Consider the following 115,343-nt stretch of genomic DNA (forward strand, 5'->3'; position numbering starts at 1 on the left):
TGTTTAGTGGATTAAATTTTAGGCTTTTGTCCTTATATTTTGGATCGATTATGTAATATTTACCACTCACTGCTTTAGTAAAAATTATTGATTTTCCAGTGTTATCCAATATGACAATTCTTGGGTTAAACTTTCTTGATTCTGATAATAGAAAATTAATGAGTGAAGTTCTGCCTGAATTTGGAGCTCCGAGTATCGTAGTATGGCCATTATTTCTTTTTCCATGAAAATTAAAGGAGTAAGGATTTCCTTTTTTTGAGAAAAAAATCATTACCGCTTCTTTCCACCTTCTTCCTTTTAATGTACCTGACGTAAAATCGTGCAGCATAGCAAAGCTGCACGCGTATTTTGTTAAGATATTTTTCGGTTGCGTAATAAAAGCAAAATTGCCTGGAAGTTGTGCCCAAAAATGACTTTCCATATGTAAATCAGTTCTAAACATCATGAAGCCAACTAATGACATTATAGAAGATAAATCACTAATACTTTCAGCTAACTTATTCCTATCATCTGCAAATATTGTAAAAATAATTTTCTGTTGGCAGAAGTCTATACTAGAGGTCTTTTCAAGCTCTATTATTTCTTCAATTCCTGAGCTTTTAAGTAAGGTATTATCCTCACTAATTTGCAGCATGTTGATTTGTTTTTTAAATTCTTTTATTGCTTTGTTATTACTAGTAAATATCATTATTTCTGTAATGATAAATTCAGATTCAAGCTGCAAGCATCTATCTATATTACCTAAAGAGATTTCCCGGTATTCTTTTATGCTGAAAATAGAGCCAAATTTCTGTTGATTTTCAAATATTGTTTGAAACGTATTGAAACCAAAAGCTATTTTAAAATTTCTAATATATTGCGACAGGTCCCTTTCATGTATTGGATAATCTTTGTGCGTTAATGTAACAATATAGTGGAGAAATTCTATCATTTCAGAATATATTTTACCTTCACTAAACCTTAGACTCAGTTTTTTAGCTCCAAAAGGTCCTAAATCATTTTGAATTACGTCAGTTATCTTTTGCAACTCCTGATGGCTTTCTTGTAAAGACAACTTATGCTTATTCTTTATTCTATTGAAAAAAAACGAATTATTAGTATGCTTGCCAAAATCGCTAAACAATATTACAATGTATAGTTCATTTATATACTGTAATTTACTATCAGTTAGTTTATTAAACCACGTTGAATGTAGGTTGTCAGAGAAGTCTTCAGTTTTATTCCATTTCAAGCTCAGTTTATTGCGCTTTCTAACGGTATGAATCCAAACGGTAAAACACAGGCTATTAATATTTTTTGATATGCTTTTTCTAATTTCAGTTCTGAGGTCGCTGTAGTTATCAACAGAAGAATAATCTTCTAACTTGATTATTTTTAACAATTCTCCCTGTTTTGTTAGTATGGTTTCTTCATCGTAATGACAAGCATAAGGAACAAAATCTAAATCAATGCTTTCTAGTAATGCTAAGTTGTTCTTTTTTTTAAGCTTAGAGTTAACTGTTGGTACTTTTAACTGCATATGCGTATTCAATAAAGATAATTAAAAAAGATAAAAATACTATCTTAATTTTTATCTTTTTTTTCGCTATCGGATTGTAATTTTATATCTTTTGCAAAGTTAAATTTTTCTTTTAAGTAGTCTGTTGCCTTTTCTGTACTACCGAACATCAGGACCAGTACACCAAACATTATCATAAAAAAGATTAGACCTCTGAACACTACTGCAAGTATCACTGCAGCTATACACAACCCTATGATTGTTGAAGGACTCATATTTTCTACAGTATCTTTAACTGAAAATGAAGAAATAAAATTTTTTACCGTTTCTTGTATACCCTTTAATTCATCACTCGCCGAACTTGCTTCGCTAGAATATGATGCAAAAATGAAACTTAATAAGGCTATAAAAACCAAAACTTTATTCAATTGAATGCGCATCAACTAAACACCTTTTAAACATTCCTCAAATATAACAACTTTTATATCAATAGGCAAGAACTGAATTCACTTATCCACTACAAGTAACACATATTTAATTTTTACCGCTGTGAACATGCTGTAAGCTCTTATCATCAACAAGAGGACTCACATTAATGGATGTTAATTTACTTGATAGGAAGTTTGAATGCAATTCAGCTACTGCTGCTATAGCAAGCACTGCAACCATAGCAAGTAGTCCTGCTCCTATCAATCCTGATGTCATTGCTCCTGCAACAATGCACCCTATTGTGGAGAGAGCACAACCTGCTACAAGTGCAACGTGAAGATTTCTGTTATTGGGTTGGTTTTTAAGTAGGATATCTTTCTTAACTTGATCTGGATTTGCTTGACCATCTGAGTTTTCATTTTCTTGCATTTTTGGCTCTTTTTTTACAGTCTGCTCTGGCTGCACTTGAGTCTCGTTTTCTTTTGGGGATTCCAAATTTGATTCTAATAACTCAGTTTTTTCTCCACCCTCTGGTTGTAAGCCATTATCTCCTTCAACAGAGCTCAATGTTGAGTTTAAACTTTCCTCAGATGAAGTGCTTGTTACTAAAGTTAAACTGCTCCTTCTGCTACTTACTGGTGATTTCAAACTTTCTTTACTCGTTCTAGGTGAGTCTATTCCACTATCTGAGTCATTGCCACTACTGAGTTTAGAAGTTTTCTTCTCCTCTATTTCTTTCACAACCTTGCTATATTTTTCAAACACTTCCTCTGCAACATCTGAATTACTAAGTATTTTATTATCACCACTTTTTTTCTCAGCTACATTCAAGGGTGTTTCTTGTGTGTTGTTTTGCTCTTCAATATGTTTTAGCTGCATTTGATCTTCAATATTTTCTTCAACAGCATTTGGTATTGAGCTTACACTGCTGCTCCTGTTAGTAATATCCAAAATTGTTTTTACTATTTTTCCTCTTATTGTTTGTGGTCTTTGTGATTGTTCTCTTTCATTGTTAAATACTGTAGGTACAGCTAGTTCTTCTGATTTTATTACTTCATCTTTCAATGCAGGAAGAAAGTTTTCGATATAATACTTATAATGTTTTTGATATTCCTCTTGTTTTTCTGGTGATTTTTCTAATTGTTCTCTCAGCGATTTTTCTAATTCAGTTAATACCTCAGGACTAGCTCCTTCCTTGAACAACTCTATGCATTTTTTGATAGTTCCATCTCCCTTTTGTGGGCTTCCATATTTATGATTTTCTTTTGTTACCTTTTTGTATATAGTGTCGTGCAATTGTTGGTTAATATCTTTTTTAGAACTTAGCATAGACTCCTCCATACATAACAAAATGTATAGATACCTCTTTAGCGTTAATTTTACATTAAAACTGGGCAATTATGCCATATTATAAATAATTGCGGCAACTTGCTTATTGGAAGGTCGCTTAACTATTTGCTTTCTGGGCTTTCTACTTCTACAGATTTGCTATTAATATAATTCTTTGCTTGTTGAACTAACATATTCACTACTTCTTTTACAGGCTTTTCCCTATCAACCATGCCAACACTTTGGCCAGCCATTAGAGATCCTGTTTCAACATCTCCATCAATTACTGCTCTTCTTAAAGCTCCAGCCCAGAATTTTTCTATTTCAAGCTGCCCATCTTCTTTTGAGATCTGGCCCTTTTGGTATTCATCAATAACTTCTTTTTGACGCTTCATGAAGTCATCACTTGCTTTGTTGGCTATAGCTCTTACAGGAATTACAGGAAAATCAGCACTTATCTGTACAGAAGGTATTGCATTACGTGCGGCCGATTTAATAAACACTTCCTTAAAATTTTTGTGGGCAATTGACTCATTAGTGCAGACAAATAATGTGCCTATTTGACAGCCACTTGCTCCCATTTCTAAGTAATTAACTATCACTTCGCCTCTGCCTATTCCACCTGCAACAAACACTGGTATTTGTTCATTTTTAAAATGAGGCAATATCTCTTGTGCAAGAACAGAAGTGCTCACTGGACCTATATGCCCACCTGCTTCCATTCCTTCTATTATTAATGCATCTACTCCCATTTTTACTAACCTTTTCGCAAGGCTTAATGCTGGTGCAAAGCACATAACTTTAATGCCTGCACCCTTGATTTTTTCTATATTAGGCTTTGTTGGCAGTCCACCGGCAAGCACTATATGGCTCACTTTCGTTTCAATACACACATCTATCAACTCACTCAACTTTGGGTGCATAGTAATTAGGTTTACACCAAATGGCTTGTTAGTTAATTTTTGTGTCTCTATGATTTCTTTTTCCAGTAAGTCTGGGAACATTGCACCACATGCAATCACACCAAAACCACCAGCGTTTGAGATTGCTGAGACCAAGTTTCTCTCTGAAACCCAGCTCATAGCACCACCCATTATAGCAAACTCACTGCCAAGAAAATCTGTTCCTTTTTTCCAGAGGCTACTTAACATATAACCTATATCATACGTTTAAAAATGTTTTGCTTATCTATAAATGTGTGCTTCAAAGCGCCAAGTATATGTAAGATTATAAAGAGTACCATAAAATATGCAAGCATCGAATGTAGCTCGTTAGCCGTGTTAGCTAGATCTTTGTTTTGATTAATCAACAAAGGGATATGGAAAAAATATTTGATCTGTTTGCCAGAAGCAGAAGACATGACATAGCCAGATAGTGGCATTAGCACCATTAAAGAATACAAACCAAAGTGCACTGCTTTACTTATATTGATTACAAACCGAGAAAAATTTGCTGGAAGTGGTGGAACATAAGTAAAGACGCGAAAAAATATGCGTACTATGATTAATCCAAGAATAGTGATACCGCAAGCCTTATGAATAGCGTATATGTTGAACTTAATTTCATTGCTAAGTGGTAAGCTTTTCATATAAAGTCCAGAGCAAAGCATACCGATAATAAAAACAGCCATCAACCAATGGATAACTCTTAAACCTAGGCTATATTTATTGTCTTCCATTTTGATTACTCTAAAGTAGCATTTATATAATAGAAAAACTATTTTTCAATCAAAATTATTAAAGCAATTTAGATTTACCAACAATGTAGCTATACAAATTCGACCCAGCCGGAAGTCAAGGGCACCTAAATCAAGAAACGGATTAAACGAAAAAACTTCCTTGACACCCTTCGCCAGCCCCCTTATCATAACAGTGAAGCTATTGTATTTGCTTTCGCCAATCTGCAGATTAAAAGGTAAGGATTACTTAATGTATCGGCGTCTTATGTTCAATTTTTTGCAGTATATAGATACTGTATGTCTTTACAAAACTTCATCTACATCTAGATTTTTATCTAAATAAGCTGAACGCGCTTATAAAGCGTTACAAGACATCAAAAAATGCCAATACTCGACAGAGATAGTAAAAGACTAGCTAACTCGGGGATTCTTTGTCTTTTTTTCTGCTTAGTAAATTTCTTAAACATTTGCAGCGTAAGTTAGTTGCAATTAAAAGCGGCTGAATCTCGCTTGTCAAGCGTTTAAAACATAAAAAACGCCAATATTTTAAAGCAGATAATAACCCCAGGGCTTCTTTTGCCTTTTTTTTATTTGGTAAATTTCTTAATATTTATGGCTAAACGACAACCGTCATCCCGCTACTTGTTAGCGGGATCTAGAGATACCGCGGCGGTATGACGGTTCGCAGTGGCATGACGATAAGGTTCCAGTGTCAAGCGTTTGGCATGCAAATTTCCTTAAACGTTCGTAAGCTTAAAACTTTACTTTAGATCAAACTGCTGTATAGTGACTTTATAGCTTTAGTTTTACAATGAGTATACCTAGTATAGAAAATTGTGATCTTCACAATAAAGCCGTCTTACTCAGAGTTGACTTCAATGTTCCTATAAAAGATGGAGAAATTCGTGACGTCACTCGTATTTTGAGAGCATTGCCTACTATTCAGTATTTAGTGAATGCGAGTGCAAAGATTATTATTATATCACATTTTGGACGCCCAAAGGCCAGAGACAATAATCTGTCGCTAAAAAATGTAATTGACACTTTATCGCAGTTACTAAATAAAAAAGTGAAATTCATTGACGATTGCTTTGGTGAAAAAGTACAAAGAGCAGTAAGTGTTATGGATGCAGGAGATATAATATTACTAGAGAATCTAAGATTTTATAAAGAGGAAGAGCAAAGTGACTCAAATTTTGCCAAACAACTAGCATCTCTAGCGGATATATATGTAAATGATGCATTTTCTTGCTCTCACAGAGCTCACGCTTCTATTTCACGCATTACAGAATTTTTACCTTCTTATGCGGGATTTTGCTTGCAAGATGAGCTAAAGTATCTTGAAAAAGCTGTATCATTTAAAGCTAAACCTATTACTGCGATAGTTGGGGGAGCTAAAATATCAACTAAAATAAAAGTGCTTATGAAGCTAACAGAAAAGGTTGATTACCTAGTTCTAGGTGGTGCAATAGCCAATAATTTTTTGTCATTTAGCAAAGTAAATATAGGGAAATCTTTCTTTCAAAATGGTGTTGACGACCTTCTACATAATATTGTTGAAACAGCAAATAAAAACAATTGCAAAATAGTTGTGCCAGAAGACGTTCTGGTTGCAGTAAACTCTGATTACAGCACTAGTATTTCAAGAAGAACTGAGTCCATTTTGGACGGTGATATAATTTTGGATATCGGACCACAAACTTTGAGTACAATAAGCAGTATAATAGCAAGCAGTAAGACTCTGCTGTGGAATGGACCTATTGGTGTTTTTGAACATTCAGCTTTTGCAAGTGGTACAATAGGGGTAATGAAAATCGTAAGTGACTTAACGCACAAAGGAAAGTTAACCAGCATAATAGGGGGAGGCGATAGTCTATCTGCAATAAGCGCTGCAGGCCTTACCGATAAGGATTTTACATATGTTTCCACTGGTGGAGGAGCATTTTTAGATTGGTTAAGTGGCGATGAAATGCCGGGAGTTGCTGCTCTGCAAAAACGATTAGATTAAAACTTTTTTAAATTATTTCTTATAGGCTAGCTTTTTTGTGAACGTGATTATGTCGAAGACAGTTAAACTAATTTTGTGTTTAATAATACCAATAATAGGATTTATTTTTTATATTAAGGATCATTATTTTCACACCGGCTATGTAGAAGAAAATGTTGAAGTCAATTTTGAACCATTTTTCAGTTCACAACCAGCCACCGTTTCAGAATTAACTGACTTCGATAGAGGAGTGTTGAAAGTTTGTGGAGATTGGGGAGCACATCCAGATAAAGAAGATTTCAAAATTTTACTTAGTTGTCCGCAGCATCAAGAAGTAGTGAAAGGAATATATAAGTGATTACGCCAGATGCGGATTTGGAGTTACTTAAAGATGAACTGGCTAACATTTGGTTTACAAATAGTGAAAGTGAAAAAGAAACTATAGGGTTTGGACATATTTTTTGTGGTGAGCCAAACGATAAACTAGGTGGTATGCATTTTGTAGGTAGATATGTTGAAGCTCAAGAAGATAAATGGGCAGGTGCAATTTGGAATGATAAGTCCCTATGCAATAAATCAGATATTAAGCCGCCAGTTTATACATTTGGAATGAAATATTTAGGTAAGGATGGGGAAGTGAAAGTTAAATGCCCAAATGGATACGCATATAACCTTCATGCCGATAATTTCTGCAACTAAGGCGTTTAAGGAATTAGGAAAAGATGGAATGTGTCTATATGAAATGGAAGATGACGATTATCAATCAGTGTTTGTAAGAAAGAATGATGCTATACTCACGTTCTATCCTGACTTAACACCAAAATGTGATGATAAGAGTACTTATTGTAGTTGCGGTAAATCTTAATTTCAAAACCAATAGGGTAAACAAATGATAAAAATGCTATAGGGTGTAGCAAATCCAAATGAGTTAAAATTTTGATTAAAGGGTTTTGTGAATAATAATGAAGAAGGGCATTATTCGTCTAATAAAAGCAATTCAATACTCTTGTGAAGGAATAAAATCAGCTTTTATATCAGAAATTGCGTTCAGACAGGAGTTACTGCTTTTTATAGTATGTGTCTCAATTTTGTTTGTTTTGGATGTAAGTAATCTAGAACGTGCAGTAATGATAAGCAGCCTATTCTCCTGGTGTTAATTGTGGAAATTGTTAACACTGCTTTTGAAACGACAATTGAGCGTATTTCCAGTGAACAACACATACTTTCAAAAAAGGTGAAAGATCTAGGTAGTGCAGCAGTTTTTCTTTCATTAATTAACTTCCTGATAACATGGATGATAATATTGATAGGTTAATACGAATGTTATTAAGATATGTTGTCAAACTCACCAATTAAAGTTTTTATATCTTGCGGTAAATCAGAGACAAATTCCATGTATCCCTTACTTTTGGGGTGATATAAGCCCAGTGTATAAGCATGTAGTGCTTGTCTATTGAAATTACGAATAAAACTAGAGTTTTTAGCATATTTTGTGCTTTTACTACTATTTTTTCCATAAACTTGATCACCAACTATGGAATGTCCTATGTGGCTCATGTGGACTCGAATTTGGTGTGTTCTGCCTGTCTCTAAAGTGCATTTAACGAGGCTTACTTGTCCTATAACTTTTTGCACTAAATAGTGAGTGATTGCTAATTTGCCTGTGATTTTTGTTACACACATCATTTCTTTATTACCGCGTTTGGGAGCAATGTTAGTTTTTATCGTGCCTTGCTGAGAAGATAATGTTCCCCAAACTACTGCTAAGTATTCCCGCTTTATTTTGCGATTCGATAACAATTCAGACAAAAAACTATGGGCTGCTTCATTTTTTGCAATTACCATTAGCCCACTAGTATCTTTATCGAGTCTATGAACAATTCCTGGTCTTACATTAAGGTGAGCGATAACTGCGTTCAAAAGCGTATCATTGTTTGTCCCAGCACCTGGGTGCACTGTTAATCCACTTTGTTTACTCAGAACTATAATATCCTCATCTTCATAGACGATATCAAGTTTTATGTCATAATTAGGCTCAATTGATGTGGATATGTCAGGTTGAACGAGATGTACTATATACTCTTCACCTGGTTTTACTATGTGATCATTATTAATTATCGGTATGCCAAGTAATTTCACCTGCTCATTTTGTATCAATCTTTGAGCTTTACTGCGTGATATGTTGCATTTTTCAGCTATATAGGTGTCTAACCTTAATTTCTCTTTATCATTATTAACACTTAAGGTTATTATTGAGTGATCTATAGTGATTTACCCCGCGCCATTTCCCATGCTGCTTGAACATTTGGGTCTGTAAACATTGTTGCACTAGACTCAATTTGCAGATCACCTTGTTTTTTAATATGGCAAATTGTTTGAGAGCCATCTTTCCAGTAGATTGTAACTTTATTATCAAAATCTCGTAATGTTGCCTCAACCTTTTTTTCTTTATTATCTTTTTCTTCCAGCTTAATAGATTCTAATAAATAATATAGAAAGTCACTTGGTTTGCCGTTGATTTTTTCTTTCCATTCATCTGTTTTTTCTTGTTCAGATTTTTTTTGCTCTAACTTTTCCTTCTTTTGCTGCAGCTTATTTTGTTCTGCTTCCAGCTCTAACTTTCTAACTGTGTCACGTAGTTCTTTGACTTTATTTTCTAATACTAATAATTTATTAGTATTATTTCCATTGTTAGCTTCTAAATCAGGCGTACTTGGTTGAGCTTGCTTCTTTTTTATTTCTTCTAATTCATTCCTTACTACGTTTAATTGCTTCTTCAATTCCGTTTTTTCCTTTTCTGTATCCTCTTTTAACTTTTTTAGCATGCTAAGGAACTCGTTATTATTAGACTGCGTAGTTGATTGAAGCCAGCCTACAAAGCGGCTTGGTTCAAATCGTTCAATTTTATCTTCAGCAATTTTAATAGCATTCTCTAACCTAGAAAAAGTACCTTCAATATCTAGTGAATGTGCTTTTTTTGTCAATTCTTTAGTGTTATTTAAAACTTCTGAAATTTCTGCATGTAGCCAATCTAAATCTTTTTTGATGTCTTCTCTGATTTTTTTTAGGTGATCAAGCGTTTCTTTAATGTTAATATTTGCAGGCTTTAAAAGACTATTATCAAGTAAATCGCAAGCTTTTTTAAGGTTACTGTCAAATGAGTTGCAAAGCGGACTAAGTAGTTTTTTCATTAGAGATATTAGTTCATTTTCCCTTTTACCAAGCTTATTTTCTACTACTGATACAATCATGCCCTTTCCAGACCAGTATGGAAATAGAAGACCTAAAGAACTGTGTTTTCTAATAGTATGATTTTCATGATCCACGCTATTACTTATTAGATTGCTAAGTGTTGATATGATGCATAAAAGAATAGCGACTAATAAAGCTATTAATATTATTGGAGCATTAATGGATTGTGATATTGCTGAAACTACTATAATAGTACCAAATACATATGATCCAGTAAACAAGAGAATCCTATTTCTATTTTCTGCTTCTATATCTTCTAGTATTTCTCTCTGCGTCTTAGAAATTGGTAAAACTATTGAAAGCTTTTCCCCCTTTTTATCTAAATTTGTTACAATTTCAATTTTTTCGGCTTCTTGAACAATCTGGCTGTACTGTTCATCAACTTGATAGTTTCCTACTTTTTTATCTATCTCATTCTCTTTTATTTTTTGTGTATTTATAAAGTTTATAACAGCAGTAAATAAGAGAACTATAAGAGGAATAAAGGCAAGAGGTGCTGGCGTGAACGCAAACCCAGCAATACTTACTGTAACAGGCTGAATAGAAAAGGCAGTAAATGCTATAAGAGTAGCAATGGTACTTGCTATCGATATAGTACCAGAATACTTTCTTATAGAGCTCAAAATTCTACTGGGCTGGTCAGAAAGTTTTCTAAATCCTAAAAAATCAAAATAGTCTTTGAAAGGATCTTGAGTGTCTGTAACCATAACATTTTTCTAGTTTAAACTTATTTAGGTATACATTAACCAAACCTTAAAATCAAGTTTCTTAATTTTTCAACATGTGCCAAGGCCTATTGGAGCGCACTGTATTAATCTTTACGTAACGATTTGTTAACCAAACAGAATGTGTGCCATACGTTTCTAGATCAGCATGTTTAATAATTTTAGCGTTGCAAGCTGAATAGTCAAACTCACTTAATTGAATTGTTAAATCAACTTTATCACAATTTTCTGAAATATCTTCTTTTTTATAAGCTAGCAGCACTAATTTATTATTTCCTTTATTATATATGCAGCCATACTTTAGTCTTTTATCTGGATTGCTATATTTTGTATGATTCAAAATTTGGTTCTGTCCGTTTTGCTTTGCCCACGTTTTGATAACAAAATTTCTGCTTTTTCTAGTGAGAGAATATAGTAAGTTATCACTCTCCTTTGCAGCAACATTATCAGCATTTATTAGGATGTCGGGGGTTTTATATGCAGCGCTAAAGCAAATACCTAGTACAATAAAAAAAAATCCCAAAAAACGCCAATTTCTTTCCCACAAGCACAGCCACAATAACCCAAATGTTATTATAATAATTGATGAGGCAGGAAAAGTACGAATGGGAATAACCAAATACTGAAGACTAGCGATAGCGTTTGTTATATACAAAATGCTGTCAATTGGGCGCTCTATAAGTGGCGCTATAATCCACTCAATACACAAAGGAATCAAAAAAACATAGATTATTCCAAGTGGAATAATAATTAATGTAACTATCGGTATAGCAACTAAATTTGTGATAATGCCACTAATTGAAAAATAATTAAAATTATATATCGTATACGGAACAGTTGCTAAACTTGCTATTACTGAGCTGATCATTATCGACACAAAATATTTCATTATTTTTATTTTGAATAATTTGTTGGCATTGATCTGATAACTGGCAACCAGTGCCAAAACAGCAGAAAATGACATCTGAAAGCCAGGCTTTAAAATTGCTTCTGGTTCTACTGAGAGTATCACTGAAGCAGCAAACGCAATTGCTATTAACCCTCGATATTTTCTCTCTATCATTATTGCAACGAGTACTAAAATCACCATGATGTAGGCACGCTGAGCAGAAATTTGCATACCGGTAATCAACAAATAAAACGTGGTTGGCAAGATAGTAAGGAATGCAGATATTTTCTTGGTGTTATACTTAAGAGTCAAAGTTTCAGATATTGCGAATAAATTACGAAACACTACAAAAAACAGACCAGCAACGAATGATAAATGCAAACCAGATATGGCAAACAAATGTGCTATACCTGAATCTCGTATCGCGTCCATAGTTTTTTGATCTATGCCATCTTTTTTACCGATCAGTAATGCAGAGATTATATCCGCATGTGGTTTCTTGATATTTTGCTGCAGGTTTTCATAAATGTATTGACGGAAAGATTCTATATATTCTTGAAATTTCCTTGCTTCAGCCTTTTTGTGCAGGGCTATTTTGCTTGTTGCAAAGCCTGTTGCACTTATTTTCTGGTAATATGCTATTCTTGCAAAATCGTATGCATACTCCGAGGGCGCAATCTTTAGAGGGAAGAGTTTTGCTGATAATTTTACTTGATCGCCTATTTTAATGCCTTTTTCCACTTTGGTTCTAACTGATATTCTGATGTTATCTAGAGCTCTATCCGGTGTCATTCCAGCGCGTGACGCTGGAATCCATATCTTTTTTTTCTGGATCCCAGTATCAAGTACTGGGATGACAAAAGGGGGCGCTGGGATGACAGGAGAGGATTTTGAGATAGTAGGGGATTTTTCAACAGAAAGCAGAAATTGTTTATATGAGCCCCTGTCGTTAATATCCTTCACTGTGGCAACGATATCTTTTACATATCTCTCTTTATCAAGAATTTGAGTATCAACTAAAGCTGTTCTTAATTTACTAGCTGTAAATCCTATGAGCACTGCAATTAAAGCGATACACAATATCGCGTACCTTTTATACAATATTGCAATCAAAATTAGTGTGGGTAAAAGCAAAAGAAAAATAGATATGCAGCTTGGTTCAAAACTTAGGGAAAAATAGGTTAGAATTCCTACACACTGAAAAACAGGAAACCAGAGTATCAAGTTATATTGTTCATTGCGCAGATTGTTACGTATATAACTAACTATTATGTCAAGAAAAGTTAATAAGTGTGTCAATATTTGCATGTGGTGAAATTTTATTTTTCTTTTTTCATTATTTGTATATATAATAACTAAATAAGCAACGACGCGGGATGGAGCAGCTCGGTAGCTCGTCAGGCTCATAACCTGAAGGTCGTAGGTTCAAATCCTACTCCCGCAACCATTTTTAAGGATATAGTTGTTCCACTTTCCAATCGCTTCCCTCAACAAGAGTGTATCTAAATCTAATATGCTTCCTATATTCACCTTCTTGCCAAAATTCAATTACTTTTGGGATTACGCAAAATCCCACCCAAAAATCAGGACGAGGGACCTTTTGATCATAAAATTCTTTATTCTTCAATTCAATAGCTTGCTCAAAATCTTGCCAATCTTTCAGAATGCTCGATTGTTTTGAGCACCATGCGCTAATTTGACTATCACGTGCTCGAGAAGAGAAGTATTTGTCAGTTCTTTCATCGTTTAGAAGTTTAACCTCTCCTTCAATTCTTACCTGCCTAGAAAATTCTATCCAGTGAAACACTAACGCAGCTTTGGGGTTCTCAGTCAATTCTTTCCCTTTTTTACTGTTTACGTTAGTGAAAAACACAAAACCTTCTTTGCTATATTCCTTTAGTAATACCACTCTTGCAGATGGAATACAGTCTTTGCTACAAGTTGCTAGCGTCATTGCAGTTGGTTGTTCACACGGAGAATTAAGTACTGCTTTGTACCACTTTGAAAACAAATCAAATGGATCTTTTTCAAGTGAAAATATCATATCAAAAAATAAAATCTTAATTCTGGCACGCGTTGCAAAAATAAGTGCTACGGCCATTTTGTCGTATAAGTGTTATGATATTATTGCAAATCTTGCAAGGTTTTTGAACTTTACCATATACGTAAAAGTTATTTTGAAAGTATCCAGCAGATCCAGATGGCTGTGCATAATCTTTCAGTGTTGAACCGCCTGCAGCAATTGCATCACTCAGAGTATTTTTTATTTCAGCAGCAAGTTTTTCGCACTCTCTATAGGTCAAGTTTTTTGCTGACCTGAGTGGTGATATACAGGCTCTAAACAAGCTCTCAGAAGCATATATGTTGCCTACGCCAACTATTGATTTATTGTCCATTAACGCTGATTTGATATTCACTTTTTTGTTTTTCAGCAACTCCTGTAAATAGTCTCCACTGAATTCATCCGTGAGGGGCTCTATTCCAAAATCGCTAAAAAAATCCGTTTCTTGTTCTTTATTTAAAACGATAACTAATCCAAATCTTCTTGGGTCATTAAAAATTATTGAAGTATTGTCAGAAAATAAAAATACCACGTGATCATGCTTATTCCGCATTTGATCGTGGTCAGCATATATAAGCTTTCCGCTCATGCCAAGATGTATGATTACAGCCACACTACCATCTGTATTCCAGATGGTATACTTACCTCTACGCTTGATGTTGCGTATGACTTTGCCCTTTAGCATATCATCAATATTTTTTGTTATTGGGGCACGTAAATTCCAATTATTCACTATAACATTACTGATTTGCTTGTTTTTAATTTTATCAAGCAAAAAATTAGAGATTACTTCCACTTCCGGTAGTTCTGGCATGATACCTCCTTCAAAACTTAAGTTTCTGATGGTAATTTTGTCGTTCTCAAATACATTCGAGTATTCTGCGGTGCTTTCTCCTAAAAATTCCTCACCACAAACGAGTTTTGAAAGGGTTCTCTGTCTACTCTGTTGCTGCTTTTTTCTTTTCAAAATATTTTGCTTTAAAGCTTTCGCTAATCTTTTTTTCTCCTCTTCTTTTTCCTTATTCTTTTTTGTGTTATTCATTATCATAATATATAAACTTGCCGTTGTAGCTCAGGTGGTAGAGTACGTCATTGGTAATGACGAGGTCCCAAGTTCGAGTCTTGGTAACGGCACACTGATTATACTTATAATATTGCATAACTTGTAAGCAAGGCTTAGAAGAAAGTTACAGAGGTAAGTTGTCATGCTTTTTCCATATCCTTTCTACCTTCTTGTTTTTGAGTAGCTCTAATGCTTTACAAAAGTGATACCTTGTTTTACTTGGCACTATAATGTCATCAATGTATCCATATGATGCAGCAAAAAATGGGTTAGCAAATTTTTCTTTATATTCTTTAATTAACGTTTGCTGATCTTTTTCGTGTCGAAATATAATCTCAACTGCACTTTCAGGGCCCATCACAGCTATTTCAGCAGTTGGCCAGGCATAATTTATATCACCTTTTAGATGTTTCGAATTCATAACAATGTATGCACCACCATACGCTTTTCTAGTGATAAGGCTAATTTTCGGCACGGTCGCTTCAGCGTAAGCGTAAAGCAGTTTCGCTCCGTGTTGTATTATATTATTGTATTCTTGATTTGTACCCGGCAAAAATCCTGGAACATCAATAAGTGTGATGATCGGAATGTTAAATGCGTCACAAAACCTTACAAACCTCGCAGCTTTTCTTGAAGAATCAATATCCAAACATCCTGCAAGGTGCATAGGTTGATTTGCAACAATACCGACAGTATTTCCTCCAATTCTACCAAAACCAGTTATGATATTACGAGCAAAATCAGGTTTCAGTTCAAAGAAATTCCTTTCATCACAAACTTTTTCAATGAGTTCATACATATCATAAGGAGTATTAGGATTGGTAGGAATTAGAGTGTTTAAGGATTCATCAATGTCGTCAACATCATTACAGATTGGTGCAGATTTTGGTGATTCTTGATTATTTGCTGGTAAGAAAGTAAAGAATTCACGCATTTTTAGCAGCATTTCAACATCATTATTGAATGCAAAATCCGCTACTCCTGTTTTGCTTGTATGAATTTTTGCTCCACCGAGGTCTTCGAAACTTACATCTTCGTAGGTAACCTTTTTTACTACATCTGGCCCGGTTATAAACATATATGAACTGTTTTTCACCATGAAAGTAAAGTCAGTTAATGCTGGGGAATAAACTGCACCTCCTGCACATGGGCCCATAATTAAAGAAATTTGTGGTATAACACCCGATGCATTTACGTTTCTTTGAAAAATTTCTCCATAACCAGCAAGAGAATTTACTCCTTCCTGAATTCTGGCTCCACCAGAATCATTTAGTCCGATAATTGGAACTCTGGCATTAATTGCCATATCCATAATTTTGCATATTTTTTTTGCATGTGACGCACCAAGTGAACCACCAAAGACAGTAAAATCCTGAGAATAAACAAAAACTTTTCTGCCATAAATAGTACCATGACCAATCACTACCCCATCACCTAAAAAATTAGCATTTTGCATGCCAAAATCATTTGCATGATGTTTTACGAATTTATCGTATTCTGCAAAAGAACTTTCATCGAGCAATATACTGAGCCTTTCTCTAGCAGTTAATTTCCCTTTTTCATGTTGTTTGGTAATCCTGTCAGAACCGCCTCCTTTTTCAGCTTCTAGTGCTTTGGTTTTTAGATTTTCTAGTATTTTAAAGTCTTGCATACAATAAAGTAGTTTTCAAATTAGTTGTAGACTTTATTAAGTTTACAAACCCTACTAACTATACACATACACTATTGCTATATGCAACAATGTATGTATGATAATTGTTAATGCTCTGGTGATTCATGGTCACTACTTTGAAAATGTTGCGATGTGTCAACACTTTTCATATTAGAAAGAGGTGGACTAACTGCACTGCTTTTTGTTTGTGCAAAACTTTTAGCAGCTTCAACAACCTTGCTTATACGAGGTTCTTTTTCTAGCTCTTTTAGGTACTTTGAGAAGATTTCACAACTTTTGTCATCCATATGTACCATTATTTTACCAAAACTTTCAGCTTTTTCAGAAGATAAAATCATTTCGATCTTTTCATCGCCTACCCTAAAGGTCATTTTTACTTTGCCTTGCATATCATGATATTGCCAGCTTTTTATTCAGATTAGATTATCTCCTTCTCCTATTCGCAATGCACCATATTCTAAGTCCTTAAATTCCGGGGAGTTCATAAATTTTGCAGGAGTGATCACACTTTTTTCTGGACACTGTACATAATAAAATTTATTATCTCTTTCTACTACAATTTCTTTTTTTTTGTCATTTTCAATACTATCACTTACAATTTGTTTTAGACGTGACAAATATTCGCCGCGTTCTTTCAGTATATCTTCTGGCAATAATCTCCGAACTTCTTGGCTCACATCAGTGCCTGTTGAAACTAGATTAAACATTTCTAACATAAGAGGCCGTAGTTTTTCTTTTCCAGTCTCAGTAACATTTTTATCTTGCTCCATGAGGTGGTATAAGATCAGTATCGAATAATCTATTATTGATGACTTTTTTCTCCTTGGAATACATCAACACTAAACATGACCTTGTGCTTTTTTGCATCGTCTATAGATTTTTGAAGTCTCTTTGCTATGTTTTCGATAGCTTCATCATTAGGTAAGTGTTCACACAATGGCGTCAACTTAAGGAAAAATATCAGCGATAGTGTATAAAATTTCTCTCTAAATTTTTTATCATTAAATTATCCAAAGAGTGCAAGGGACAGCACTTTTGTTTCTGTTTTATTTCAACAAAGAAGTCTAAAATGTGTCCTTTTTAGGTGAAATATGCAAAAAGGAAAAAACCTTATTCTACAAATTAAAAATATAATATACTCGAAAACTTTTCAGAAAATCCATTGTGTTGAGTTTTACACGAACAAGAAAACTTCCTTTTTCGACAGTATTTTCTATGATTTTAAAGTTAGTTAAAAAAAGTTTGGGAATAGAATGTGAACTTATGGAGCCATTGACATGTACCCTCAAAGCAAGCTTTTTCTAAAGCAAGGTATAAGATTTGCCATACAGGCTTTCAAGAATTTAAGCATCCAAACAGCCTATCAGGATGAACCTGAGTTGGAGAGGCTATAGACTTATTGCAGCAGATGGTTCTGGTATGAGATTACCCAGCTCTGGGGAAATTGTATCCGAGTTTGAACCAAATGGAACAACAGGCACCATTGGCAATTTGTTTGTTGATTTGTGTACTTCGCTAATTTGTAGTGCTCGTCTTGCAGCTTGGAATATAGGTGAACAAACGTTGGCGGCAGAGCAATTACCCGAAGTTATCACTCAAATGCGTTTATTAAATCAAGAGAAATTATTATTTATCTATGATCGTCTTCAGTAAAATTCATTCAGCAGCATTATGATTTGGAAGTAGATTTTATTTTTCGCTTGCAAAAAAGAAATTATAGTAAGCTATGGGAACGCTGGCGAATTAGATTTTGATTTTATATTAGAAAATGAAAAGCTAAAAAATAAAATGAAAGGACAGAAAGTAAGAGTTATAGTGCTGACATTAGCCAACTGAGAAACAGAGTTTTTGACCGAGACTTTGGAGCAAAGCTTATGTGTTAAGGTGGCACATAGAGGAGTGCTATAAACGACTCAAAGTAGGAGCAGAGTTAGAGAATTTTTCTGGAGAGGCTGTATTACAAGAATTTTGGGCAAACTTGGTCATGTGCAATATATTATCGCTTCATATGTGTGATGCACAAGGGCCTTGGAACCCAGATCAAATTACTGAGTATCGTTTAAATTTTTCAGTTTTATTTGGTGTAATGAGGCAGAAACTCTATCAGGTACTTATTGCGCCAAAAAACTTTCAAGCCCTTTTTAAGTATACGCGCTAAAGTTAAAATCCGACCGGGACAGCCGCAATAAAGTAGATAAGCCTAAACGCCATCATGTCTTTAGGAGAGTTTGCTAATGAAAGTTCTTAAGTTGACGCCATTGGCTGAACGGATACGGAATGACACCATCCTTTTTTCTGGATTCCAGACTGGAATGACACCTCTGGACACTTCCGTCGTAAAGGAACCAGTGTCAGCTACTCGGATGACACCTTTTTTCTACTTAGTTTGGGTTATGCAAGAAGTCTAATGAAGTGAAAATAAATTTATTTACCAAAATAGAGTTGCCTTGGTCTACAGATCTTAGTTTCTTTATCATTTATCATTTCATACCACTGAGTAACCCAACCAGTGGTTCTTGCAAGTGCAAAAATAGGCGTGAACATATTTGAGGGGATATCAATAGCATTCATTATTATACCTGAGTAAAAATCAACATTTGGATATAACTTACGCACGATAAAATATTCATCCTTTAAAGCTATTTCTTCAAGTTTTTTTGCAATTTTAAGCAGTTCATTATTTTGTTCTAGTTTACTTAGAACCTCATGGCAAGCGCCTTTCAATATACGCGCGCGCGGATCATAATTTTTATAAACACGATGTCCAAATCCCATCAATTTAAATGGATCTTTATCATCTTTAGCTTTTTCGATGAATTTATCTATATCTCCACTTTGCTCTATCTCTTTTAGCATATTTATAACTGCCTCATTAGCTCCACCATGTGCTGGTCCCCAAAGTGTAGCAACTCCTGCAGAGAGGCTTGCAAACAGATTAGAACCAGCCGATCCCACCAATCTGACAGCCGCCGTAGAAGCATTCTGTTCATGATCAGCATGGAGAGTAAATATTTTATCCAGAGCTTTTGCAAAAAGGGCGCTTTTATCATTATCAACAGCATCGCCAAATATCATCTTTAAGAAATTTTCACTGTAACTTAATTCATTGTTAGCATTTATGAATTCCTGATTGTTGATATGCCTATAAATCATTGCAATAATTGTGGAAACTTGCGCTATTGCAGAAATTCCAAAATCTAGGTCTTCACCATTGACATTGTTGCCATGCTTTTCATGATAAGATGCTGACAAACTTGCAAAACATGCAACTAAGATTGACATAGGGTGAGCAGTTTTTGGAAATGCTTTAATTACATTTGTAACTTGCTCTGATACTTTGGATGATTCTTGTATTTTGAGAAGAAATTTTTTGTGTTGCTCTGAACTGGGTAATTCACCATAGAGCAATAAATAAATCACAGCAGTAAAATTATTATTCTCTGCCAAATCAGCTATATTATGTCCCCTATATTTAAGAACTCCTTCATCTCCATCAATGAATGTAATTGTAGAAGAGCATGAAGCTGTAGAAACAAACCCTGGATCGTAAGTGAATAATCCTGTCATCTTATATAAATCCTTGATATTTAACACATCAGGACCTGTTGTTCCGCTTAATACAGGTAGCTCGATTTTTAATCCATTACTTAGTTCTAATAGCACTTTTTTATCCATCACTTAAGCTACTTAAATTTTATACAGAATATACAAACTGAGGAGTATATATTAATACAGTTAACTTTACATTAACCGTATTAAGCGGTCATCAATGCTTTTACTTTTGCATTTAAGCGACTTATTTTACGCGCAGCAGTATTCCTATGAATAACACCTTTGTTCACACACTTGTGTAAATTAGATTCAGCATTCCGAAATGCCAGAACAACATTTTCTTTGTCGCCAGACTTGATTATATCAACCAATTTTCTAATAGAGGTGCGAGTTTTACTTTTCCGCATCTTATTTATTAAAGTGCGCTTTGCTATTACCTTTATCATTTTTTTAGCACTCTTATGATTTGCCATATATTAATACCTAAAATACTGTACTTTTCTTTTAATTATAAAGTTTTTTTGTTAATTTGCAATATCAGTTTTTCCTATGGTTAATCTACTGCTTCTCTCTTCAATAATTTTTTCTAAACTTTGCAAGAATTCATTTTTGTTTAACCCAGGATATATTGGGGGCAATATTTCTATTACTGCCTTTCCGGGATTCTTTCTCAGAGAAAGTATGCTTTTTGGCCAAAACAAACCAGTGTTTAAAGCAACCGGTAACACAGGAACAGATAATACGCTATATAAAGCAGCAATACCTGGTTGATATTTTATATTTTGGTTTATAGTTGTTCTTGTACCTTCAGGAAATATTATTATGCTTCTATTTTCTTTTATACGCATTTTTGCTAGTTTGATTATATGGCGTATAGAACTGATACCATCTGAACGGTTAATAAAAATCATTTTCAGCGCTATAAGATGCAAACCAATGAATGGAATCCATTTCAATTCACGTTTTAAAATAAAAACCGCTTTTCTAAATAGTAGTATAAAAATAAATGTTTCAAATGGAGATTGGTGTTTAGATGCAATGATAAAAGGTTGCTTAGGGATGTTTTCCATTCCCCTCACTTCATATTTAATGCCACATAATAAACGCAGCATGAATAATACAACTCTCACCGAACAGACGAGGAAAATGGTTATTACACACTCAGAAAAGAAAATTACAGGGAGAGTAATGAAAGTATAGAATACCTCCCATAATATAAGAAAGAAATTAAACAATAAACTTGAAATCACAAACTCACATAAATTTATTTAAATTTAACTTTATTACAAATTAAAAACAATAAATTTAATTATTGATCATCTGAGTAATAGGATGCGAATCAGCTAATTTGTCCTTTAACTTTTCGTTAGCAATATGAGTATATATTTGTGTTGTAGAAAGGTTAGTATGGCCAAGAACTTTCTGTATCAACACAATATTTGCTCCGCTATTTAGTAGATGGGTAGCAAAAGAATGCCTAATCACGTGTGGAGAGATCTTATTTTCATCAATATTGCATTTTCTTGCCAACTCCTTCATTAATTGACCGAGCCTCTGCCTTGTAATTGGTTTATTAGGTTTATCACCTGGGAATAGCCAATCGGATTCCTTTTCTTTAGAGATCAGATTATCACGAACTGATAAATAATTTCTAAGGCTCTGCAATGCTTGTTCATTAAAAAGAATTTGCCTCTCTCTACCACTTTTTCCTTTTATTATTATATAGCATTCTTTGTTATTACTGTTTATTAAATGTGACACTTCACATAATTTCATACTAATTAGTTCAGAAACACGCATTCCAGAAGAGTAAAGGATATCTAAAATCGCACATAGCCTTTTACTGCTTATCTCTTTATTCGATTCGCTTGCTGATTTTCTCACTGTGTCCATTAGCAAAAATATTTCTTCGACACTTAAATACTTAGGCAAAGGACGAGAAACTTTTGGATTCTTTAATTCAGCATCATTAGCCGGCGCTGGATTAAAATCTATTATTCCGTCATTAAATAGACACTTGTAAAAATTTTTCATAGCGGATATTTTTCTTGATATAGAGCTACTTTTATATTTTTTTTGTGTACATAAAGATTTCACATAATCTTTAATATTGGTTTTGTTTACACCAACCAAGGTAGTGCCGCTTTCCAATAAAAATTCTTCAAACTGGTGTAAATCCGAACGATAACTTTCCAGAGTATTTTGTGCAGCGAACCTCTCTGAAGCTAAAGCATCTATGTAATATGTTATGTAAAGATTTTCTTTTTTATTTTGCGACTGTTTATTTTTCATTATCAGTTCCTATATTTATTTCTTTGGCTATAATTTGATTAGAAGTGTTCCCTGTGTTTCTTATGAGAAAATATGAGACAAATAAAGCATTTATCAATAGAGTGAACATCACAAACTTTTGCTTTAACCTTTTTCTTAAATTTAATCTTACTCTTATCATAGTTAAATTATAACGTTAAATCTATAAAAAACACCTTATAAAGTGAGCTCTACTATAAATATAGAATACTTCTTAGCTGTATCTATCTATATTTATTATAACATAACATTGATTATAATTCTAACATGGACAGATAGAGATTCCAATTACGTTAGTGTTATGGGTGTTAATAAATTTTTAATATACACCTTTACAAAAGAAGAAATCAAATGGCATCTTTTTTTAATAAAGTGCTAATAAAAGGAACGGTCACATTTGACCCTATAGATTCATTATCTATCTTTTCTATAATTTTATCAATGCTATAGAAAGAACGTTCTATTCTTGCTAAAATATAATTAATCACTTTTAAATCAATTTTTAACTGTTTATCTGAAAATCGTTTTATTAGCATAATTCTTAATAATTCCTCGCTTGCAGGCAAAATTTTTACGCTGATAGTTGATAATATTCGAGAACTTAAATCTCTTAGTTTGAAGTTAAGCTTTTTTGGTGAAATTGAAGAAGTGATTAGCAGCCTCTTGTCGTTTTCTTTCATGTAATTGTAACAATGTAATAACATTGCTTCATCTTTAATGTTTTGTACGTCTTCTAAAATAAAAGCATCGCTATACCTAATCTCGCTTACGAAGTTATTCACATTGATAAAGATTGCATCGTTTATTGATTGCCAAATATGAGCAAGATGAGTTTTACCGGAGCTTTTAGGTCCAAAAAGAATCAGACATTTCCAAGATAAATCATTAACTACCGAATTATATACGTGCTTATTTTCATCTAAGATGATGTAATTTTGCCGGCTATAATCAGCTTGATTGTTGTTAAATAAATTTAATTGCACGTTGAACCTCTTACGTAACCTCTTTCTGGTAGTAATTTTTGCGCAGAAATTTACTTACGCTCCTCAAATGTGTCAGGTATTCTGGGCTCATTTCTCCTCTTACCATAAATTGATTATGCAAAAGGTCTGTTAGCCGTTTTTATAAAGCTCACTTTTAAAATATTTATTGATTGCATATTCTACTGATACATTGAACATTGCTATTATTGGAATAAAAAGTAATATACCTGTAAATCCAAAATATGAAGCGCATATAGTAATTCCCAGAATAATTACAGTTGGATGTATATGAACTTTTTTTCCTATTAATAAAGGAACTAATATATTTGAATCTATTAATTGTCCAACACCAAATAATAGCAAAACGGCAGCACTTTCAAACCATCCACTAAATTGAGTGATAGCGCTCAAAAACCCAATAATGGTATATAATAATGGCCCTACGTAAGGTATGAACGTTAACATTCCTGATAAAATTCCAATAACAATAGAGTGTTCCAATCCGATTATGCTCAGGCTCACAGAGTAAAAGACCATCATGACAATACATACATTTACCTGCCCCTTTAGATAATTAGATATAATGAAATCCACTTTGGAAAAATAATCTGCAATTTTTCCTCTGTAAGGAATAGGGATTAATTTATTAGCTTTTTCTATAATTAAAGGCCAATCACGTAATATGTAGAAAAACACTACAGGAGTAATCACCATTAATGATACCGTGTTAAAGCTTGAACTTAACACTTGGATTATAAAGTTACTAGCAATATCAAGAGCATTCATGAAATAAGATACATAGTTGCTGTAATTTTCTGCTAGATTTTTAGATAAGTGATCAAATAAGCTATCCTCGATTTTTATATTAAGAAATTCTAATACAGAGGGGATTACTTTAAGCTTTAATGAAGGCACTTTACTCACTAAGAAATTTAATATTGAAGTAATTTGAACATATATAATAGGTAAAACAAATGTTATGACTAGTATAAAAGCTATTAATAAAATAAGTATTATAAAAATTACAGAACATGAACGCGGTATTCTATACTTTTCAAACTTAACTACTAGCGGATTAAACAAATATGCAATAATAATAGATATTAAACATGGAAAAATCATAGGACGCATCAGGAATAACATCCCTATTATAAAAAGCAGTATGAAACAAATAGTTATATGACGTTTTTGCATGTGTTTAGCATAGCTAATTTACTGAAAAATATGCAATTTATTTTTCCTATGTTGAAAGTATTTTACGATTTGTAATACTATCGTTTTTTACTAAAATTTAGTTGTTTAATCCGCAGGCAAAGATAGATTTTGAGCTCTCTAAATATCTCTTTTGCTATTATAATTATGCTAGTTAATAGGGGAAGTAACTTTTATATGATGTCAGAAATTTTATTTTTCGGAAAGAATCTTGGATAGAGAGGAAAGCTTCTACAAAAAGAAATATGTGCGCTAAGAAATACAAAATAGCAGCATTAATAGTTGCAGCGGGAGTAGGCAGTAGATGCAATTCTACGATTCCTAAGCAATATATAAAACTGGCAGGTAAATCTGTTTTATTTCATACAATTAAAAGATTTCTGGCTAACCAATATATAGATTACATAAGAATAGCAATTAATAGAGACCATGAAAGTTTCTATGAGAAAGCTATATCACTAATTACAGACACTAAATTACTAAGCCCTGTATACGGAGGAGAAAACAGGCAAAGTTCAGTTAAACTAGGGCTTGAAAGCTTACAAAAAGTTAACCCAGATTTTGTAGTTATACACGATGCTTGTAGGCCTTTTGTGTCAGATGTTCTGATAGATAACTTGGTTGAATCTATGATTAATGATCAATATACAGGAGTAGTTCCAGCAATAGAAGTTGAAGACACTATGTCATTGGTGAGTAATAGTTTTATTGAATCTACGATTTCAAGAGGAAAGCTCAGAGCCATACAAACCCCTCAAATTTTTAATTTCAAAGAATTATTATCATGCCATCAATCAGTCAAAGAATTTACTGACGATTCATCACTAATGGTAGAGCACAAAAAACATGTTGCGATTATTAAGGGTGAGAAAAGCAATTTTAAGTTAACCACAAAAGAGGATATCAATATGGCAAAGCTTCTTTTTGAAGAGCCAAAATTTCGTGTCGGAGCCGGTTATGATATACATAAGTTCATTAAAGTTCAAAACGGTGCTGAAAGCTTTATAAAAATTTGCGGTGTGAAAATTGAACACAACATGGCAATAGAAGCGCACTCTGATGGTGATGTTGCAATACATGCAATCGTTGATGCAATACTCGGAGCACTGGGATATGGCGACATAGGAGAGCACTTTCCTCCTAGTTCCTCTGAATGGAAAGATTGCAATTCATCTCACTTCCTTGACTTTGCTGCTAAAAAAGCAAAAGAAAAAGGGTACAGCGTATCTAATTTAGATATTACTATAGTTTGTGAAGAGCCTAAAATATCGCCTTACAAAGTAGAAATGAAGAAATTCATATCAAAAGCATTAGAAATTGATGATGAATTTGTAAATATCAAAGCAACCACTGCAGAAAAATTAGGTTCTCTTGGAAGAAATGAAGGAATAGCTGTACATGCTTCTGTGTTATTGCATACAAACTTTTATTGGAAATAGAAACGAAAAACTTCCTTGACAAACTCCGCCAGCCCCCTTATCATGAAACTGAAGCTATTTATTTATCTTCTCTGTACAGATTAAATGACAAAAAAACTCACGTATCTGGCGTCTCATGTTTAATTTTTTGCACTATGTGCACTCTATGTCTTTATCAAATTTCTGGGTTTTTACCTACACAAGCTGAAATACGCTATTTAAAACATTAAAAAACGCCAACTTAAAAAATAGATAGTGAATAACTAGCTACCCTAGGGTTTCTTTTGCCTTTTTTTCTGTTTAGTAAATTTCTTAATGTTTATAATTTAGATTAGTTGCGGCTTAAAAGCAACTGAATCGCGGTTATTAAACGTTTAGAATAAAAAAAACGCCATACTTGAAAGTATAATGTAAGTAATTAGCCAACCACGGGGGTTCTTTTGCCTTTTTTTTATTTGGTAAATTTCTTAATATTTATAGCTAAACGACAACCGTCATCTCGCTGCTTGTTAGCGGGATCTATGCTTTGAGATACCGCGAATGAATCGCGCGGTATGACGGTTCGTGGTGGCATCTCGTCATCCCGCTACGTGTTAGCGGCTAAGAGATACTGCGAATGAATCGCGGTATGACGTATAGAAACTAAAAAAGTTCTTTTTTAAAAAACTTAAGTTATACTTATAAGTATTTGATACTTTTTATAGTGATTATGTCGAGTTTAAGCTGCCTTTATGGTGATAATGCAGAATTTGTGGAAGAAATGTATAGCCGTTATTTGCAGGGTGATAAATCAATCGGGGAGGATTGGTATAGAATTTTTTCAAGCAATTTAGAAGTTAATAAAGCGGAGACCTGCGGTGCACAACATGTAACTAAGGTGGATGATTCAGTTTCTAGTTTAGCAAATTTTTTCAGATCTTACGGTCATTTTTTTGCGGATCTTAATCCGTTATCACCCAATGTGAATAAGGAAGTAGATTATCAGAAATATTCGAATCTATATCCGGCAAGTGACGCTGGAATCTATAGAGATATTTACTGCAAGAACATCGGTTTTGAATTTATGCATATCTCCTCTTATGAGGAGAGGATGTGGCTGCAGGAAAAGATCGAAAATCAAACCTATACGCTGAGTTCACAAGATAAAAAGGAAATACTGAGGCACTTAATTGAATCTGAGATGTTCGAGCAATTTCTCCATATGAAATTTCCTGGATATAAACGTTTTTCTATCGAAGGTGGGGAATCAGCTATCGTTGCAATTGAGAGAATCATTAGTGATTCTGTAGCTTTTAGTATTGAAGAAATAGTTCTTGGCATGGCTCACCGCGGACGACTCAATATTCTAACCAAAGTTATGGGCAAAGAATATGCGGCAATGCTATCTGAATTTCAAGGCAATCTTGCATATCCAGGTGGTCTTGAGGTGTCCGGCGATGTTAAATATCACCTTGGTTACTCTTCTGATCAAACACTTGCCAGTGGTAAGAAAATACATTTAAGTTTATGCCCTAATCCATCTCACCTTGAAGCGGTAAATCCGGTTTTGGCTGGAAGAATAAGAGCAAAACAGAATATAAGATCTGTGCTTGGCATATCAATTCATGGTGATGCGGCTTTCATCGGCCAAGGAGTGGTTGCTGAAACTCTAACCTTAAGCAATATTGAAGGTTATAAGGTAGATGGCATTGTGCACATTGTTATTAATAACCAAGTTGGTTTTACTGCTAATCCGTGTTGTGCGCGATCCTCTTTTTACTGTACTGATGTAGCAAAATCAATAGAAGCTCCAGTGTTTCACGTTAATGGAGATAACCCAGAAGCTGTGAGTTTTGCTACAAGTCTGGCGATGGAATATAGGCAGAAATTTAAAAAGGACGTAGTGATTGACATAATATGTTACCGCAAATATGGCCATAATGAAGGTGATGAACCGAATTTCACTCAGCCACTCATGTATAAGGTAATATCAAAGCATAAAACTCCAGGAACACTGTATGAAGAGAAGTTGATCGCAGAGAAAGTATTAAGTGGTGATGAGGTAAATAAATTGCGCAGTGAGTTCAGGGCAAAATTAGATAAAAGTCTTGCTGAATCAGCGGCTTATACTCCAAAAAAAGCTGACTGGTTCGGTGGAGTGTGGTCAAAATTAAGAAGAGCAAAGTTGAACGATTTGAGCGAATACTACACGGATTCTGGTGTTCCGCCAGATGAGTTGAAAAAATTAGGTGTACATATAAATAGCAACATCCCAAGTAGCTTTAATATTAACAATAAGGTTAGAAAAATACTTGATGGCAGAATAGACAGCATAAATTCCGGTAGTAATATAGACTGGGCAACTGCCGAAAGTCTTGCGTTTGCATCACTGCTCACAGAAGGAATAGGAGTGCGTTTATCAGGACAAGACTCTGGTCGTGGAACTTTCTCGCACCGTCATTCAAGGCTTGTTGATCAGGTAACAGAAGAAGCGTTTATTCCGCTAAACAATATAAATGAAAAGCAAGCTCACTTTGAGGTCATAGATAGCGCTTTATCAGAGTATGCTGTAATGGGCTTTGAATATGGATATAGTCTTGATTCCCCGTATTCACTGGTGCTCTGGGAAGGGCAATTTGGTGATTTTGCAAATGGTGCACAAATTATGATCGACCAGTTTATCGCATCTGCAGAAACAAAGTGGTTGCGATCAAGCGGTCTAGTTTTATTGCTGCCTCATGGTTATGAAGGACAGGGACCTGAGCATAGCTCCGCACGTATAGAGAGATTTTTGCAACTCTGCGCAGAGGATAATATGCAGGTAGTTAATTGTTCCACTCCGGCGAATTACTTCCATGTCTTACGCAGACAAATGCATAGAGACTTTCGCAAGCCTTTAGTAGTGTTTACACCTAAATCACTACTGCGTCATAAAAGAGCAGTTTCTAACCTATCCGATTTTGAAGGAAAATTCCTCACGGTGATTCCAGAATGTAGAAAAGGTTTAGTTTCAAGTGATAAAGTACGAAAAGTTGTAATATGCAGCGGTAAAGTTTATTACGATATAATTGAAATGCTTGAAACACAAAAAATAAACGATATAGCAGTGATACGTTTAGAACAATTCTATCCGTTTCCTGCAGATAAACTAAGTAATGAACTTGAAAAGTACAAAAACGCTGAAATTATATGGTGTCAAGAAGAACCAAAAAATATGGGAGGATGGTTTTTTGTCAACCCATTGATAGAAGAAGTGTTGTCCAATCTCGATATTCAAGCAAAAAGACCTAAGTGTATCGCGAGACCTGCTGCTGCATCTCCTGCATGTGGTTATGCTAGTGTCCATGCTCAGCAACAAGAGGAGATTTTAAGACAGATTGCTTAGTATTTACAGTTATTGAAGCAGAAGTGGTGCTATAAAAGTAGCTGACACTTGAATCCGGTTGCATCACGCGCTGCAGCCAGGCGCAATAGAAAACGCATTACACCAATAAAGCCCTTTTGGTACTCAAGCAAATATAAAAGATTTTTATTCTATTAAAAAAAATAATTTTTATTAAAATTTTCATTTATTTTTATTTAAAAAGTAAACATTATTAATATTTACTTTAACTAATATAGGATATATATGAATACAAAAATATTTGAGATGTTAATAAGGAGAACTGGTCTACGCAGAGATAGCAAAGCTGAGATCATACAGTTAAATAGAAATGAAAAAGCTTTCGTAGATGAGGATAAAAAATCTATCGAATTAGCTGAGGCCATTTTTGAAGAGAATAATATGTTTCATTTCCGCAAACCAGGTCCTGCTATGGATTACATTTTGCACAAATTAATAAATGATAGGAAGCTTTTCGAGGAAATGAAAGATAGAGGTACAAGTATAATACGTCTTTTTTCTTTGTTATCAATGTATCATGGTCGTCTCAATTGCTGTGTTATAAGAAAAGGAGGGTGTATTACTGAGTGTGGCATACTTGATTACGCTGGCACCTATCCAGAACTAGTGCCTTTAGAGGACTTTATACTTATTGAGCCTTGCTCGTACCTCGAGTACACTGTGCTTGATAATGATAACATCAGAAATAGGTTAGCTAGAGACTTGACTGAAGACAAAACAAAATTAGATATCTTTTTGAATGGAATTTTAGCAACAAAGAATTCGGATTTAGTATTATCTTGTATTAACAAGATAGAGGTTCTTAATGAGGAAGATAGATATTTTGTTAATCGCTTACAGAAAAACAACATGCTAGACTACATCTTAAACAAAGATGATACAACACTTGCAAAATCAACTCTAAAGGAATTGTTGAAGCTTTCTATTTTGCAGGAAGGAGAAAGCACTAAGCTAGAATCTCCCCAAGCTTCAAGTGTAAATGTTAGCAAAGCTCAGCAACATTGTAGTATATAGCTGGTGATAAAGTTTAAAATAATTGCATATACTAAGGCTCATTTAAATATAGAGCCTCAGTGGTGCTTAACTTTTTTAATTGATGGTGACTAGTAGCCCTACTATGATGTAGATCTATGCTCGCTTACAGCTAAAATTTCACCTCTATTAGTGGAATGTTATTCCAGCTATTGCTTCCATAGTCATCAATAGAAGCGTTTAAGTAATCTGTATCAAAGCGCACGGGCACATCAAATTCGAAGCTCGCAGTGATTATTGCATCTTTTACTGGCGGTTTCATGAATGTTATTTCTCCCGTTGAATAATTTACTGAATATTCACTCTCTTCTTTACCATTTAAATAAATCTTTACTCTCCCATGTACTGGCTTTTTGATCATACGTATATGCTTATCTTCCCCACTTACATAAGTTTTGATTAGCTGAAAAGTCGTTTTTTTGTTATCTCCTATACCAATCTCTTGGTTGATGGCTATAAAATCCGACCAATCCTTAAAACGAAACCCTATTGCTTTACCTTTTCGTGCATGAAAAAATGTTATTAGTTCTAGTAGCTGCTCGTTTGATCTGACCCCGTAAGCTATGTTGTATCTAGTGCGTGCATGAGACCAATTGATGTTGCGCTGTTCACAACCGTTATGAGTTGTTACAACGTCAGTGGAAAATTCCGGTCCTCCAGCGGAACCATAAGATATATTTTCTGGAAATCTAATTTCTGTGAATGACATATACCCTCCTGTAGAAATAAAGTTGAGTTGATGTAGATAAAGTAGGAAAAATCTTAAACTTTTGAAATTGCTTTATTAATAAGATCGTGCATTTTTAATCCCACCTTCTCTAAGAAAGTGTGGGCATTATCTTCTTGACCTTTTCCTAACTCGCTTTTCAGTTCGTTAATGTCTTTATGACTCTGCGTTAATTGATATACACAAACACATGCAGCGACTAAAGCAGTTCCAGCAAGACATGCAAAAGGAATTGCTTGAGTAATGATAGCAGCTATAGCAGATGCTGTGAATGCTATAGCTGTTATTACAGTAGCTATTACATAAATAGCCTCTTTCCTGTAACTATTGATTAATTTTTTTTGTATTTCTTTTTGTTGTGTTTTTTGTTCTTGCTGATGAGAGGAAGGGATTTTTTTATCTGTGTAAATTTGTAAAACCGGCGCACTAGTGTTGGTATTAATTATTTCTTGTTGTACTTCTTTCTCTGATTGATTAGAAGTAGGAATTTCTCTATCCGTATAAACAGTCGCACTAGCGCTGGCATTAATTCCTTCTTGTCGTGTTTTTTGCTCTAGTTGATGAGAAAAAGGGATTTCTTTATCCGTATAAACAGTCGCACTAGTACTGATATTAATTATTTCTTGTTGTACTTCTTTCTCTGATTGATCAGAAGTAGGAACTCTTTTACCTGTGCCAAGAATTGCTTCACTAGAAACTTGTTGATCTTCTTTTATATCTTCAGAAATTCCACTAAGGAGTGGTACAAAATGTTGCATGTAATTCACTACTCCTACAGTTTTTTTACTATTATCTATCTTTAATTGATCAAGATTCACACCTTGTATAAAAACTTCTAGATCATCATCATGTGCTGTAATTTTAGTTACTGTAACTTTTTGACTATCTTCCTCTATTGAATAAATATCAAGCTCCACTTCATACTTATCACATATCATTCTCCCTTCAATCCCTGGGCGACCCCATATAGGTAGGCTAGCTTCTGTAGCCATACTTCTAATATCTTTTAAATATCTATCAAAAGATGCAATATTGTCTGGTATAATATTGTTCTGGTTATCTTTCATTACATTTCCATTTGAACCTATCATAGGTACAGCATATCCTTCAGCAATATTTTTTGTTATTTCATCAAAAACCCATCGTGAGTCCTTTTTGTTTTCAGCATAATCTGCACAATCTTTTCTTAATGATTTTGCGGTAAAACGATGACCAGGTTTTAACTCATTCAACCCTTGAGCCACGGAGTCAAAAAAGCAATCCCCTGTCTTTAGAGCAGCCCCTATCTTTAGTTTTTTAGAATAAGCACTCTTTAAATTATGCAATAAATTACTTGATTTTTTCTTTTCTTTGATTTGTCGAAAAAGAGCAATTGGTTCTCTTGTATAATTAGGTTCTTTCATATTGTAACTCCAGAATGGTAATTATATATTGAGTTTAACACTTTTTAATGGATTAGTCAATCTTTGCAGGCTGAGGTTATGCTTGACTATAGGCATCACCTGCTTTTCTTGAGCTACTGTGTCACTTCTACGTGCCGTTACTTATCACACCCACAGTTACTATACTCAGGTTCATTTGAGTTGTCAAGCAAAAAAAATAAAATTTTATGGCAAATTGAAACTAGCCTTGCTTGTGACTTAATTCATCTACTTTTTTGCGTAGTATATTTAAATCAGTTGCTCCTACAAACAGACTATCCCCAATTATTAAAAAAGGTGTACCACCTACTCCCAAATCTCTTACTAGAAGCCTACTGTTGTTTATCATTTGCTCAATTTTGTCCGCGTTATCTTTTATGGAATCATTAAAATCGTCCTCATCAATCCCTATGCTTTTCACTATATCCAATATGCTTTCGTCTGAAAATCCTCCTTTGTGACTTAAAGCAGAATAGTGAAAATCGAAATATTTTTCTTTATCAATAAAGTAAACAGCTAAAGCGCTTTTTGCTGCCCTTAAAGAGTCATTACCAAGTATTGGAGCATCCCTAAAGATATACTTAATTTTACCGTCGTTAATTAACTGCTTTATATCATTCTTCATAGCTTTGCAATATCCACAAGAATAGTCAAAGAAGCCTACAGCTATAACACTACTATTTTCATTTCCTGAGTAAGGATAAGCGGAGTCGAATATTTCATTTTTGTACTGTAAAATTTTACCTTTAGTCGCGTTATCTCGAGCAGCGTAACTACTTTTAATCGACTCCTCTTTGAGAGTTTTTACGATCTTATCAAAATTTCTACTGATATAATCATCTAATCTCGTACTTATTTGGTCATCGGTTAGGGTTTGACCGCGGTGTGAAAGCCAATTGTTTATTACTGGTAAACTTGCTACTGCCAGTATAAGAATCAATAAAAACGATATTCTAGACATATACTTATTAAAGAACCTACAATATAAAACTTTTAGTACACATTTATCTATATATTAAAAGAAGCATCTAATGTTAATATATAAAAACATTTATATCAAGTGTATTTTATAGTCAGTTTTGCCTCGAATACAAACTTTACGTACAATGATTAGGTATATTGTCACAAAGTTCATCAGAAGACTTGATAATGTAGGTGACCAAACTACCCCCAGAATAGCCAATTATGAGATGCTCTATCTTTTACCGCCGCGCTGTAAACATGGCGGTAAAACAAAGTTGATAATTTTATTCCGCTGTGTATAATTTCAACAAACTCCGCGGAATAAACATATGAGTGAACCAATAATTGGCAGAGAAAAAGAAATAGCTATTCTACAAGACAAACTTCTTTCTCAATCAGCCGAATTTATTGCTGTTTATGGTCGGCGTCGTGTAAATGTTGTATTATCTGCATTTTATCAGCATAATATAGAAGTAATGTAATGCAGATATTATGCCGATGCCAAATTATACGATTACTTCTAAAATTGCTAATTGCCTTATGAGGATTGAAGCAGCAAAAGAAAAAGTGTTACATTTGCCACTCACTGTATCGATGCTCTCGTCCCTTCGTGAAACTGCACGGCTTTATACCACACACTATTCTACTATGATTGAAGGAAATCGACTTGAGCCTAAACAGATTGAAGAGGTTTTAAGTGGTAAAAGCCACTTTCCAAAATATAGGAGAGATGAAAATGAGGTTAAAGGATATTATGCAGCTTTAACCCAAGTTGAACAATGGGCAGCGAGAACGATCCCTATTACTGAGAAAGCCATTCAAACGCTTCATGCCCTAGTAATGGCGAGTGGAAAATCTAAAGTGAAGCCAACCTCTTATCGTGATGGTCAAAACGTTATTCGTGATAGCCGTACACGTGCAATAATTTATATGCCCCCTGAAGCAAAGGATGTACCAAAGCTCATGAGCAGTATGATTGATTGGATTCGTGACAGTGAGCAAGTGCCTTGCCCAATTATTGCAGGTATTGCTCATTATCAATTTGTAACAATTCACCCTTACTATGACGGTAATGGTCGTACTGCAAGATTGTTGACTACATTAATTTTACACCTTGGTGGATATGACCTAAAAGGGCTTTATTCATTGGAAGAATATTATGCTAAGAATCTAGGAGCTTATTATGAGGCAATCAGTGTAGGTCCATCGCACAATTATTATATGGGACGAGCTGAAGCAGATATCACTAAGTGGGTGGAGTATTTCGTAGAAGGTATGGCAAATTCATTTGAGAACGTTTTACAATGTATAAATGAAGAAGAATACCACACTGATCAGACTGATCTTATACGTAAACTTGATCCTAAACAACGCAAAGCTCTTGAGCTCTTCCAGGAGTTTTCCGCTATTACAGCTAGTCAGGTTGGCGAACTATTTAATTTTAAGCCTCGTACTAGTGCGCAACTTTGTAAAAAGTGGGTGGAAATGGGGTTTATCAAGATTGTAGATTTTTCCAATAGAGGAAGGAAATACAAACTTAGTAAGCAATATGAAGATTTGATCTCAAATTAACTGAAAGCTCGCTAGACAGTGCATAGGTCAAATTTCAATAAAGTGCTTGAAAACTAGATATAAACTTAAAATTTTAAAAACTGGAATATGTACAACAACTTACGCGACTTCATCAAAGCCTTAGAAGAAAAAAAAGATCTGATTAGGATTAAGGAGGAAGTTTCAACAGTTCTTGAAATGACAGAAATTCATCGCAGAGTTTTGTCAAGCAAAGGGCCAGCGATCATTTTTGAAAATGTTATCACAGAAAATGGCAAAAATTCGATTCCAGTTTTGGTGAATTTATTTGGTACTATTAAGAGGATTGCATTGGGGTTGAACATAAATCCTGATGAACTAAGAGATCTTGGTAAACTTTTAGCATTTTTGCAATCACCTGAGCCGCCAAAAAACTTTAAGGATGCTATAAAAATGTTTCCTTTGTTGAAAGTCGTGTTATCGATGCGAAGTAAAGTCGTGAGCAAGGCTCCATGTCAAGAGGTAGTGCTAACCGGAGATGAAGTGGACCTAAGTCTACTGCCCATTCAAACATGCTGGCCAAATGAACCTGCACCACTTATCACCTGGCCGATTGTGGTAACAAAAGGACCCACGAAAGAAAAGCAAGATAATTTTAATCTTGGAATATATCGTATGCAGGTTATAGATAAAAAAACAACACTAATGCGTTGGCTTGCACAAAGAGGTGGCGCAACTCACCACAAACGATGGAAAGAGAAGGAACAAAATATGAAATTTCCTGCTGCTGCTGTGATCGGTAGTGATCCTGCAACGATTATTGCTGCAGTAACTCCAGTGCCAGAAACATTGTCAGAATACCAATTTGCTGGACTGCTGCGAAAGAAGCCGCTTGAGCTGGTAAATTGTAGGACTATTCCACTTCAAGTACCAGCTCACGCGGAAATCGTTCTGGAAGGCTATGTGAGTTTGGATAGATATCAAGACGAAGGGCCATACGGAGATCACACCGGCTACTATAATTCTGTTGAGCAATTTCCTGAATTTAATATTACTGCAATTACTATGCGTAAAAACCCGATATATCTTAGCACTTTCACTGGCAAGCCACCTGATGAACCATCGATTCTTGGTGAAGCACTCAATGAAATTTTTGTGCCCATTCTTATCAATCAATTTCCAGAGATAGTGGACTTTTATCTGCCACCGGAAGGTTGCTCATATAGAATAGCGGTAGTGTCGATAAAAAAATCCTATCCAGGGCAGGCAAAAAGAATTGTTATGGGCATACTTTCCTTTCTAAAGCAATTTTTATACACGAAGTTTATTATCGTTGTTGATGATGATATAAATATACGTGATTGGAAGGAAGTGATGTGGGCAATGTCAACGAGGATGGACCCTGTGCGTGATACAATCATGATAGAAAATGCACCTATTGATTATTTAGACTTTGCTTCCCCTGAAAGTGGACTTGGAGGTAAAATGGGATTTGATGCGACAAATAAAATCCCGCCTGAAACCAAACGAGAGTGGGGAAAGAAAATTGAGATGAGTGAGGAAATAGTAAGAAAAGTCACGGAAAAGTGGGAGGAATATATGGACTAGACTTCTTGCATAAAAGCAGAAAAAAGTTTGGCGTTTTTTATAATGCCGTAATTAGCATTAACTGATAATTGTGATTTAAGTTCGTCACAGTGCCCTTTTTTTGTCATCCTATAGCTATACCGCCGCGGTATCTCTTAGCCGCTAACAAGCAGCGGGATGACGAGCTTATCGTCATGCCGCCACGAACCGTCATACCGCCGCGGTATCTCTTAACATAGATCCCCTACTATACCTTAACATAGATCCCGCTAACAAGTAGCGGGATGACGATTGTCGTTTAGCCATAAATATTAAGAAATTTACTAAATGAAAAAAAAGGCAAAAGAAGCCCTGGGGTTATTATCTGCTTTAAAATATTGGCGTTTTTTATGTTTTAAACGCTTGACAAGCGAGATTCAGCCGCTTTTAATTGCAACTAACTTACGCTGCAAATGTTTAAGAAATTTACTAAGCAGAAAAAAAGACAAAGAATCCCCGAGTTAGCTAGTCTTTTACTATCTCTGTCGAGTATTGGCATTTTTTGATGTCTTGTAACGCTTTATAAGCGCGTTCAGCTTATTTAGATAAAAATCTAGATGTAGATGAAGTTTTGTAAAGACATACAGTATCTATATACTGCAAAAAATTGAACATAAGACGCCGATACATTAAGTAATCCTTACCTTTTAATCTGCAGATTGGCGAAAGCAAATACAATAGCTTCACTGTTATGATAAGGGGGCTGGCGAAGGGTGTCAAGGAAGTTTTTCGTTTCTGCGAGTACCTGAGTTTATTGACTTCATTAGAGCCAAAACTCTTGAGACCTAGGTGATAATTCTATCTAAAAGGATGCCAAAAAAGAGAAGCAACCCTACGTAGGAATTATTTTTAAATATGGACATGCATTGACTGGGATCGTCAGGATTGAAATTTTTGTATTGGCGGTGAAATATGAACCCTACGGCAAGTAGAGCAATATAAAAAATGTTATTTAATGATGATAAAATACCAGCATATAGCCACGTCATAAGAGATATTAAATAAAATCTTTTCAACCAAGATTTTGTTGTATCACCAAAATATAATGCGGTAGATTTCATCCCGAGTTTTTCATCATCTTTTTTATCTTGATGGGCGTATATGGTGTCATAGCTAAGTGTCCAAAAGACGCATCCTATATAAAACAGCAAGGATTCTATACTGATCTGGTTTGTTATTGCTGCTGAGCCCATGAGCGATCCCATATTGAAGGTAAACCCTAAGAACAATTGTGGCCACCAAACATACCGCTTTAATAAAGGGTAAGTAGCTATCATACACATTGAGATTATTCCAAGTATAAGTGTAGTTTTATTAGTTAATAATAAGATTACCAGGTCAATAGACAGTAGCAGTGAAAGTAAAGCTAAAGCCTGCTTTATGTTTAATGCACCACTTGCAAGTGGCCTATATTTTGTTCGTTCAACGTGCGCATCTATTTTTCTATCGAAGATATCATTGATTATGCACCCTGCGGGTCTCATTAAAAATGCACCTATAGTAAACAAAACAAGGAGAAAAAGAACCTGATACGATAGAGAAGTTGAGGCTAAAAGAATACCGCTCAAACTGGGAAATAGCACAAGCCACAAACCCGTTAAACTGTGCAACCTCATTAATGAAAAGTAACGATTGAAATGCATTAATTAAGTGTGATTATGTAATATTTTGCTTACATTAACAAAATTATCGAACGCTAAGTCAGGCTTGAAAACTAGTTCAGGTATAAATCGCAAATCAACATAACACAGTATAGATTTACGTATTGACCATGCAGATTGGTTCATTTCATTAACAACGGTGTTAAGATCACAATTATTCTCAGAAGGATCTCCAGTGCGTCTTTTTTCTGGATCTAAGTAGTCAGCTACTTGAATATTCAATGAAGATAACACAATATATACATCTGCTTTTTTCAAATCTTTACTTAATTTTACGTCAGATACCGCTACATTTTTATTGAACACCTTACCTTCCATTAGAATTCTTGATATTGCTCTATGCAATACCGATGCTATCTTTAGGTTTCTAATTTCCTTTTTCATATCCAGCTACTATAACACCCTTTCTTCTTGCACTAATTGATAAGCTTCCAAAATATCTCCAACTTTAATATCGATATTACCCTCTAGTGATACTCCGCATTCAAAGTTTACACCTACTTCTTTAACATCATCTTTAAATCTACGTATTGCTTTTAACTTTCCTTCATGCACCAATTTGCCACCACGCACTACCTTAATTAAAGAATCTTTTTTTATGACTCCATCACTTACATAACATCCAATGATATTACCAGCTTTAGATACATTAAATATTTGCCTTACAGATGCAGAACCAACACGAACCTCTCGTGTAACAGGCTTTAACATTTTAGTTAAATACATTCTCATGTCGTCAATGAGCTCGTATATTATGTTATAAGTATGTATTTCTATACCTTTTTGTTTTGCCAAGTCCCTTATTTTTGAGTCCACTTTTACATTAAAAGCTAAAATTACTGCACTTGATGCTTCTGCAAGCAGCACATCTGAATCTGTTATCCCTCCTACTGCTTTGTGTAGGATATTTAATTTCACTTGGTCTTTACCGAGTTTATCAATTGAACTTGATATTGCTTCAATAGAACCAGTTACATCGCACTTTAAAACTACAGATAGTTCTTCTGTTTCGCTGTTATTACGACTGAATATATCTAAATTATTGTCGCCCAAATCTTCTTTCTTTTTCTTGATTAACTCTAGCCTGTATTCAACAATTTCACGCGCCTGCTTTTCAGAATTTACAACAACAAATTTATCTCCAGCATTTGGTACACCATTTAGACCAGTAATTTCAATTGGAGCGGAGGGTAGTGCTGCTTTTTCTCTTTGACCAAGGTGATTAACCATACTACGTACTTTACTGTATGTTGTACCAACTACCAATATATCACCAACCTTTAACGTTCCTTCCTCAACTATCAATGTAGCTGATATTCCTTTCGCTTTATCTATTTTGGATTCTATTACCCATCCAAGTGCTCGACAATCTTCTATTGCTTCTAGCTTCATTAATTCAGCGATTAACAAAATCGTCTCTTCTAGTTTATCTAAATTAGTTTTCTTTTTTGCTGATACTGGCACAATCATAACATCACCACCAAGCTCTTCAGGAATGAGATCATATTGAGGTAAGCTACTCATTACTTTCTCCACATCACCAGGCTCAGATTTATCAATTTTATTAATAGCAACTATAATAGAAACATTTGCTGCTTTTGCATGATTTATTGCTTCAACTGTTTGTTTCATGATTCCATCGTCAGCTGCAACTACTATTACAACTATATTAGTAATATTGGCACCACATGCACGCATCGCAGTGAACGCTTCATGCCCTGGTGTATCAATGAAAGTAATTTTTTGCTTATCTTTTGTTATTATTTGATAAGCACCTATGTGTTGAGTTATGCCACCTGACTCTCTTTCTGCAACATTAGATTCACGAAATGCATCGAGCAATGAGGTTTTACCATGATCGACGTGTCCCATAAAAGTGACGATTGGTGGTTTAGGTTTTTTAGGCAGGCTTTCTCTGCCTTCTATAAAAAATAAATCTTTTTCTCTGTTGGTATCGCTCACTCGTTTAGCCGTATGATTAAATTTTTCCACTATTTCACATGCTATATCTGGATCCACCAGATCATCTACTCTATAACTCTCACCGACTTCTTCTTTGAACATTTTTAGCACACTCTTGCTATCTTCTGCCATGCGAATAGATAACTCCCTGATAGTTATTTTGTCTGGTATAATAACTTCTCTTGATATATTTTTACCCTTAGTAAACTTTGACTTTCTACCTCTTATACCAAACCTTTGCTTAAATACAGGGGGTTGTTCAGTTTTTTCATCTATTGCCTGTGCAATTACCAGTTTAGAATGCTTAGAATATATATCTTTGTTGACTTTAAAAGACTTTTTATCGTTGTCCTCATGGTCAATACTATCTTCTTTTGGTTCAACTAAGTGGGTATTACTTAAAACTTGCTTATTTATTTCCTTAGATAAAGCGTCCGCTTCATTTTTCTCGTCAATCTCTTTATTGCTGTCTTCTTTTGCTGTTTTCTCTTTTTCTTCTCTCTGATTTCTTTCTTTCAGCAAAGCAGCATTCTGCACAGCATTAATGCGGAAAATTTGTTCTTTCTCTGTTAAAGAACCTAATTTACTCTCGTCAAATAAATTATGTTCTTCTGCATCATGAGATTTTTTTCTTCTTTTTTTTACTACTGTAGCTCCAGTACTTGGGCTAGCTGAAGAGTTTAAATTGAGGTCTAATTTAAGCTTGCTTAAACCTTGGAGCGTTAATTTTTTATCACTGATATCTTCATTATTCATATTATTTTATTATATTAATCCAAGCTTTTTACGTGCTTCTATGATTATTGAATCTACTGTATCTTTTAGATCTTCTTTGCTATCGGATGAGGAAGAGAGTATGCTGCAAAACTCATAACTTGATAAATCTGCTATGTCCTCTAAAGTCTTAATATCATGCTTACTAAGAGCAATTTTATTGTCTATTGATAAAGTTAAATTGATTACATCATCCTCCATACCTAAACTTTTTAGCTCTTCTATTTTTCTATCATTTTCTGCTTTCAGGTACTTATTTGCTCTATTGTGAAGTTCGTTTGCAATATCTTCATTAAAGCCCTCTATTGAAGCAAGCTCTTTAATTGAAGCGCTAGATATGTCTTCTACACTTGAAAAACCTTCTGTTACCAATAGCTGACCCATAATCTCTTCTAAGTTTAAAGCTTCAGCAAATAAAGCTGAACATTGACTAAGTTCTTTACTTCGCCTTTCTGATTCTTGCTGAGTGCTTAATATCTCAATTTTCCATCCAACAAGCTCTGAAGCTAATCTTACATTCTGGCCCTTTTTTCCTATCGCTAAACTCAATTGATCTTCAGCAACTATTAACTCTATGCAATTTTCATTTTCATCAATAATAACCTTCGATACTTCTGCAGGAGTAATGGCTTTAATAACAAATTGACCCAAATCTGAGGAGTAATTTATAACGTCAATTTTTTCACCATTTAATTCGTGTATAATAGTTTTTATTCTATCTCCCTTAACTCCAACACAAGCACCTACTGGATCAATGTTCTTGTCGGGAGAGAAAACGGCAACCTTAGACCTTGAACCAGCATCTCTAGCTATACCTTTAATTGTCACTAATCCGTCAGCAATTTCTGGTATTTCTTGATTTAATAATGCCTCCAAAAAGCCTTCATGAGTCCTAGAAAGAATAATTTGACGTCCATCATCAGAGCGCTTAACAGTCTGTATGTAAGCTTTAACCTTATCACCTTCACGAAATGATTCACCACCAGTTAAATTTCGCAATGGAAGATATGCCCTAGTGCCATTTATGTCTATAATAAGATCTGAATATTCTACTTGTTTAACAATACCATACCTTATTTCTCCCACCTTATCTTTAAATTCCTCATATTGCTTTTTTGACTCTTCATCTTTAATTATTTGAGCAATCTTTTGCTGGGCAATTCTTGCTGAAGCAAGATCAGTGTTAAGAGAGAGTAATTCACTAACAGTATCTCCAACTTTTGCATCTCCTTTTATTAATTTAGCTTGTGTAAGCGTAATTGATTCACACTCGGTATTCTCTTTTTCATTTGATTCATCATCAATAACTTTTAGTTTTCTATATGAAGTAACTTTGCCTGTGTTTCTATCTATATCAACTACAATTTTACTTTTGCTACCATATTTTTGATGAGCCACTGCTTCTATAGCACTTTCTAGTGCCTTTATTACAACATCAAAATCTAAACCTTTTTGAAGTGAAAGCTCTCCTGCTGTTTTTATTACATCAAGGCTTCCAACTATGTTATTCTTGTTACTTTTCTGCTTAACACTGCTTTTACGATTAGCAATCATAATAAATAAATCCAATGTAATTAGTTATAATTATAGCTCCAACGGGCAAAGAACACTATCTTAAATGTTAAATGATTGCTAATTTAAGTCAAGTTTTTTCATGTTTTTGTATAACAAGCAACGCAGGAGTAAAGAATAAAGTTAAAACCGTTGCAGCCAATATTCCACTTGCTATGGTTGTTGAAATGTCAACCCACCACTGGCTTGATGGAGCATCATATGTGATTTGTAGCGTAAAAAAATTGATATTTAACCTGGTAATCATCGGTATTAAACCAAGAACTGTGGTTGCAACGGTAAGCAATATTGGCCTAACGCGAGAAATTGCAGCGTTTATTACACATCGCTTGATGTCATTTTTGTGTACCTTAATTTGGTGATGAAAGGCATCAAGCAATAGTATGTTATTATTTACTATAATTCCTGCCAAAGCAATTATCCCCACTCCACACATAACAACTACGAAAACTTGTTGGATAAGAAAGAAAACAAAAAACACACATGTTGTGGATAAAAACACTGCTGTCATTACGATAAATGTATGGTATACATTATTAAACTGTGTCACTAATACCAATATCATTAGTGTAATCGCTAATATAAAAGCCTTTAACAAAAATGCTCCTGATTTTTGTTGATCTTCTTTGTCGCCTTTAAAATCAATTTTTACTCCCTTGTCCCAATCCTGGGCAATAGAATTCTGAATGAACTTTACTCTTTCATCAACAAGATAGCCAGTATCAACGTCAGCAGAGATTGTCACTGTGCGTAATCCATCAATCCTGTTTAGTTTGTTTACCTTTTTTTCGGGAGCATATTTTACTATATTGCTCATAGGATACGGGCCATTAACTGTATTGATAAAAAGATTGTCTATAGTCTTCATGTTGCGATCCTTTCCAGGGAAACGGAGTACAATATCGATTTCTTCATCCGTGTTATTTGGTCTATATTTTCCAATCAACACTCCATTTGTAACCATCTTTATAAAATCGCCAATGGTTGCAACACTTACTTCAGAGCTTGTAGCCTTATTCTTATCAACACTCATATTCCACTCTATTTCAGGTGCTGATCTGCTATCTTGAATATTTATAAACCCGGATGAAGGTTGGTTCATAATTTCTAGAATTTTCTCTGCTGCTAAATTCAAACTGGATGCACTCCCGCTGAGGTTGATTTGTATTGGCTTGTCAGCCGACGGTCCTGGCTTTTCCTCTTGAACATTAATTATTATTCCTTTCATGTCTTGCACACTGCTCCTTATATCATTTAGTATGTGCTTAGCTTTGCGCCTGAAGCGCCAATCCATAAGTTCTAGTTGTATTCTGGCGATAACGTTGTCTGAAAATGCTCCTGATCTAGCATAAGAAACATGAATTTCTTTTTCAATGCTCAAAATGCGTTCTTCCACTTCTTTGAGTATCAGATCTCGTGCTTTGGCTGATAAGCTTTCTTTTGCTTTAACACTGATTAAAATATTATCTGAATCCACTTTCGGAAAAAACTTTACTCCAGGACCAAAAGTAAAGTACAGCACACTAAATGAAAACAAAACGAATACAGTAGCACATACGAATTTTTTAGGATGATCCAAAACCTTCTCTAGCATTCGTACGTAAGCTCTTATTATAGGCCCAGCATTTTTTATTTCACCACTTTCGATAGCATTCATTTTTTCAATTTCTTCCTTTGAAGTTACTGATGGCTTTCCAAAGATTGCACCAAGTGTTGGTATAAAAACCAGAGCCATAATGAGCGATCCGGTTAAAGTTAAAATTATTGTAATTGGTATATACTGCATGAATTTTCCCACAGTATCAGGCCAGAGTAGTAAAGGAAAAAACACTGCCAATTTAGTTAACGTTGATGATAAGACCGGATAAAACATATCACGAACTGAAGTGTGAAAGGCTTCTACTTTGCCCATTCCGCAGATCATCTTTCTATCGGCATATTCGCTGATCACAATTGCATCATCAACCAGCATGCCAACAGCCATAATTAAACTGAAGAGCACAACGATATTTAAGGTTATACCCATAAAGTAAAGAGCTATTATCCCAATGAGAAAGGAACCGGGTATCGAGAGTGCCACAAGAATAGCAATCCTTGTTCCCATAGAAAGCATCATTATGATCAATATTAACAACACAGCAAATATTATGCCGTTTTCCAAGTCATCAAGCACATCGCGGACGTTTTTTGACTGGTCGTTTAAGTACACCACTTTTAAATTTTCAGGTAATTGATCTTTTGCCTTATCCATTAAGTATTTTACTTGATTTACTGTGTCTATTATGTTTTTTCCGTTACGTTTTGAAATTTCTAGCACGACACTAGGTAATCCATTAATGCGAGCAAACCCTTGGTGATCTTCAAACCTAGGGTATACTTTTGCTATATCTTTTATTCTCAAAACTGCATCGCCTTTAGATCTAATAGGAATATTCATAATATCTTCTATATCTTTTAGTAATCCTGATATTTTAATCGAATATTTACCGGTGTCATTTTCCAGTGATCCAGCTCCCACTAGTCTATTATTGCTTGATATAGCTTGGAATATTTCGTTTGATTGAATGTTATATTTTGTTAGAACTGTGGGCTCAATTATAACTTCCACTGTTTCTTTACGCATACCCGCCACTTCAACTTTGAGAACATTTGGCAGAGATTCTATTTCTTTCTTTAGCTTGCGTGCTATTTCAGTTAAGGATCTTTCTGGCAAATTACCAATTAAGCCGACATTGAGTATCGGAAATAAGCTCAAGTTTATTTCATTGATTATCGGAGATTCCGCTTCAACAGGTAACTTCGATTTTATGTTTGAAAGCTTTGAACGAACATTATCGAGCACTTCTTTATTATCATACTCTGTTCCAAATTCGAGTATCATGTGAGCACCATCATTAGTTGCAAAAGCTCTCAATTCTCTTACACCTTCGATGGATCTTAGTTCATTTTCTATAGGAAGCACTAATAGCTTTTCACTATCTTGAGCAGAAATCCCAGGAAGTCCAACAAACACGCTGATTATAGGAATCTGTATATCAGGATTGCTTTCCCTTGGCATTTTTACATAAACGTATGAACCGAAGATAAAAATTACTATAAGTAATAATACCACCGCCCTGTTTCGCTCTATGAGTAAGCTCTGCATGTTGAATGTTAGCTGAATATGTGTGTTTGTACAATATTATAGTCGAGATACATTGCATATTAATTAATCCTTGTGTAGCTTTAAAACTTTATGCAAATAATTAAAATTTTCGCAAAATTGCAAGTATAAGAAAATTCCTGTATAATAATTCTAGAACAGTATTTGAGAGGTTATTATGGTGGCAATTCTAAATATAACAAAAGGCAAAAATAAAGTTATTGTGTCTGGATTAGCTGGAGCTTTATCAGCTTTAATATTTTTAACAGCAATCCACATTGCCGCAAAGATAGCCATTATCGTTTCTGCTGCTGCAGTTACTTACTTATTACTTTCGCTGATTCATAAAATAAGAACTAAAAAAGAACAGCCTGAAATTACTGGTGTTTCAGGAGAGAAAGTTTCAGAAGATGAAGGGTATAGCAGTGTTGATGAAGGTGAAGAAAAAGATACCGCAAAAGAACCAGAAAAAACTGAAACTGAGTTAGAAGAAGAAATAATAAGGAAAAGAGCACAAGAACGCATGGAGAAAGGATCACTTGGTGGTCCTATAAATGCGTTTGGCGAACCAATTCATGTGACTATAGATGCTGAAAATAGTAATCCTGTTGATTATACAAAAACTATGGTAGTGCCTGAGGAAATTATTCTTAGCATGCTAAATGATAAAACTCTTACACAAAATAACTCTAGCTCTATAAAGAATCAGATGAAACCTCTTCCTGAGCACATGGATGTGCCTGGTAATCCACTTCCTGGGCAAGTGTTAAGCAATCTAGAGCTTGAATCTAAAAGCACGCAGAAACTATCTGCTTTAGACTTGCTATTACAGTGCAAAAATGTAGATAATGATGTAAAAAAAATGCTAAAACAGCCAATTACCCAAAAGGGGTTTAACGGATTAGGATTTGATAGATAGTTGTTATATTAACCTCTCCATCTCATATTGAGGATCAGATGCAATGCCGTAGACCCTATTTGGCGGAGCAATTTTGTTCTCTATACCAAAAACCATACCTTCAATTATTGCTGTGAGTACTTTTTCAAGGTCACAATCTGCTCCGGGAACGCGGTGCTCTAGGCGGCATCTTTTGAAATCGTTGCCAAAATAGGGAATTCTTATCGCAGCAGTTCTGTTATTTACTCCCCAACTAATCGTAGTTGGAGTGTGAATATCCGGATACTGAAATCTTAAATATGAATCATCATTTGGAGCAAAAAACAACATATGTTTTTTCATCATTGCACATAATCCACCAATACTATGAATCAGATAGTCACTGTACTTTTGCTCATTGATATAAAATAAGTTACCGTTATTTGAATTCACGAGATTAACATGCACATTTAATGCACTGCCTGCTCTATCCAAATAAGGCTTTGCTTTAAAAGAAACATTCCCACCTAGTTTTTGTGCTGTTTCAGTAAGTGATTGTTTTGCTAACTCAAAATGCTTAATTAAATTGTAGGAGTTCGTATAACAACCACTTTTTATCTCATACTGATGTGTAGAATTCTCCTTCTCGCAAGAAAATTCAAGAGATGCTATTTTATTTTTGATGCTATTCAGAAATAAGTATTCTTTTTCTATTCCTTCAATGTAAAACTCTAGTTCAATACCTAATACAGCATAACAACTCAAATTACTTAATATAATCATAAATTTGCTTCAGTAAATCTATATTAGGTTAGCTATATTTATATGAATACTTTACTTATTTGCCAGTAAATTTAACATCTTATTTATACATAATGTATTACTGTTTTTGCATGCTTCTAATCCTCGATACAAGCGACATTTACAAATTTTTCATTTTTTTGAAATAAAAATGATCAATTTTAATGTTTTTATACCCTTTACAACCCATCAAAAAATCACCATAATTTTTAGTATGTATTAAGTAGTATTAGCTTTTCATTTTGCAGTAGGCTATTGATTATCTTATATTTTTCTAATTATTGCTTTTTTCTTGGTGTGGTATATGAACTTAACTAGCCCTAAGGTTTCTACTATGTTTTTTGATCAGATTATTACAGTAACGGATCACAATGTTACTTGGGAAAAAATCCAAAATTGTCTTTATAATCTTTATGGAGAAGCAACATATAATAGCTGGCTGAGTTCACTAAAATTTGTCAGTAGCAGAAATGGGGAAGTTCTTTTATCCGTGTCAACAAGGTTTATAAAAGAGTGGATTACAGTTCATTACATGAAAAAAATATTATCATTATGGCAAAGCGAAGATAAAAGTATACGTTCTATTGATATTCAAGTAATTGAGGAGAGGAATTCAAATTTTAATGTTATACTAAAAAACAGAGAGGAAAGTAATCATAATCTTGGTTCGCCGCTGGATCCAAGGTTCACCTTTGATAATTTTGTAGTGGGAAAGCCAAATGAATTAGCATTTACGGCGGCAAAGCGTGTGGCAGAATCTATAGATCCAATATTAGGCAGCAATCCTTTGTTTCTATATGGTGGAGTGGGACTTGGTAAAACACATCTAATGCATGCTATAGCTTGGCACATAGTCAATTCCCCATCAGCAAAAAGAAAAGTGGTGTATTTATCAGCAGAGAAATTCATGTACCAATATATTACAGCGCTGCGAAGCAAAGATATTATGTTATTTAAAGAGCAATTTAGATCAGTAGATGTATTGATGGTAGATGATGTGCAATTTATCAGTGGTAAAGATAGTACACAAGAAGAATTTTTTCACACTTTCAATGCATTGATAGACCAAAATAAACAATTGGTTATATCAGCTGATAGGTCTCCTAGTGATCTTGATGGAGTGGAAGAAAGAATAAAATCACGACTCGGTTGGGGGTTGGTGGCAGATATTAATGAAACAACTTTTGAATTAAGGCTTGGTATATTGCAGGCAAAAGTGGAGCAGATGAATATGTATGTTCCGAAAGATGTCCTAGAGTTTTTAGCAAGGAACATAAAATCTAATATAAGAGAATTAGAAGGAGCATTAAATAAGGTTACCCATACCTCATTAATTGGAAGAAGTATGACGGTAGAATCAGCTAGTGAAACCCTAATCGATCTTCTTAGGTCAAATCATAGGTCAGTCACAATAGAAGAAATACAAAAGAAAGTAGCTGAATTTTTCAATATAAAGGTTGCAGATATGCAATCCAATAGAAGGCTTCGCAGTCTTGCAAGGCCAAGACAAATAGCTATGTATTTTGCCAAAAAATTTACGCAAAAAAGCCTACCAGATATTGGGAGAAACTTTGGTGGCAGAGACCATGCTACTGTTATACATGCAGTAAAACAAGTAGAAAATTTTATAAAGACCGACTCAAAATTTGCTGATGAAATCAATCGATTAAAAAAAATGTTTAAGTAGCGTTTTTAAAATAGCTAATAACAAATCCTAAAATGAATCGACTATAGTTTTAATCCGTTTAAGTTTAAAATCTTCTGTTAGCTTCGCAGAATACATTTCCTTATTGTGTTGATTATAGAAGGTAAATTCGTGATCATCTAAATTTAGTATTGCAAAGCCAAAGCCAAAAAAGTTTCTAACCTCGTGTGCTAAGTAGTTTTTACCATTTAAATAGTCAAATTCTACATTTTGATAAACAGATTCTTGATCTTGAGCGTGTAATGATGCACCACCGTTTCCAACTATAATTTGGTCTGGAACATTATCCATTAATAAAATCTGGGCTATATGAATGTGGCCAGAAACTATGGTAGTAACATTGCTTGGAAATTTATCTCCAAAAGCTTCGATTTGTGTAAGATTACCATGGCTTTTTAATGTCAAAAATTCTTTTTTTGGAGATCTCCAAAGCGGTTTATGAGTTAAAAACCACATGGGCTTGTCAGAACTATTTTGTATCAATTTATCAAATTGCCTCTCAAAAGCATCAATTGTGCTTTGGGTTGTAAAAATATCCTCACCGGATGAAGAGTCGAAGATAAAAAATTTCATCGGTCCAGCATCTAAGGACCAACTAGAAACGAAGTTTCCACATTTTTCAGACGAAAAGGGGTATGAATCTAGATACCTGAACCATCCTTCATAAGCTCTATCACAACTCTCATGGTTTCCACGAACAAAAAGGAAAGGGGATTGTGATAAAATATCCTTTGCAGGCTCAAACCAATCAGCGTACCAAACTTCTTTATTGTATCCATAAATATCGCCACACTTTTTTGTATTTCTACATTTTGTTTGTCTATAATGATAATCACCAACATGGATAATTAAATCTGGTTTATGAAGGGCGATTGAATCTAAATTTTTTTTTAAAGGCCAGCTATCTACCGAATTACATTCCTGCTGAAATAACATATTTATTCTACAGCCCGTGTCACCAATGAAAGCAATTTTATTAACCTTTTTTGGTAATATAGGAACCCGTAGATTCTCAATACTAATGTTTTTGGCACTTGTTTGTACTGTCAGTTCACAAACTGTTTCGTTATGATCACCATTGTTAATTGAGCTGCGATTCAGCATTTCTGTTTCCTCGCCATCAATATAAACAATGGGACACATGTCATTGTCCGTAATTGCGCGTATGCTTAGTTTATTTTCTGGGATAACTTGAGACCATGTGTATAATATTTGTGCATGGACGAAATGAAAGCTAGTTATAAGAGAGAGAGCTAAAAAAATAAAGATATTAGCTATATTCATTTGTATAAAAACCTAAGTTAAAAATTAGTAGTAAGGTTATCTTAAATGATTAAAATTTATAATCACAAAATTCATAATCAAATTATACAAACAATTTCTAAATTATTCTAGTATCAGATTGACACTCTAGATGAAAAATTCTAAAATGATTAAGTAATTTAAAATAATTATATAAAAACTAGAATATAGTGCGGCCGTGGTGGAATTGGTAGACACGCAGCGTTGAGGTCGCTGTGGCTCATAAGGCCTTGGAAGTTCAAGTCTTCTCGGCCGCACCAGTTTTTATCGCTGTTTAATATGGGTAAAAATGTTTATAGGAAATCAGAGTAGCAATAAGGTAGAAAGAGCTATCAGCGAAATCAGGCGCGGTCGGCCAATTGTAATATATGATGAAAGTAATTACCTATTGTTTGCTGCTGCTGAGGCTTTAGAAAGAGATTTATTTAATCAATACAAGCTTACATCAAGTAATGTATATGTTACTTTAACTTCAAGTAAGGTAAAATACATATCTCAGAATAAAGAACATAACAGCAAACGTCTGTTGGTGAATAATTTTGATGAACTGCTCTATTTAATAAACTGTTCAAAGGAAGATTGCATAAAAGAGTTGCAATGCTCAAAGACAATAGATGAATGTGCTATTGCCTTGCTTAAGTTCTCAGAATTATTGCCATACGCGTTAGTGGCTGATATGACTTTTGAGAATAACCATGAAATGCGAAATTGGTGCGAGAAAAATGACGTTATTGCACTGGACACGTCATTCATAAATAATTTTCAAGAAAATCAGGATGTATATGAAGTGTGCAAAACATCATTATTTTTAAAACAGACTCAAGAAGTAAATATCATATCTTATAGAACCGAAAGTGGTGGAAGAGAACATCATGCAATTATCATTGGCAATCCAGATAAAGATGACGAACCATTAGTGAGAATTCATTCTTCGTGCTATACGGGTGACTTGTTAGATAGCTTATCATGCGATTGCAGAAGTCAGTTACATCAAGCAATTCAAATGATAGCTGACTTTGGAAGTGGTATTATATTGTATTTGATGCAGGATGGAAGAGGTATTGGTTTAACTAATAAGTTAAGAGCATACAGTATGCAAAGAGAACATAACCTTGATACTGTTGATGCAAATAGAATATTGGGTTTTGAAGATGATGAAAGGAGTTTTGTTGTTGCAGCTAAAATGCTTAAGAAATTGAACATTAACAAAATCCAATTACTTACAAACAATGATAGGAAATTGTCAGAATTGGAAAGTAGTGGTATAGAGGTTACAAAGTGTCTACCACTTATTGTGGAACGTAATAAATATAACGATTCATATATGGAGACAAAGTTTGGTAAGCTAGGCCATAAGTTAAGAGTTTTTTAGCTTTTTTGTTGTAACTACTTTGTTAATTTGCTATGTTTATTAACACAAGTTAAGATTTTTAAGAATATTAAAATGCTAAGATTTTTTAAGCGAGAGAAAAGTACTGAATCGTTAGATAAGGATATAAATTGGAATTCAAACCGCTACAGCACAGTTATTGCTCAAAGGAATATTCTACTTTTATTTGCGTTAATATTATTAGCAACGATCTCTATCAGCATATTAGTCATATTTAAAATTAGCACAAGTAGCACTATTGAGCCATTTGTTATAGAAATTGACAAGAAATCTGGAATAGTGCAATTGGTTGATCCTGTCACAGTAAAGCAGTATTCTGCAGATGAAGCGCTGAACGATTATTTTATTTCAGAGTATATAAAAGCAAGGGAGGTTTTTGATCCATATCATTATAATTATAACTATTATACAAAGGTGAGGTTGTTTTCCTCATCTAATGTGTATAATGAATTTAGAAATTATATAGGATCGCAGAATATGGATGATCTTTTTAATTTATATTCAGATACCAAAAATGAATTTAAAATTCGCTCGATTCAAAAATTGGGTAACGATGCTCTTCAGGTGAGGTTTTTTGTGGAATTTATACGGAAAGATGGAAGTTCCACAAGAAAAAATAAGATAGTTATTATGTCATATAGATATGCATCGCTTGAAATGAATGATCAGCAAAGATATATTAACCCATTAGGGTTTCAAGTTATTTCATATAGAGTAGATGATGAATATGTATAGGATATTATTAGTTTTAGTTTTACTTGTAAGTAGCAATTTAAACGCATCCATTAATTATAATGAACCTATTTCTGTAGATAGTAGAATAAAGACTTTTGTGTATAGCCCTAATGAAGTATTTACGGTGGTTTTTAGTCAGGGTTACTATTCTTATATTGAATTTGCGGAAGGAGAAAAAGTTAAAAATATCGCTGTTGGTGATGCATCAAGTTGGAAAATTAATCCTTATGACAATAAATTGCTTATCATGCCATTTGAAGTTAGTAGCCGCACTAACATGATTATTACGACAACTAAAAAAAGAAATTACATTTTTGATTTAATCTCAAGGCCAAACTACGATAAATACCTGGACACTAATGCTAAGAAAGTGGATCACGATTATTCTGCTGAAAAGGATATATCTTACGTAGTACGTTTTTATTATCCTCAAGAAGAAGGTGAATTTGATGTTGATTTAGATGAGGTTTCTTTACCTACTCAAATGCAGTATACTACAGACAAGCTAGAAAAAATAATACAAGAAAATGATACGAAGTATAATTATACATATATTGATGAAGGTGGTAATGCGGATATAGTTCCGATTGAGTTATTTGATGATGGTTATTTAACCTATTTAAAATTTAGAAATAATAATAAAATACCTCAGATTTTTGTAGAAGGGGAGGATAAACCTTGTAAAAGGCTGTTATTTGATGATTATGTTATAATAAAAGGGGTACATAAAAAGCTATTTATGCGTTATGAAGATGATGAAGTTGAAATTATAAATAGGTCACTTTAGCTGTGGTACATGCAATATGAATAAAGAAAGGCGTAACAATTCAGAAGATGAGTCAGAAATAGAGAACAAGGTAGTAACAGTTGGCTCTAATCAAGGTCATAGGGCATTGATGGTTATGATTTTAGTGCTTCTGGTTGGTGTAGTGTATTATTTCTATTTTAGTCCTTCTCATAAAGAGGATTCAGAAGTTATTAAAAAAGAGGAAACAAAGCAAAACGTTCAAGAATTTAAAGGAAAGTTGGAACAAGTTCCAGATAATGTAATAGTTCCAGAAAGAATAATAGCCGATTCCTTACCACCCTTACCTCCTCTTCCTACACCACAAATCGTACCAGAAATAAAACAAATTAAAAAAGAAGAAGAGAAACCAAAAGAAACCCCTGTGTCAAATATACCTATTTTGCCAAAGCCAAATTTTCCTTCTAGTAATGTTATTAGCAATTTACCTACCTCGTTTCCTACAATAGGGGGCGGAGGTTATCCTAGAGACAGACGTAGTGCACAAATGTTAACAATTTCAGGTAGTAGTGGAGAGAACAAGGCTGCTGATGCTATTTTATCCGACACTTCAGCACAGTCGAGCAAAGCTACCAGAGTAGGAAAGCTTGGTTTAATGATTACTCAAGGTAAAATTATTGATGCTGTTCTTGAAACTGCAATAAATTCTGATCTGCAAGGAATGCTGCGTGCTATGGTGAGTAGAGATGTTTATGCAGAAACTGGTGATACAGTTTTAATACCTAAAGGCTCAAGATTGATAGGTAGTTATTCATTTGACTCGAATGTTGCTAAATCTCGTGTAAATATAAACTGGAATAGAGTGATTCTGCCACATGGAATAGATGTTGCCATCTCATCACTTAGTACTGACGAGCTTGGTAGAGCAGGGATAGCGGGAATAGTTGATAATAAAATAGTAAGTGCGTTATTCTCTTCAGTGGCACTTGCTGGTGTTTCAATTAGTTCGGCTGTTATAGGGCAAAAGGCTTCTAATCTTATCGATGCGCTAACTGCCATGGATGCAGTGAAGTCTATTACTGCAACTGAAATAGATATTTCTTCTCTCAAAGGGGCTATTGTTGAGAGATTGGAGGATGCTATAAAAACTGAAGTTGGGAAGGTAGGAGACGAAAAATGGAAATTGGGTCTTAGGGCTATTGAAAAAATTCGGAATGCTAAAAGTGATCAGGATTTACTGAGAATAATAAAGGAAGAAATAGTAAGTGTGATAAAAAGTTCTGGAGCTAGTGGAGTTGATGCAATTACTAGTGACAATATCGGTATAACTTTAGACGATGTACGTCAACTGTTGAGGCAAACTCAGAAAAGAAGCAAATCTGTTTATGATGAAGCAATCGGGAAATCAATCAATGATTTTTCTAAAGACATGCGAGATATAGTGGGCAGATATACAGATAAAAAACCAACTATTTATGTTGATCAAGGCACTGCATTGAAAGTATTTGTTAACCAAGATATAGTATTTCCTCCACAGGCAATATTAAATCAATGAAATGAACTATGCTGCACTTGATACATATTTGGAGCCATTACAGGGCATATTTCAAGAAGAAGGCGTAAATGAAATATCAATAAATAAGCCAAAGGAAGTATGGATTGAAAATCGTGGTGAAGTAAGGTGTGAAAAATTAGAAATATTCGATCTTAACCATTTGAAATCTCTTGGCAGACTGATTGCTCAAGCTACAGAACAAAAGCTTAGCGAAGAAGCGCCGTTACTTTCGGCAACATTACCAAATGGTTATCGTATACAGATAGTATTTCCGCCAGCATGTGAGCCTGATAAAGTAGTCATGTCGATTCGTAAGCCTTCTAGCATGCAATTAGCACTCGATGATTACGAAAAAATGGGGGCTTTTTCTGAAACTGTTACAGAAGCAACTGATAATCCAGTTGACCGTCATTTGGATTTACTGTTAAGGCAAAAAAAAATAAAAGAGTTTTTAGAATACGCTGTAATAAGTAAGAAAAATATTATAATTAGTGGTGGAACTTCCACTGGTAAGACTACTTTTACTAATGCTACTTTGCGTGCTATTCCAGATGAGGAAAGAATTATTACTGTTGAGGATGCAAGGGAAATCGTTTTGAACGATCATCCCAATAAAGTCCATCTAATTGCCTCTAAAGGAGGGCAGGGCAGAGCAAAAGTAACCACTCAAGATTTGATAGAAGCGTGCTTACGTTTAAGGCCAGACAGAATAATAGTTGGTGAGCTCCGTGGAGCGGAAGCTTTTAGTTTTCTTAGGGCGATAAATACTGGTCACCCTGGATCAATATCAACCCTTCATGCGGATAGTCCAACAATGGCCCTTGAGCAAATAAAACTGATGGTTATGCAAGCAAACCTTGGCATTCCTCCAGACCAAATTATACCATACATTAGAAATGTGATTGATATTGTTATTCAGCTAAAAAGAACCGGTGGGGGCAAAAGAAGCATTTCTGAGATATTATTTACTAGATCTGCGAGCGAAAATGCTTAAATTTATACATAAGTTAAGGAAGAGTAGTTTATGAGTAATGGAAATCACCTACGTAATATTCTCATAGGAGGTGTAGTAGCTTTTAGCGTACTTGAGTTTTGCTTCTATCTATCTGGTATATTGTTTGTTCTGTTTGCTGATGGTCCGGATGCTGTGGATTTTAAGGCAATTAATCCTAGTTTGACGCCTTTCCCTCAAGCTCTTTGGCCAACGATTTTTGATCATATACAATATTGTTGGCATCATCCAGAGTTATATAGCCTTGAGCTCAAAATCACATTAATTATATCTTCTGCACTGCCTATCATTGTTTTAATGATTATCTTATGGAATTTAAGAGAAAGGATAATTGAGTGGCGACCATTTAAAAAGAAGGAATCACTTCATGGAGATTCGCAGTGGGCATCAGAGAAAGACATACGAAAAGCAGGATTAAGAAGCAAAAAGGGATTATTGCTTGGTAAAGATAAAAGAGGATACTTCATTTCTGATGGGTTTCAGCATGCATTGTTATTTGCACCTACAGGTTCTGGTAAGGGTGTTGGCTTTGTAATTCCTAATTTATTATTTTGGACTGACTCGGTAATTGTACACGACATAAAATTAGAAAACTATGAAATAACAAGTGGTTGGCGAGAACGACAAGGACAAAAAGTATACGTATGGAATCCAGCGCAGCCAGATGGAATAAGTCACTGTTACAATCCATTACAATGGATTAGTGAAAAACCTGGGCAGATGGTTGACGATGTGCAGAAAATAGCTAACCTAATCATGCCTGAACAAGACTTTTGGCAGAATGAAGCAAGAAGCTTATTTGTTGGAGTGGTATTATACTTACTTGCTGCACCAGAGAAAGTTAAATCTTTTGGTGAAGTTGTGCGTACGATGCGTAGTGATGACGTGGTTTATAATCTTGCTGTTGCTCTTGATACAATGGGTAAAATACTACACCCTGTAGCATATATGAATATTGCAGCTTTTTTACAAAAAGCTGATAAAGAAAGGTCAGGTGTTGTATCAACCATGAACTCATCACTTGAATTGTGGGCAAACCCATTGATTGATACTGCAACTGCGTCAAGTGATTTTAATATTCTAGATTTTAAAAAGAAGAAAATTACAGTTTATGTTGGTTTAACTCCTGACAACTTGACTAGGCTCAGGCCTTTAATGCAGGTTTTTTACCAACAGGCAACTGAGTTTTTATGTAGAAAATTGCCATCGGATGACGAGCCTTATGGCGTATTGTTTTTAATGGATGAGTTTCCTACACTTGGAAAAATGGAGCAATTTCAAACAGGTATTGCATATTTTCGTGGTTATCGAGTTAGGTTATTCTTAATTGTTCAAGATACTGAGCAGCTCAAAGGAATATACGAAGAAGCAGGGATGAACTCCTTTTTGTCAAACTCGACTTACAGAATAACTTTTGCAGCCAATAATATTGAAACAGCTAATTTAATATCGCAACTTATAGGAAACAAAACTGTACAACAAGAATCGTTGAATAAGCCTAAATTTTTAGATTTAAATCCTGCTTCAAGGTCATTACATATCTCTGAAATACAGAGAGCATTGCTATTGCCTCAAGAAGTTATTATGTTGCCACGTGACGATCAGATAATTTTAATAGAGTCGACTTACCCAATTAAATCAAAGAAAATTTTGTACTACAGTGATACCACCTTCACAAGAAGGCTGCTCAAACAAACTCGTGTGCCTACACAAGAACCATATGACCCAAACAAAGTTCTTTCTGCCGCTGCGAGCAAAGATAAGGTTAATAACGAGGGGAATAATGTTCTTGAGGGACCTAATTCAGTTGATTATCCTGCTGAAACTAAAACCGAAGATGCAGTATATGATGAATCAGATGAATTTGCAGACGAAGATATTGATGATGAAGATATCGACGATAAGTTTGAAGATGATGACGAGGAAGATGAGGATAGGAGCGATGATGGGTTTGATGACGAAGAAGAGGAGGATGAATTTGAAGATGAGGATAAATTAAAAAATGACGAGAAGTAAGGTTAACTTTGCCTATTTTTAGCTCAGAAAAGTGCAAGTTATGCAAATAATTAGCTTTTTCATATTAAGCCATTTTTAATTAATTAGTATTAGATTAGCTATTTTAACTAGGGGAGTAGTAATGATTAGTAAAAAACATTAGCGGTTACAGCATTTGCTTTATTGTTGTCACAACAATCTTTTGCAAGTGAAACAGAAGGGTTTTACTTTGGTAGTAGGTATTACGGTCAATATTTAAATAACACAAGCGTACTAAAAACAAGCACTACAGGTATCAAAAATTTGTCTATAAATGACAGGGGTGCTCAGAACACAGAAGGTCAGTCACTAAGTGAGTATAAAGGAGATTATAATCCACCTTTTGCTGCAAATGTGGCATTTGGTTACACAGGAGAATTGGGTAACAACAGCTATAGGGCTGAATTGGAAGGGATGTATTCTTCTGTAAAAGTGGATAATATTGGTTTAACAAGTAGCCAAATAACTGTTTCATACCTAAAGGAGACTGGTGAGGATCCTAATAAAGAAACTTATCTCTATAGTGCTGCAGTTAGTCATGACCAAATTGAGAACATATCTGTAATGGCAAATGTTTATCATCATTGGAAAAGTGACCGTTTCTCTTTTTCTCCTTACGTTGGTATTGGGATCGGTGCAACAAGAATGACGATGTTTGAAAAACCGTCAATAAGACCCGCAGGTCAATTAAAAGCTGGCTTTGACTATCGCATAAACGAAGATGTAAATATGCATATCGGATATAGAGGTTTTGGTGCTATTGGTAGCGATATTAAGCTTACAGCAAAAAGGTTAGGACAAGTGGTAGACGACCCTAATAATGATAAAAAAAAGAAGCTTAATCCTAGCTCAGGTAGCAAAGTAACTGAGGAAATAAATATAGGTAATCAACTATTTCACACACACGGTATAGAGGCTGGTCTTACTTTCCATTTTGCCAGCAAAGCTTAAACATGTTGCCCTTTAAAAAATGCATAAAACCGTTCCTGTCGTCCTATGGCTTGACCATAGGATCTAGTTAAATATAGATCCAAGTAGTCACGCTACTTGGATGACTAGGTAGAGGGTACTGGGATGATATAGGATAATATGGGATGAAGGCAAAAAAACATTAGCTATGTTCTTTTCACAACAATGCATCTCTTCATTCCCGCTAAGTCATATACATATTCCTGAAAAGCTAATTCGTATGAGGGGATTATTTTGTCAATATTGCTTTGATCTTCACCTATCTCCAATATCGCAAACCCATTTTTTTTAAGGCACTTTCTCAATATTGGAAAAATGCTCAAATAACAGCTCAAACCATCAATACCACCATCAAGGGCAATTCTTGGTTCCTTTTGCACTTCAGCTTGCAAGTCTTTCAATTTGCTTCTTTTAATATATGGAGGATTACTGATTATAAGATCGAATGAACCTCTGCACTCTGTCCACGAACTTGGAAATATTTTGGCTCTGCTGAGAAGATCATGTTTTTTTGTGTTCTGATAGGCAACTTTATATGCTTCCAAGCTTTTTTCAAAACCGACGCCAACAGCATATTCATACTCACTAAGTACGGATATCAATAAACAACCTGTGCCTGTACCAAAATCTGCAATTTTTAGTTTCTGTTTTTTGTTTGGGTAATATTTTAACACTGCTAGGATTATTGTTTCACTATCTGGCCTTGGATCTAAAACATGCTGGTTAACTATAAAATTTTTACTCCAGAATTCACGATTACCTATTATTTGCGATATTGGATATCTTTCCGCTCTTTTTTTTGTTAATTTCCAAAATAAAAGTTCTTTCTCCATCGGCACTTGATCAGCATGGTTCACAATTATAAATGATCTTTCCACTCCAAGTACGTGCTGCATGATGATTTCACAATCTAAATGTGGTGATTCAACTTTATGTGACGATAATAACTCCGATCCTTCTTGAATTAAAGTGCTGATTGTTTTCATTATTCTAAAAATATGTTTCTTTCAGCCAAAAATAGCAAGATGAGCTTCCAGTTTAGGGTAGCTGCGCTAAATCCCAGTGTCAAGCACGCAGCTGTACGAACATTGCAATTTGCAGATCCAAGTAGCTTGACTACTTGGATCCAGCTAAGTTGGTGAGCATAAAAGTATAGCTAATGCGAGCTTTACGTCATACCGTCACGGTATCTCTAGATTCCGCTAACACGTAGCGGGAAGACGAGGTCGGGGTGTCATCCTAGTACCTTCTCCTGTCATCCCAGTGCCCTGACTACTTGGATCCAGGAAAAAGAATGGTGTCATCCAAGTAGCCTCCCTCCCCTGTCATCCCAGTGCCCAGACACTGAGATCCAGAAAAGTTTGCTTGTAAGCAAGCAAACTAGCACAGAAAGTGGTTACAACATTTTCGATGAGATTATATGGAAAACTGGATTCCAGTGTCAAGCACTGGAATGACACCTTCCTGCTCAGTTCATGTTGCCATAAATATTAAGAAATTTACCAAACGAAAAAAGGCAAAAGAAGCCCTAGTCATTGTCTATTTTCAGTATTGGCGTTTTTTAAGTCTTAAACACTGCAATTTAGCTGCTTTTAAATGCAACTCATCTTAGTTTAAATGTTTAAGAAATTTACTAAGCAGAAAAAAAGGCAAAAGAAATCCCGTATTAGCTAGTTGTCACTCTCTAATCCTGCAAATTGGCGTGCTATACTGTCTTAAACGCTTTATAAGCGCGTTTCAGCTTATATAGGTAAAAACCCAGAAATGTTGTGAAGAGGTAGGGTGCGCATAGTGCAAAAAATTAAAAATAAGACGCCAATTACGTAATACTGTTGTCGTTTAATCTGCACAGATTGAAGATAAATGAATACCTTCAGTTTCATGATAAGAGGGCTGGCGAAGGGTGTCAAGTAAGTTTTTTCGTTTCTACTGAATGACAGTTGTGGCTTGGGAGGTAGTGCAAGAAGTCTACTGATGGCTTTCAAGGCAGTTGAGCTTAATTATTAGAGTAGTAATGTTTATTTTTATATTGACTATTGAGGTTTATTATTTTATAACTAAAAACTTAGTTATTTTAATGAGCTTGAGTTTATAACATATGCCTACGATAAATCAATTAATACGTAAGGGTAGATTAGGATTGACCCATAAGAAAAAGGTACCAGCTTTGGGAGAAAGCAACCCTCAAAGGAGAGGTGTTTGCACTAAGGTGTATACTACAACTCCTAGAAAGCCTAACTCAGCACTCCGTAAAGTAGCCAGAGTAAAAATTAGTGGGTATGGTGAAGTGACGGCTTATATACCTGGTGAAGGTCATAATTTACAAGAACACTCTGTTGTTTTGATACGTGGTGGGCGGGTTAAAGATTTGCCAGGTGTGCGTTATCACATAATAAGAGGTGCCCTTGATCTGCGTGGTGTGCAAAATCGAAAGAAAGCTCGTTCAAAATATGGTGTAAAGAAATCTGGTTAAAGTTTATGGCTCGTCGGAATAAAGCAAAAAAAAGAGAAATAAGTCCTGATTCGCGTTACGGCAGTGTTTTGCTGATGCGTTTCATTAATACAATCATGAAATGTGGTAAAAAATCTACTGCAGAAAAGATTATCTATGACGCTTTGTCTTTAGCTGAAAAGAAAATAGGCGAAGGTGGGTTATCAATTTTTGAGACAGCAGTAGGAAATGTTACTCCTTCTATAGAAGTGCGTTCTCGACGCATTGGTGGTGCAACTTATCAAGTACCTGTTGAAGTTCGACAAGATAGAGCGGTTTCTTTAGCGTTAAGGTGGATTGCTAAAGCAACTTCTGCTGCTCGAAAAAAGAGTGGAAAAACCACTGTTGATTGTTTGCAATCTGAAATACTGGATGCTTATAATAAACGCGGTGGTGCGTTTAAGATGTGCGAAGAAAAATATAAAATGGCTGAAGCTAATAAGGCATTTTCTCATCTTCGTTTTTAATGTTAGCTAATTAATTGTGATATGGAAATTGGAATATCTAAATACAGAAATATAGGGATAATGGCTCACATAGATGCTGGTAAGACTACCACAACAGAGCGTATTTTATTTTATACTGGTAAGCAAAATAGAATTGGTGAAGTGCACGATGGTGCAGCTTCTATGGATTGGATGGAGCAGGAAAAAGAGCGTGGTATTACAATCACATCTGCTGCAACAACATGTTTTTGGAATGATCATAGGGTCAATATAATAGACACTCCTGGTCACGTTGATTTCACTATTGAAGTTGAGAGATCTTTAAGGGTTTTGGATGGTGCAGTTGCTGTATTTGATGGAGTTGCTGGAGTTGAACCTCAATCTGAGACAGTGTGGCGTCAAGCTGATAAATATAGCGTTCCTCGTATCTGCTTTGTTAATAAGATGGATAGAATAGGGGCAAATTTTTATCGATGTGTTGATATGATAAAGACGAAGCTTGGTGCAGCACCTTTAGTTATTCATTTACCAATAGGGAGTGAGAAAGATTTCAAAGGTATAATTGACCTTATTTCTATGAAAGCCATTATATGGCAAGAAGAAACGTTGGGCGCTAAATTTTCTTATGAAGATATTCCTTCTGATTTGCTTGATAAGGCTCAAGAATATCGAAATCTTTTATTAGATGCTGCAGCTGAGATGGATGATGAAGCGATGAATACTTACTTTGAGTCTAATGATCTGCCAGTGGATTTACTGAAAAAATGCGTGAGAAATGGGACCATTAAAGGAAAATTTGTTCCTGTGTTATGTGGATCAGCTTTTAAAAATAAAGGCGTACAACCACTTTTAGATGGTGTAGTTGACTTTTTACCTTCTCCTATTGATGTTGATGTAATTGTTGGAATTGATCCTAAAGATTCAGAAAAGAAAATTGAGGTCAAACCTTCAGAAAAAGAGAAATTTGTTGCTCTTGCATTTAAAGTGATGACGGATAAATTTGTAGGCAGCTTGACGTTTATCCGTATTTATTCTGGTAAATTAAAGTCTAAATCTACCGTTTCAAATGCGTTAAAAAACGAAACTGAAGGGATTGGCAGAATGTTACTTATGCATGCAAATAACCGAGAAGATATAACTGAGGCTAGGGCTGGAGATATAGTTGCTTTAGTTGGGCTAAAGAAAACAACCACCGGAGATACTTTATGTTCTGTTGATTTTCCTATATTATTGGAGCGTATGGAATTTCCTGAGCCTGTTATTGAAATTGCTGTGGAACCTAAAACCACTTCAGATCAGGAAAAATTAGGTATTGCTCTAAATAGGTTGGTTGCAGAAGATCCTTCTTTGAGAATGTCAGTAAATGCGGAAAGTGGCCAGACTATATTGAAAGGCATGGGTGAGCTCCATCTTGAGATTATTGTTGATAGAATGAAGCGCGAATTTAACGTTGAGGCTAACGTCGGTGCTCCTCAGGTTGCATATCGTGAAACTATCACTAAATCTGTTGAAATTGATTACATTCATAAAAAACAATCTGGTGGAGCTGGTCAGTTTGCTAAGGTTAAAATAAAATTTGAACCTCTTGAGCCTGGTTCTGGGTTTCAATTTGAAAGTAAAATTGTAGGTGGTGCTATTCCAAAAGAGTATATTCCTGGGGTAGAAAATGGCTTGGAGTTGATAAAAGAAGGTGGTGTAATTTCGGGATTTCCGTTGATTGATTTTAAGGCTACCCTTCTTGATGGTGCTTTTCATGAGGTTGATTCTAGTCCTTTAGCTTTTGAACTTGCTGCTAAAGGTGCTTTTAAAGAGATGGCAAATAAAGCTGGTCCAAAAATGCTGGAGCCTATAATGAAAGTTGAAATCATTACTCCTGAAGAATATATGGGTGATGTTATGGGTGATATAAATAGTAGAAGAGGAAATGTTGCTGATATGCTCGATTTAGGTAATAATAGTAAAATAATTACTGCTTCGGTACCTCTTGCAAATATGTTTGGTTATATCAACGTTTTGCGTTCTATGTCTCAGGGAAGGGCGCAGTATAGTATGCATTTTTCTTGTTATGAGCAAGTGCCACAATATGTGGTTGATGAGTTAAAGTTAGAGTATAATTAAGGGTAATAATTATGACAGCAATAGTGGAAGCATTTGGAAAGCCGCATGTAAATGTGGGAACAATAGGACATGTGGATCATGGGAAGACGACGTTAACAGCGGCGATAACGAAGCATTATGGAAATTTTGTAGCGTACGATCAGATAGATAAAGCGCCAGAAGAAAGGAAGAGGGGGATAACGATAGCAACAGCGCATGTTGAGTATCAGACGGAAAAAAGGCATTATGCACACGTTGATTGTCCTGGACACGCTGACTATGTAAAGAACATGATAGTAGGTGCAGCACAGATGGATGCGGCGATATTGGTAGTGTCGGGGGTTGATGGGCCAATGCCACAAACGAGAGAGCATATATTGCTGGCGAAGCAGGTAGGTGTTGGATATATCGTGGTGTATATAAATAAAGCTGATGTTGCTGATGCTGATATGATAGATTTAGTAGAAATGGAAGTGAGGGAATTACTGAGTAAATACGGATTTCCAGGGGATGAAGTGCCTGTGGTGGTTGGTTCAGCGCTCAAGGCGCTGGAGGATGACAGCAGCGAATATGGAAAGAAATCAATAGACAAATTGATGGAAAAGTTAGATGAATATGTAGCGGTTCCACCAAGGCCTGTGGATTTACCATTTTTATTGCCAATCGAAGATGTATTTTCGATATCGGGGCGAGGAACAGTGGTAACAGGAAGAATAGAGAAGGGAGAGATAAAGACGGGAGAAGAGATAGAGATAATAGGTCTGAAAGCGACGCAAAAGACGATATGCACAGGTGTTGAGATGTTTAAGAAGTTGCTGGATAAGGGAAGTGCAGGACTCAATGTAGGAATATTGTTAAGAGGAACAAAAAGAGAAGAGGTGGAGAGAGGGCAAGTATTAGCGAAACCGGGGACGATAACACCGCATAGAAAGTTTAAGGCGGAGGTTTATATATTAAAGAAAGAGGAAGGAGGAAGGCATACACCATTTTTTGCGAATTACCAGCCACAGTTTTATTTAAGGACAACGGATGTAACTGGGAGCATAAAATTGCTAGATGGGAAGGAGATGGTAATGCCAGGAGATAATGTGAGTGTAGAAGTAGAATTGCAAGTACCGATAGCAATGGATAAGGGATTGCGTTTTGCGATAAGAGAAGGCGGTAGAACTGTTGGTTCTGGTGTTGTTTCTGAAATTTTGGAGTGAGAGTTTGAGTTATAGGAGTGTAGCTCAATTGGTAGAGCGCTGGTCTCCAAAACCAGAGGTTGTAGGTTCAATTCCTATCGCTCCTGCATTAATGTTGTGGTGGAAATGTTAAAAAGTTTGTGTGGTTTTTTCTGTGATATAAAGCAAGAAATACGAAGAATTGCTTGGGTAAAGAAACAGGAGGTGTTGTCATCTCTATTTGTTGTAATGATTGTTATATTATGCTTTTCGATTTTCTTCTGTTTTGTGGATTTTATGTCTCTTTACGTAATTAAGGCTTTATTTGGAATTATTTATGGAATGTGAATATAAATGGTATATCATTAAAGTTGATTATGGATATGAGCAAAACATACGCGAATTGGTAAGTAATGCTGTTTATTTTAAGGAAGTGTTTATTCCTTATCAAACGGTATGTAATTCAAAGTCTGATATAAAAGAGTTATGTGAAGTGTATGTATATATGCATCTGTGTGATGAAAGCAAAAATATTTTGAATCAAACGCCTGGATTCTGTAGTGGCGAATCTGGTGATTTTGAGATGATTTCAGATGATGAGATAAGTTTAAAGTGTAAAGAATTTAATAGATATAAATGGTATATCTTGAGAGTTGCTTCCAATTGTGAAGAGAAAGTGCGCCAACATATATTGGAAAATTCTATGAGATTGGGTGTTAATGATTACTTTAAGGAAGTTTTTATTCCATATGAAGAGCTAAGTGAAATAGAGTTAAAATCTAAGAAAATTGCTACACGAAGGAAATGCTTTCCTGGTTATGTCTTTTTATACGTGAATTTATGCGATGAAGTATTGAATTTTATCAATAATATACCAAAATCTCTTAAGGTTTATGGATTTTTGAAAAATGGTAATATTCCAAAGGTAATTTTGGATGATGAGATTCACTCAATGTGTAATGCACTTTATAATGCTCAAGAGACAAAGAAGTTAGGTTATGGTTATGAAAAAGGTGAAAAAGTGAAAATTAATGATGGTCTTTTTCAAAATTTTACTGGTAAGGTAAATATGGTAAACGATGAGAAAAAAATTATTAATGTGGAAGTATCGATTTTAGGTAAGCCGACAATAATAGAGCTTGATCTGGCTCAAGTAGAGAAAATAGAGGATTAATTATGAGTGTTGTAGTTGCTAAGATTAACTTACTTATGGAAGCTGGAAAAGCAGTTCCAGGACCAAAAATTGCTTCAGTACTTGGTCCGCGTGGTATACCTGTTCCTAAGTTTTGTGAAGCTTTTAATAAAGTTACTAGCGCTGCTAACGCTAATTATAAAGTAGGTGATTTAGTAACAGTGCGAATTTCCATAAAGGATGATCGCTCTCATGATTTTACTGTCAGCGGTCCTCCTGTGGCTTATTTACTTAAGCAGGAAGCTAAATTAAGTAAAGGTTCTGGTAATCCTGGTAAAGAATTAGTGGCTAAATTACCTATGTCTGCTATAATTAAAGTGGCAAAGTGCAAGATGGTTGATATGAAAGTGGATAATGAAGATTCAGCAGTGAAAATGGTTGTAGGCACTGCAAAATCTATGGGTATAGAAGTTGTGGAAGGTTAGGTAAATGAATACATATAATGGTAATCCTAAGCAGTGTTTGGAGAAGATTGTTGAGTCTGCTTCAGCAAAATTTAATGAATCAGTTGATGTTGCGGTCAATCTAGGCGTAGATTCATGTAAATCTGAAGAGCAGGTGCGTGGTACAGTAGTTTTGCCTAAAGGTATCGGGAAGAATATTAAAGTAGCTGTTTTCGCTCAAGATAAACATTTATTAGAAGCTGAAAAAGCTGGTGCTGATATTGCAGGAGGAGAGGATTTAGTTGAAGAAATAAAAAAAGGTAGAAAATTAGATGTTGATTGGTGCATTACTACTCCTGATTTTATGGCAAAAATCACTCCTATTGCAAAAGTATTGGGTGCTAAAGGGCTGATGCCTAACCCTAAATTTGGTACTGTGACTTCTAACATTGCAGAAGCTATTAAAACCATTAAGTCTGGTCAGATAAAATTTAGAACAGATAAAAATGGTGTTATTCATGGTAAATTAGGAAATATTAAATTTGATATTGATGACTTGCTAGAAAATTTAAAAGCCTTTCTTAAAGTAATTAAAGATAATAAACCTATTTCTGTGAAAGGAGTTTACTTTAAGGGTGTTTTTTTAAATTCAACTATGGGTAAAGCTTATAAGATAAGCAAAGTGGAAGATATAATTTAAGGGAGCGATACCGTGAAGCGTAAAAATAAGGATGAATTTATACAGAACACAATAAACGTATTTGTAAATAATGATTTCTTAATATTAGTAAATTTTAAATCTATAAATGCTAATGATTCATTAATCCTGAGGAATAACCTGAAGTCTATAACAGGTGGGGTATTAGTAGTTAAAAATACTCTGGCTCGCTTGGCTTTGGAAAGGACTGGCAAATTTTCTTATTTATCAGGCAAATTTTCTGGTCCTGTTGCTATTATATACTCTAGTGGCATAGTAGAAGCTGCAAAGTTAATAGTTGATTTTGCTAATGCTAACAAAGAAAAAATATCTGTGATTTGCGCGGCTCATTTAAATGAATTGTTAACAGTGGAAGATGTTAATAAACTGGCTAAGTTGCCTTCTCTGGATGAATTGCGTGTTAAAATTATGCGTTTAATATCTTATGATATTCCTGCTCGATTGGCGTTGTCTATTAATTCATCTTCTATGAGGCTTATGAGAGTTTTGGATTATTATAGTTCTAAAAAATAAATTTATTGTTAAGTAAGGTGGTAATTATGAGTAATGTAACAAGTGATTTGGTTGATAAAATATTATCTTTAAATCTATTAGAGGCTTCTGAACTTGTAAAAGTTCTAGAAGAGAAAATAGGGTTGCCTGCTGGTTCTTTTCTTGGTGGAGCTGTTGGTGCTGGGGCGCCTGTTGGCGATAATGCTGCTGCTCCTGCTGCTCAAGAGAAAGTTGAATATAAAGTTGTGATTAAAGAAATTGATGCGAGTAAAAAAATAGGAGTTATTAAAGCTGTGAGAGAGGTTAATTCTACATTGGGTTTAAAAGAAGCAAAAGAGTTGGTTGAATCTTTACCTAAAGATTTGACTGCTAATGTTCCTAAAGACGAAGCAGAAAAAATCAAGCAAAAACTTATTGAAGCAGGAGCAACTAAAGTGGAGCTTGAATAATATTTAATGTATTAATTTTATATTGATATAGCTCTTTTAATTAGTTTGGGGTATTTTAATGGTTGATTCTTCTTATATGTACGCTTCTGGTGCTTTTGTTCCTAGAGTTTCTTATTCTAGGTCGATTGATTTAAAAGATTCTTTATTGGATTTGGTTAAGGTTCAAAAAGAATCGTATGATTCATTTACTCCTCAGAATAAGGGTAATGAAAGACTTGAAGTTATCTTTCATACAATCTTTCCAATAAATGATCCTTTGCGTAGGGCTACTATTGAGTTTATAAGTTGTAGGGTGGATGATCCTAAGTATGATGAATCTGAGTGTATAAAGCGTGGTGTAACTTTTTCTGCTCAGGTTATTGCTTCTATACGTCTTGTTGTTATGCAGGATGGTATTTCTCTTGATGAATATAAATCGATTAAAGAGAGTGGAGATCATTCTAAACTTGCAACCGTTGTAAAATCCATAGAAGAGCAGAAAGTCCACTTTTGTGGGTTGCCTATGATGACTGATAAGGGCACTTTCATCATTAATGGTGTGGAAAAAGTTATCGTCTCACAAATGCATAGGTCTCCTGGTGTATTCTTTGATAGCGATAAGGGAAAAACTTACAATTCTGGTAAATTGATCTATTCTGCTAGAATTATTCCTTATAGGGGTTCTTGGCTTGATATTGAATTTGATGTTAAAGACCATTTGTATTTTCGTGTTGATAGAAAAAGAAAATTGCCAATCTCAGTTTTATTAAAGGCGTTGGGTTTATCAAATAATGATATACTCGATAGATTTTATGAGAAAATAAAGTATGTAAAACATAAAGATGGTTGGAAAGTGCCTTTTGTTCCTGATAAATTTAAAGGAGTGAGGCTGCCTTTCGACTTAATGGATATTGAAGGTAATGTGCTGCTTAAAGCTAACGTTCGTATTACCTCAAGACTAGCTAAAAAGCTATATGATAATGAATTGAAAGAGTATCTGGTTCCTTTTAATTCTATATGTGGTTTATTCCTCGCAGAAGATTTAATGGATAGTGCTAGCTCTACGAAAATTTTATCTGCTGGTGAATCTATAAAGCTGGAAGACATAAAGAAGCTTGAGTTATTATCTGTAAATGAAATATCAGTGTTGAACATAGATAATTTGTTTGTTGGACCTTATATATTAAATACGCTTTTCTTAGATGAAAACATGTCTTATCAGGATGCACTATATGAAATATATAGAGTTTTGCGTCCTGGTGAAGTTCCTGTTTTAGAGATAGTAGAAGAGTTTTTCCGTAATCTTTTCTTCAGTCCGGAATATTATGATTTGTCTAACATTGGTAGGTTGAAGCTTAACTCTTACCTTGGATTAAATTATGATGAGGATTTAACTGTTTTAACGCATGAAGATATTATTGAAATTGTGAAAAAAATAGTATTGTTACGTGACGGTCAAGGATCTGTAGATGATATTGATCATTTAGGAAACAGAAGAGTAAGATCAGTTGGAGAGTTTATAGAAAATCAATTTAGAACTGGGTTGTTGAAATTGGAACGCGCAATAGTTGATTCTATGTCCACTTCTAGTTTAGATAAAGTTTCTCCATCTGATTTTATTAATCCAAAAGTGTTAACTAATGTCTTAAGAGATTTCTTCAATTCTTCTCAATTATCTCAATTTATGGATCAGACTAATCCGTTATCTGAAATAACACATAAAAGAAGGTTATCCGCGTTAGGTCCTGGCGGTTTAACAAGAGAACGGGCAGGATTTGAGGTGCGTGATGTTCATCCAACTCATTATGGAAGAATTTGCCCTATTGAGACTCCTGAAGGGCAAAATATAGGGTTAATCAACAGCTTAGCTATATACGCGCGTATTAATAAATATGGTTTCATTGAAAGCCCTTATAGAAAAGTAGTCAATAGGGTTGTTACTGATCAAATTGAGTATCTTTCTGCTATAGACGAAGGCTCACATCATATAGCTGACACTAGCGTAAAGCTTGATGAAAATAATTGCTTTGTTGATGACATGCTATACTGTAGATATGCTGGTAGCTTCGTCATGGTAAGTAGCGACCAAGTTAGTTACATTGACGTATCTCCTAAGCAGGTAATATCAGTTGCAGCTTCCTTGATTCCATTTTTAGAAAATGATGATGCTAATAGAGCATTAATGGGCTCAAATATGCAACGTCAGGCCGTACCTTTATTGAAGCCTACCGCTCCTCTGGTTGCTACTGGTATGGAGTCTTTTGTAGCTTCTGGCTCTGGTGCTGTAGTTTTAGCAAAACGCGATGGCATAGTTGATAGTTCTGATAGTAACTCTATAGTTATACGTGCTTTTGATAAAGAAAGGGTTAACTACTTGGACGTAGATATTTATCATCTAAGGAAGTTTCAGCGTTCTAACCATAATACTTGTATTAATCAAAGACTGCTAGTGTGCGTAGGTGATTATGTTAAAAAGGGTGATGTAATAGCTGATGGTCCTGCAATTAACAGTGGTGAGTTGGCGCTTGGTAAAAATTTGCTAGTCGCTTTTATGTCTTGGCAAGGTTATAATTTTGAAGACTCTATTATTATTTCTAGTGAAGTTGTTAAAAAAGATCTCTTTACTTCTATTCATATAGAAGAATTTGACTGTGTTGTACATGATACCCCTTTAGGATCAGAAAAAATAACTCGTGCTATACCTGGTGTTAATGAAGAAAATCTATATCACTTGGATGATAGTGGTATAGTGAAAATTGGTACAAGAGTTGGTCCAGGCTATATTCTGGTAGGTAAAGTTACACCTAAACCTTCTCTTTCATTGCCTCCTGAAACGAAGTTATTAATGACAATTTTTGGTGAAAAGTCATTCGATTGTGCGGATTCCTCTTTATATACATCTCCAGATGTTGAAGGGACAGTAATTGATGTACAAGTCTTTACACGCAGGGGGGTTGAAGAAAATGAAAGGGCATTACTCATCAAACAAAAAGAGATAAATGACTTTGAGGAAGAGCGAGATTATATAATCAATGTTACTAGTGAATATTTCTATGATGAATTGAAGAAACTTCTTATTAATTCTGGTTCTCAAGATCGAGAAAAATTTGACTCTATTGAACGTGAGCAATGGTGGGGTATAGGATTAAAAAACCAATCCATTTCTGAGCAAGTTAAGAGCTTAAAAAAAGATTTTGATGAAAAAGTATCACATGCAATAGCACAGTTTAAGCGAAAAGTAGAAAAATTACATGAAGGTTATGACCTGCCTCAAGGTGTGTCGATGTCAGTAAAAGTTTTCATTGCTGTGAAACATAGTCTGCAACCAGGGGATAAAATGGCTGGTAGACATGGAAATAAAGGTGTGATTTCTCGAGTTGTGCCAGTGGAAGATATGCCTTATTTGGAAGATGGTACTCCTGTTGATATTATTCTTAACCCTCTTGGTGTTCCTTCACGAATGAATGTAGGGCAAATACTGGAAACGCATGTAGGTTGGGCTTGTAGAAAATTAGGGGAAAAGGTAAGTAATATTCTCGATGAGATCAATAAGATCAAAAGTGCTTTTTGCAAGGGAATTAGGTCCCTTAACGATGATAATTTTACACAATTTGCAGTAGCATACCTTGATAATAAAAAAATTGAAAATATTGATGATGATGAAATAACGGCTTCTGTTTTAAATACACCTAATAAGAATGCACTAAATGACGAGTTGAATGAGTTAGTAGAGAACTATTTGAACTCTTGTAAAAGTTCATACAGCAATTTACGTAACTTCCTGATTGAGGTTTATAGCTATGGCAGTAACGTATCTATCTGTAATGATATTCGTAATATTAGTGATAATAATCTCATTGAATTTGCACGCAAATTACGTGATGGCGTTCCTGTTGCTGCACCTGTATTTGAGGGTCCAAAAGATGAACAAATAGCAAAATTATTTGAACTTGCTGGTTTAGATAACTCTGGACAAGCTGTATTATATGACGGTTGCAGTGGTGAAAAATTCGACCGCAAGGTTACAGTTGGTTACATGTACATGCTTAAGTTGCACCACTTGGTTGATGGTAAAATTCATGCGCGTTCAGTAGGGCCTTATAGTTTGGTTACTCAACAACCTCTTGGAGGAAAATCTCATTTTGGTGGTCAGCGTTTTGGTGAAATGGAATGTTGGGCATTACAAGCCTATGGTGCTGCTTATACTTTGCAGGAAATGTTAACTGTGAAGTCTGATGATATTAATGGTAGAGTTAAGATTTATGAATCGATAATAAAAGGTGACAGTAATTTTGAATGTGGAATTCCTGAATCCTTTAATGTGATGATAAAAGAACTACGTTCTTTATGTTTAAATGTAGATTTAAAGCAAAATGATGTAGTGATTGAAGATATATCTCACACTAACATTGCACAACCTTTTAATGAGGTTAGCATATCGATTGCTAGCCCTGAAAGTATTAAGCGTATATCTTGTGGTGAGATAGAAGATGTTTCAACTGCAAATTATCGTACGTTCAAAGTTGAGAAAGGTGGATTATTTTGCCCTAAGGTTTTTGGCCCTGTCAATGACGATGAATGTTTATGTGGAAAATACAAAAAAAGAAGACACAGAGGTCGCATATGCGAAAAATGCGGAGTAGAAGTTACATCTTCTAAAGTAAGAAGAGAAAGGATGGGTCATATAGAGCTTGCATCTCCTGTTGCTCATATATGGTTTTTGAAATCGCTTCCTTCAAGAATTGGAGCATTATTAGATATGTCTCTCAGAGATATTGAGAATATTTTATATAGCGATAATTATATCGTAATAGATCCTCTTGTTTCGCCTTTTGAAAAAGGTGAGATTATTAGTGAAAAAGCTTATAATGAAGCTAAAGATAGCTATGGGATCGATAGTTTTGTAGCTATGCAAGGTGTTGAAGCTATAAGAGAGTTGCTAACGCGCCTTGATTTACATGAAATTAGGAAGGATTTAAGACTAGAATTAGAATCTGTTGCTTCTGAGATAAGAAGAAAGAAAATTATAAAGAGATTGCGTATTGTTGAAAACTTCATTAAATCTGGAAATAGGCCTGAGTGGATGATACTTACAACTATACCTATTTTACCACCTGATTTGCGTCCTTTGGTATCGCTTGAGAGTGGTCGTCCTGCAGTTTCTGATCTGAATCATCATTATAGGACTATTATTAATAGAAATAACAGGTTGAGGAAATTGTTGAGCTTAAATCCTCCTGAGATTATGATTCGTAATGAAAAAAGGATGTTACAAGAAGCAGTTGATTCTCTTTTTGATAATAGTCGTCGTAATACTTTGGTAAATAAAGCTGGTGCTGTTGGATATAAAAAGTCCATTAGTGATATGTTAAAAGGAAAACAGGGTCGTTTTCGCCAGAACCTCTTAGGAAAAAGGGTAGACTACTCTGGACGTTCTGTAATAGTTGTTGGTCCAACTTTGAAACTAAATCAGTGTGGATTACCAAAAAGAATGGCTCTTGAACTATTCAAACCTTTTGTTTACTCAAAGCTTAAGATGTATGGTATGGCTCCAACTATTAAGTTTGCTAGTAAGTTGATAAGAGCAGAAAAACCAGAAGTTTGGGATATGCTTGAAGAGGTAATAAAAGAGCATCCTGTTTTGTTGAATAGAGCGCCTACGCTACATAGACTTGGTATTCAGGCTTTTGAGCCAATCCTTATTGAAGGCAAAGCAATACAGCTTCATCCGCTTGTCTGTACGGCGTTTAATGCTGATTTTGATGGTGATCAAATGGCAGTGCATGTGCCAATTTCATTGGAAGCTCAGCTTGAAGCTAGGGTGTTGATGATGTCCACTAATAACGTTTTAAGTCCTTCTAATGGCAGACCGATTATAGTTCCTAGTAAAGATATAGTACTTGGTATATATTATCTGACTTTACAAGAACCTAAGGAAGATAATTTACCATCTTTTGGTGCTTTTTGTGAAGTTGAGCATTCCTTGAGTGATGGTACTTTACATATTCATTCTAGTATAAAGTATAGGATGGAGTATATTAATAGCAGCGGTGAAACTCACTATAAAACTGTTTGTACAACTCCTGGCCGTTTAATATTATGGCAAATTTTTCCTAAGCATGAGAATCTAGGCTTCGATCTAATAAATCAGATATTAACAGTCAAGGAAATAACTGGTATAGTTGATTTGGTATATCGTAACTGTGGTCAAAGTGCTACAGTGGCATTTTCTGATAAATTAATGGTACTTGGCTTTGAGTATGCCACATTTTCTGGTGTCTCTTTTGGTCGTTGTGATATGGTTATACCTGAAACTAAAGCTACACATGTTGATCACGCGAGGGGTGAAATTAAGAAATTCTCTATGCAATATCAAGATGGGCTAATAACTAGAAGTGAGAGGTATAACAAGGTTATAGATGAATGGTCTAAGTGTACGGATATGATAGCTAATGATATGTTAAAAGCAATATCTATATATGATGGAAATAGTAAGTACAACTCAGTGTATATGATGGTTAACTCTGGTGCAAGGGGTTCTACTTCACAGATGAAACAGCTAGCAGGAATGCGAGGGCTCATGACCAAACCTTCTGGTGAGATTATAGAAACACCTATAATTTCTAATTTCCGTGAAGGATTGAACGTATTTGAATACTTTAATTCTACTCACGGTGCGCGTAAAGGTTTAGCTGACACTGCACTTAAAACTGCAAACTCTGGATACTTAACTCGTCGTTTAGTTGATGTATCTCAAAATTGCATAGTTACAAAGCATGACTGTAAAACAAAAAATGGTCTTGTTGTGAGAGCTACAGTTGAAGGAAGTACTATAGTTGCATCTCTAGAGAGTGTTGTGCTGGGTAGAACAGCTGCAAATGATATATATAACCCAGTGACAAAAGAATTATTAGTAAAAGCAGGGGAATTAATTGATGAGGATAAAGTAAAGCAAATCAGCATTGCAGGTCTTGATGTTGTAAAAATTAGATCGCCTTTAACTTGTGAAATAAGTCCTGGTGTATGTTCTTTATGTTATGGAAGAGACCTTGCAACTGGTAAAATTGTTTCAATAGGTGAAGCAGTTGGTGTTATAGCTGCTCAATCTGTTGGAGAGCCAGGTACTCAGTTAACGATGCGTACTTTTCATATAGGTGGAGTAATGACTAGAGGCGTTGAATCCTCGAATATTATAGCTTCTATTAATGCTAAAATAAAGTTAAACAATAGTAATATAATTATAGATAGAAACGGAAATAAAATTGTGATAAGCCGTTCCTGTGAAGTCGTGTTGATTGATAGCCTTGGTAGTGAGAAGTTGAAGCACAGTGTACCTTACGGCGCTAAGCTTTATGTAGATGAGAGTGGGTCAGTAAAAATTGGCGATAAAGTTGCGGAATGGGATCCTTATACATTGCCTATTATCACGGAGAAGACTGGTACAGTGTCTTATCAGGACTTAAAAGATGGAATTTCGATCACTGAAGTGATGGATGAATCTACAGGAATATCAAGCAAAGTAGTAAAAGACTGGAAATTGCATTCTGGTGGAGCTAATTTACGTCCTCGTATTGTGCTGCTTGACGATAATGGTAAAGTAATGACACTCGCAAGTGGCGTTGAAGCATGTTATTTTATACCAATCGGTGCAGTGCTCAATGTACAAGATGGCCAGAAGGTTCATGCAGGTGATGTTATTACAAGAACACCAAGAGAGTCAGTTAAAACTCGTGATATTACTGGTGGTTTACCAAGGGTTATAGAGTTATTTGAAGCACGTCGTCCTAAAGAGCATGCTATTGTTAGTGAGATAGATGGCTATGTAGCGTTTTCTGAAAAAGACCGTAGAGGAAAATGCAGTATATTAATTAAACCTGTAGATGAACAAATTTCTCCAGTTGAATATTTGGTATCAAGAAGTAAGCATGTAATAGTCAATGAAGGTGATTTTGTACGTAAAGGTGATCTATTGATGGATGGTGACCCTGATCTCCATGATATTTTACGTGTGCTTGGGTTAGAAGCTTTAGCGCACTATATGATTTCTGAAATACAGCAAGTTTATAGATTGCAGGGTGTTCGTATAGACAATAAGCATTTAGAGGTGATCTTAAAACAAATGCTACAAAAAGTGGAAATTACTGATCCTGGTGATACTATGTACTTGGTTGGCGAAAGCATTGACAAGCTGGAAGTTGATAGGGAAAATGATGCTATGAGTAACTCTGGCAAACGGTCTACTCATTATCTTCCTATTCTGCAGGGGATTACTAGGGCAAGTCTTGAAACTAGCTCCTTTATTTCTGCTGCCTCTTTCCAAGAGACAACAAAAGTACTTACAGAAGCAGCATTCTGCGGGAAGAGTGATCCTTTAAGTGGATTAAAAGAAAATGTTATAGTAGGAAGATTAATTCCTGCTGGTACAGGTTTGATTATGAATAAGATCAGAGCACTTTCACTTTGTGATAATGTGGATAAATATGAAAAATATTTTGATATTGAAACTTATGACGAGGAATGGTTGATGGATAATGGTTGTCATTTACACTCTGGTGAGGAAGAGAGCGTAGTGGCATACGATCAGTCGAATTGAGTACAGCTAGTGTGTCTCTTGACCAAAAAAGCCAATAATATTTTCTTTCACTTCTGTGCTATCTGTCATGTTATTTACTCTCACACGAAATTCAGATGAGCCTTGAAGCCCGCTACTGTACCAACCTATGTGTTTGCGGGCCATCTTTATTCCTGTGTCATTTCCATAGTACTCAAGAATATTGTCGTAATGCTCGAGTATGATGCTTAATCTCTCTGAAGCTGTTGGCTCAGAAGTTTCACTTCCACTGAGAAAGTTCATTGCTTGATTAATCAGCCAAGGTTTACCGTAGGCACTACGACCTATCATCACTCCGTCTGCTCCAGATTCTTTGAGAGCATTCTGAATATCATTTAAATTTTTAATATCGCCATTTACTATAACTGGAATTTTCACTTGCTCTTTAACATTTCTAACGAATTTCCAATCTGCTTGACCATTATAAAGCTGCGCTCTTGTTCTTCCATGCACAGTGATCATTTTTGCTCCTAAGTCTTCGGCAATTTTCGCAAGTCTCGGGGCATTGCGATTTTCATCGTTCCATCCAGTGCGCATTTTCACCGTAACTGGCATATTCACTGCTTTGACCACAGCTTCAATTATCTCAGCGGCTTTTTTCTCATCACGCATTAGCGCTGATCCTGCATAACCGTTTACAACTTTTTTAACAGGGCAACCAAAGTTTATGTCTATAATTTTTGCTCCCATGTCCTCGTTTAATTTTGCAGCCTCCGCCATAACATCTGGCTCACACCCAGCAAGCTGCACAGCAGTTAATGCATCGACTTTTGCTTTTTGCAAACTCTGGCGAGTTTGCATAATCATAGCTCTGCTTGCGATCATCTCTGAAACTAACAAACTTGCACCAAGTTTCTTCACAATACTTCTAAACGGATAATCAGTCACTCCAGACATTGGAGCTAAAATAACTGGAGAATCAATTGTCAAATTTCCTACTTGTAGGGACATATATTCTATGTGTTCAAACCTAGCGCATTTACACATACTGTTACAACACTTTGTATAGCCGAACTTACTTTTTCCATAAGAGAAGGCTCTACCTCTACTATCTCAGCTCTCTCATAATGACCAGGTGCCAAGTATACCGTTTCTTGTTCTTTATTTCCCCATAGCTCGTTGTTCTGCTGATAACCTTCATTTATCATTCCCGCATTTGGCAGAAACAATGTATTTACATCATTACCATTATTTTTATAGTAGACGTCAATTTCAATATTAGCCAGCGAAGCTAAGATAGAAATTTCTTCTATGAAAACATGGTAACTTTGGCTGCTGATTGCCTCTAGATAAGATCTATAAATGGATTTGCCATTGAGAAAAGAATTTGCTGCAGTATCACTATTATAATTTCTATCATATTTTCTTTCACTAATATTGAGATTACTAGCACTAATGCTTCTTAAATCACCTATAACTTCATTTTCTTTTAATGTTGTAAGACAACATAACTTTTTTATTAATTTATTAGTCTTTTTTTTGATCTTCTCTACCCGTCTGTTTGTATGCTGAACCAAATCTTTTATTGAGTCCGACATACCAATCAAATGATTTGGATTTTCTAAGAATGCACCAAAAACTTTCTGCATCTGTCCCTTCAATAACTCAGGCATCCTTGGATCATTCAAAGAGTTAAATTGACTTAAAAATTTGTGCCATTCCATTCTCATATCTTGTGCTTTTTCAGTTTTATATTGACCAGAGCTATTATCACCAAATACCGCATGGAAAAAGCAGTTGCCATCACCTGTAGTATTATATTGAACAATTTTTGTTTGCTTACTTTCTACTGAATCTAAACTTACTCCGCTATCTTTACGACTTATATTTCCTGGACCACCTAATACAGGGCTTGGCGTGCCAGCCCTGCTTTGTTCATCCTTTTTCAACGCTTTTGCAAATTCTTTTCTCTTCTCTATTAATTGCTCTGAACTAAGTTCATATTTTAGCTGATCATCAATTTCATCAAACGATTTGCCTGCTTTCAGCATATCTGTAATTTTCTTAGCATTCTCTAAGGCAAATATTCCACAATTATACTTATCATCTTGTTGTTTAGCTTTTGAGTTTCTAATACTACTATTGTCTATTCCTAGAGTTTTCTGTAGCGCACTTGATACCTCTTCTGGTAATGGTTCACCAAATGAATCGCAATAATATGCTCTAAACTTTTTACTCTTTTCATCATGAGAAATAACCAATGTTACCCAATGATTGTTATTTAAGTTAAGAATTGAAGATAATACTAAATTGTTATCCCCTTTTACTTTATCTTTATATTCTTGCAATCGGTTCCCCAGAAAAGATGTAAGATTATCGAGGCAAGAAAAGAACACTCCTTTGGAAAATTCCCTGTGACCTTTTTTACGATATGGCATCCATCCATAGTAACTTTTTGCAATCTCTGCAATATCAAAATTACTTAACCAAAATTTATAATCTTCTTTTTTATTTGTCTTATATACAAAAGAATCCTTATTTTCTTTGCAGTCAAAAATACCACTATCCCTATCAGGAGTTTTCGGTCTTGCTTGCTTTTCTGGAGTCTTGCCTTGCAAATCTTGTAGTTCTGTATCTTTTTCTTCACTCCTTTCCCCCTTTGAAGCTCTTTTTCCATTAATATAGTTCTTCGCTAAGTAAAATAAAGGTTCAACAACCATTTTGTATGCTACTGTAAGAATTATTCCCATTAAAACCCAAACTACGGGGTTAGAGATGAGCATAGCAAGTGGAAAGGTCAATAGAGGGGATCCTATTACCGCCCCTAAACAGCCAGCAGCGAATGTGGCTGCTAGGCATACACAAGTAGCGTAGATAACGAATTCCTCACCAGCAAAGCCAGTGCTCTCTTTCTGATTATTTTTTGTAATACCCAACATACTACTCCCTATGAACGCTAAGTTAATTAAATTTTAACAAATTCTAACAAAAAAATCAACCATAATAATTTTAGTAGTATGAGAATATATTGAATATTAAGAGCTTTTGGAGTACAGTAACAATGTTAGTAATAGCACAATATATGCACGATATAGAATATATACGCAAAAACCCTGAAGGATTTGAAAAGGCAATGAAAAGCAGGGGAATTAGAGAATCTACTGCGGAAGAGATATTAGAAATCGATCACGAGAAAAGATCATTAACCACTAAACTGCAGGATTTGAATAGGCAGCGCAATGAAATCACAGAGGAAATAAAAAAGCTTAAAATGAGCAAGAGCCCCTGTGAAGAGCAAATAGAGTTGTCAAAAAGCATCACAAATGAGATAGAGGCAATCAGCTTAAAAGAACAAGCAGAAAAGGATAAGTTAGTGAATGTTTTATCTAACTTGCCGAATATTCCTGCGCAAGATGTGCCAATAGGCGCAGATGAGAACTCTAATTTAGAGGTGAGAAGATATGGAGGAAAAAGACAGTTTTATTTTACAGCAAAATCTCATTATGAGCTCGGGGAAAAGTTAGGTTTAATGGACTTCGAACAAGCGGCGAGAATTTCCGGATCAAGATTTACGATATTAAAAGGACAGTTAGCTAAGCTTGGACGAGCGCTAATAAATTGTATGCTTGAAATGCATGTTAATGAATTTGGCTATACTGAGGTGTACCACCCGGCTTTGGTGAAAAACGAAGCTATGTATAATGTTGGTCAGCTACCGAAATTTTCTGACGATTCGTATTTAACTACCGACGAATTGAGGTTGATTCCCACAAGTGAAGTGTTTTTAACAAATTTAGTTGCTGACAAAATAATGGAAGAAAAAGAACTGCCTATTCGCTTTACTGCATATTCGGAGTGCTTTCGTAAAGAAGCAGGTAGTGCAGGTCGCGATACCAGGGGCATGATAAGGCAACACCAATTTGGTAAAGTGGAGTTGGTAAGCATCACAACTGAAGACCAATCAAATGATGAGCTTGAGCGTATGACGAGTGTTGCTGAAGAGATATTAAAAAAATTAGAATTGCCATACAGAGTAATGCTGCTTTGCAGTGGCGATATGGGTTTTGCTGCACAAAGGACTTATGACATAGAGGTATGGTTACCTGGGCAAAATAAATATAGAGAAATATCAAGCTGCTCAAATTGTGGTGCATTTCAAGCAAGAAGGATGAACGCTAAATACTCTTCAGAAACTGATAAAAAGATGAAAAAATATATTCACACTTTAAACGGCTCAGCTTTAGCTATAGGAAGAACGATTATTGCCATAATGGAGAATTATCAAAATTCTGACGGGTCGATTGCAATACCAAACGTGTTGCAAAAATACATGAGTAATGATACTGTTATAAGCAAATAATAATTTTGACATATAGAAAAGCGAGGAAATAAAGATGAAGGTTCTGGTTATAGGTTCTGGTGGGCGTGAGCACGCTCTACTTTGGGCTCTAAAAAAATCTCCTATCTTGACTGAGTTATATGTAACTCCTGGTCGCCAAGCTATGAAAGATCTTGGGGCTCTTGTGGATGTAAATATTCAAAATTCAGTAGATGTTACACAATTTTGCAAGAGAGAAAATATAGAGTTGGTTGTTATTGGTCCAGAACAACCAATAATTGATGGGCTTGCTGATGATTTAGTTGCAGAGGGAATAAATGTTTTTGCTCCAAGTCAAGCAACTGCAAAACTTGAGGGATCGAAGTCTTTCACCAAGGGACTATGTAAACGATATGGTATACCAACTGCCAAGTACGAGTGTTTTGTTGATGAAGGGTTAGCTAAAGATTTTGTACGTAGCAATAAAATAAAGTTTCCACTTGTAGTGAAAGCAAATGGAATTGCAGCAGGAAAAGGGGTGGTTATATGTAATACAGAAAGCGAAGCTTTTTCAGCAATAAATTCAATGCTAGTGGAGAAAAAATTTGGTGAATCAGGTGAAGAAATAATCATAGAAGAGTTTTTAGTTGGAGAAGAAGTAAGTTTTTTTGCTCTTATTGATGGGTTGAAAGTAGTAACTCTTGGGTGTGCAAAAGATTATAAGAGAGTTGATGAAAGTAATGAAAGCCAAAATACTGGAGGTATGGGGTCGTACTCATCACCTTCAATTATAAGTAAGGACATGGAGCAAAAAATTATCCAAAAAATAATATACCCTACAGCTCAAGCATTGGTTAACATGGGTACGTCTTATAAAGGAGTACTCTTTGCTGGTTTAATAATTTGCAAAGATAGCCCAAAACTTCTCGAGTATAACGTTAGATTCGGTGATCCAGAAACGCAATCTATATTACCTAGATTTGATTCAAATTGCGATTTGTTAAAATTGATGTTGTCAGTTGCAGAAGGAAAGTTAAATGTCAAAATGGTGGAACTTAACAACAAATCTACAGTTTGTGTAGTTGTTGCAAGTAAAGGCTATCCGGGTGATTATCAAAAGGGAGAAGTAATTAAAGGATTAGATAAGATTGAAAGCATTCCTGGTGTGTTGGTGTTTCATGCTGGTACTAAATTCGATGAAAGTGGTAACTTAGTTTCCGATGGCGGAAGAGTGCTAAATATAGTAGCAGAAGGGAGCACTATAGAGGAAGCCAAAAGTAAGCTGTACTCAGCATTAAATTTTTTAGAATGGCCAGGGGGCTTCTTCAGATACGATATCGGTAGTTAATGTTAGCTGTCGGTTAGCAGGTGGTTCACAGAAACAAAAACTTCCTTGACACCCTTCGCCAGCCCCCTTATCATAACAGTGAAGCTATTGTATTTGCTTTCGCCAATCTGCAGATTAAAAGGTAAGGATTACTTAATGTATCGGCGTCTTATGTTCAATTTTTTGCAGTATATAGATACTGTATGTCTTTACAAAACTTCATCTACATCTAGATTTTTATCTAAATAAGCTGAACGCGCTTATAAAGCGTTACAAGACATCAAAAAATGCCAATACTCGACAGAGATAGTAAAAGACTAGCTAACTCGGGGATTCTTTGTCTTTTTTTCTGCTTAGTAAATTTCTTAAACATTTGCAGCGTAAGTTAGTTGCAATTAAAAGCGGCTGAATCTCGCTTGTCAAGCGTTTAAAACATAAAAAACGCCAATATTTTAAAGCAGATAATAACCCCAGGGCTTCTTTTGCCTTTTTTTTATTTGGTAAATTTCTTAATATTTATGGCTAAACGACAACCGTCATCCCGCTACTTGTTAGCGGGATCTAGAGATACCGCGGCGGTATGACGTAGGGAAACCTTTCTTGGGTTAGCTATAAAACTAATCAGCATCTTGTTTAGCACATATAAATTAAGTTTCACAAATATAGTGCTAAACCTTGAAAATATGTTATAGCTACTTCTTCCAATTTAGTGGTGGGTTTTGACAGTACACATGTTATTTTACTAGCTACCAACTCAAGTGTCACAGAAGTTGCAATCATTTTAAATGTCACAGAAGTTGCAATCACTGCATTTATATTCTGTACTTTAACATTTACTCTACTTTCTATTAGAGGCTTTACCCCCCCTACATCATTACGTACAGCAGTATGATTTATTTCATTTTTAGTTCCACTACTATGCTGCAACAAGATATCCCCGTTAACTTTTATTTCAACATTTTTGTCACTACTACCATTGTTAAAATTTAATCCCTCATCTCTTCTACTTTGTCTTTTTTCTTTTAATTTTAATTCAGTTTCTCTTTCATCAAGTACGGAAACGGTAGGAAATGGGATGTGAGTTTTTTCCTGACCATCTTGATTTATAGCTCTTGTTGTATTAAAAGCTTCGTTGCTTTTACATGATATTGTATAAGTAAGTGGTGTGTAGATTTTTTCTTCACTATCTGGATATTTTATAGTTATTGTTGCATTAAGAATGTCTTTCAGAATATCGTTTTCTCTAGCTATGTCTAAAATTTCTTGAATAACTTTGCGATCATGTAATGCGGCAAGTAACTTATCAGTTACTTTTTGATTATTTTTATGTTTTATGGTTATTGTTGTGTTAAGAATGTCTTTCAGAATACCGTTTTCTTTAGCTACTCTTAACATTTTCTCAACAGCTATACTATCTTTACGTAGTATAGCATAAGCAAGTGGTGTAACAGTTGCTCTCCGACCATCTGGATATTTTATAGTTGTTGTTGCGTTAAGAATATCTTTCAGAATACCGTTTTCTTTAGAGACTTTTAAAGTTTCTTCAATAGTTTTGCTATTTTTACATAATATGGCATAAGTAAGTGGTGTGCAAGTTTCTTCCTGACCACCTGGATATTTTATAGTTGTTGTTGCGTCAAGAATGTCTTTCAGAATACCGTTTTCTTTAGCTACTCTTAACATTTTCTCAACAGCTATACTATCTTTACGTAGTATAGCATAAGCAAGTGATATAATAGTTGGTTCTTTACCCCGATGTTTGCTTACTTCCGTAGTAAGAATCCTTTGTTTTTCCTTTTTAGATATTTTTTCTAGTTCTTCAGCAATGCTACTTTTTTTGCCTTTTATTTTTGATGCTAATTTTAAAATATTTTTTTCATCTTTCTCTTTCAATTTCGAATCGTTTACCTGATGAGTCATTTTTTTTCTCAAGGTCTTTCTTATTAAACTAAGTATAACATTTCCTCTCTTCGTGGTTATAATATTTGCTTTTATGAATCAGTTGTGTTGATAATGTATTAATTGCATAGTTCAGACATTGTTTTATAAAGCAAAATTTTAGTAGACCACCTTACAAGAACGTTTCTTGCTAATTCTGAATCCGAAAAAAGGACGCAGTAAAGTTATTTGTAAGGGAAGAATGAAACTTGTAGCTATAGCTAAACTGACTTACGATAATTTGAAAAACCGTCATCCCGCTGCTTGTTAGCGGGATCTAGAGATACCGCGGCGGTATGACGGTTCGCAGTGGTATGACGGTTCGCGGCGGGATGACGATAAGCTCGTCATCCCGCTACATTAATATTGTATTAATAAAAACTTAATAATAATCCTTAATAATATATGAACCAACATGTTCGCAATTTCGTATGACAGAGGAAACAAAAGATGGATATGCTTCCTTATATGTTGCAATTCAGGAAGGTAATATTGAAGCTGCAGAACTACTAATAAAGTGTGGCACAAACGTCAATGATCATTATGAACGCAATCGTACGCCACTGCATATTGCCATCGGACGCAAACAATTAGAAATAGCAAAATTGCTAATAAAAAATGGAGCAAACGTTAATGCAAAAACTCAAAATCATGGTAAAGATGATCTAACACCAATGCACTTTGCAGTTTTTGCAAATACGCCAGAATTTATAGAATTACTAGCTAGCCATGGTGCATTGATTAATGAAAGAGAAAGCACCGAAGGGTATACTCCTCTTCACTTTGCTGCTTTGTATGGGAACAAAAATATAATACAAGCCTTAATTGATAAGGGACAAGATATTGAAGATGTGGACAATAATGGGCGAACAGCTCTGTTTTTAGCTGCTAGGCAGTGCACTGAAGCAGAAGATGATAGCAGAATAGAAATTATCAAGTATTTGATAGACAAGCTCAAAGCAGATGTAACAAAGAAAGACAATAATAACAATGCAGTACTCTTTCCTGCCGCTAATAATTGCCCTGGAAAAGTGGTAGAATTCATCATTGAGCAATATATAAAAATCTTTGAGTTAGAGAATTTTATCAACCACAAAAATAATGATGGAATGGATGCTTTGGATATTGCGCTGAATAGTGGAAACGAAAAAGCTATTGAAGTATTAAGATCATATGGAGCAGATATCAAGAATAAGGTAGATGGTAGCATTCAAAAAATTACTGCAGAAAAACCAAGTAGTACTCTAGACAGAGCAGAAAGTGCAGAGGTAGCACCTCCAATTAAGCAAAGAGTATAAAACTTTTTATAAAGCGATTATAAATTTCAGTAAGTTGCAGAGGCTCTACAATGGGAAGTGTAGTATGTTAGCAGATACAAATGACTAGATAAATTATATTTCATTAAAGTCATTTATCTTGAAACATAAGCAGGATTTTGTATAGTTGTTTCAATTTGGGTCTGTATATTGAAACAATGCGTGAAAATGACAGGTCATTGTACAAGAGATACCTAATTCGCCGACAAGAATACTAGATAAAGAAACTTACATTTCAATTATTTTACAATTTCTGTATAATCTTAAAAACTCAATTAGTGCGTTATGAAGATAATAATAGGTAATGCTAGTAAGGAATTAGGGGAATCAGTAGTTAACCGGCTAGATGTTCAACCATCCTCTGCTTGGATATCAAAGTTTACCGATGGCGAGGTAAATGTAGAAGTAGCAAATGATCTGTATAATCAAGAAGTATACATAGTACAATCTCTTTCTCCCCCTGTGAATGATAACCTTATGGAGCTTCTGCTTATAATTGATGCAGTAAATAGATTAGGAGCCAAAAGGATAGTAGTAATTATTCCTTATTATGGATATAGCAGACAAGATAGAATTATCAAAAACAATAATATGCAATCTGCTTTAAGTGCTAAATTAGTTGCAAATCTTATTCAAACTGCAGGTGCAAGTAGTGTTGCAGTTATTGATTTGCACTCAAGTCAAATTGAAGGATTCTTTGATGTACCGGTAACTAATTTGAACTGCTTTGAAGCATTTGTTGACTCTATAAACACGGAAAATTTGGCAATTGTTGCACCTGATGTTGGGGCAATTGGCAGAGCACGTGCTTTTGCGAGGGCTTTAGAGGAAAAGTACAAGATAGGGTTAAGTGATAAGATTATTGTAGTAGATAAATATAGGGAGAAAGCAGGCACATCTCAAGTAATGAACATAATAGGAGAAGTTGCAAACAAAAATTGTGTCATTGTTGATGATATAGTTGACTCTGGTGGAACGTTGTGTAATGCAGCTCTTGCTTTAAAAAGTTACGGAGCAAAGTCCGTAACTTCATGCATCACACACGGTGTGCTTTCAGGAAGTGCAGTTGAGAAAATCTCTTCCTCTTCTTTAGATAAATTAGTGATTACGGATACCATACTTCACAAACTTGAAAAAACTGGTAAAATAGAAGTTGTTTCGGTTGTAAATATTTTAACTCACTTCATCCAAGGAGGTAGAAATGCCAGCTAAGTCAACAGAAGACGTTATTACTTCACTAATAGAATTTGCAAATAAGAGAAAAATAACAATTACCAAGGAAGAAATGCTTAAAATTGCACAGCTTGTAAGGATTAAGTTATCAAATGACGAGATTGATCACTACTCCAAAGAACTGACAATGCTGGATTGGATACACGATACTTTATTGCAAGTTAATACTGAAGGTGTTTCTCCTATGCGTTATGGCAGCATAGACAAGGACATTCATGTACGCGATGATGTTATAAATTCTCAAAACATTAAAAAAGAGATATTGTCCAATACAAAACCTGAGCATGGGTATTTTGTAGTGCCAAAGGTTATAAGCGATTAAAGTAAAATAAGGCTCATATCAAACCTATAATAGATCTACTTTCAAAAATAAGACCAATCCGGTAAAGAAGCATTTGTGGGAGTGGAAACCATTTTTTGATTTTTCTTTACTAAGTCTACTAAATATAGTTTAGAGTTGCTTGGTGATTCTGTTCTTGTAAAAATGATTTCTCTACCATTTGGTAGCCATGCCGGGGATTCAATTTTATGCCCCTCTGAAAGCAGACGTTCTTCTTTGCCATCTGGCTTCATAACTCCTATGTAAAATTTTCCTGACTGAATCTTTGTAAAAGCTATCAGATCTCCTTTTGGCGACCAAACAGGCGTAGCATATCTTCCACTTCCAAAACTAATTCTTTTAGGTTTTTTACTTTTGTTAGTAAAATCGATAACGTACAGTTGCTGACTCCCACTTATATCAGAACTAAAAGCCATATACTTTTGATCTGGAGAAAAAGAGGGAGAAGTGCTTATAGCTGAACCTTTAGTAATTTTTTTTGTTCGTTTACTACTTAAATCCAAAGATAATATATTCGTTTCACCACCCAATGAGTGGGAAATTAAAAGAGATTTACCATCGGGAGAAAATCTTGGTGCAGAAACAACTCCTTCAAATGCGCTGATTATTGATTCAGTGTTATCTTTTAAATTTTTTAATATTATATAACTTTTACCATTTGCGTACGAGATATAAACAATACCCTTTCCATTTGGTGAGAATCTCGGTGTTGACACAAATCTATCGCCATTTGTTAAGTATTTTATATTACTTCCATCTTGATTCATCACAGCAATTTTACGCACAGATTTGTAGTTGCTATCTTTTTCTTCAGCGATATACGTGATTTTTGTGTTGAAGTGCCCTTTCTCACCAATTAATCTATCATGTATCACATCCGAAACGAGGTGACCAATTTTTCTCCAGTCTTTTGCTGGAAAAACAACTGACTGAGTAAGTAATTCTCTTTTTGTAAAAGTGTCAAATAAACGAAATGATAGCTCTAATGCACTACCAGATATTTCGCTTAAACTTACTGTGACTACAGTATCGCTTTTCCAAGATTTAGATTCAGCTTCCGCGCCACGTTTTACATTAAATAAGCCACAATTAGATAAATTTGTTCCTATTACCTTTGCAATATTTTCGCTTAATTCGCTTTCCAACGCTGTTTTACATGTACATTTAGATACAACAAGACCAATGTTACCAACACTGCTTTTTTTTATATCAACATATAAAGCAGCTTTTGTAAAATAAGGAATAAATAACGAAATAAATAACACCAGATGAACGAATAGCTTCATTCATTTCATACCTGTTCTATCTGAACCTCAATTATAGGCCTTTTTAGTAAATATTCCTTTAAGATACTCAATATTGAACTTTCAATCTTATTTTTAATTTTTTTTGTTGGCTGCAAACTAAACAACGACTCAACTTTCTTGACAATTTTCTGTATGGTAGCTGCATCTTCTAGCACTTCAAAAACACCAGGTACAAATACTTTTGGTTTAGCAAGCAATTTATTTTTCTTGTTTACAACTGCTGTTACCACAATAACTCCGGCATCTCTCATCCTTTTACGCATTTTTATAACACTGCTCTCCGGATGACGTAGCAGCATACCATCAATACCAAAGTAGTCAACATCAATTGAATCAACTTTTTCTCCGTTCTCCAAATTAACAATATCACCTGGTGCAATCATTATTGCCTTTGCCACACCGCACTCTTTAGCAAATTTTACATGTGCATGCGTGTGAATATATTCGCCGTGAACTGGAATAGACATCTTCGGTTTTATTAAAGAATACATTTCCTTTAGCTCTTCTCTTGTTGGATGCCCAGAAGCATGAACATGCTCTGTTTTTTCAGTAATAACTTCTACCCCCATCTCAATAAAGGCATTGAGCATGTTGTGCGCACGAGTTTCATTTCCAGGAATGATTTTTGACGAAAAGATCATGGTATCACCTTGCTGCATTTTAAATGCTTGATGACTCTTAGCAGCAAGTCTTGCGGTAGCTGCCAGTGGCTCACCTTGACAACCTGTGCAAAGTAGCACCAGTTCTTCCCTTGGAAAATTTACTGCTTCCTTTGCTTCAAGAAACTGAGGAGAATCAGTTAAATAACCACTATCTTGCGCAACTTTCACTATTCTCCATAAAGATCTACCAAGTAAAACTACTTTTCTATTTAGTGCTTTTGCAGCTTGGCTTATCGTTTCAATTCGTGCCACATTTGAAGCGAATAGCGAAACAGCAACTAATTTTTTAGACCGCTTTATTATGTTATAAATATTATTATAAATTTCACCTTCTGACTCAGGGTGATGCTTGCTTAATATATTGGTTGAATCGCAAATTGCTGCAAGCAGGTCACCTTTATCGCCAATTTCTTTTAGACGCTCCATATTAGAAGTTAATCCAACAACAGGTTTTGGATCAAATTTCCAGTCTCCGGTATGGAGTGCACTACCCATTTCAGTGCTAATTAATATTGAATTTGCCTCAGGAATTGAATGAGTTACATTTATAAACTCGACGGTAAAAGGACCCAAATTTATGCTGCCATTTATGTCTACCTCTTTTACAGGCACTATACCTTCCAATCGAAATTCTTTTAGTTTTTCTTTAAGAAAATTAACCGTAAACTTTGTTGTATATATGGAGCACTGCAACTCTTCCCACAAGTGGGGCACTGCACCGCAGTGGTCCTCATGTGCATGTGTAATTATTATTCCAAGTAAATCTTTTTTTCTTTGAGCAATAAAATCTATATCAGCAATGAGCAGCTCAACACCTGGCATAGTTTCATCTGCAAAACCAACACCAAGGTCGATCATAATCCACTTACCTTGGTAATGATATAGGCTAACATTCATCCCGATTCTTCCTACTCCCCCAAGCGGAAGAAATAAAAACTCATTTTTGTTTATATTCATTAAATTTAAATTATTAAAACCTGAGAATAGCAAAACTTCGACCTTAAATAAAGAAATTTATTGCTTTTACATAGTTTTATAGCTAACCCAAGAAAGGTTTCCCAACGTCATACCGCGATTTATTCGCGGTATAGATTCCGCTAACGAGTAGCGGAATGACGAATTTGTTGTTTTTCAAATTGTAGGTAAACCTAAGCCACTTTGGCTATAAGGAGCTAAGAAGTTTCTATTGGCTAATTATTGTTAAGTTTTCCATGAGTGAGATCAAAAAATTGCAGGATTAAATGAAAACCCGTAAACAGTTACCCCTTTATGTCATTTAGCAGATTTCTTATTTTTTTTTACTTTACTAAAAAACCCTTCAGATTGCTGTTGTACACTTGCATTTTCCTCTTCTTCAAGCGCTTTTAATAGTTCAATTTGCTTTTTAGTTAAATTTTTTGGATTTAAAGTCTCAACTATTACCTGTACGTATAAATCACCACGAGCATGTGAGTTCATATATGGCATACCCTTTTCCCTACAACGTAGTTTGGTACCAGTTTGAGTGCCTTCAGGGACCTTTACTTTTATTTTAGCTCCATCAATTGATTGAATATCGATTTCACCACCAAGCACTGCTAGTGTCATTCTTATAGGCACTTTACAGTGTAAATCTGCTTTATTTCTAGCAAAGATTTTATGGAAAATTATTTTCACGTATACGTATAAATCTCCACTTTTTCCACCTTTTGTTCCAGCTTCTCCTTTACCACTTATCCTTACCTTAGCTCCTTCTTCTATGCCTTTTGGAATTGAAACGGATATATTTACTTCATCTCTTCTACGTCCACTTCCACCACATTTCTTACATTTGTTTTGTATTATTTCTCCTTCCCCATAGCATGTAGTACATGTTCTTTCGATGGTAAAAAAGCCTTGTTGAGTTCTAATCCTACCGCTTCCCTGGCATGTGTGGCACTGAACTGGTTTAATTGCTCCTTCGCCACCTGTGCCTTGGCATGTATCACATTTTACATTTGTCACATAATGTATAGGCGCTTGTATTCCTTTAAATGCATCTTCTAAGGTAATTTCAAGATCATAACGTAGGTCTGCTCCAGATACTCCTGTTGTACTTCTTTTTGCTCTCGATCTACTTGCACCACCACCGAATCCTCCACCAAAGAAGTCATTGAATATGTCGCTAAAATCTCCTGCAGAGCTAAAGCCTTGAAATCCACCAGAAGCACCTTCGTGGCCATAACGGTCATAGCCTGCCCTTTTCTCAGAGTCAGACAGAACTTCATATGCAGCTGTTACTTCTTTAAATTTTTCCTCTGCTTCTTTATTGCCAGGATTTCTATCAGGATGATATTTTAACGCTAATTTTTTATATGCTTTTTTTATCTCATCAATATTGGCATTTCTGCCTACTTCCAGCAGATCATAGTAGTCTTTTTTGCTCATATATAATAGTTTAGTGTTTAACCTTTAAAGATAGGTATTACATATATTAATTTCAAGTGTGACTTCTGTTTCCTATAAAATGTGGTGCACCCTGAGCGACTTGAACGCCCGACCTTTTGATCCGTAGTCAAATGCTCTAATCCAACTGAGCTAAGGGTGCTTTCACAAAGTTAACTTTAGCAGGTTTTGTAGCTTGATTCAATTAATTTGGCTAAAAATAAAACTGTTGATTTTTATCACGCGTGAACCCCTTACAATTCCCAAACTTCTGTTGCAAATAAGGATTATCAAATGCATTTTGAGGAGGAGCAGTTGGAGTAGTATTAGGATCTTGAGAAAAGTAAGGAGGTGGTGCATCATAACGAGAAGAATCTCCATAACCATGCCCTTGTTTAAGATAGCTATCTACCGCTCTTTCAGCTTTCTCGATATTTTCTGATTCTTCCTCATGCTTCATATGAAAAGCTAAACCACCAGTAAAACACACAAGAGAATTAACGCCAAGGATAACTAAACCCCACACTGGTAAGACTGGGTAAACAGCACAAGCTACCAAAGCTGCCAAAGAAACAGCGCCAACCGCAAATTCTATATTTCTGAACGTTTTAAATTTACTATCCAGGTAATCTATTTTTTCTTCTTTTCTAGCCACTTTTCTGCTGCTGTTATACCAAAAACACATACCAGCATGGAAAGCAACACACACAACTGCAGCTACCATACCTAAAGCTAATAACTTTCTATTGTCTTCTGAGTCTTTTTTCTTATCTTCTCTGCTTTGATGGCTACCACTACTGAAACCAGGGTTATTTATAACTGTAGTATGACCACCAAACAGGCTGCGAAGTAGTAAATAATCCCAAAAATCTAAACCTCTATCATTGTATACATGTATATGTGTAGTCTGAGAGCCTGTAGGTTGTGCGTTATTCCCTGCGTTATATTGATCATTTCTGCTTCCTGTATCGTGCCTATTGCTTGAATTTGGATGTGTAAATTCTTCATACACATTTTTAAAATTCTCCTTGCTCCAAGTTAAATTCGGTGTATTATTACAATACTGTAGAAACCCTTCAATATTATTATTATTACCTAATTTCTTTATATAGGCTAACGCATACCTTTTTAAAACACTATCACTTGCTACCATAAATACCCTCTTAAGTTAAGATTAAATTAATAAATATTTATTATAACAAGATAACATCTACTTGTCAACTTGAGCCTGATTCAAGTATCCGTTCAGAGTGTGGCAGAAGAACTTATTCAAATAAAGTAGGTGGTAAAATATAAACATTTTATAAAGTGAAAAATGGACTTTTCAGACCACTGCCGAGCTAAAAAAGCCCTGAAAAACGTGATACTTAGGCTACTTCTTGCTTAAGCTGTACAATTTCAGCTTGAGAAAGGCCAGTGGATTCAGCTATTAAATTAACAGATACACCAGCTTTAAGTAAATTTTTTGCAACTTCGATTTTTCCTTTCTCTATACCTTCCTCAAGTTTGTATTCAAGAATGGCTTCTTCTTTCCGCAGATCCATTATTCTTTCTTCATATGCTACTAAATCTTTCTCATTCCAGCAAAACTTGTCTAACTCATCGTAGGCTAACTTTATTATTGGTGCTTTTTCTGCTATCAACTATGTTTTTTAAAAATTTTTTTATTTGTGTAATTTTGCAAATTATATGGGCAATAAAAACCCGTTTGTCATAGAAATAGAATTTTATATCAAACAGCTACCACAGCAATTTCTGCTTAAGCTAATGAATATGTGCTTTAAGTCTGTGTGGACGCACATATTCATTAGCCAATTTTAGTTACCGTTGTGAAGATTTTTAAGTATGCAAATTAATTGCTTCTTTAAGTCTTGTATTAGCAATTACTATAATTTTACGCATTAGGGCTGTTATAGCCACCATCTTCTTCTTACCACTTTCAACAAGCTTAGAATAAAAGGCGCCAAGTATAGATTTTGACCTTGTAGCAGCCATAGCGGCTGTAAAGAGCTTTGAACGAACGTTACTTCTACCACCTGTAATCCTTCGGTAACCAACAGCTTTACCACTTTCTTTTGGATGCGGTGCAACTCCGGCAAGACTTGCTACTTCTTTTCTGTTTAAGTAACCAAGCTCTGGCATTAAACACAAAAAATCTTGTGATAACTTTTCCAGGAACTGTTTTAAGAATTTTTTGGCGTTGTTGTAATTCGCGGCTTTCATCAGTAATCTTTTGTATAGTATCATTGAGTTCGTTTATTTGACTATCGAAAAACTCAATGGTCTTTTGACAGCTTTCTTTTATATGATCATTTTCCGGTGCTTCAAGTCTGCATTTTTCTTGAGTTCTCATTTGCGTAATATCATCACGACGTTGACAAAGTGCAGCCAAAGTTGATTGTTCTGTAGAGGTAGGTACAAATAGAGAGATAGTTCTATGGCGTTCAAATCCATATTGAGCAAGAGCTCTTGCATCTGATCTATCAGACTTTGCTAAAGCTCCATGAGATAAAATAAAGCTTTTTACTTTACGAGTATTAGCTCGATGCACGGCAATATTTTTGTCGGTAAGAAAATGTGATAAGCCAAGCTCATATTTCCCTGTATTTTCTAAAGTCACTAAAGCATTAGGTAGAATATCTGAAAACTCTTGAAATAATTGTTGCCAACCAGAAGCATTATTATCAAATTCGACAGCATTCTTCTGTTTGTGAATTGCAACGACATTTTTAAATTTTCCGATGTCAATGCCAATAAAATTTTGATAAGATGTAACCATAATAAACCTCGATAGTTTTAGTTAATTTAAGATTGTAAACGGGTGCATATATATGTCCCAAGCAACTATTCAAACGTATCGAGAGATAGGGCTAGCGTACCTTGATACCAACGGTTGTAATACCAATTTCCTTTCGGTCGCGCACGCCCGCTATTCCTAGTGAGCAGGGTTATCTTTCTCTCTTATCTCTTTTATATCACGTTTTTAACTTACAATTTCCTTAGATGGAAAATAGAGATATTACATAAAATTTTAAATCCGGTCTCAAAGTTGAGGAATGTAGACTTGGAACAGCAGAAAGATTAATGAGGTATTTAACAGTCATGAGCATTATTGCTTGGAGAATTTTCTTTATTACATCAATTGCAAGAACTAACCCAACATTACCATGTACTGCCTTATTAGCTGAGGAAGAATGGAAAGTTTTATATGTTAAAATACACAGGAAACCATGTCCAAATATAGCCCCTACTATAAAAGAAGCCGTTTCGTGAACTTGGAGGTCATTTAGCAAGAAAAAGCGACCCAAAACCAGGACCAATTACTCTTTGGAAAGGGTGGAGACGTTTCTTTGATCTAGAAGAAGGATGGCGACTTGCTCACGAACCTCATATTTGTGGGTAATAGTAAGATTTGATATGCTGCCAACACTTATGTTCAAATTAAAAATGTCATTTATGATACTAGCCACTTCACGCTTTGAGTTTTTGTAAAATCCGCTGAGTGCTGCAATTATAGACTTAACCCTTGGACCAAATGTATCTGGCGTAACACCTTCTGGTAACTTGCTACTTTTTCTTTTTCTGCATCTCCAACAACGACCATGTTCCAATTACTACATAAGGCCTAATTTCCGGAAGATCAACTTTTTGGTGAACATAAGGTTTTTCGCATATTACAAGCTCTCCTCCGCATTCGCAAATATTAGGCAACTCTATTTTTACTACTTTATCCGCTTCCATTGTGGCATGAAAATTTCCTTTATACCCAACCTGATCGCCAACATTCCTTTCGCTTTTTGGCTTGTCCTTTTTTGTTTTGTACAATTCTTTAGAGCTCGGTAGAGATGAATTTTTCGAGTTTAAACCAAGCCTTTCCTTTAATTCAGCGTTCTCTATCTTTAAAGCTTTATTTTCTGCTTTTAAGTTTTCTATCTCTGCTTTCAGTTTTTCTATTTTTTGCTGTAAATTTTTGCAAAGTTCTAAAAGGTTTACCACATTACCTCACTTTTGCTCTATGATTATCTTTTTAGATCACTTTGTCTACCTTATTCTACCACTCCGCTGAACGGATACAATTTACTAAACAGAAAAAAAGGCAAAAGAAACCCCGTGTTAGCTAGTTGTCACTCCCTAATCCTGCAAATTGGCGTACTATACTGTCTTAAACGACTTATAAGCGCGTTTCAGCTTGTGTAGGTAAAAACCTAGAAATATTGTGAAGACATAAGGTGCACATAGTGCAAAAAATTAAAAATAAGACGCCAACTACGTTGTTTTCTTGCTGTTTAATCTGCACAGATGAAGATAACTGAATACCTTCAGTTTTATGATAAGAGGGCTGGCGGAGTTTGTCAAGGAAGTTTTTATGATTTATCTAACGAACTTTACACTTGCTAAAGTTGTACCATCTTGGTAACTTTAACTGAAAGAAGTTATTTTTTATCCAATATGAAAAAAGCCTTTATATTCACATCCTTAATAGCAATTATATTGATAGTTATTACTTATTTATACAGAAACGACGGAACTAATGACTCACAAGTGGTAAATGTTTATTCATCGCGCAAAGAAGAATTAGTACGTACTTTGTTTGATGAATTCACGAAAAATACAGGTATTAAAGTACGTTACATCATTGATGATTATTCTCAGCTACTTTCACGAATGGAAAACGGTGGTGAAGCTGACTTATTTTTGACTGCTGATGCAATCAACTTAATTCTAGCAAAAAAAAGAGGACTTTTATCTCAAGTAGATTCAGAGGTTTTAAAAAGTGTTATACCTGCAAGATTTAGAGACAGTGAAGATTATTGGTTTGGTCTTACAAAAAGAGCTAGGATATTGGTTTACAATAAAGAGTCAGTAGACCCTAAGGACTTAAGTACTTATGAAGATTTAGCAAATGAAAAATGGAAAGGAAAAATATTAGTGCGTTCTTCTACAAGTCCATATAACAGATCGTTAATTGCTTTTATGATTGCAAATAATGGTTTTGAAAAGACGAAAGAATGGGTAAGCGGAATTGTGAGCAATATGGCAAGAAAACCAAGTGGTGGTGATACTGATCAAATTTACGCCGTAGCAGCGGGTGAGGGAGATGTTGCAATAGTAAACAGCTACTACTTTGCGAGAATTCTTTCATCAGAAAATAAAAAGAATGTTGCAGACAAGCTAGGGGCTTTTTTTCCTAATCGCAACGATCACGGTGTAATGGTAAACATCAGTGGTGCAGCAGTAACAAAAAACGCAAAAAACAGGGAAAATGCTATAGTCTTATTGGAATTTTTAGTAAGCAAGCAGGCTCAAGAGTTATACGCTAAAAAAAACCAAGAATATCCTATTATTGAAGGCGTTGAAACTTCCGATATACTAAAATCTTGGGGAAATTATTCACAAAGTGATTTGCCTCTAAGTGAACTTGAGAAGCATCTTTTTGAGGCTGTTATGATAGCGGATGAGTGTAAGTGGAAGTAATCTCCAGTGCCACTAAACATTGGGATGAAAGATTTATGCTAATGTACCTTACTCTTAACTTGCTGAACTTTTTCTTCCTTCTAACTTAATTTTGACTTTACTATCTTTTTCCGTTCTTCCACCAAAACAATTGCTGCACAAGAGGTCTATTGAAAAACGATAATAAGAAAGTAGAATTGGTTCAAGTAGTTGGATAACAATTGCATGTTAAAAGGAAATTATGAACAAGAGAAGGAATTTGTTAAACATCTCAGACCTTACAGTCGATGATGTAGAAAATATAACTAAGTTGGCCAACCAGTACCTTAAAAAAGAAGTTGCAAATAGTCATATCTTGGAAAATAAGACAGTAATAAATTTATTCTTTGAAGATTCAACGCGTACACTTGCGTCTTTTGAAATAGCAGCAAAAAGCCTTGGAGCAAATGTTGTAACTTTGCCAATAAGATCTTCTTCTATTAACAAGGGAGAAGATCTAAAAGACATGATCAAAACATTAAATGCAATGAATCCTGATTACATAATAATCAGGCATAAAAGTAGTGGTATCATTAATACACTGGCAAAGTATGTTAACTGCTCGCTAATCAATGCAGGCGATGGAAGTAGTGAACATCCAACTCAAGCTCTTGCAGACTATCTTGTAATCAGCAATCACAAAAAGCAAATAAAGGACCTCAAAGTTGTGATATGTGGAGATATTCTGCACAGTAGAGTTGCAAGATCAAATATAAGATTGCTAAAAATGTTTGGAGCAGAGATAAACTTGGTCGCACCACCAACTTTGATTTGTAAGCATTTTCCTGAAGTAGATTCAGTCCATTATTCATTAATTGAAGGTATAAAGGATGCTGACGTAATTATGCTTTTGAGATTGCAGAAAGAGCGCATGAATAATAGTTCTTCAGAGAAAGAATATTTTCATTTGTATGGACTTGATTTACAAAAGCTATCATACGCAAAACCAGATGCGATTGTTATGCACCCAGGGCCAATAAATAGAGGGATTGAGATTAGCAGCGATGTAGCAGATTGTGTTATTTTACAGCAAGTAGAATTTGGATTGGCAATACGTAAGGCAGTGTTGCACTATTATAGGCCTTGCTAATATTAAAAGATGCTACACAACTAATGCAAAAGGGGGGGCATGAAATGACAAGGCTTGTAAATGGTTTGAGAATGGCCATTAAGATGTTAAGGCCGAGGATATGGTGTGGAAGTTTTTACGAAAGCCTGAAGTCAATCAACAACCTTGCAGAACGGCAAATTAGACGGCTATCGTAAAAACAGCTTTTTCACCTGGTCGGAACATGGAGAAAGATTTGTGGAAAGAATGTTGTCGATATTTTTGACATCACGTCTCAATGGCCAAAATCCCTTCCAAAAGTTACGACTGCTTAGTTCTTTATTCATTCTCACAATCCGTGAACGGTTACAACCTGGATCCCAGTGGGCTTTGTTGCATCGCTAGCTATGATGGATTAAAGATAAAAAAAGGTGGAGAATATCAGTAGCTTATTATTCTGGTATTTATAACAAGAACGGTCAGTGAATACCTAAATTTGAGTAAAAGAAATTTCACTACCATTTACCAATCCGGCTAAAATTCAAGAATTTCAATGCTTTAGCTATTTTCAATAGAATTAAATTTATTAATATAAATAACAAATTACTATTCTTAAATTTGATCAGATTGATTGCAAAAAAAAACAAGATTTTCAATAAGTTGCTTATAATCCTAACTATAGTTAGCCTTTCATAAGTAGCGATGCAACAAAGCCATCCCAGTGTCAGCTACTTTCATAACACCATATTACCTTAACAAAAGCAAATGTTCGTACAGATGTGCATCAGCTACTTTCATCTGCCACCTGCAAATTGCAATGTTCGTACAGTTATGTGTCACGCTACTTGGATGACACCGTTGAAAGAAATGAACCGCCTTTTCAAAATCGTTTTGAATAGAGGAATAACATTCACAAGTAAAATTTCATATTACCATTTTTTAATTTATGTATTATAATAAGCTTAATCTATAAGAAAAACAAAGTTGGAAGAACTAAGCAAAAACTGGGTGATAAGAACGGGAAGATTTTTATCTTCATTGTTTTTTTTACTGTTGATTGCGCTGTCAATACGTAGTTTTTTATTCGAGCCATTTCATATACCTTCTGGTTCAATGAAAAGCACCCTACTTGAAGGGGATTACATTTTTACTAGTAAATATTCATACGGTTACAGTAAACACTCATTTCCATTTTCTCCAAACATTTTTAGCGGCAGGATTTTTTATACCCCTCCAAAGCGTGGCGACATAGTAGTTTTCAAACCCACAAGAAATGACAGCATCAGGTTTGTTAAGCGAGTAATAGGAACACCAGGTGACAAAGTGCAAATGATAGAGGGAGAATTATACCTAAATGATCAGAAAGTAGAGCGAAGGCAAATTGAAAGTTTTTTTGATTATGAGTCAAATCGTAACATACCAAGATATATAGAAACGCTTTTAAGTGGCAAGGAACATGAGATTTTGGTAGATGACATTTCTAATAAGCTATCATATAACACTCCGGTTTATTATGTACCTAACGATCAATTTTTCGTTATGGGAGACAATAGAAATAATTCTTTGGATAGCAGGTTTCCTGAAGTTGGTTTTGTACCAATGGAAAATATCATTGGGCGTGTAAGTATAGTTGGTTTATCGTTTAAACTGGGGAAGGTCGATTGGTTACCATTTAATTTCAGGTTACCTGTTGCTTTGAGATTAAATAGGGTATTGCACAAGGTTGTGTAAGCTTTTTCTACCTATTTGTTAATTCACACAACTCTAAAGAAGAATTTTCTAACTCGGCGATAGTGTTGTTAATTTCATTCAAGTCATTGCCTTGTAAAGCGTTTTTTGCATTTTGTAATAGGTTTTTCAACTTTTGATCAGTGGAAAGGTTATTATTGTTTTCAACCAAGTGTATGAGTTTATTTCCATTAATTTTAGCGCCTGCAAGGGAACGAGCCTTCATATCTTCATCAAAGCTGTTTATTGACTGGTTAACCATATTTTGAACATCAGCTTCACTCAAGCCAAAACTTGAATTTACTTCAACTGTCTGCTCGATTCCAGTAGTTTTTTCTCTTGCAGTAACAGTCAAGATTCCGTCAACGTTAACTGTAAATTCTATTTCAACTCTTGCAGAACCTGCAGGTAGTGGCGGTATACCTTTTAGTTCAAACTGCGCTAGAGATTTGTTATCCTCTATCATTTCACGTTCTCCCTGACAAACGTGAATTTTCATTGCTGTTTGCCCATCAAAATAAGTTGTAAACTCTTTTGTTTCTGAAACTGGTAGTGGCGTATTTCTTGGTATGATTTTTTCAACTATGCCTCCCATAGTTTCTATGCCAAGTGATAAAGGTAGAACATCCAGGAGAATATTCCTATCTTTTGAGCTCGAAGTTAAATCATGAGCTTGCAGAGCTGCCCCAATGGCAACTGCTTTATCTGGATCCACGTCATTCAGCACTTTATTTCCAAAGAGTTTGACTAGTGAATTTTGAACCAATGGTGTTCTAGTTGCACCACCAACTAAAATTACTCCTTTTATATTATCAATTTTAAGATCTATGTCGCTTATAGTACGAGTGACTATATTGATAGTCTTATTGACCAAAGAACTGATTGCCTGCTCGAATTCTTCTCTGGTAATTTCACATTCAAATGGCTTGCCGTTAATGCTGAATTCAAAAATGCCTGAGGTGTTTTTGCTCAGATATTCCTTCACAGAGCGTGATTCGATAAGTAAGGAATTTAGTTGCTTGGCCGTCTTTTCTCTATACTTATCAATCACAATTGAACTCAGCAAATGATCAAAATCATCACCGCCGAGTTTGGTGTCACCACCAACTGCAAGAACTTGAAACACTCCTTGATGCAATTTCAATATCGAAATATCGAACGTTCCGCCACCAAGGTCATACACTGCATATATTCCACTGCTATTGTTCTTTTCAATGGAGTAAGAAAGCGCTGCAGCGGTTGGCTCGTTAACGAGGCGAAGAACTTCTATTCCAGCTAATTTTGCCGCATATTTAGTTGCGTTACGTGCTGAATCGTCAAAGTAAGCTGGCACAGTAATCACTGCTTTTTTTACTTCCAGTCCCTTAGACTTTTTTACCCTCTCACATAAAGCTTTTAATATCTCAGCAGAAATCTCAACAGGAGTAAGATACTTTTCCTCTGCGCATTTTATTCTAATAACTTTTTCGCTTTCATGATCTATTTCAAAATTGACGCCTTCTTTATTTAATTCTTCAACACTTTTACCCATTAAACGCTTTATTGAGTAGATTGCATTTTGACCGACATCGTAGCCAGTTTTTAATGTATTATTTTCATATGAAAGAGCAGAAGGCAGCAGTTCTCTTCCTTGTTCATCTTCAAATATCTCCACGTTACCAGCTTTATTTACCATAGCAATCAAAGAATTGGTAGTACCAAGATCTATACCAAAAATTACTTCACTTGAATTTGGTTCAGAAATTTGAATTGGTTGCATTCTTTTTCACCTCCTCAAATGACTTATATAAATATTTCAATCTTAAGACTTGTGTAGCAGCTCCATCAAAATTCTTTATAGCAAAAGTGTTAATTAGGTTTTTAACGCAATCTTTTATTTTTTCATCAATCATCCTGCTTGCAAATTGTAAATCATCGCAGTCCAGCAAATATTCTCTTATTTCCATTGATTCACTTAATATTTCAGAATTTAAGTGGTCCTTTTGGCTTTTCACATCAAAAAAATCTAGCAAATGCTCGGCACGTTTTAGCGGTGACTTTAGTATCTGATAAGCTCTGTTAATATTTTCCATGTTTTGGGACTGTCTTTCATTTATATCAGTTTTGCTTAGCTCAATATATTTTTTCTCTAACTCATCAAAGCTGATATTGAAAGTTGGTTCAATTTCAAACAATGTAAAATAGCTGCTAGACATGAAAACTCTCTCCACAACCACATTTTCCTTTCTCATTAGGATTTTTGAAAACAAAACCCGATGAAAATTTTTCTTCTACATAATCCATTTCAGAGCCAAGAATAAACATGACGGATTTTGGATCGATCAACACTTTAACTTTTTGGTCATCACTGCAGTTTTCCTCAATTATCGACTCTAAAGGACGAGTATCATACGCATATTCAATATCATATTTTAAACCAGAACATCCTTTTTGCTTAATTAGCACTCTTATTCCTATTGCTTCTTCCGGTTTCTCAAGGTTAGTATGCTTCTTTTGGTCCAATAAATACCTTATCCTTTCTACTGCTTTCGCAGTTATAGTGATAAGTTTTCTATTCTTTTTTACAGTTTCACCTCCGCCTACTTCTTGATATTCACTCATGCTTCTTAATTCTTTTGCTTACTTTGATAATCATGAATAGCAGCCTTTATAGCATCTTCAGCAAGTACCGAACAGTGTATCTTCACTGGAGGTAAAGACAACTCTTCCACTATTTGAGTATTCTTTATCTGTGTAACGTCACTGATGGTTCTTCCCTTTATCATCTCTGTTAACAAGGAACTTGAAGCAATGGCAGAACCACAACCAAAAGTTTTAAATTTTGCATCTTCAATAACACCTTTGTCATTGACCTTTATCTGCAATTTCATTACATCACCGCACGATGGTGCACCAACTAAACCAGTACCAACATTTGGATCATTTTTATCCAGAGAGCCAACATTCCTTGGATTTTCATAATGATCTAAAATTTTCTCATTATAACTCATAAAATTACCTATAAACTGCTATTTTACATTATAACATATTTAGGTTAAAAACTAAAGGAAAACAATCGTTTTACGTGATTTTTACTTTCAAAATTCCCGTAAAACGACTGTTTAACTTTACAAATACACATAATACGTGTATTTCTTTACAATCAGCGTCTCTATGTTGTCATTAAGTTTATAATTTAAAAAGGAGTATTCCCTTGAGTTTGTTTAGTAACCTTTATAAAGGCTTGTTAAAAACTTCTTCTCGCTTTAGCGACGGGGTGAAAAGTATTTTTTCTGGCAAAAAAAAATTAGATCAGTCGCTTTTAGATGAATTAGAGGAATTGCTAATTAGCATGGACATTGGTCATAAAACTTCTAAGTTGATTATCGATAGGCTCACAAGCATCAAGTTTGACAAGGAAGTTGAACATAATATTATCTCGCAGCAGTTAATGAACGAAATAGAAGCTATATTGAGCCCAGTTGTACAGCCGTTAATTTTAAATAAAAAACCACATATAATAATGGTATGCGGAGTAAACGGTAATGGTAAAACCACGACTATAGGTAAGCTTGCATATAAATATAAGGAGATGGGAAAATCCGTTATGCTTGTTGCGTGTGACACATTTAGAGCTGCTGCTAGTGAGCAGTTAAACATTTGGGCAGAACGTTCTGATTGCTTGATTGTTACTGGAGAGTACGGTAGCGACTCTGCAAGTGTGGCATATAGAGCTGTAAGTCAAGCTATAAAAGATAACGTTGATGTTGTTCTAATTGACACAGCAGGAAGGCTGCAAAATAATGTGAACCTTATGGAGGAGTTATCAAAAATATATAGAACGATAAAGAAATTGGATGATACTGCCCCTCATGACGTTATTTTAGTTCTTGACGCAACTACCGGCCAAAATGCTTATAGCCAATTAGAGGCATTTAGTAAGATGGTCCATGTTACCGGGCTAATCGTAACAAAGCTAGATGGCACCGCTAAGGGCGGAGTAGTAATTGGACTTGCAGAAGCTTATAAGGTAAAGTTACATGCTATAGGAATTGGCGAAAATATAGAGGACTTAAGGGAGTTTACTAGTAAAGAATTTGCTGAAGCATTATTTAATTGTAATTAAAGACTTCTCTTAATTCCCTTACATGACCAAGCTTAATTATCTCAATATCATGAGAAGAATAATTGCCATTTTTAGGCATAATTGCTTTTTTGAATCCTAACTTTTGTGCTTCTTTTAGTCTGAGATCAGCATGCGAGACATTCCTAATTTCTCCTGAAAGTGCAACTTCACCGCAGATTATTGAAGAAGTTGGCAGCGGTAAATTTACTACACTTGAAATAAGGGAAGCAGCAACAGCAAGATCAGCCGATGGTTCCTGTATTTTGAGTCCCCCTGCAATGTTTAGGTATACCTCTTTATCATGCAAAAACATTTTGCAACGAGCATTTAGCACCGCAATGATCATAGCCAATCGATTAATATCCCACCCAACTACTGCCCTTCTTGGGATTGCCATATTAGTCCCTGCTATTAATGCTTGCACTTCCATTAAAATTGGTCTTGAACCTTCAATTCCTGCAAATACGGCGCTGCCAACTACTTCTCTGTCATGGGCCATCAGAAACAATGATGATGGATTATCAACAGGCACAAGTCCTGCTTCAGACATCTCAAAAACACCAATTTCATTTGCAGGGCCAAATCTATTTTTAATAGTACGCAAAATGCGATATTGATTGCTATTTTCACCTTCAAAATATAATACCGTATCCACCATATGCTCCAGAGTTTTGGGTCCAGCTATTTGTCCATCCTTAGTTATATGACCAACTATTAAAAGAGAAACACCATATTGTTTCGCAAGAATAGTTAATTCATGTGCGCAAGTACGAACCTGAGTTACAGTTCCTGGTGCCGATGTAATTCTGCTATCATACATTGTTTGTATAGAGTCAATTACTAAGAATTTAATACTTTTGTTTTCCTTTATTGTTGCTACTACATCAGTTAAAGACACTGTAGATAAAAGCTTAATTTTAGGTTCATTTATCTTAAGACGCTTTGCTCTGAGACTCACCTGCTCTAAAGACTCCTCGCCGGATACATAAAGACATTCAAAAGAGGAAAGTTGCACAACATTAGCTGCAATTCTAAGCAAAAGGGTGGATTTTCCAATACCAGGTTCGCCACCAATTAAAATGCTAGCACCTTGAACGATACCCCCACCAAAAACTCTATCTAATTCTTCTATTCCTGTTAAAAAACGACTTGGAGTGATAATTTCGCTACCCGATAACGTCTTTATTAAAATTGGTGCAGATATACTTCTTTTGCCCGTTTTTACTGCTATTTCCTCAACAATTGTATCCCAATTGTCACATGCGATGCACTTCCCTACCCACCTACCAGTGCTGTGACCACAGGATTGACATACATATACAGTTTTCATCAAAGCCAAAATTATTTTGTTGTAATTGTAATAAAAATTAGCTGAATATGCGAAGTAAATCTATAGCTAACCCAAGAAAGGGTTCCCTATGTCATACCGCCGCGGTATCTCTAGATCCCGCTAACAAGTAGCGGGATGACGGTTGTCGTTTAGCCATAAATATTAAGAAATTTACCAAATAAAAAAAAGGCAAAAGAAGCCCTGGGGTTATTATCTGCTTTAAAATATTGGCGTTTTTTATGTTTTAAACGCTTGACAAGCGAGATTCAGCCGCTTTTAATTGCAACTAACTTACGCTGCAAATGTTTAAGAAATTTACTAAGCAGAAAAAAAGACAAAGAATCCCCGAGTTAGCTAGTCTTTTACTATCTCTGTCGAGTATTGGCATTTTTTGATGTCTTGTAACGCTTTATAAGCGCGTTCAGCTTATTTAGATAAAAATCTAGATGTAGATGAAGTTTTGTAAAGACATACAGTATCTATATACTGCAAAAAATTGAACATAAGACGCCGATACATTAAGTAATCCTTACCTTTTAATCTGCAGATTGGCGAAAGCAAATACAATAGCTTCACTGTTATGATAAGGGGGCTGGCGAAGGGTGTCAAGGAAGTTTTTTCGTTTCTATTCCCAATGTTATATGGTTATGTAATACCAATTCTCATTACTAGTGAATCAAATAAGCGGCATTGCAGAGTTTTTTAATTGCGGAGTGAGAAAGAGAGGTAATAAATTTGCACAAAGCGCTCTCAAGCAAAGCAATTGTGTCGTAGATTTTGTTACACAAAATGTTCTGTTTTATATATAACCAAAACCTCTCAACAGGATTGAGGTCAGGTGAGTATGGTGGTAGGTATATAATGTCGATATTTTTAGGTACTTTTAAATTTTTTGACTTATGCCAACTAGCACAATCCATGATAAGAAATGCCTCCCTTGTTCCTAAATATTGTGACATCTGCTCAAGGAATATATTCATACAATCAGTATTGACGTTTGAGCTAGAACTTTCTCCATTTCTGGGATTAACTGCACTATAGAGATAAAAATTTTGCCTACCTAGTTTTACCTTAACCTGTGTCCTAATGCCTTTTTTAAACCACCCGTGTCCAATCTTTGAATGTGTGCCAAACCGCGATTCATCGAAGAAAAATAGCTCTTTTTCAGGATACATGACAATAGTTTCATTAAGATTTTTTTTTAAATTCCTCTTGTTTACTTTTATCTTGTCCGTTATGCACTGGTCTTGGTGTGATATATGAGAATTTCATTCTTTGCATATTACGGTGTACTGTAGATTTGCTGATATTCAAACCAAACTTTTCTTGAATTCTTATTTTCATTTCTTTTATAGTAATATTGGGGTTTTCCTCTATCCACACCTCAACTTGTTCACGTTGACTTTGATTCAATATAGTTTTTCTACGGCGTTGAGGCGGAGCAAATAATTTTTCTTCTCTGCCAAATTTTAGGTCATGCAGTAAGTGCCTTTCTTGAAATGCAGCATATCTTTGCTACGGCTGTTATACTGTGCTTTTTTGCTGCAATTACAGCATTTAGTTTTTTTGCAACATATGCGTTATTTCTTACTTTCTTCAGCATTTCTTTTGCTGATTCCACCACTTTTTCATCCAATAATTTTGATCTTAATGCCATTTAAACCTCGCTACTTTACTTACTTCAGTATGGCTTTTTTCTATTATTGTCTATCCGTTACTTGTGTAGCGGGAATTGGTATTACCACGAAGTCTAACTAAGTTCTTGCTTGTCCCTTCCATCGGCATTGCTATCTTTATTTTCAATAAAATTATTGTCCTATGCTCTTTTGATGTTTATTGATAATAAAATTCTGTTTTATCAACCAACATCCTATGCATAATTACAGCTAATTTTCTTGCTACTGCTACAATTGCTTTTTTCATTCCTTTTTTCTTCGCAACCCCAGTTTTTTAATTTAAATGTCCTCTTGGTAACTGTAAGCATTGTTTGTGCAGCTTCATATAACATACTTCTACATTCCGGTGGTCCCATCTTTGATATGCTGCCATGCCGATCAACTTCTCCAGAAGAATATTGCCTTGGTGTCAACCCTATATACCCCAGTTGCGGATTAGCCAACGAAGTAAAGCTTAGAAATGCAGCGGCTGTATGGAATATGAAACAAGCGTAGAAAAAATGTGTACCAAAAAATTTATCGGTGATCTATGGCGAGTATGCTCAATCTCAAATTTGTTTTTCAGAGAGCCAAAAACTGTCTCAATAATCGATCTTTTTCTTAACAAAATCTTCTCATTTAGCTCCATTAATGAGTTTTTCGTACCCTTTTTTATACTGGTTACAAGCTTTAACCCTCTATCGAATAATTCGTGAAAAAGATCTTTTTTGATATATCCTTTATCTCCAAACAATAATCCAGTCAATTTCTTAGTTAAATTTGGCACAGGTATCAACGTTGCCTTTTATCACCGTAACCCCTTGAATTTCGCCAGTTTCATTGATTACTAGATGTACCGAAAAACCACCCATAAGTAGTCTTTCCAATCTTTGCCAACCCTTTGAAAACTTTGTTTCTCGAGGTCCTTTTTGGATGGCAAACAGCGATAGATGTTGCATCTATGTACGAAATCCCTGTCACTTTTGACTGTTCGCAAAACCATTGCATTAAGAGCGCTAAATACCATAAAATCTGCGATTTTAACCTGATAAACCTACTATAGGATGGCAATTTTGGAAACGCTGATTCGTATAATAATTTCAAATAATGCACATAGAAAATTTTAAAATTGTCGCACTTGATATAGCAATATTATGGTAAAAATCTCTGAATGCGTAATCTCTGGCGTCCTGGTTGGTTTTTTGCCACTTGGTAGAAGTTTTTCTGCAAAATTTTCATCGACTGTATTGCAAAAATCATCGACTATACAAAAGATTTCTGTTACTTTCTCTTTCATTGGTAACCTCCTATTTTAGGAATGAATATCAAATACCTCGGAGTTTACCCTATTTCCTTACCTTTTCTATTTTTTCTAATTTACAACTGGGGTTAGCAGTGCTGTGAGAATGGTTGAAAGCGCAAAAGAAAACCTCTCGGAAGTTAAAAATATACTGGTCGATGCAGGTTATACAGGAGAAAATTTTGCAACTAAAATAAAAACGATTATTGGAGCAACTGTAGAAGTAATAAAACGAAGTGAATTACATTCCTTTGCTGTATTGCCACAAAGATGGGTTGTAGAGCGATCTTTCGCTTGGTTAGAAAAATGCAGACGATTGTGGAAAAATTGCGAGCGAAAACTTAACACTAGCCTACAAATGGTCGTTCTTTCCTTCATTTCTCTTCTATTGAGAAGATTTTAAACAGGTTCTAAATCTTTATTTTAAAAATGTCATATTGACCACCGGTACCTGAAAATACTATTCCAATTGATCAGAGCTATCCATTTCCTTAATTTTTGTAACGTTGTCATAGGAGTACTATAACTTTAGTATCAACTATGTTTTATTGTTTTTGCATCTAAAAAAATTTAGCTTATTCAAGCAGCATTTTGCCTTTTTTTGGATGTAGGGATTTTTTAGGAATTGTCTTCTTGAATTCTATGGTATTTTGTTTAACATTGAAACAAGATTCCAGTGTCAGCTACTTGCATGACATTGTTGGTTAATGTTTTATGGCTTTACGATAGCTATACAACTTATCTTAAAAGCAATATAGTGTTTACTATACAATGAATCAAAGATAGTAAGTAAAGTCTATGGAATTTCAAATCGCTACACATTTTCAACCGGCTGGGGATCAACCACAGGCAATCGATAGCTTAATTGCAGGGCTAAATAGCAATAAAAGAGATCAGGTTTTGCTTGGAGTTACTGGTTCTGGGAAAACTTTTACTATGGCAAATGTTATTGCAAGGACAAACAGGCCTGCATTAATTATGGCACACAATAAAACTTTAGCAGCACAGCTTTATGAGGAAATGAAAGGATTGTTTCCCCATAATGCTGTTGAATACTTCATTTCTTATTATGATTATTATCAACCTGAAGCCTATTTACCACAAACTGATACTTATATCGAAAAAGATTCTGCAATTAACGAAAGAATTGAGATGCTGCGTTATTCCACCGTCTGCTCCCTTTTGGAGCGCAGGGATACGATCGTAGTTGCCAGTGTTTCCTGCATATACGGTCTTGGTTCGCCTGAGAGCTACCGCAGCATGATCATACCGCTTAGTGTTGGAAATAAAATTCGTATTAATGATTTCCTGAGCAACTTAACTGATCTTCAATACAAGCGCTCTGATGCCAGGTTTGAGAGAGGATATTTCAGAGTGCGCGGCGATATTATTGATATATTTCCTTCCCATTATGAAAATAAAGCTTGGCGTTTATCGTTATTTGGCGATGAAATAGAAGAAATTTCTGAAGTTGATGCTATAACGGGCAATGTTACCAAAGGCGTAAATAAAATCACCATTTTTCCAAATAGCTATTACATAACCCCGCGTGAGGCTTTGTTGCAGGCAATTGAACTAGTCAAAAAAGAGCTGCATGAACGCTTGGATTATTACTACTCGCAAAATAAGATTGTTGAAGCAAAGCGCCTCGAGCAACGCACTAATTTTGATATCGAAATGATGAGAACAACAGGAATATGTAAAGGTATTGAAAATTATTCGCGTTATCTCTATGGAATGGAAGCTGGGGATCCACCGCCTACTTTGTTTGAATATTTACCCAAAGACGTAATTTTATTTGTTGATGAGAGTCATGTCACCGTTCCTCAGGTTGGTGCGATGTACAGTGGTAATGAGGCGCGTAAAAAGAAATTGATTGACTATGGCTTCAGGCTCCCTTCCGCTTTTGATAATCGTCCATTAAAATTTGAAGAGTGGGAGGGAGTTAGGCCGCAGACTGTTTACATTTCAGCCACTCCAGGAAAGTATGAGTTGGCAAAGACCAATAATGTATTTATAGAGCAAGTTATCCGTCCAACAGGGCTTACAGACCCAATCTGCATTGTAAAACCAATAGAGAGTCAAATTGATGATGTAATTCATGAGGCACAAGTGACAATAGGGAAGGGATTTTGTGTTTTAATCACTACATTGACGAAAAAGATGGCTGAAAATTTAGCTGAATATATGAGTGAATTGAATATGAGAGTGAGTTATTTGCATTCTGATATTGCTGCGCTGGAGAGAATAGAAATTATATACAAATTGAGATCTAAAGAAATCGATGTTTTAGTAGGTGTTAACTTGCTGAGGGAAGGTCTTGATATTCCAGAGTGTGGGTTGGTTGCAATTTTGGATGCTGATAAAGAAGGATTTTTGCGATCGGAAACTTCATTAATTCAAACGATTGGTCGTGCTGCACGTAATGCTGAAGGTAGAGTAATTTTGTATGCAGATAAAATCACTGGTTCTTTAGATCGTGCATTGAGAGAGACCGAAAGAAGAAGAAAAAAACAAGAAGAACATAATATATTGCACAATATTATCCCGAAGACTATAATAAAACCTATATCAAACACCTTACAGGAGAGGGCAATAGCAGAACCGAAAGTAAATACTAATAAGGATGATTTGAGAAAGCAAATGATAGAGCATGCTAAAAATTTGGAGTTTGAAGAAGCAGCAAGAATAAAAAAATTATTGTAAGGTTAAGTAATATATGATGCTATGGGCATAGCATGAAAGTGTAAATAATTTTATTGATATCTTTATATTAATACTTTTTAAACATTTAGTACCATGCAATACTTACAATGGATGAGAAAAATTAACACCAGTGCTCTCAGGGTCAGCTAATAAAACACTTAGGTGGCTGAGAGCAGTGGATTAGGTACAACTGTTAACTTTTTTCTCCTGCAAGTATTGCTCGATCTTAGTAGCATCCATTTTAGTTCTAACAGTGGAAGTACTGGAGTTCGATGAGACTGACGACCCACCACTATCTTCTAGTCCATCTTCATCACTTCCAGTATCACTAGTCGATTTTTGTGAAGACGATCCTGAATAACCACTATCTTTAGAATTTGTAGAAGTGTTACCACTAATTTCTTGTTCATCAAAGAACTTAAAAAGTAAGCCTTTTTCTGCCTCCGAAGGTAAACCTGGGTGTAGTTGCTTTCCCTCCTTCTCAGGAGAAGAAAGGAGTAAGTTTAGCTTCTCTTTCCCACTAGGAGTATACAGCAAGTATTTTAACTGTGCATCCTCAAGAGAGTTGGAATCTAGTTTCTTCTGCAGCTTAGGACAAAGAAATGGGCGTAGTTCCTTCTTCTCGTCATTAGTAAGAGGTTTTTCTTGAGGAGAAGCCACTTTTGAGAGTGAAGAATTACGGTGAAGCCATTTTGCTAATTTGTCACGAAATGAACGGTGTGACATATTTTTAGGTTCTACACGAGAATAAATAAGTAAGGATATTATATTGCCTGCCTCAGGAGAGAAAGGTTTGGATATTCGCTCTCCCTCAGGAGACAAAAGTAAGGGTAATCGCTCCTTCCCTTCAGGAGAAAGAACTAAAGGTATCGTCTTTTGCCCCTCAGGAGAAGGTGAAAACAGCAGCTCTTTTCCCTTAGGAGAAAAAAGTGAATGCAGTTGTTGTTTATTCTCAGAAGAAAAAAGCGAGCATAGTTGCTTATTCCCCTCAGTAGAAAAAAGAAAGTCTAGTAGGTTTTCCTGTTCACGAGGATCCGAAATCGAGGATAACTGCTTTCCCGCCTCAGAAGAAAGAAGTAAGGGTAGTTGCTTCTTCCCTTCAGAAGAAGAAAAATAATCTAGAAAACACAAAAAAGCTTTTACTGTTTCATTACTAGCACAAGTAGAAAAATCCGCAAGTGGCAGTGACTGTGGCCGCTTATTGTCTACGGGAGGATTTAGATCTTTCCTTGATTCAGATATCCCTGGAACAGTACTAGTAGTTATAGAAGAATTCGACTGTGGCCGCTCAAGCGACCCTAAACCACTATCTACAGAAATTTTAGAACTACGGTCCCCGGGCACATTTGGCTTGCTTACGGCATCTTGTGGCAAGTGTTCTGGAATACCACCAAAAGACGTGTTCTCTAGAGACTCTAATATACTAGATTGTCGTACCTTTGATGGAGTGCTACTACCTGAAAACGAATTACTTTCTGACCCTTTCCGGCTACTCGGAGATTTACTATCTTGTGACTTTGCTTCAGAATACTCATCACTACTTTTTCGATCACTTTCATCAGTAACTTGCTGTTTTTCAGGTTCCTCATTAGAAGCCACAGAATTTAAGGACATTGAATCATTCCATGCTGTAGGAAAAGGAGTCAATGATGGCCTATAGCTCACTTGCTGACCCTGAATCTTTATTAGCATACTTTCATCATCTGCCTGATCACCTTCCAATGCTCTCACACCCACCTGTGAGCAAGCCCCTTGCTCGCTTTTATCATGTTCTTCAGATTTCATACCCAAAATGTTCACATCTTTCAAACATGGAGAACGTGCAGAAAACTCAAGACTTGAGGACTTTTGATCATTCTTTGTCGTAAGTAGAATTGGTTTCGTCGATATTGTGTAATGAACTGGAGGAGTTATAACACGTGGAAAAGAAGTTAACGTTGATGGCAAAAAGTACGAATCCTCTGGCATACTTTCATCTCGTTTATCTATGTACGCGTATGAACTGGATGGCATGTCCGTTTGCTGAGAAGAAGTACTAGCCTGACCTATCTCTTCCCCCAGCACCCCCCGAAAAGGCTCTGTTTCTTTCTCTCTTTCTGATCCTTGCCTGGGATGCTTCTCTAACCCTTCACCACAACTTCGCTTGGGAAACTTCTGTGTCGGTGATGCTTCAGCTAATAGCGTTCGAGGAAGCCCAGGATCAATCTCTATTTGACCATCTTTATTGATTACAGAGTTTTCTATAATTACAGGAATTAAAAGAGCAATCTGTCTATTGGAAAAAGCATATACACCACCAAATCTACCTGATCGTGTGGTTTCAGTTTGACCTTTAATATCAGTCAAAAGATCATAACCAAATTGAGCATTAATCTTATTTGCCTCACCACGATTTAGGTACCTTGAAATATTACCCTCTTTGATTGTAGGTATAAAAGCAAAGCGATCTCCATTACTTATCTTGTCTTTATCGATAAACTCATCATAGTAATACCTGTGGATTGATATTTCAGTTAAGCGAAAGATTAGCTCGCCTATAGCATCCTTGTAGTGTTTAGCTTTCACTTTTAAATTATCACTGTGCTGAAGGTAAAAATTATACCCCACCTCTTTTTTAGAAGCTTCTGTTATATTTCTAATGAAACCAATATTTTCAACATCTTTAACATATACCTTATTGCCATCAATATGATAGAAATCTGAATAACTACAACCATGCTCCTCCATTTGTGCTTGAAGTGCCATCACAAAATACGTTTGCAGATTTGGGCCATTAAACAACAGACATTTTATATAACTAGATGACGGATCCATTTTTGCCTGCTTTATACTTGCGTTTAAAGTCTCTTCAATGCGTTTTTTACCAAGATGATGTTTTTCATCAATTTTCTTAATCACTCGGTCTTCGACATCATTTTCAAATTCCTCAGCAAAGTGCACCTTGAGATTAAAAATTACTCTAGAGTCTATAGGAACTGTGAGCTTAGTTATTCTTGTTTTCTTGTCATACTTTAACCATTTCTTATCAAAGTGAAATGGAAAAGATTCAAGATCAAAAACGTGACAAGCTACAAACTCATCAGAATAATATTCTCTTACTAAGTCTCTTGCCATCTGTGATAAGTACCTCTTTGCAGAGCGCCGACCACAATTAAACTTAACGATGATATTATCGCCCTCCACAACAAAATTAGTGTTGACTTTAGAGCCGTAATTACTAACGTTAAATGCATTAACCAGCTCCTTAACAAAATCTAAACTAGTCATAACTCCTCCCCTATCAAAATATTACTTTTCTTTATTTTTACTCCCAGCCTTATCAGCTTTAGTACCACTCATCCTCGTATAAGGATACTTACCACAATCATCAAACCTACTACGACCCTCGTGCATGTCTGGTCCACCACCTTCTCTAGGATTAGCTTTTAGCCAGGCAGCAGAATCATACCCACCAGAGCCTACCTTAAAACGAGGATCTCCTTGTGAACTAGAGCTCGCTTGTTGTTTTTTATCCATAATACCCTCCGTTAATAAAAATATTATGTAATCTATATATTATAAATAAATCATAAGTGCAACAACTTTTTTGCATTTTCATAAATTTTTTTTTCATTTCCCTTTATAACCTCCTTTAGGCTGAACATTTATAGAATTAAGTTCTGATTCTGGTGAAATTTGATCCTGCTCAGCAAGTAATTCACCGCAAATTTTATCTATATCAATTGTTTCTTTGCCAGTATTACTACTCTTTTGTCCACCAATTGACCCTACTGTTTCTTTGCTAGCATTACCACTATTTCTCATATTTTGCTCACCAGTTGACCCTACTGTTGGTGTCTGCCCGCTAATATTCATGCTTTTCTTTTCTGATTTTTCACTAGACCGCCCTGTCTTTTCAACAAATATTGGCCCCTTCTCCGCAGGTTTCTGTGGACACACCTCTTTCTTCTGTTCCTCCGGCTTCGCTTTTTTCTCTTCTTTGTCCACTTTTTGTTTTTGTGAATTTTCATGAGATTTTCTTTCAAGCTCAGTAAGACGCAATAGATGTTTCAAAGGATCTGACACAATTTCAAGTTCTGGTTTGCTCAGAACAACCGGCCTTACAAATCCTGGTGAAATTTCAAAAAGGAAAACTGGCACTTTAGGTTTTTCTCTTTCATCCACTTTCATTTCTACGTTTTCGCAAACTTCTTTATT

86 protein-coding genes, 5 tRNA genes and 9 pseudogenes (2 of these 100 cut by a window edge) are annotated in these 115,343 nt (G+C 35.2%); 47 read left to right on the forward strand and 53 right to left on the reverse strand.

Annotated features, from left to right (window positions below):
* From OPR39_RS03515 to OPR39_RS03535, 5 genes are all read right to left on the reverse strand, one after another.
* On the reverse strand, window positions 1-1,519 hold the 5' portion of the coding sequence (locus OPR39_RS03515; RefSeq protein WP_265039101.1) for a VirB4 family type IV secretion/conjugal transfer ATPase. It extends 836 nt beyond the left edge of the window; 1,519 of the gene's 2,355 nt are visible here — the first part of the coding sequence; the start codon lies at window positions 1,517-1,519; its stop codon lies beyond the left edge, outside the window.
* 44 nt (window positions 1,520-1,563) lie between these two features.
* Complete coding sequence (locus tag OPR39_RS03520) at window positions 1,564-1,938, reverse strand: hypothetical protein (RefSeq protein ID WP_022626145.1); 375 nt, start codon at window positions 1,936-1,938, stop codon at window positions 1,564-1,566.
* A 94-nt stretch (window positions 1,939-2,032) separates the two neighbouring features.
* The gene (locus tag OPR39_RS03525) at window positions 2,033-3,256 is read right to left on the reverse strand and encodes a hypothetical protein (protein WP_015589419.1); all 1,224 of its coding nucleotides are present in this window, start codon (window positions 3,254-3,256) and stop codon (window positions 2,033-2,035) included.
* A gap of 122 nt (window positions 3,257-3,378) precedes the next feature.
* Window positions 3,379-4,407: an NAD(P)H-dependent flavin oxidoreductase gene (locus OPR39_RS03530; RefSeq protein ID WP_265039103.1), complete on the reverse strand. Its 1,029-nt coding sequence runs from the start codon at window positions 4,405-4,407 to the stop codon at window positions 3,379-3,381.
* A 5-nt stretch (window positions 4,408-4,412) separates the two neighbouring features.
* Window positions 4,413-4,934, reverse strand: coding sequence for a cytochrome b (locus OPR39_RS03535; RefSeq protein WP_015589417.1), 522 nt, complete (start codon window positions 4,932-4,934; stop codon window positions 4,413-4,415).
* Between the two features lie 811 nt (window positions 4,935-5,745).
* On the opposite strand from OPR39_RS03535, the gene OPR39_RS03540 reads away from it, so the two are divergent.
* From OPR39_RS03540 to OPR39_RS03565, 4 genes and pseudogenes are all read left to right on the forward strand, one after another.
* A complete protein-coding gene (locus tag OPR39_RS03540) occupies window positions 5,746-6,942 on the forward strand; it encodes a phosphoglycerate kinase (protein ID WP_015589416.1) in 1,197 nt (398 codons plus the stop codon).
* A 49-nt stretch (window positions 6,943-6,991) separates the two neighbouring features.
* A pseudogene (locus OPR39_RS07465) lies at window positions 6,992-7,786 on the forward strand (EndoU domain-containing protein).
* A gap of 97 nt (window positions 7,787-7,883) precedes the next feature.
* Complete coding sequence (locus tag OPR39_RS03560) at window positions 7,884-8,078, forward strand: diacylglycerol kinase (protein WP_265039105.1); 195 nt, start codon at window positions 7,884-7,886, stop codon at window positions 8,076-8,078.
* Window positions 8,079-8,080: 2 nt separating this feature from the next.
* Complete coding sequence (locus tag OPR39_RS03565) at window positions 8,081-8,236, forward strand: diacylglycerol kinase (RefSeq protein ID WP_265039107.1); 156 nt, start codon at window positions 8,081-8,083, stop codon at window positions 8,234-8,236.
* Between the two features lie 11 nt (window positions 8,237-8,247).
* On the opposite strand, the gene OPR39_RS03570 is transcribed toward OPR39_RS03565, so the two are convergent.
* The 3 genes from OPR39_RS03570 to OPR39_RS03580 all read right to left on the reverse strand — a co-directional run bounded on the left by OPR39_RS03570 (window position 8,248) and on the right by OPR39_RS03580 (window position 13,095).
* A complete protein-coding gene (locus tag OPR39_RS03570) occupies window positions 8,248-9,192 on the reverse strand; it encodes an RluA family pseudouridine synthase (RefSeq protein WP_041573544.1) in 945 nt (314 codons plus the stop codon).
* A complete protein-coding gene (locus OPR39_RS03575) occupies window positions 9,183-10,880 on the reverse strand; it encodes a hypothetical protein (protein WP_141456661.1) in 1,698 nt (565 codons plus the stop codon). The genes OPR39_RS03570 and OPR39_RS03575 overlap by 10 nt, the downstream gene beginning before the upstream one ends.
* Before the next feature lie 61 nt (window positions 10,881-10,941).
* Entirely contained in the window at window positions 10,942-13,095 is a 2,154-nt protein-coding gene (locus tag OPR39_RS03580; RefSeq protein WP_265039108.1) for a ComEC/Rec2 family competence protein, read from the reverse strand.
* 62 nt (window positions 13,096-13,157) lie between these two features.
* Between OPR39_RS03580 and OPR39_RS03585 the strand changes: the two genes are divergently transcribed.
* Window positions 13,158-13,234, forward strand: a tRNA-Met gene (locus OPR39_RS03585).
* Between the two features lie 3 nt (window positions 13,235-13,237).
* Here the strand turns inward: OPR39_RS03585 and pdxH are convergent.
* Complete coding sequence (pdxH, locus tag OPR39_RS03590; RefSeq protein WP_015589412.1) at window positions 13,238-13,831, reverse strand: pyridoxamine 5'-phosphate oxidase; 594 nt, start codon at window positions 13,829-13,831, stop codon at window positions 13,238-13,240.
* A 16-nt stretch (window positions 13,832-13,847) separates the two neighbouring features.
* Window positions 13,848-14,663 carry a bifunctional DNA-formamidopyrimidine glycosylase/DNA-(apurinic or apyrimidinic site) lyase gene (mutM, locus tag OPR39_RS03595; RefSeq protein ID WP_015589411.1) on the reverse strand — a complete coding sequence of 272 codons (816 nt, stop codon included), beginning with the start codon at window positions 14,661-14,663 and terminating at the stop codon, window positions 13,848-13,850.
* Window positions 14,664-14,910: 247 nt separating this feature from the next.
* Between mutM and OPR39_RS03600 the strand changes: the two genes are divergently transcribed.
* A tRNA-Thr gene (locus tag OPR39_RS03600) sits at window positions 14,911-14,983 on the forward strand.
* 53 nt (window positions 14,984-15,036) lie between these two features.
* Here OPR39_RS03600 and OPR39_RS03605 read toward each other — a convergent pair.
* The 4 genes from OPR39_RS03605 to OPR39_RS03620 all read right to left on the reverse strand — a co-directional run bounded on the left by OPR39_RS03605 (window position 15,037) and on the right by OPR39_RS03620 (window position 17,521).
* Entirely contained in the window at window positions 15,037-16,563 is a 1,527-nt protein-coding gene (locus OPR39_RS03605) for an acyl-CoA carboxylase subunit beta (protein ID WP_015589410.1), read from the reverse strand.
* A 107-nt stretch (window positions 16,564-16,670) separates the two neighbouring features.
* Complete coding sequence (locus tag OPR39_RS03610) at window positions 16,671-16,973, reverse strand: hypothetical protein (RefSeq protein ID WP_231115838.1); 303 nt, start codon at window positions 16,971-16,973, stop codon at window positions 16,671-16,673.
* A gap of 24 nt (window positions 16,974-16,997) precedes the next feature.
* Window positions 16,998-17,354: a hypothetical protein gene (locus OPR39_RS03615; protein WP_227738564.1), complete on the reverse strand. Its 357-nt coding sequence runs from the start codon at window positions 17,352-17,354 to the stop codon at window positions 16,998-17,000.
* A 32-nt stretch (window positions 17,355-17,386) separates the two neighbouring features.
* Window positions 17,387-17,521, reverse strand: a complete 135-nt coding sequence (locus OPR39_RS03620; RefSeq protein ID WP_265039110.1) for a hypothetical protein — start codon at window positions 17,519-17,521, stop codon at window positions 17,387-17,389.
* Window positions 17,522-17,675: 154 nt separating this feature from the next.
* Between OPR39_RS03620 and OPR39_RS03625 the strand changes: the two are divergent.
* Window positions 17,676-18,819: pseudogene (locus OPR39_RS03625) on the forward strand (transposase).
* Window positions 18,820-19,008: 189 nt separating this feature from the next.
* Here the strand turns inward: OPR39_RS03625 and OPR39_RS03630 are convergent.
* The 6 genes from OPR39_RS03630 to OPR39_RS03655 all read right to left on the reverse strand — a co-directional run bounded on the left by OPR39_RS03630 (window position 19,009) and on the right by OPR39_RS03655 (window position 24,623).
* Entirely contained in the window at window positions 19,009-20,259 is a 1,251-nt protein-coding gene (locus OPR39_RS03630) for a citrate synthase (protein WP_015589409.1), read from the reverse strand.
* 80 nt (window positions 20,260-20,339) lie between these two features.
* Window positions 20,340-20,609 carry a 30S ribosomal protein S20 gene (rpsT, locus tag OPR39_RS03635; protein WP_012673338.1) on the reverse strand — a complete coding sequence of 90 codons (270 nt, stop codon included), beginning with the start codon at window positions 20,607-20,609 and terminating at the stop codon, window positions 20,340-20,342.
* 51 nt (window positions 20,610-20,660) lie between these two features.
* Window positions 20,661-21,386, reverse strand: a complete 726-nt coding sequence (locus tag OPR39_RS03640) for a lysophospholipid acyltransferase family protein (RefSeq protein WP_010963063.1) — start codon at window positions 21,384-21,386, stop codon at window positions 20,661-20,663.
* Between the two features lie 55 nt (window positions 21,387-21,441).
* Entirely contained in the window at window positions 21,442-22,428 is a 987-nt protein-coding gene (locus OPR39_RS03645) for a tyrosine recombinase (RefSeq protein ID WP_174516851.1), read from the reverse strand.
* 365 nt (window positions 22,429-22,793) lie between these two features.
* On the reverse strand, window positions 22,794-23,429 hold the full coding sequence (locus OPR39_RS03650) for a DnaA ATPase domain-containing protein (RefSeq protein ID WP_006280257.1): 636 nt from the start codon (window positions 23,427-23,429) through the stop codon (window positions 22,794-22,796).
* A gap of 129 nt (window positions 23,430-23,558) precedes the next feature.
* Complete coding sequence (locus OPR39_RS03655; protein WP_141456664.1) at window positions 23,559-24,623, reverse strand: AI-2E family transporter; 1,065 nt, start codon at window positions 24,621-24,623, stop codon at window positions 23,559-23,561.
* A 263-nt stretch (window positions 24,624-24,886) separates the two neighbouring features.
* Here OPR39_RS03655 and ispD point away from each other — a divergent pair, with 263 nt between their 5' ends.
* The 3 genes from ispD to OPR39_RS03670 all read left to right on the forward strand — a co-directional run bounded on the left by ispD (window position 24,887) and on the right by OPR39_RS03670 (window position 30,455).
* Window positions 24,887-26,080: a 2-C-methyl-D-erythritol 4-phosphate cytidylyltransferase gene (ispD, locus tag OPR39_RS03660; RefSeq protein ID WP_015589406.1), complete on the forward strand. Its 1,194-nt coding sequence runs from the start codon at window positions 24,887-24,889 to the stop codon at window positions 26,078-26,080.
* A 688-nt stretch (window positions 26,081-26,768) separates the two neighbouring features.
* Window positions 26,769-29,423, forward strand: a complete 2,655-nt coding sequence (locus OPR39_RS03665; RefSeq protein WP_265039112.1) for a 2-oxoglutarate dehydrogenase E1 component — start codon at window positions 26,769-26,771, stop codon at window positions 29,421-29,423.
* Between the two features lie 243 nt (window positions 29,424-29,666).
* Complete coding sequence (locus OPR39_RS03670; protein WP_015589502.1) at window positions 29,667-30,455, forward strand: GTPase Era family protein; 789 nt, start codon at window positions 29,667-29,669, stop codon at window positions 30,453-30,455.
* Between the two features lie 130 nt (window positions 30,456-30,585).
* Here the strand turns inward: OPR39_RS03670 and OPR39_RS03675 are convergent, their stop codons facing one another.
* The 3 genes from OPR39_RS03675 to OPR39_RS03685 all read right to left on the reverse strand — a co-directional run bounded on the left by OPR39_RS03675 (window position 30,586) and on the right by OPR39_RS03685 (window position 33,582).
* Entirely contained in the window at window positions 30,586-31,182 is a 597-nt protein-coding gene (locus OPR39_RS03675) for a TIGR02217 family protein (RefSeq protein ID WP_265039113.1), read from the reverse strand.
* A gap of 53 nt (window positions 31,183-31,235) precedes the next feature.
* The gene (locus tag OPR39_RS03680) at window positions 31,236-32,603 is read right to left on the reverse strand and encodes an OTU domain-containing protein (protein ID WP_265039115.1); all 1,368 of its coding nucleotides are present in this window, start codon (window positions 32,601-32,603) and stop codon (window positions 31,236-31,238) included.
* Window positions 32,604-32,823: 220 nt separating this feature from the next.
* A complete protein-coding gene (locus tag OPR39_RS03685; protein WP_015589505.1) occupies window positions 32,824-33,582 on the reverse strand; it encodes a DsbA family protein in 759 nt (252 codons plus the stop codon).
* Between the two features lie 331 nt (window positions 33,583-33,913).
* Between OPR39_RS03685 and OPR39_RS03690 the strand changes: the two genes are divergently transcribed.
* From OPR39_RS03690 to OPR39_RS03700, 3 genes are all read left to right on the forward strand, one after another.
* Complete coding sequence (locus OPR39_RS03690; RefSeq protein ID WP_007548541.1) at window positions 33,914-34,066, forward strand: hypothetical protein; 153 nt, start codon at window positions 33,914-33,916, stop codon at window positions 34,064-34,066.
* A 10-nt stretch (window positions 34,067-34,076) separates the two neighbouring features.
* Window positions 34,077-35,156, forward strand: coding sequence for a Fic family protein (locus OPR39_RS03695; RefSeq protein ID WP_265039117.1), 1,080 nt, complete (start codon window positions 34,077-34,079; stop codon window positions 35,154-35,156).
* A gap of 87 nt (window positions 35,157-35,243) precedes the next feature.
* Window positions 35,244-36,722, forward strand: coding sequence for a UbiD family decarboxylase (locus OPR39_RS03700; RefSeq protein ID WP_015589507.1), 1,479 nt, complete (start codon window positions 35,244-35,246; stop codon window positions 36,720-36,722).
* 803 nt (window positions 36,723-37,525) lie between these two features.
* Here the strand turns inward: OPR39_RS03700 and ubiA are convergent.
* From ubiA to OPR39_RS03725, 5 genes are all read right to left on the reverse strand, one after another.
* On the reverse strand, window positions 37,526-38,383 hold the full coding sequence (gene ubiA, locus OPR39_RS03705; RefSeq protein WP_015589508.1) for a 4-hydroxybenzoate octaprenyltransferase: 858 nt from the start codon (window positions 38,381-38,383) through the stop codon (window positions 37,526-37,528).
* 3 nt (window positions 38,384-38,386) lie between these two features.
* Window positions 38,387-38,785, reverse strand: coding sequence for a ribosome-binding factor A (locus OPR39_RS03710; protein WP_015589509.1), 399 nt, complete (start codon window positions 38,783-38,785; stop codon window positions 38,387-38,389).
* Window positions 38,786-38,794: 9 nt separating this feature from the next.
* Complete coding sequence (gene infB / locus OPR39_RS03715; protein ID WP_015589510.1) at window positions 38,795-41,119, reverse strand: translation initiation factor IF-2; 2,325 nt, start codon at window positions 41,117-41,119, stop codon at window positions 38,795-38,797.
* Between the two features lie 9 nt (window positions 41,120-41,128).
* Window positions 41,129-42,691, reverse strand: a complete 1,563-nt coding sequence (gene nusA / locus OPR39_RS03720) for a transcription termination factor NusA (protein WP_015589511.1) — start codon at window positions 42,689-42,691, stop codon at window positions 41,129-41,131.
* Window positions 42,692-42,779: 88 nt separating this feature from the next.
* Complete coding sequence (locus OPR39_RS03725; protein WP_265039119.1) at window positions 42,780-45,854, reverse strand: efflux RND transporter permease subunit; 3,075 nt, start codon at window positions 45,852-45,854, stop codon at window positions 42,780-42,782.
* Window positions 45,855-46,029: 175 nt separating this feature from the next.
* On the opposite strand from OPR39_RS03725, the gene OPR39_RS03730 reads away from it, so the two are divergent.
* Window positions 46,030-46,770, forward strand: a complete 741-nt coding sequence (locus OPR39_RS03730; protein WP_015589513.1) for a hypothetical protein — start codon at window positions 46,030-46,032, stop codon at window positions 46,768-46,770.
* Between the two features lie 3 nt (window positions 46,771-46,773).
* Here OPR39_RS03730 and OPR39_RS03735 read toward each other — a convergent pair whose 3' ends face one another.
* Window positions 46,774-47,511 carry a type I glutamate--ammonia ligase gene (locus OPR39_RS03735; RefSeq protein ID WP_015589514.1) on the reverse strand — a complete coding sequence of 246 codons (738 nt, stop codon included), beginning with the start codon at window positions 47,509-47,511 and terminating at the stop codon, window positions 46,774-46,776.
* 322 nt (window positions 47,512-47,833) lie between these two features.
* On the opposite strand from OPR39_RS03735, the gene dnaA reads away from it, so the two are divergent.
* Entirely contained in the window at window positions 47,834-49,216 is a 1,383-nt protein-coding gene (dnaA, locus tag OPR39_RS03740; protein ID WP_010962298.1) for a chromosomal replication initiator protein DnaA, read from the forward strand.
* Window positions 49,217-49,243: 27 nt separating this feature from the next.
* Here dnaA and OPR39_RS03745 read toward each other — a convergent pair whose 3' ends face one another.
* Entirely contained in the window at window positions 49,244-50,518 is a 1,275-nt protein-coding gene (locus OPR39_RS03745) for a metallophosphoesterase (RefSeq protein ID WP_265039121.1), read from the reverse strand.
* Between the two features lie 190 nt (window positions 50,519-50,708).
* Between OPR39_RS03745 and OPR39_RS03750 the strand changes: the two genes are divergently transcribed.
* The 8 genes from OPR39_RS03750 (at window position 50,709) to OPR39_RS03785 (ending at window position 58,958) form a co-directional block, all read left to right on the forward strand.
* Window positions 50,709-50,796 (forward strand) — tRNA-Leu (locus OPR39_RS03750).
* Window positions 50,797-50,825: 29 nt separating this feature from the next.
* A complete protein-coding gene (locus tag OPR39_RS03755; protein ID WP_015588756.1) occupies window positions 50,826-51,908 on the forward strand; it encodes a GTP cyclohydrolase II in 1,083 nt (360 codons plus the stop codon).
* Window positions 51,909-51,980: 72 nt separating this feature from the next.
* Window positions 51,981-52,661: a VirB8 family type IV secretion system protein gene (locus OPR39_RS03760; protein WP_015588757.1), complete on the forward strand. Its 681-nt coding sequence runs from the start codon at window positions 51,981-51,983 to the stop codon at window positions 52,659-52,661.
* A complete protein-coding gene (gene virB9, locus OPR39_RS03765; RefSeq protein WP_015588758.1) occupies window positions 52,648-53,448 on the forward strand; it encodes a P-type conjugative transfer protein VirB9 in 801 nt (266 codons plus the stop codon). Before OPR39_RS03760 ends, virB9 begins: the two co-directional genes overlap by 14 nt.
* A gap of 16 nt (window positions 53,449-53,464) precedes the next feature.
* Window positions 53,465-54,961 (forward strand): TrbI/VirB10 family protein, encoded by a 1,497-nt coding sequence (locus tag OPR39_RS03770; protein WP_265039123.1) that lies wholly within the window; start codon window positions 53,465-53,467, stop codon window positions 54,959-54,961.
* A gap of 1 nt (window position 54,962) precedes the next feature.
* Window positions 54,963-55,955 carry a P-type DNA transfer ATPase VirB11 gene (gene virB11 / locus OPR39_RS03775; protein ID WP_141456834.1) on the forward strand — a complete coding sequence of 331 codons (993 nt, stop codon included), beginning with the start codon at window positions 54,963-54,965 and terminating at the stop codon, window positions 55,953-55,955.
* 30 nt (window positions 55,956-55,985) lie between these two features.
* On the forward strand, window positions 55,986-57,989 hold the full coding sequence (locus OPR39_RS03780) for a type IV secretory system conjugative DNA transfer family protein (protein WP_077188467.1): 2,004 nt from the start codon (window positions 55,986-55,988) through the stop codon (window positions 57,987-57,989).
* 165 nt (window positions 57,990-58,154) lie between these two features.
* Window positions 58,155-58,958 (forward strand): P44/Msp2 family outer membrane protein, encoded by an 804-nt coding sequence (locus tag OPR39_RS03785; RefSeq protein WP_244662747.1) that lies wholly within the window; start codon window positions 58,155-58,157, stop codon window positions 58,956-58,958.
* A 164-nt stretch (window positions 58,959-59,122) separates the two neighbouring features.
* On the opposite strand, the gene prmC is transcribed toward OPR39_RS03785, so the two are convergent.
* Window positions 59,123-59,962, reverse strand: coding sequence for a peptide chain release factor N(5)-glutamine methyltransferase (gene prmC / locus OPR39_RS03790; protein WP_010962305.1), 840 nt, complete (start codon window positions 59,960-59,962; stop codon window positions 59,123-59,125).
* 1,112 nt (window positions 59,963-61,074) lie between these two features.
* Between prmC and rpsL the strand changes: the two genes are divergently transcribed.
* The 12 genes from rpsL to OPR39_RS03850 all read left to right on the forward strand — a co-directional run bounded on the left by rpsL (window position 61,075) and on the right by OPR39_RS03850 (window position 76,979).
* Entirely contained in the window at window positions 61,075-61,449 is a 375-nt protein-coding gene (gene rpsL, locus OPR39_RS03795) for a 30S ribosomal protein S12 (RefSeq protein ID WP_006279787.1), read from the forward strand.
* 5 nt (window positions 61,450-61,454) lie between these two features.
* The gene (gene rpsG, locus OPR39_RS03800; protein WP_007549313.1) at window positions 61,455-61,934 is read left to right on the forward strand and encodes a 30S ribosomal protein S7; all 480 of its coding nucleotides are present in this window, start codon (window positions 61,455-61,457) and stop codon (window positions 61,932-61,934) included.
* A gap of 21 nt (window positions 61,935-61,955) precedes the next feature.
* Complete coding sequence (gene fusA / locus OPR39_RS03805; RefSeq protein ID WP_141456828.1) at window positions 61,956-64,031, forward strand: elongation factor G; 2,076 nt, start codon at window positions 61,956-61,958, stop codon at window positions 64,029-64,031.
* 11 nt (window positions 64,032-64,042) lie between these two features.
* Window positions 64,043-65,215, forward strand: coding sequence for an elongation factor Tu (gene tuf / locus OPR39_RS03810; RefSeq protein WP_010962759.1), 1,173 nt, complete (start codon window positions 64,043-64,045; stop codon window positions 65,213-65,215).
* Between the two features lie 13 nt (window positions 65,216-65,228).
* Window positions 65,229-65,301 (forward strand) — tRNA-Trp (locus tag OPR39_RS03815).
* A 10-nt stretch (window positions 65,302-65,311) separates the two neighbouring features.
* Entirely contained in the window at window positions 65,312-65,521 is a 210-nt protein-coding gene (gene secE / locus OPR39_RS03820) for a preprotein translocase subunit SecE (RefSeq protein ID WP_006279543.1), read from the forward strand.
* Window positions 65,511-66,347 carry a transcription termination/antitermination protein NusG gene (nusG, locus tag OPR39_RS03825; protein ID WP_015588764.1) on the forward strand — a complete coding sequence of 279 codons (837 nt, stop codon included), beginning with the start codon at window positions 65,511-65,513 and terminating at the stop codon, window positions 66,345-66,347. The genes secE and nusG overlap by 11 nt, the downstream gene beginning before the upstream one ends.
* A 2-nt stretch (window positions 66,348-66,349) precedes the next feature.
* Entirely contained in the window at window positions 66,350-66,790 is a 441-nt protein-coding gene (locus OPR39_RS03830) for a 50S ribosomal protein L11 (RefSeq protein WP_015588765.1), read from the forward strand.
* A gap of 4 nt (window positions 66,791-66,794) precedes the next feature.
* Entirely contained in the window at window positions 66,795-67,448 is a 654-nt protein-coding gene (gene rplA, locus OPR39_RS03835; RefSeq protein WP_015588766.1) for a 50S ribosomal protein L1, read from the forward strand.
* A gap of 12 nt (window positions 67,449-67,460) precedes the next feature.
* Window positions 67,461-67,979, forward strand: coding sequence for a 50S ribosomal protein L10 (rplJ, locus tag OPR39_RS03840; RefSeq protein WP_265039128.1), 519 nt, complete (start codon window positions 67,461-67,463; stop codon window positions 67,977-67,979).
* A 26-nt stretch (window positions 67,980-68,005) separates the two neighbouring features.
* Window positions 68,006-68,407 (forward strand): 50S ribosomal protein L7/L12, encoded by a 402-nt coding sequence (rplL, locus tag OPR39_RS03845; RefSeq protein ID WP_015588768.1) that lies wholly within the window; start codon window positions 68,006-68,008, stop codon window positions 68,405-68,407.
* Between the two features lie 58 nt (window positions 68,408-68,465).
* Complete coding sequence (locus OPR39_RS03850; RefSeq protein WP_265039130.1) at window positions 68,466-76,979, forward strand: DNA-directed RNA polymerase subunit beta/beta'; 8,514 nt, start codon at window positions 68,466-68,468, stop codon at window positions 76,977-76,979.
* A 6-nt stretch (window positions 76,980-76,985) separates the two neighbouring features.
* On the opposite strand, the gene dusB is transcribed toward OPR39_RS03850, so the two are convergent.
* Window positions 76,986-77,948 carry a tRNA dihydrouridine synthase DusB gene (gene dusB / locus OPR39_RS03855; RefSeq protein ID WP_265039133.1) on the reverse strand — a complete coding sequence of 321 codons (963 nt, stop codon included), beginning with the start codon at window positions 77,946-77,948 and terminating at the stop codon, window positions 76,986-76,988.
* A 5-nt stretch (window positions 77,949-77,953) separates the two neighbouring features.
* A complete protein-coding gene (locus tag OPR39_RS03860) occupies window positions 77,954-79,876 on the reverse strand; it encodes a C48 family peptidase (RefSeq protein WP_265039135.1) in 1,923 nt (640 codons plus the stop codon).
* A gap of 143 nt (window positions 79,877-80,019) precedes the next feature.
* Between OPR39_RS03860 and serS the strand changes: the two genes are divergently transcribed.
* Window positions 80,020-81,297, forward strand: a complete 1,278-nt coding sequence (gene serS / locus OPR39_RS03865) for a serine--tRNA ligase (RefSeq protein ID WP_265039433.1) — start codon at window positions 80,020-80,022, stop codon at window positions 81,295-81,297.
* Window positions 81,298-81,331: 34 nt separating this feature from the next.
* Window positions 81,332-82,603, forward strand: a complete 1,272-nt coding sequence (gene purD, locus OPR39_RS03870; RefSeq protein ID WP_265039137.1) for a phosphoribosylamine--glycine ligase — start codon at window positions 81,332-81,334, stop codon at window positions 82,601-82,603.
* A 633-nt stretch (window positions 82,604-83,236) separates the two neighbouring features.
* On the opposite strand, the gene OPR39_RS03875 is transcribed toward purD, so the two are convergent.
* A complete protein-coding gene (locus OPR39_RS03875; protein ID WP_265039140.1) occupies window positions 83,237-84,502 on the reverse strand; it encodes a WD_0033/WD_0034 family tandem repeat-containing protein in 1,266 nt (421 codons plus the stop codon).
* A 449-nt stretch (window positions 84,503-84,951) separates the two neighbouring features.
* Here OPR39_RS03875 and OPR39_RS03880 point away from each other — a divergent pair, with 449 nt between their 5' ends.
* From OPR39_RS03880 to gatC, 3 genes are all read left to right on the forward strand, one after another.
* The gene (locus OPR39_RS03880; RefSeq protein WP_006280296.1) at window positions 84,952-85,818 is read left to right on the forward strand and encodes an ankyrin repeat domain-containing protein; all 867 of its coding nucleotides are present in this window, start codon (window positions 84,952-84,954) and stop codon (window positions 85,816-85,818) included.
* A gap of 303 nt (window positions 85,819-86,121) precedes the next feature.
* Window positions 86,122-87,048, forward strand: coding sequence for a ribose-phosphate diphosphokinase (locus tag OPR39_RS03885; RefSeq protein ID WP_015588775.1), 927 nt, complete (start codon window positions 86,122-86,124; stop codon window positions 87,046-87,048).
* On the forward strand, window positions 87,038-87,391 hold the full coding sequence (gene gatC, locus OPR39_RS03890; RefSeq protein ID WP_015588776.1) for an Asp-tRNA(Asn)/Glu-tRNA(Gln) amidotransferase subunit GatC: 354 nt from the start codon (window positions 87,038-87,040) through the stop codon (window positions 87,389-87,391). Before OPR39_RS03885 ends, gatC begins: the two co-directional genes overlap by 11 nt.
* 41 nt (window positions 87,392-87,432) lie before the next feature.
* Here gatC and OPR39_RS03895 read toward each other — a convergent pair whose 3' ends face one another.
* From OPR39_RS03895 to OPR39_RS03925, 7 genes and pseudogenes are all read right to left on the reverse strand, one after another.
* Window positions 87,433-88,695 carry a Tol-Pal system protein TolB gene (locus OPR39_RS03895; protein WP_015588777.1) on the reverse strand — a complete coding sequence of 421 codons (1,263 nt, stop codon included), beginning with the start codon at window positions 88,693-88,695 and terminating at the stop codon, window positions 87,433-87,435.
* Between the two features lie 5 nt (window positions 88,696-88,700).
* Window positions 88,701-90,335: a ribonuclease J gene (locus OPR39_RS03900; protein WP_012673044.1), complete on the reverse strand. Its 1,635-nt coding sequence runs from the start codon at window positions 90,333-90,335 to the stop codon at window positions 88,701-88,703.
* Between the two features lie 315 nt (window positions 90,336-90,650).
* Window positions 90,651-91,784, reverse strand: coding sequence for a molecular chaperone DnaJ (dnaJ, locus tag OPR39_RS03905; RefSeq protein ID WP_197907285.1), 1,134 nt, complete (start codon window positions 91,782-91,784; stop codon window positions 90,651-90,653).
* A gap of 82 nt (window positions 91,785-91,866) precedes the next feature.
* Window positions 91,867-91,944 (reverse strand) — tRNA-Arg (locus OPR39_RS03910).
* Between the two features lie 51 nt (window positions 91,945-91,995).
* Window positions 91,996-92,934 (reverse strand): hypothetical protein, encoded by a 939-nt coding sequence (locus tag OPR39_RS03915; protein WP_265039144.1) that lies wholly within the window; start codon window positions 92,932-92,934, stop codon window positions 91,996-91,998.
* A 214-nt stretch (window positions 92,935-93,148) separates the two neighbouring features.
* Window positions 93,149-93,421 (reverse strand): annotated as a pseudogene (locus tag OPR39_RS03920) (hypothetical protein); the annotation flags it as partial.
* A gap of 199 nt (window positions 93,422-93,620) precedes the next feature.
* Window positions 93,621-94,560: pseudogene (locus tag OPR39_RS03925) on the reverse strand (IS110 family RNA-guided transposase).
* Between the two features lie 219 nt (window positions 94,561-94,779).
* Here OPR39_RS03925 and OPR39_RS03930 point away from each other — a divergent pair.
* A pseudogene (locus tag OPR39_RS03930) lies at window positions 94,780-95,184 on the forward strand (IS4 family transposase); the annotation flags it as partial.
* Between the two features lie 7 nt (window positions 95,185-95,191).
* On the opposite strand, the pseudogene OPR39_RS03935 reads toward OPR39_RS03930, so the two are convergent.
* Window positions 95,192-95,777, reverse strand: a pseudogene (locus OPR39_RS03935) (DUF6444 domain-containing protein); the annotation flags it as partial.
* 453 nt (window positions 95,778-96,230) lie between these two features.
* On the opposite strand from OPR39_RS03935, the gene OPR39_RS03940 reads away from it, so the two are divergent.
* The 3 genes from OPR39_RS03940 to lepB all read left to right on the forward strand — a co-directional run bounded on the left by OPR39_RS03940 (window position 96,231) and on the right by lepB (window position 100,053).
* A complete protein-coding gene (locus OPR39_RS03940) occupies window positions 96,231-97,256 on the forward strand; it encodes a Fe(3+) ABC transporter substrate-binding protein (RefSeq protein WP_010082338.1) in 1,026 nt (341 codons plus the stop codon).
* Between the two features lie 220 nt (window positions 97,257-97,476).
* The gene (locus tag OPR39_RS03945; protein WP_015589239.1) at window positions 97,477-98,364 is read left to right on the forward strand and encodes an aspartate carbamoyltransferase catalytic subunit; all 888 of its coding nucleotides are present in this window, start codon (window positions 97,477-97,479) and stop codon (window positions 98,362-98,364) included.
* 942 nt (window positions 98,365-99,306) lie between these two features.
* The gene (gene lepB / locus OPR39_RS03950) at window positions 99,307-100,053 is read left to right on the forward strand and encodes a signal peptidase I (RefSeq protein ID WP_010962911.1); all 747 of its coding nucleotides are present in this window, start codon (window positions 99,307-99,309) and stop codon (window positions 100,051-100,053) included.
* Between the two features lie 7 nt (window positions 100,054-100,060).
* Here lepB and hscA read toward each other — a convergent pair whose 3' ends face one another.
* The 4 genes from hscA to iscU are packed head-to-tail and all read right to left on the reverse strand — an operon-like array spanning window position 100,061 to window position 103,040.
* On the reverse strand, window positions 100,061-101,809 hold the full coding sequence (hscA, locus tag OPR39_RS03955) for a Fe-S protein assembly chaperone HscA (RefSeq protein ID WP_141457223.1): 1,749 nt from the start codon (window positions 101,807-101,809) through the stop codon (window positions 100,061-100,063).
* Window positions 101,787-102,245: an iron-sulfur cluster co-chaperone HscB C-terminal domain-containing protein gene (locus tag OPR39_RS03960; protein WP_015589237.1), complete on the reverse strand. Its 459-nt coding sequence runs from the start codon at window positions 102,243-102,245 to the stop codon at window positions 101,787-101,789. Before OPR39_RS03960 ends, hscA begins: the two co-directional genes overlap by 23 nt.
* Window positions 102,238-102,651 (reverse strand): HesB/IscA family protein, encoded by a 414-nt coding sequence (locus OPR39_RS03965; protein ID WP_174516985.1) that lies wholly within the window; start codon window positions 102,649-102,651, stop codon window positions 102,238-102,240. The genes OPR39_RS03960 and OPR39_RS03965 overlap by 8 nt, the downstream gene beginning before the upstream one ends.
* Before the next feature lie 5 nt (window positions 102,652-102,656).
* Window positions 102,657-103,040: a Fe-S cluster assembly scaffold IscU gene (gene iscU / locus OPR39_RS03970; RefSeq protein WP_007548853.1), complete on the reverse strand. Its 384-nt coding sequence runs from the start codon at window positions 103,038-103,040 to the stop codon at window positions 102,657-102,659.
* Window positions 103,041-103,243: 203 nt separating this feature from the next.
* On the opposite strand from iscU, the gene ftsY reads away from it, so the two are divergent.
* Window positions 103,244-104,155, forward strand: coding sequence for a signal recognition particle-docking protein FtsY (ftsY, locus tag OPR39_RS03975; RefSeq protein ID WP_015589234.1), 912 nt, complete (start codon window positions 103,244-103,246; stop codon window positions 104,153-104,155).
* Here the strand turns inward: ftsY and radA are convergent.
* The 4 genes and pseudogenes from radA to OPR39_RS03995 all read right to left on the reverse strand — a co-directional run bounded on the left by radA (window position 104,142) and on the right by OPR39_RS03995 (window position 108,437).
* Window positions 104,142-105,485 carry a DNA repair protein RadA gene (gene radA, locus OPR39_RS03980; protein ID WP_265039146.1) on the reverse strand — a complete coding sequence of 448 codons (1,344 nt, stop codon included), beginning with the start codon at window positions 105,483-105,485 and terminating at the stop codon, window positions 104,142-104,144. The two genes, ftsY and radA, sit on opposite strands and share 14 nt — an antisense overlap.
* Before the next feature lie 668 nt (window positions 105,486-106,153).
* Window positions 106,154-107,142 (reverse strand): annotated as a pseudogene (locus tag OPR39_RS03985) (IS630 family transposase).
* 213 nt (window positions 107,143-107,355) lie between these two features.
* Window positions 107,356-107,604, reverse strand: a complete 249-nt coding sequence (locus OPR39_RS03990; protein WP_041573533.1) for an IS110 family transposase — start codon at window positions 107,602-107,604, stop codon at window positions 107,356-107,358.
* Window positions 107,597-108,437 (reverse strand): annotated as a pseudogene (locus tag OPR39_RS03995) (IS982 family transposase). The gene OPR39_RS03990 and the pseudogene OPR39_RS03995 overlap by 8 nt, the downstream one beginning before the upstream one ends.
* A gap of 85 nt (window positions 108,438-108,522) precedes the next feature.
* Between OPR39_RS03995 and OPR39_RS04000 the strand changes: the two are divergent.
* Together OPR39_RS04000 and uvrB are read left to right on the forward strand one after the other, a co-directional pair.
* Window positions 108,523-108,843, forward strand: a pseudogene (locus OPR39_RS04000) (transposase); the annotation flags it as partial.
* A 395-nt stretch (window positions 108,844-109,238) separates the two neighbouring features.
* A complete protein-coding gene (uvrB, locus tag OPR39_RS04005; RefSeq protein ID WP_141457217.1) occupies window positions 109,239-111,146 on the forward strand; it encodes an excinuclease ABC subunit UvrB in 1,908 nt (635 codons plus the stop codon).
* A gap of 180 nt (window positions 111,147-111,326) precedes the next feature.
* Here the strand turns inward: uvrB and OPR39_RS04010 are convergent, their stop codons facing one another.
* The 3 genes from OPR39_RS04010 to OPR39_RS04020 form a co-directional block, all read right to left on the reverse strand.
* A complete protein-coding gene (locus OPR39_RS04010) occupies window positions 111,327-114,413 on the reverse strand; it encodes a hypothetical protein (RefSeq protein WP_265039149.1) in 3,087 nt (1,028 codons plus the stop codon).
* Window positions 114,414-114,434: 21 nt separating this feature from the next.
* Window positions 114,435-114,662 carry a hypothetical protein gene (locus tag OPR39_RS04015; protein ID WP_015589227.1) on the reverse strand — a complete coding sequence of 76 codons (228 nt, stop codon included), beginning with the start codon at window positions 114,660-114,662 and terminating at the stop codon, window positions 114,435-114,437.
* Between the two features lie 93 nt (window positions 114,663-114,755).
* Window positions 114,756-115,343 carry the 3' portion of a hypothetical protein gene (locus tag OPR39_RS04020; RefSeq protein ID WP_406833344.1) on the reverse strand. It continues 759 nt past the right edge of the window, so only the last 588 of its 1,347 coding nucleotides appear in the window; the start codon falls outside the window, past its right edge; the stop codon is at window positions 114,756-114,758.

Source organism: Wolbachia endosymbiont (group A) of Yponomeuta plumbellus (assembly GCF_947251575.1).
Classification (GTDB): domain Bacteria; phylum Pseudomonadota; class Alphaproteobacteria; order Rickettsiales; family Anaplasmataceae; genus Wolbachia; species Wolbachia pipientis.

What these genes read in the sequence shown, in the direction of transcription:
- OPR39_RS03520 (WP_022626145.1), bottom strand. Translation starts at nt 1,938, where the DNA reads ATGCGCATTCAATTGAATAAAGTTTTGGTTTTTATAGCCTTATTAAGT.
- OPR39_RS03525 (WP_015589419.1), bottom strand. Translation starts at nt 3,256, where the DNA reads ATGCTAAGTTCTAAAAAAGATATTAACCAACAATTGCACGACACTATA.
- OPR39_RS03530 (WP_265039103.1), bottom strand. Translation starts at nt 4,407, where the DNA reads ATGTTAAGTAGCCTCTGGAAAAAAGGAACAGATTTTCTTGGCAGTGAG.
- OPR39_RS03535 (WP_015589417.1), bottom strand. Translation starts at nt 4,934, where the DNA reads ATGGAAGACAATAAATATAGCCTAGGTTTAAGAGTTATCCATTGGTTG.
- OPR39_RS03540 (WP_015589416.1), top strand. Translation starts at nt 5,746, where the DNA reads ATGAGTATACCTAGTATAGAAAATTGTGATCTTCACAATAAAGCCGTC.
- OPR39_RS03560 (WP_265039105.1), top strand. Translation starts at nt 7,884, where the DNA reads ATGAAGAAGGGCATTATTCGTCTAATAAAAGCAATTCAATACTCTTGT.
- OPR39_RS03575 (WP_141456661.1), bottom strand. Translation starts at nt 10,880, where the DNA reads ATGGTTACAGACACTCAAGATCCTTTCAAAGACTATTTTGATTTTTTA.
- OPR39_RS03580 (WP_265039108.1), bottom strand. Translation starts at nt 13,095, where the DNA reads ATGCAAATATTGACACACTTATTAACTTTTCTTGACATAATAGTTAGT.
- pdxH (WP_015589412.1), bottom strand. Translation starts at nt 13,831, where the DNA reads ATGATATTTTCACTTGAAAAAGATCCATTTGATTTGTTTTCAAAGTGG.
- mutM (WP_015589411.1), bottom strand. Translation starts at nt 14,663, where the DNA reads ATGCCAGAACTACCGGAAGTGGAAGTAATCTCTAATTTTTTGCTTGAT.
- OPR39_RS03605 (WP_015589410.1), bottom strand. Translation starts at nt 16,563, where the DNA reads ATGCAAGACTTTAAAATACTAGAAAATCTAAAAACCAAAGCACTAGAA.
- OPR39_RS03610 (WP_231115838.1), bottom strand. Translation starts at nt 16,973, where the DNA reads ATGCAAGGCAAAGTAAAAATGACCTTTAGGGTAGGCGATGAAAAGATC.
- OPR39_RS03615 (WP_227738564.1), bottom strand. Translation starts at nt 17,354, where the DNA reads ATGGAGCAAGATAAAAATGTTACTGAGACTGGAAAAGAAAAACTACGG.
- OPR39_RS03630 (WP_015589409.1), bottom strand. Translation starts at nt 20,259, where the DNA reads ATGGATAAAAAAGTGCTATTAGAACTAAGTAATGGATTAAAAATCGAG.
- rpsT (WP_012673338.1), bottom strand. Translation starts at nt 20,609, where the DNA reads ATGGCAAATCATAAGAGTGCTAAAAAAATGATAAAGGTAATAGCAAAG.
- OPR39_RS03645 (WP_174516851.1), bottom strand. Translation starts at nt 22,428, where the DNA reads ATGAAAAATAAACAGTCGCAAAATAAAAAAGAAAATCTTTACATAACA.
- OPR39_RS03655 (WP_141456664.1), bottom strand. Translation starts at nt 24,623, where the DNA reads ATGCAAAAACGTCATATAACTATTTGTTTCATACTGCTTTTTATAATA.
- ispD (WP_015589406.1), top strand. Translation starts at nt 24,887, where the DNA reads ATGTGCGCTAAGAAATACAAAATAGCAGCATTAATAGTTGCAGCGGGA.
- OPR39_RS03665 (WP_265039112.1), top strand. Translation starts at nt 26,769, where the DNA reads ATGTCGAGTTTAAGCTGCCTTTATGGTGATAATGCAGAATTTGTGGAA.
- OPR39_RS03670 (WP_015589502.1), top strand. Translation starts at nt 29,667, where the DNA reads ATGAATACAAAAATATTTGAGATGTTAATAAGGAGAACTGGTCTACGC.
- OPR39_RS03675 (WP_265039113.1), bottom strand. Translation starts at nt 31,182, where the DNA reads ATGTCATTCACAGAAATTAGATTTCCAGAAAATATATCTTATGGTTCC.
- OPR39_RS03680 (WP_265039115.1), bottom strand. Translation starts at nt 32,603, where the DNA reads ATGAAAGAACCTAATTATACAAGAGAACCAATTGCTCTTTTTCGACAA.
- OPR39_RS03685 (WP_015589505.1), bottom strand. Translation starts at nt 33,582, where the DNA reads ATGTCTAGAATATCGTTTTTATTGATTCTTATACTGGCAGTAGCAAGT.
- OPR39_RS03690 (WP_007548541.1), top strand. Translation starts at nt 33,914, where the DNA reads ATGAGTGAACCAATAATTGGCAGAGAAAAAGAAATAGCTATTCTACAA.
- OPR39_RS03695 (WP_265039117.1), top strand. Translation starts at nt 34,077, where the DNA reads ATGCCGATGCCAAATTATACGATTACTTCTAAAATTGCTAATTGCCTT.
- OPR39_RS03700 (WP_015589507.1), top strand. Translation starts at nt 35,244, where the DNA reads ATGTACAACAACTTACGCGACTTCATCAAAGCCTTAGAAGAAAAAAAA.
- ubiA (WP_015589508.1), bottom strand. Translation starts at nt 38,383, where the DNA reads ATGCATTTCAATCGTTACTTTTCATTAATGAGGTTGCACAGTTTAACG.
- OPR39_RS03710 (WP_015589509.1), bottom strand. Translation starts at nt 38,785, where the DNA reads ATGAAAAAGGAAATTAGAAACCTAAAGATAGCATCGGTATTGCATAGA.
- infB (WP_015589510.1), bottom strand. Translation starts at nt 41,119, where the DNA reads ATGAATAATGAAGATATCAGTGATAAAAAATTAACGCTCCAAGGTTTA.
- nusA (WP_015589511.1), bottom strand. Translation starts at nt 42,691, where the DNA reads ATGATTGCTAATCGTAAAAGCAGTGTTAAGCAGAAAAGTAACAAGAAT.
- OPR39_RS03725 (WP_265039119.1), bottom strand. Translation starts at nt 45,854, where the DNA reads ATGCAGAGCTTACTCATAGAGCGAAACAGGGCGGTGGTATTATTACTT.
- OPR39_RS03730 (WP_015589513.1), top strand. Translation starts at nt 46,030, where the DNA reads ATGGTGGCAATTCTAAATATAACAAAAGGCAAAAATAAAGTTATTGTG.
- OPR39_RS03735 (WP_015589514.1), bottom strand. Translation starts at nt 47,511, where the DNA reads ATGATTATATTAAGTAATTTGAGTTGTTATGCTGTATTAGGTATTGAA.
- dnaA (WP_010962298.1), top strand. Translation starts at nt 47,834, where the DNA reads ATGAACTTAACTAGCCCTAAGGTTTCTACTATGTTTTTTGATCAGATT.
- OPR39_RS03745 (WP_265039121.1), bottom strand. Translation starts at nt 50,518, where the DNA reads ATGAATATAGCTAATATCTTTATTTTTTTAGCTCTCTCTCTTATAACT.
- OPR39_RS03755 (WP_015588756.1), top strand. Translation starts at nt 50,826, where the DNA reads ATGTTTATAGGAAATCAGAGTAGCAATAAGGTAGAAAGAGCTATCAGC.
- OPR39_RS03760 (WP_015588757.1), top strand. Translation starts at nt 51,981, where the DNA reads ATGCTAAGATTTTTTAAGCGAGAGAAAAGTACTGAATCGTTAGATAAG.
- virB9 (WP_015588758.1), top strand. Translation starts at nt 52,648, where the DNA reads ATGAATATGTATAGGATATTATTAGTTTTAGTTTTACTTGTAAGTAGC.
- OPR39_RS03770 (WP_265039123.1), top strand. Translation starts at nt 53,465, where the DNA reads ATGAATAAAGAAAGGCGTAACAATTCAGAAGATGAGTCAGAAATAGAG.
- virB11 (WP_141456834.1), top strand. Translation starts at nt 54,963, where the DNA reads ATGAACTATGCTGCACTTGATACATATTTGGAGCCATTACAGGGCATA.
- OPR39_RS03780 (WP_077188467.1), top strand. Translation starts at nt 55,986, where the DNA reads ATGAGTAATGGAAATCACCTACGTAATATTCTCATAGGAGGTGTAGTA.
- prmC (WP_010962305.1), bottom strand. Translation starts at nt 59,962, where the DNA reads ATGAAAACAATCAGCACTTTAATTCAAGAAGGATCGGAGTTATTATCG.
- rpsL (WP_006279787.1), top strand. Translation starts at nt 61,075, where the DNA reads ATGCCTACGATAAATCAATTAATACGTAAGGGTAGATTAGGATTGACC.
- rpsG (WP_007549313.1), top strand. Translation starts at nt 61,455, where the DNA reads ATGGCTCGTCGGAATAAAGCAAAAAAAAGAGAAATAAGTCCTGATTCG.
- fusA (WP_141456828.1), top strand. Translation starts at nt 61,956, where the DNA reads ATGGAAATTGGAATATCTAAATACAGAAATATAGGGATAATGGCTCAC.
- tuf (WP_010962759.1), top strand. Translation starts at nt 64,043, where the DNA reads ATGACAGCAATAGTGGAAGCATTTGGAAAGCCGCATGTAAATGTGGGA.
- nusG (WP_015588764.1), top strand. Translation starts at nt 65,511, where the DNA reads ATGGAATGTGAATATAAATGGTATATCATTAAAGTTGATTATGGATAT.
- OPR39_RS03830 (WP_015588765.1), top strand. Translation starts at nt 66,350, where the DNA reads ATGAGTGTTGTAGTTGCTAAGATTAACTTACTTATGGAAGCTGGAAAA.
- rplA (WP_015588766.1), top strand. Translation starts at nt 66,795, where the DNA reads ATGAATACATATAATGGTAATCCTAAGCAGTGTTTGGAGAAGATTGTT.
- rplL (WP_015588768.1), top strand. Translation starts at nt 68,006, where the DNA reads ATGAGTAATGTAACAAGTGATTTGGTTGATAAAATATTATCTTTAAAT.
- OPR39_RS03850 (WP_265039130.1), top strand. Translation starts at nt 68,466, where the DNA reads ATGGTTGATTCTTCTTATATGTACGCTTCTGGTGCTTTTGTTCCTAGA.
- dusB (WP_265039133.1), bottom strand. Translation starts at nt 77,948, where the DNA reads ATGTCCCTACAAGTAGGAAATTTGACAATTGATTCTCCAGTTATTTTA.
- OPR39_RS03860 (WP_265039135.1), bottom strand. Translation starts at nt 79,876, where the DNA reads ATGTTGGGTATTACAAAAAATAATCAGAAAGAGAGCACTGGCTTTGCT.
- serS (WP_265039433.1), top strand. Translation starts at nt 80,020, where the DNA reads ATGCACGATATAGAATATATACGCAAAAACCCTGAAGGATTTGAAAAG.
- purD (WP_265039137.1), top strand. Translation starts at nt 81,332, where the DNA reads ATGAAGGTTCTGGTTATAGGTTCTGGTGGGCGTGAGCACGCTCTACTT.
- OPR39_RS03875 (WP_265039140.1), bottom strand. Translation starts at nt 84,502, where the DNA reads ATGACTCATCAGGTAAACGATTCGAAATTGAAAGAGAAAGATGAAAAA.
- OPR39_RS03880 (WP_006280296.1), top strand. Translation starts at nt 84,952, where the DNA reads ATGACAGAGGAAACAAAAGATGGATATGCTTCCTTATATGTTGCAATT.
- OPR39_RS03885 (WP_015588775.1), top strand. Translation starts at nt 86,122, where the DNA reads ATGAAGATAATAATAGGTAATGCTAGTAAGGAATTAGGGGAATCAGTA.
- gatC (WP_015588776.1), top strand. Translation starts at nt 87,038, where the DNA reads ATGCCAGCTAAGTCAACAGAAGACGTTATTACTTCACTAATAGAATTT.
- OPR39_RS03895 (WP_015588777.1), bottom strand. Translation starts at nt 88,695, where the DNA reads ATGAAGCTATTCGTTCATCTGGTGTTATTTATTTCGTTATTTATTCCT.
- OPR39_RS03900 (WP_012673044.1), bottom strand. Translation starts at nt 90,335, where the DNA reads ATGAATATAAACAAAAATGAGTTTTTATTTCTTCCGCTTGGGGGAGTA.
- dnaJ (WP_197907285.1), bottom strand. Translation starts at nt 91,784, where the DNA reads ATGAGCAAAAAAGACTACTATGATCTGCTGGAAGTAGGCAGAAATGCC.
- OPR39_RS03915 (WP_265039144.1), bottom strand. Translation starts at nt 92,934, where the DNA reads ATGGTAGCAAGTGATAGTGTTTTAAAAAGGTATGCGTTAGCCTATATA.
- OPR39_RS03940 (WP_010082338.1), top strand. Translation starts at nt 96,231, where the DNA reads ATGAAAAAAGCCTTTATATTCACATCCTTAATAGCAATTATATTGATA.
- OPR39_RS03945 (WP_015589239.1), top strand. Translation starts at nt 97,477, where the DNA reads ATGAACAAGAGAAGGAATTTGTTAAACATCTCAGACCTTACAGTCGAT.
- hscA (WP_141457223.1), bottom strand. Translation starts at nt 101,809, where the DNA reads ATGCAACCAATTCAAATTTCTGAACCAAATTCAAGTGAAGTAATTTTT.
- OPR39_RS03960 (WP_015589237.1), bottom strand. Translation starts at nt 102,245, where the DNA reads ATGTCTAGCAGCTATTTTACATTGTTTGAAATTGAACCAACTTTCAAT.
- OPR39_RS03965 (WP_174516985.1), bottom strand. Translation starts at nt 102,651, where the DNA reads ATGAGTGAATATCAAGAAGTAGGCGGAGGTGAAACTGTAAAAAAGAAT.
- iscU (WP_007548853.1), bottom strand. Translation starts at nt 103,040, where the DNA reads ATGAGTTATAATGAGAAAATTTTAGATCATTATGAAAATCCAAGGAAT.
- radA (WP_265039146.1), bottom strand. Translation starts at nt 105,485, where the DNA reads ATGAAAACTGTATATGTATGTCAATCCTGTGGTCACAGCACTGGTAGG.
- uvrB (WP_141457217.1), top strand. Translation starts at nt 109,239, where the DNA reads ATGGAATTTCAAATCGCTACACATTTTCAACCGGCTGGGGATCAACCA.
- OPR39_RS04010 (WP_265039149.1), bottom strand. Translation starts at nt 114,413, where the DNA reads ATGACTAGTTTAGATTTTGTTAAGGAGCTGGTTAATGCATTTAACGTT.
- OPR39_RS04015 (WP_015589227.1), bottom strand. Translation starts at nt 114,662, where the DNA reads ATGGATAAAAAACAACAAGCGAGCTCTAGTTCACAAGGAGATCCTCGT.